This window comes from Marinobacter sediminicola (assembly GCF_031157525.1).
Classification (GTDB): domain Bacteria; phylum Pseudomonadota; class Gammaproteobacteria; order Pseudomonadales; family Oleiphilaceae; genus Marinobacter; species Marinobacter sediminicola.
In genome coordinates this window covers 460,865-576,207 of sequence record NZ_JAVIXR010000001.1, presented here as the reverse complement: position 1 = coordinate 576,207, position 115,343 = coordinate 460,865, and the positions used below count along the sequence as shown (strand labels likewise).

The following is a 115,343-nucleotide window of genomic DNA, read 5'->3' as shown; positions in this document are numbered from 1 at the left end:
TATGTTTGCCCCCATTGCAGGTCCGTTCGCCTACTGGTCGGCAAGCAAACTGGGAGACGTTGCCCTGCCTGATCTGCCGCTCTCTCTGGCCGCCTTGGCGTTAGGTTGGCTTTTGGTGTTTCCGCTGTTGTTGTTTGCCCGAAATCATCTGGTGTAAATCCGGCCGGACAGCCTTGTGCTCAAGTTTCTGGTGGACTCCATCGTTCTTGGCTACGACAGCAAAGGCGCTCTCACCGCCTACTCGGGCCTTACCAACGTGCGGGAGAACGCCGATCAGAACTACACCGCAACCATTCATTATGCCGTGAGCAACTACCCGGAATGTGACCTCACGCCCTGAACCTGCCGTCTCTGTGGACGCAGCTCAGCGGTGTCAATGTGGTAAACTTCTGCGGCAACCAACGCCGGAGAGTTTTTAGCCATGATGTTTGTGTCTTTTAACGTCAACAGTATACGTACCCGCCTGCACCAGCTTGAAGCGCTGATTGAAAGCCATAACCCGGATTTCATCGGGCTTCAGGAAACCAAGGTAAGAGATGAGGAGTTCCCGGTTGAGGCCATTCGCGAACTGGGCTACCACGTGCATTTCCACGGCCAGAAAACACACTACGGTGTTGCGCTGCTATCCCGTATGGAGCCAGACCAGGTTCTTAAAGGCTACCCCGGAGATGATGAAGACGCCCAGCGACGCATGATTACCGGCCAGTTCACCATCAACGGGAAAAAGCTCACTGTCCTCAACGGTTATTTCCCCCAAGGCGAAAGCCGCGCCCACCCGGTGAAGTTCCCCGCCAAAGAAAAGTTTTATGCGGATTTGATGGCCTACCTCGACGAGCTTAACGATCGGGACGGCCACGTGGTGATCATGGGAGACATGAATATCTCCCCTACCGATAAAGACATCGGCATTGGCCCGGACAACGCTAAACGGTGGCTGCGCACCGGCAAATGCTCGTTCCTCCCGGAAGAACGGGAATGGCTAGGCCAGGTTGAAGCCCGCGGCTACACCGACGTGTTTCGCCACCTATACCCTGATGAAGCACAAACCTTCAGTTGGTTTGATTACCGCAGCAAAGGGTTTGATCGGGAACCCAAGCGGGGCTTGCGCATAGACCTGATCATGGCCAGCGACGGCCTGTTAACGAAAGCGAAGGAAGCTGGCGTATCTTACGAGTTCCGCGGCATGGAGCGGCCATCCGATCACTGCCCGGTGTGGGCTACATTTGAACTCTGATACCTGGCCAGGGCCGATATGACAAAAATTAAAACCCGGGACAGAATACTCAACACAAGCCTGTCGTTATTCAACAGTTTGGGTGAGCCCAACGTCACGACGTTACTGATCTCGGATGAGCTGGATATCAGCCCTGGCAACTTGTATTACCACTTCAAGAGTAAGGGCGACATTGTAGAGGAGCTGTTCTCTGCATTTGAGTCCGAAGTGCTGGATTTGCTGAGTGTTCCTGAAGATGTGGATATCAGCCTTGATCAACAGAGTTTCTTCTTGCACATGTTATTTGAAGCTGTAGCAAGGTACCGGTTCCTGTACCAGGATCTGGTAAATGTACTATCCCGCTACGAACGCCTGCAGTTGCGGTTCAAACGGATACTTAAAAAGAAGACCGGGGCTTTCCGTAGCATCTGCGAAAGCCTGCGAAACCAGAACATGATGAGAATTGCAGACGATGATCTGGGCTCGCTGTGTGAGCAGCTCACCCTGACTGCCTGTTATTGGAGTGCGTACGACACACTATCCCACCTTGAGGACCGGGAATTGGTAGACCCCGGTCGTGGCGTATATCAGATGATGCACCTGATGCTGCCCTATTTCGCTCCCGATGTTCAGGAGCATGCGAAACTGATCAGCCAAGGCTACCTGATGTAAGGCGCCTTTACTCTTCTTCGTCTGCGCGATTCTCGCCACGTAGCATCGAGAGTTCCGCTTCCAGTGCTTCAATCCTGTGTTCCAGGGCCGCTATATCCTCCCTGCGATGAATGCCCAGCCTACGCAATGCGCCCGACACGCGCTCATCAAAAAGATGTTCAAGCCTATCCCAAGTGCCTGTTGCTCGCTCACGAACACCCTCAACCCGATCTTCCACGGAGCGAATTTGTTTCTCCACCGCTCCCCGGGTTTTATTCTCCAACTGTTCGCCTTCCTGAACAAGGCGCTCAAAGAAGCGGCCTGTGTCCTCCTCAGCTTTTGTATAGGCTCCAAGGCCAGCCAGCCAGATCTGCCGTGCTGAGTCCTTTATTTTTGCAGCCAGTTGCGGATCATTTTCCGGGTTTTTGTCGTTCTCATCAGACATGTAACAACCTCTGGGAAGGGATAATTCACTCAAAGCCCATTATATTACAGCTGGCAGGCAATTTCAGTCGGGCTGAAAGCCCCATTGCAGCAGGGCTCAGTATAACAGCGGGGTTTATATGCAAAAATGTTCCCACGCAAAGCGGCTGCCAGCTTGAAGTGTTCAAAATATAGGCAATACTTGCTTATACCGGAGTCCTCGATGACGCCGGTTTGTCTGGAAGCCTTTCATGGATACTACTCGCACGCCTCTGCCCGGCATTCCCGCCGGGCTTTTTTTTGGTATGATTAACCCTAGTTATAAGCTTATTCCATTATGTGCCATTAAAGCCGCTTGCATCATAAGCAACTGGTATACCTTTACTGAAATGACGCGTTACAGGAGTTACTGAATGATTGACATCGCCTGGAGTAGTTTCACTCCCTGGTCGGCACTAATTGGTGGCGTATTGGTAGGTCTCGCCGCTGCAAGCTTTCTACTGCTAAACGGCCGGATTGCCGGAATCAGTGGCATTCTCGGAGGGTTGCTCTCTCCATCTTCCGGCGACATCAGCTGGCGAATTGCATTTCTCGCCGGAATCATCGGTGCACCGGTTATCTGGATGCTCGTCGCGGAGTTGCCACCCATTGAGATAGAGGCTGGATACCCTGCCCTTATAATTGCAGGTCTCCTTGTGGGCATTGGTACGCGATATGGGTCCGGCTGCACAAGCGGCCACGGCGTTTGCGGACTATCGCGGCTGTCGCCCAGATCATTTGTTGCAACTGTGAGCTTCATGTTCGCCGGGTTTGTGACTGTTTATATTATCCGACACGTACTGGGAGTGTAATTTCATGAAATCTGCTTTGGCCTCTTTATTTGCAGGCTTGCTGTTTGGCTTTGGTCTAATCGTATCTGGTATGGCAAACCCGGAAAAAGTATTGGGCTTTCTTGATATTACAGGTCTCTGGGATCCATCTCTTGCGTTCGTCATGGGTGGAGCGGTTCTGGTCGGGCTTTTTGCATTTGCCATTGCTCGCAAAAGAACCTTGTCGTTCCTTGGCTTCAGCATGAAGGTGCCGGCACACACTCACATAGATAAACGCCTGATCATCGGCGGCCTGATGTTCGGTGCTGGTTGGGGTATTGCCGGTTTCTGCCCGGGGCCTGGGCTTGTGGGTTTGGGTGCGGGTGAGATCAAAGCTGTTGTATTTGTAGCATCCATGATTGCTGGGATGGGGATATTCGAGATGGCTGAGCGCATGAGATCCGGCCCTTCATTCTGACAGGCGCCATCACCTATGAGATGATAACGTCGCTCTTTTATTGAATCCGGAGACTACCCCCCATGGATATCCGAAAGATTGATGACACGATTTCTGTGTCTCCCCAGATCACATATGGAGATGTGGCAGAAGCCGCCAGACTTGGCTTCAAAACCCTGGTTGCAAACCGTCCCGACCAGGAAGAATTTGGCCAGCCTGCTATGGCGGATATTGAGGCAGCGGCATTGGAAAACGGCATGACCTGGGTGTACATGCCTGTCGCATCGGGGAATGTAACAGATGCCGATGTTGATCGTTTTGGCGCCATGATCCAGGATTCCGACAAGCCCGTATTAGCTTTCTGCAGAAGCGGGACCCGCTGCACGGTCCTTTGGGCACTTAATGCTGCCCGCAGCACTAACGCCGAGGAAGTTTTCACCAAGGCTCGGGGCGCCGGTTACGACATCAGTGGCTTGGCCCCTCGCATGGCGCAGCAAGCTCGCAGCCAGTAAATATTACCTCGTTCTTTACGATCAACGCTCAGGATCCACCTCCCCATGCAATACATAGGTTCAGAGAACTTCCGGCACAACCAACCGGAACGGATTGGTGTGCTGGTAACCAACCTGGGCACACCTGATGCCCCAACACCCTCAGCCTTAAGACGATATCTGGGTGAGTTTCTTTCTGACCCCAGAGTAGTTGAACTGCCTCGCCCCCTTTGGTGGCTGATATTGCACGGAGTTATCCTTCGCATACGCCCCAAGCGCAGCGCTGCGGCTTATGCCAGTGTATGGCAACCTGAGGGCTCGCCCCTGCTGATTCATACGGCCAAGCAAGCTGAAGGTGTTCAGGAGGTTCTGAGGAAGAAATACGGCAATGACGTGGTTGTAGGCTTTGCCATGCGCTACGGCAACCCTTCTATTCCAAGAGTACTTGATGAAATGCAACAGCAGGGTGTCAGGAAACTGATAGTCCTGCCACTTTACCCGCAGTATTCCGCTTCTACATCGGCCTCGACGTTCGACGCCATTGCCAAAGATTTCTCGAAGCGCCGCTGGTTACCGGATCTACGCTTTATTTCACACTACCCGGATTACCCGCCCTACATTGAGGCAATGGCACGCCATATTGAGAGCCACTGGGCAGAGAAAGGCCGAAACCAGAAACTGATACTCTCCTATCACGGAGTGCCCCTTAAATATCTCACCAAAGGCGATCCTTACCACTGCGAGTGCCACAAAACCTCAAGACTGCTTGCAGAACAGCTTGGCCTGGCGAAAGACGACTATATGACCACCTTCCAGTCGCGATTTGGCAGAGAGGAGTGGCTGAAGCCCTATACCGACGAGATGCTGAAAGCGCTGCCCGGTCAGGGAATCAAATCGATAGATGTGTTTTGCCCAGGCTTTTCTTCTGATTGCCTGGAGACTATTGAAGAAATCGATGAAGAAAACCGCGGGTACTTTATGGAGGCAGGCGGCGAAGGCTTCAGCTACATCACTGCGCTGAATGCGACACCCGGGCACATTGGGGCCCTGGTGCAACTGATTGAAGAAAACCTGAAAGGCTGGGACTTGCCAGACAACCAACCTGAAACGCTGGCCGCTCGTAACCAGCATGCAGATGATCAAAAAAACGCGATCTATCCCGGCCGCTGCCTCTGAAACAACGGCTCAGTGGCGTTCATCAAGCCCGCTGCTGAGCCGCACTTCTATTTGTCGGTTTGGTCTTCAGACTTCTGCGCCGGGCCAGACAGATCCGGCATGGCCTCACAAAACGTACATTCATCGATATCCACGCCAGCTCCGCCCGCCTCAACGTAGCGCACCCGGTGGCTGGATTGGCCGCGGTTCGTGGATACAGAAAATTTACGATCGCGGCGATCAGCAACGTCGGTGTTTTTCACGGTATCGGATTTATCGTCAGGCATAACTATCTCCCGGTTGGCGGCACATTAAATGCAAAGCTGGGCATAGAGGGATAGATGGGGGTTGAACAGCCAAGTTTAAAGTCTTAGAGGCAAACTGAGGTTTTATTTGGCGATTACGAGGGGTGCTGCTGGGAGGTTTACTCTCTGATTCTATGGGAAAAATGGCGGTGGGCCAGGGATTCGAACCCCGGGAAGGCTACAAACCTTCGGCGGTTTTCAAGACCGCTGCATTCGGCCACTCTGCCAGCCCACCGTTTTTCCATTGCTGCCTAGCGACAGCGGTGTGCATGATACCGGAATTGTCTGTGCTGTCAACGCCCTGCACAAAACTCCATGCAAATTTCAACATTAACTGCATTTAATGGAATCTAAGGACGACTTTCGTGTCGTAAATGATTGAAAGTTGAGAATTCGACATTATGATGGAGTGTAATTCCAGGTGACTGGCGTTTATCAGGCTTTGCGCCTGACGCCCTTAGCCAACCAAGTTGCATTTAACCGGAGATCAGAATGCAAAACAGACAGTTCAACGCTCAGCAGAACCGCAATGGCATGATTGCCCGTGGGTCCGCGACTGCACCAATGAGTGCATCAGCTACCAAGGTTTTGCGTAACACTTACACCCTGCTGGCAATGACGCTGGTATTCAGTGCTGTCATGGCGAGCGTATCCATGTCCATTGGCTTGAGTCAGGGCGCGAGCCTTGTATGCAGCCTGGGCGCACTCGCTCTGATCTGGTTTGTTCTCCCGCGTACCGCGAACAGTTCTGCCGGCATTGCCGTAGTATTTGCTTTCACGGGCCTGCTAGGACTGTCCCTTGGACCAATCCTGTTCTACTACCTGCAGTTCCCAAATGGTGGTGAGATCATCATGCAAGCCCTCGGTGGCACCGGCCTGGTGTTTTTCGCCCTGTCCGGCTACGTGCTGACCACCAAGAAAGACTTCAGCTTCATGCGCGGCATGCTCGTTGCCGGTCTGGTTGTGGTGCTGGTTGCAGCATTGGGAGCCATGGTTGCATCCATGTTCGGAGTTGAAGTATCTGCATTCAGCCTGGCCCTGAGCGCAGCGATCGTATTCCTGATGTCTGGCTTCATCCTGTACGACACCAGCCGTATCGTTAACGGTGGTGAAACCAACTACATCATGGCTACCACGGGCCTGTACCTGAACATCTACAACCTGTTCGTGAGCCTGCTACACCTCATTGGTGCCTTCTCCAACGACTGATCAAACAGCCCGGAGTACTCCAGGCGTTCCGTAGTTTGCAAAAACCCCGGCCTTTGCCGGGGTTTTTGCTATTGGTACACTGGCCCCACATCAGGCGAGAACCGCACCCATGGCTACCATATCTCTTCAAAACTACACACTGGTCATCACCGGAGCCCCCTACTCTTCTCAAGCGCCACAAACAGCTCTGTCGTTTGCCAAGGCAGCGATAGCAGCGGGCCACACGGTAGACAGAGTGTTTCTTTATGGCGAGGGCGTTCACCTTGCGTCCTCGCTCTCTGCGCCTCCCTCAGACGAACACCACTGGGCAGACCAATGGTCACGATTTCTGAGTGATAACGCCATATCTGGCGTCGCCTGTATTGCCTCTGCCTTACGACGTGGCCTGGTAAATGACTCAGAGCAAAAGCGTTACGAGTTACCTGCCAACAACATCCGGGAGCCATTCATCATTGCCGGGCTTGGCGAGTGGGTAGAGGGCAGCATGACGTCTTCACGGGTACTCTATTTCCATGGCGGAGACTGACATGGGCACACTGATGGTGATCGACCAGCCTCCTTACGGCACATGGGCAGGCCGCGAAGCTCTCGATATGGCATTTTCCCTTGCAGCATTCGACCAACCGGTTGCACTGCTGTTTACAGGTGCCGGTGTTAATTGGCTACGAAAATCTCAGGAAACTACGGGAATTGGGCAAAAGTCCGTAGAGAAAAACCTTTCGGCCGCGCTGATTTTTGGTGTTGAAGCTCTATATGCAGATGCAACAGCCTGCGCCCGTTATGGACTTGTGCCGGACAACATGGTGACAGGCGTCGCCATGGCTGAAAACAGTGCTGAGGTAATACGCCAACACTCACACATCGCCTTTGCAGGTTAACTCAAAGACAGGCCCGGAACCCGTTATGACCGAGATTGACACTCTTCACATTCTGAACAAGGCGCCTGAGCACCCGCGTTCGGCGGAGTGCCTACGTGCTATAGAGCCCGGGGATGTCCTGCTTCTGATTGAAAGCGCGGTGCTGACACTTGCGACCTGTAGCGATCTGCAAGCGGGCATCACAATTTATGCACTGGCACCAGACGTGCTAGCGCGCGGCATTGCCCACAGCACTGCGGAAGCTTCCCTTGTGGATTTCGCTGCCATGGTTGAACTGACCGTACAGGCACAGAAAGTAATAAGTTGGTAACCCATGACAAAAGCAAAATCACCTGAGAGAAACAATGAAGGGTTTCTCGAAAACTCAAGCGACTGGTCGCCCGAAATCGCCGCTATCATTGCGGCAGAAGATCAAATAGATCTCAGTGAAAAACACTGGGAAATCATAGGGCTTCTGCGGGAGTTTTATAAAAAACATGAAATGTCGCCACCCTCAAACCGACTGTTTGTGAGATCAGTGAAAGAGGCTTTGGGTGAGGACAAAGGCAACAGCATATATCTTATGCGGCTTTTTCCTGGCACCCCTGCCAAAACAGCCTGCCGGATAGCTGGCCTGCCCCGGCCGACGAATTGCCTCTAGGGCTTGCGCCGCTCAAGGTCTGCTGCGCCGCCAAGGAAACTGCTGAGTCCGTTCTCGAAGATACCGGAACCAAACTTCAGGAACTGTCGTGTAGACTCCTTAACGGTGCCATCCCAGGCGTTTTCGGGTAGCTCCCTCAGCGTTTCAGCAACACCCAGCTTTACGCCTTGGGCCACACGTGGCTCAATTTCGTCAGTCATAGCGACAATCTCTGCCACTTTTCGATCAAGATAAGGTCGAATCACTAGCAGCCAAAAGCTTAAAAGTACTGAAAGAACCGCAGCGGCGGTAACAACAAACTGTGCGACCAGCATTACCCAGGCAGGCATGATGCTCTCCTTTGAATCAATATGAAGTGGCTAAAGCGCGTATTGAATCAGCGCCAGAAACTGTATGGTTCCCGCGACCGCACCAAATATGCCGCCAACAAACATCAGCTGTAGCTCCTCCTCGCGGAATGCCGGGCGGAGTATGTCCTGAAATTCTGCAGGCTGAAGTGCCTTCATTTGCCCAGCCAGGACTCTGGCTACAACGGGTGCCCGCTCCTTGTTAAAAGCAGGGTTGCTGAAGACATCCTGGGTTGCATGAAGGGCTTGCTGGTTCATCGCCTTTTTCAAATCGGTATAGCCGCTCATCCCAACCGTTACTTGAGCTGAAAGCTTCATCAACAAGGAATTGTCCATCAGTGGCCGCAGATGCTTTTGTATGATTGCACGGGTGCGATCGCCCCGACAGCCGTTTATCATCGCATCCGCAACCTTCTCGACCGTTATCAGCTCTTCTGCTACCAGCTTTGCCCATATGTCGCTGATTTCAGGCTGGCGCCGCAGAAACAGCCCCTGAATTTTCCAGAACAAAAAACGACGAGGTTTCAGGGGCGCAAAAATCAGATTAATCGCAAGCCAGTTGGTGACAAAGCCGATTGCAAACCCGCCAACGGGCAGCAGCCAGGGTTCAGGATAGATGGACCAGACCGGAGCAAGAACACACCCAAGGATACCGCCGATAACGGCGCCACGATTAATGACGGATCTGAGTTCAACCGCGCCAGCCTGCTTAAATATGCGATTCATCAGATCAGGGTGCTGCTTGAGCTCTCTGCTTAGCAACGCTTTGAGATCAACCAACTCATCGAGATCATCGCCAAAATCCTCAACCAGGCCTTCTATACGTGCCGGCAGTTGCTCCCGCGCCCACTGATAAATCCGCCGGCGCAAAAACATCGGCAAGTTATCCCAAAGCACCGGCTGAATCTCATACATCATTTCATCAATGTACTCATCAAGCCTTGGCGTTACCTGTGAAAGAACCTGCTCAACAATCTTTTGAGGCTCCAACTTTTGATAGACGGCATTCAGATCACCAAATTGCCGAAGTGTTCGATCTATACAGATATGGGCCATTTTCTCGGCTTTGCGAGGAATAACGCCTTGCCAACCGATCACACCAACGCCTAAGAACTGAACCGGGTAAAAAGACATTTGTATAGCAAGCCAGTTGGTAAACCAGCCTACCAAGGCAGCCACTATGGGCACGGAAACAAACGCAGCATCAAACAAGCGGAACCCCGGTTTTCAAATACAGGCAATTAACCTGCAGGTGTCATCATTAGTGAACGGACGGGCGATTAGGTGTCGCCTCGGATTGTAGAACGAATGATGCGATAGCCAGCATTATGTGACATTGGCCGAGAAGCCATTGTTATACAGCAACTGTGGCAGCGAAATGATAAAGATATGTCGAATTAAACAGTAGGAGAAATAAAAGTGTAGCTGGAAGGAAATGCATCATGCGCCCGGGATACCTGCGAAGCGTGCAGCAGATATCCCGGTATTTAAAGCGAGATCACCCTAACAGTGGCAGCCAGACTCCAGGCCTTCGGGCACTATTTATTGGTAGTATGCGTTCTCGGTCTTCGTATGATCCGTTACGTCACGAACCGCTGTAATTTCTGGCACTCTATCCTTGAGCGTGGTTTCTACACCCTGCTTGAGGGTAAGGCTAACTGCAGAACAACCTTGGCAGCCGCCACCAAACCGCAACACCGCGACAGAGCCATCCACAATCTCTACCAGTGACACATCACCGCCATGGGCTGCCAGGTTCGGATTAATTTCCGACGCCAGAACGTAGTTCACTCTATCTGGCAAGGGCGCATTTTCATCAACGTTGGGAACCTTGGCATTAGGCGCTTTGATCGTTAGTTGGCCGCCCATCTGATCCTTTGAATAGTCTACAAAGGCTTCTTCAAGGAAGGGTACAGAGTTGTGATCAAGATACAGCGTGAACTTTTCAAGATCTACTTGCTCATCCGTCGGTACAATCTCGTTGGGTGGGCAATAAGCCAAGCAGGTTTCAGCATTTTTTGTGCCCGGCTGGGTTACGAAAATTCGTACGCCCATGCCTTCCACATCCTGCTTTTCGATAAGTTGTGCAAGATAATCCCGTGCGGGATCTGTCACAGTAACCAATGCCATGTTATCAACCCGTTGGTAAGTTTAGATTCATTTTAAGGGAGTTCGTGGCAACATGAAAGACCAACCAAATTAGTTGGTCTTTCCCAGGGTAGTGACTTTCACTTACCATAGGCTTTGCACACGAACTTGATGCAAGTAAAGAATAACTGGGTGCGGAGCTACGACTGTCGCCAGCATTTTTGCTATGATCCCGCGCCATTGGACCAAACACGCCGTTAATGACGACATCCGGAATACTGACTATGACCGATCGCAATACTCGCCTGGAACAACTTCACAAAGCCCTGCAAGAGCGCATTGTGATTCTCGACGGCGGCATGGGAACCATGATCCAGAACCTGCAACTGGACGAGAAAGCGTTCCGGGGCGATCGGTTTGCCGATTACGATCGTGAAGTAAAGGGTAACAACGACCTGCTCAACGTTACCCAGCCTGCCCTGTTGCGTAATATACACGCTGATTATCTGGATGCGGGCGCGGATATTATTGAAACCAATACCTTCAACTCAACTCGCGTGTCTCAGTCGGACTACGGCCTTGAAGAGATATCCAAAGAGCTGAACGTAGCGGCCGCCAAACTGGCCAGGCAAGTCGCGGACGAGTATACCGCCAAAGATCCCTCCAAGCCGAGATTTGTGGCAGGCGCGGTTGGCCCTACGTCGCGCACAGCCTCTTTATCGCCAGACGTGAACAACCCTGGGTTCCGCAACACAGATTTCCAGAGCCTGGTAGATAACTACTACGAATCGGTCGAAGGCTTGGTTGAAGGCGGTTGTGACATCATCCTGATTGAAACCATTTTCGATACGCTTAACGCGAAAGCTGCTATTTACGCTACTCAGCAATATTTTGAAGACAGCGGCATAGAACTGCCGATCATGATTTCCGGCACCATTACCGACGCTTCTGGCCGCACCCTGTCCGGCCAAACTACTGAGGCGTTCTGGAACTCCGTGGCCCATTCTCGGCCGATCTCGGTGGGATTAAACTGCGCACTGGGCGCAGAGGCCCTGCGCCCGTACGTAGAGGAACTGTCGGGCAAAGCCACAACCTATGTTAGCGCACACCCGAATGCCGGCCTGCCCAACGAATTCGGTGAGTATGACGAGACACCGGAAGAAATGGCCGAAATCATCGAGGGTTTTGCTCGCGACGGCTTCCTTAACATTGTTGGTGGCTGCTGTGGTTCCCGCCCTGAGCATATCGAAGCCGTGGCCAAAGCCGTAGCCAAGTACCCTCCCCGCAAGATTCCGAAACGCCCGGAAGTACTTCGTCTTTCTGGCCTGGAACCTTTCACGGGTGACGAAAACACCCTTTTCATCAACGTAGGTGAGCGCACCAACGTTACTGGCTCGAAGCGCTTTCTGCGCCTGATCAAAGAAGAGCAGTATGAGGAAGCACTGAGCGTTGCGCGGGATCAAGTTGAAACCGGCGCGCAGATTATCGATATCAACATGGATGAGGGCATGCTGGACTCCAAAGAGGTGATGGTCACCTTTTTGAACCTCATTGCCTCAGAGCCGGATATCTCACGCGTTCCCATCATGCTTGATTCGTCGAAATGGGAAGTTATCGAAGCCGGGCTACGTTGTATTCAAGGTAAGGCGGTCGTTAACTCAATCAGCCTCAAAGAAGGCGAAGAGGCCTTCGTCAAGCACGCAAAGATCTGCATGCGATACGGCGCGGCTGTCGTGGTTATGGCCTTCGACGAAGAAGGGCAAGCGGACACATTTGAGCGTAAAACCGAAATTTGTAAACGCTCATATGAGGTTCTGGTCGGCATTGGCTTCAATCCGGGCGACATTATTTTCGACCCGAACGTGTTTGCCATCGCGACGGGTATTGAAGAACATAACAACTACGCAGTGGATTACATAAACGCCTGTCGCTGGATTCGGAAGAACCTGCCCCACGCATCTATTTCAGGTGGTGTGAGCAACGTGTCCTTCTCTTTCCGCGGGAACGATGTGGTGCGTGAAGCGATCCACTCCGTGTTTCTTTACCACGCCATCAAAGCCGGCATGAACATGGGTATCGTAAACCCCGGGCAGCTGGTTATTTACGATGAGATTGAGCCAGAGCTAAAAGAACTGGTAGAAGATGTTGTGCTCAATCGTCGCGAAGACGCCACAGATCGCTTGCTCGAGATTGCCGAGCGCTTTAAGGGTAAAGGCGGCAAAACGCAGGAAGAAGATCTCGCTTGGCGCGAATGGCCGGTCATCAAGCGGCTAGAGCATTCACTGGTAAAAGGTATTACCAACTTCATTATCGAAGATACAGAAGAATGCCGTCTGCAGGCAGAGCGCCCGATTCACGTAATCGAAGGCCCACTGATGGACGGCATGAACGTTGTTGGCGACCTGTTCGGCGACGGTAAAATGTTCCTGCCTCAGGTGGTTAAAAGTGCCCGCGTTATGAAACAGGCGGTTGCCCACCTTATCCCCTTTATTGAAGCAGAGAAATCCGAAGACCAGCAGGCTAAAGGCAAAATCCTGATGGCCACGGTTAAGGGCGATGTTCACGATATAGGTAAGAACATTGTTGGCGTAGTGCTGCAGTGCAACAACTACGAAGTGATTGACCTTGGGGTTATGGTGCCCAGCGATAAAATTCTGGCGGCGGCCAAAGAGCACAATGTCGACATCATCGGCTTGAGTGGCCTTATCACACCGTCACTGGATGAAATGGTGCATGTTGCCCGTGAGATGCAGCGCCTGGATTTCCATCTGCCATTGATGATTGGCGGTGCCACCACATCCAAGGCACATACGGCCGTTAAAATTGAGCCCCACTATAAAAACGACATTGCCCTTTACGTGTCTGACGCCTCTCGCTGCGTGAACGTTGCTTCACAACTGCTCAGCAAAACCGCCAAGCCTAAGCTGGTTAGCGATGCACGTGAGGAATACGACATGATCCGCGAGCGCCGCAAGCAGCGCGGTGATCGTACCAAGCTCGTCAGCCTGAAAGAAGCGCGGGCACGCGCTCCGGAAATTAACTTTGATAACTACGTTCCGCCCAAACCGACCTTTACCGGAATACGTCGGTTCGAAGCGTACGACCTGAAGGAACTTGAGCCTTACATCGACTGGACGCCTTTCTTTATCTCTTGGGATATAGCTGGGAAATACCCACAGGTATTCGACGACCCCAAGCGTGGCGAGGCCGCTCGTAGCCTGTTTGACGACGCTCAGGTAATTCTTCGAAAAATGGTTGATGAAAAACGCGTAAGTGCTTCTGGTGTAATTGGTTTCTGGCCAGCACACCGCCGTGGCGACGATATAGTGGTATACACAGACGAAAGCCGTACTGAAGAGCTAACCACCCTGCACCACTTACGCCAGCAGGATGATAAAGCCCCGAATAAGTCAATGATGGCGCTGTCAGATTTTGTTGCAGAAGAAGGTTCTGAGCATTGCGACTATGTTGGTGGCTTTGCAGTAACCACCGGTATCGGCGCCGAAGAACTGTCGCTGGAGTACAAAAACGCCAACGACGACTACAACGCGATCATGGTCAAAGCCCTCGCCGACCGCTTGGCCGAGGCCTTTGCAGAACGCATGCATGAGCGGGTACGCAAAGAGTTCTGGGCATACAACAGCGATGAGCAGCTGGCCAATGAAGATTTGATCAAAGAACGGTACCACGGTATCCGTCCGGCGCCTGGCTACCCCGCCTGCCCCGACCACACAGAGAAGGCGACTCTGTTCAAGCTACTCGATGCCACTGCCCAAACTGGTATCGAGATTACAGAAAGCTTTGCGATGTTCCCAACGGCTGCGGTCTCGGGTTGGTACTTCTCGCACCCTGAATCGAAGTTTTTCTCGGTAGGTAAAATTGGCGTAGATCAGGTTGAAGACTATGCTGAGCGTAAAGGTCTTTCCAAAGCGGAAGCAGAGCGCTGGTTGGCACCAAGCCTTGCGTACGACCCAGCGGAGTAAAGCCCAGAGTCGCACCCAATCAGGATGAGTTTTTATGGCAGACACGGCAGGCATGAAAAAAAACAAAAGCAAAAAGCCTCAAGGGCCTGGTGTTTTGAAGGTAATACAAACCGTGGCTGCCGGCGCACTGGGTGTTCAGTCCAGTAAGCGCCGGGAAGAAGATTTCGGCAGCCACAGCCCATGGCCCTATGTGATTGGCGCCCTTCTGTTCACGGGCCTCTTTATTGGTACCCTCATTGTGGTTGTGCAGGTTGTTCTGTCTGGCCGGTAGTCCAGCCGTTACTGGCCAGACACCCACAACACCGCGAATGCGACAACAAGTGCGATAATTACCACTGCAGCTATAGCGTCGATATTGCTGTCTGATTGCATCGAATCCTTCATTCCCTGCTCCTATTTGCAGAATCTGTCAGGTTGACGTTGAGCGCATCTAGCGCTCACCTTGGTTTCTCCCTATCAGTAAAGCAGCAAATTGATATTCGTCCAGCCCACAACACTCTCCCTTATCACCTTAATCGATAAACATATCTTGAAATAATCGTTTCTAGTATAAGGAGCGACTGTTATCCTGCGTTTCAGATATAAGCCCGGGCTTCCGGGCGCATGCCATTACGACGCTACTATCCAGGGCTTTCCTACTATGTACGTATACGACGAGCACGATCGGCAAATGGCCGCCGAGCGGGTTGCACAGTTCCGGGACCAGACCGAACGGGCGCTGGCCGGAGAATTGGCAGAAGACGAGTTCCTGCCCCTTCGCTTGCAGAACGGGCTCTACGTTCAGCGGCTTGCACCCATGCTGCGTATCTGTGTGCCTTACGGCATGCTGCGTTCTACTCAACTGCGTCGTCTGGCCCGGATTACCCGGGACTACGACAAGGGCTATGCGCACTTCACAACGCGCCAGAACATTCAGCTAAACTGGCCCAACCTGGAAGATGTGCCAGATATTCTTGCCGAGTTGGCGGAAGTCGAAATGCATTCCAACCAGACCAGTGGTAACTGCATCAGAAACACCACAACTGACCAGTTTTCAGGTGTTCAGTCCGACGAACTTACAGATCCTCGGCCTTACTGCGAAATCATTCGTCAGTGGTCCACTTTCCATCCGGAGTTCGCATACCTGCCCCGGAAGTTCAAGGTTGCAGTAAATGCCTCCGAGAAAACCGACAGAGCGGCCATTCAGGTTCACGACATAGGCCTTCAGATTGTACGCAATGAAGTAGGCGAACTGGGCTTCCGCGTGCACGTGGGTGGCGGCCTTGGGCGCACGCCCATGGTGGCTCCGGTAATTCGTGAGTTCCTGCCAGAACTCGACCTGCTGACCTATCTGGAATCGGTACTCCGCGTTTATAACCGCTATGGCCGTCGTGATAACAAATTCAAAGCCCGCATCAAGATTCTGGTGAAGGCGTTAACGCCTGAGGGCTTTGCGGAGAAGGTTGAGGCTGAGTGGTCTCACATCAAGGACTCCCCTAGCCGGCTTACTCCTGAGGCGATCGATCGCATCAAGGCCTACTTTACCGAGCCGGCCTATGCCAGTCTGGACAACGCAACGGAACTTCTCGCCCAGCAAAGGTTCGAAAACCGTGGCTTTGACCAGTGGCTTAAATACAACGTGGATATTCACAAAAAGCCCGGGTACGCGATTGTTTCTCTGACCATGAAAGAAACCGGGATTCCACCTGGAGATGTAACCGATCGCCAACTGGAGCAAATCGCCGATTTGGCCGATGAATACAGCTTCGGCGAGGTACGGGTAACCCATGAGCAGAACGTGGTTCTTGCGGATGTCCGCCAGGATCAGTTGCTTGAGCTGTGGGAGCAGTTGGGCCCCATGGGATTTGCCACAGCAAACCTGAACATGCTTACGGATATTATCTGCTGCCCCGGTGGCGATTTCTGTGCGCTGGCCAATGCCAAGTCTATTCCTGTAGCTGAAGCGATTCAGCGTCGTTTCGATAACCTGGATTTCTTGTACGATCTTGGTGAGATCGATTTGAATATATCCGGTTGCATGAACGCCTGTGGTCATCACCACGTTGGAAACATCGGTGTTCTGGGTGTGGATAAAAAGGGTCAGGAGTTCTATCAGGTTAGCTTGGGTGGCGCGTCACAGCACGATGCAACAATTGGCAAGATTCTGGGGCCCTCTTTCGCTCAGGATGATATGCCGGACGTAATCGCCAAGATCATTGATGTTTACGTTAACAAGCGCACGGAGGAGGAATCATTCCTGGATACCTACCGTCGTGTTGGAATTGATCCTTTCAAGGAGCGGGTTTATGCCTGACGTTATTTTCCGGGATGGCAGCATCCGTCAGAACCAGTGGAATGTGGTGTCCCGCCCTGATAGTGGCGAAGCTCTGGATGTTCCTGAGCAGAAGCGTGTGTTGATTCCGGCGGATCTTTGGCTTGAAAACCGTGAGCGCTTTGCTGGCAATGAGGACGTTGGCGTTTGGCTTGATAGTCATGATGAGCCGGAGATTCTGGCAGATTATGTGAATGAACTGCCGATGATTGCGGTTAACTTCCCCAAGTTCAGTGATGGTCGGGGTTATAGTATTGCCCGTTTGTTGCGGGAGCGGTTTGGCTTCAAGAATGAGCTGCGGGCGATTGGGGATGTGCTGCTGGATCAGCTTCAGTTTATGAAGCGTTGTGGCTTTGATACTTATGAGTTGCGCCCTGATAAGGATATTCGCAAGGCGGCTCGATGTCTGAATTTCTTCAGTCAGGGGTATCAGGCTGCTACGGATACGGATTTGCCGTTGTTTCGGCGTCGGGCTTCTTAACCTTAAACGTTTGAGTCCACAGTCAGGGCCGCAAGGCCCTGACTGTTCAAACTATGGCGTTTTAGACCGCGTGATCTAAAACGACTTTTCCTGATGACTCGCCTTTCAGAAAGGCGTTTAGCGCACCTTCCAGTTCAGCACGGCCAATCCTTTTTGCAGACGCTTCCGTCTTCTCGCACTTCCAGTCACCCGCAAACTTCTTCCATACGGATTCTTTGTCCGCCAGCGGAATTTCAACTGAATCAACACCCAGCAGGTTTACCCCCCGCAGGATGAATGGAAGCACCGTTGTTTGTAGCTGTGGGCCAGCAACCAGTCCGCAGCAGGATACGGAACCGCCGGGTTTGATTTGCTTTAGCAGTTCAGCAAGAGGTGATCCGCCTACTGTATCTACAGCGTTAGCGAAGGTCGGTTTCAGCATGGGTTTCTTGTCTTCGGACAGTGCGTCGCGGCCAAGAACTTCTGTGGCGCCCAGGGCTTTGAGGCTTTCGGCATGATCGGCTTTGCCGCTGATTGCGACGACGTTGAAGCCGAGTTTTGCCAGCAGCTCTACAGCAACGCTGCCAACTGCGCCTGAGGCGCCGGAGACGGCTACTTTGCCTTGTTCTGGCTTGGCACCCATGGTCAGGATTTTTTGTACGCACAGGCCGGCTGTGAGGCCGGCGGTGCCGTAGATCATGGCGGTTTGTGCATCCCAACCAGAAGGTGTGGCAACGCACCAGGCGGCGGGTACGCGGATGTACTCGCCAAAACCGCCAGCGGTGTTCATGCCCAGGTCGTAGCCGGTTACGATAACCTGACTGCCAACAGTCGGAGCGCCGGTGGCAGATTCAACAACCTCTCCAGCGGCGTCGATACCGGGTGTGTGCGGAAACGACCGGCTAACGCCTTTGTTTCCGGAGGCCGAAAGCGCGTCTTTGTAGTTCAGCGAGGAGTGGCTGACTTTTATCAGCACCTCGCCCGCCGGGAGATCGGCCGTGCTCAGGGTCTGTTCTGTGCCTTTATAGTTGCCATCTTGCTCATCAACTCGCCAGGCTTTGAATTCGACATTGCTGGTCATAGCCTTCTCCACGCTCTATTAGCTACTGAATTTTCTGGTTGCGAAATGCGCTCAACACTTTCCATACGGTGTGCTCAAGGGCGGCGCTGGTCGCGAGCCCAAGCTTTTCAGGCAAGGTTTTTTTGCGCTCGAATGACACCGATACTACGTCTGCCCTCTCACAAGCTTCAATGAGATATTCGTCGGAGGTTTTAATCTCATCAATCAACTTTACGTCCAGTGCACGCTTTCCAAACCAAATATCACCGGTGGCTACCGCTGCTATATCCAACTCTGGCCGGCGTTCGCTAACGTAGTCTTTGAACAGGTCGTGGGTGTCTTCCAGATCCGACAGAAATTTCTGCCTGCCCTTATCGGTGTTCTCACCAAATATGGTCATGGTGCGCTTATGCTCGCCCGCTGTCAGAATCTCGAAGTCGACGTCGTTTTTCTTGAGCAGGCGATGGAAGTTCGGCAACTGGGCGACAACACCAATCGAACCAAGAATCGCAAACGGCGACGCAATGATGCGGTCTGCCACGCAGGCCATCATGTACCCACCGCTTGCCGCGACTTTGTCGACGCAAGCTGTCAAGTGAATGCCTTTGCTTCGGATACGATCAAGCTGTGCAGCAGCCAGCCCGTAGGAATGCACCAGCCCGCCTCCGCTTTCCAGCCGGATGACGACTTCATCTTTTCCAGGTTCGGCCACGCTCAACACGGCAGAGATCGCCCTGCGCAGTGGATCGGTATCACTGGCTTTGATATCGCCGTCAAAATCCAGCACAAAAAGCCGTGCCGGCTTTGCTTCGGGCTCATCTGAATCCGTTTTTTTTGCTTTCTCAGCCTTCTTTTCGGCTTTCTCTTTTTTCTTTGTAGCCTTGCCCCAGGCTTTCTGCTCTTGCTCAGTCATCAGGCGTGCCTGAATGGACTCACGCAATTTACGGTACTTATCGTTGAGCTTACGGATCTGCAACTCTCCGTCGTCATCTTCTCCATCTTTATCCTTATGGGTGGCTGCAATAATAATAGAGACAACAACCACTGCCGCAATAACAAAGGTGACCACTTTGGCCAAAAACAAACCGTATTCTGTCAGGAACTCCAAATCACTTCTCCAGCGAGTTAAGCAAGCACGAGAGTGTAACTTACCGAAACTCTGGTGATAAGCAGAGCAAAATTATTAAAACAAGCGTTCGATCGGGCTTGACAGGGATTAAGTCTCACCATAAAGTCGGAAAGCGAAGTCGGCTCTATCCGGCAGCTGCCAACGATGGCTTGTGTAGCCAAGCATACATAGCAGTTTTAAAGACAAGACAACCACCAAACAAAGGGTAAACAAATGTCTGTAGATCAAATCTTTGAAAAGCTCGAGCAGAACTTCAACGCAGATGCCGCGCAGGGCCTGGATCTGGTATTCCAGTTTGATATCGAAGACGACAAGACTCACCACCTGGTGATCAAAGACGGCACATGCAAACTGCACGAAGGCCCGCATGACGATCCCTCTGTAACACTGATCATGAACTCAGAAACTCTTCAGGGTATCGTTTCCGGCGAAACCGATGGCATGCAAGCCTTTATGGCTGGCCAGCTGCGCGCTGAAGGCGACATGATGCTGGCTACCAAGCTGGGCGAGCTTTTCAACATGGGTTGATTGGGCCCTGTTGAGCAGATTAAAGCTCATAAAAAAACCCGCGCTTAGCGCGGGTTTTTTGTTTTCTGAAGAAGAGTTTTCAGACGGCCATTAAAGATCCACATCATCCAGAGATGTTTCCGCCAAACGAAGCAGATCTACGTTGCTCTCCTCACGCTTGCCAATCCCCTCAATGTAGTACTCGAGGGATGTCAGAGCATCCGCCAACGCTTCCAGAACCTGGTTCCCCGGCGCTTCACGAGAATCCAGCATGCGTTCCTGAATAGAGGCTGCCACACGCTCAAGCACGTGGGCAGCGCCCGGATCATTTATCATCTGCAACCCACCCCAAATACTATGCAGGGTTGCGGGCAGATTCGCCAAATGAAGCTTGTCATAATCCGACTCCACAAACGCGGTAATCGCGCGCTTCGCCAGCGTTAATGCTCCACGGGCTTCATCCGCAACCACATACACGGCTTCCTTGAAGTACATAGACTCTTCATGGCTGCGCTCGGTCCCCGCCAGTGCGTCAGTTTCAGCGGTAATGCCCCGGCTGACGATCTGCATAATAGCGTCTTCAATACCCAGCACCGAATCCGCAAGGCGGAAAAGCTCTTCCTCTCCAGGCAACCGTGATTCTGCTTCCCAGTTGCGGAGCTTACTTGCTTCTTCGCGGGCTATGGTGGCAAGGCGATTAAGGTCCAGCATAACCAGGGTGTTAGAAAGGCGTTCCAGCGCATCTGCAATGGAGGAAAGTTCGGCCAGATCCGGCTCTATGCCGCGCTCGATAATATCCAGTTTATCTTTCAGCTGGTTGAGCTCATCTTGCAGCGCCTCGGATAGCGACGTCAGTACATCTGTACCCGGGCCGTACAATCGTCTTGCGTGGGCTTCAAGGATGGAATCCGGAAATTCGGCTGGTGCGAGCTGGAATTCTGAAAGCACACGCGTCACTTCGGGATTGCCGGAGCCACTGCGGTAGAGCAGATATACCAGGTCGCGAATGAGCGAGTCCGGCGCATCTTTTGCGGTTGCTACTTTGCCAACGTACACCAGTTCCCGTGAGTACTTTTCAATGCGCATGAACGTACGCTTGCGGGCTTTGGTAAACGGCATGGCACGGTCAAGCATGGTGTCAGCCACGATAGCAACGAGGCACCACATTTGCCCCATTGGGGCACCCTGACACAAACGAACAAAACCACGAGCGGCCCGGCTTATGAGCTTTTGGCTCACCACGGGGTTTCGATCCCTGAGAATACCCAACAAAGCTACCTGAAAAGTAAGGCGCATCCGCCGAGCAACAATTTCGTATTCGGCCTCGTTACCCTCAAACTCAGGAACTTTTAAACCAGCGCAAAAATTCCGTTGATCTTTTATGTCGACATCAAAAAAGCAGGACTCGGGATAAGGCTTTTCCCGGCGAGCTTCACGAAGCTCGTTTATAACAGGCAGTAACAATTCGGGATGATCTGCGCGCTGCTGATGGTAGTACTCCACATAGCGGCGAAGGATAAACAGCGCATTGCTTAAGGTGGTGAGTAATATGTTCTTGTCATCGTTGGCGCCGACAGGAACATCGTTGGCCATGGCCACGGCTTCCTGGCACAAAAGCGTACCGCCGCGAAGCTCCACCAGGATAAAGATGCCACGAAGCTGGTTGAGGAAATCCAGGCAGTTTTGCAAATCCTCTCCGCTTTCACGGTTTTCCTGAAAGCGCTCAAGACTGGATTCTGCCTGCTTGATGGTCTGCTCTATTTCACTTTTGACCAGATCAAACGACTGCGATTTCGTCGCAAGAGACGATTGAACCATAAACGCTTCCTGTTAATCTGCGGAAACTACCGCACCTTCCTAGTGAACTGTAGGCCGGCAAGGGTGGGTGCCAGACCTTTTTGTTATGGAGCCGGCTCAAACTCTCCTGACCTGAGCCCGTGCACTCTGCACGAAAAAACTGACGTACTTATCACTACTTATAACATAAAACTCGAGTACCTCAACAAGGCTGGCGTGTAACAATTAGTACAGGCCGACACAGTTCTCATTCTAGGCCTTCAAGTTTACTCCAGACAGTTTCACCTGCTTTCTTTTCCATAGCAGACATGAACGCTTGATGTGCCTCCAATTCAGCATCTGTAGCGCCAACAACAGGCAGCGCAGGACGGCTTGAGTTCAACCGGCGAACACCTCCGCCCAAGCCTCCATTCTCCGACCCGGCATCCAGTGACAAAGCTGTCTGGCCACCGGTAAGTAGCAGGTACACTTCTGCCAGGATCTCGGCATCCAGCAGAGCTCCATGAAGCTCGCGGTTACTGTTATCAACGCCGTAGCGTTTGCACAGGGCATCGAGGTTATTCTTCTGCCCTGGGTGCTTCGCTCGAGCGATCGCAAGCGAGTCCACAACACCACAATGGTCCGCAGTTTTGCGCACAGGTTTGATCCGGCCAAACTCCGAATCCATGAAACCCACGTCAAACGCGGCATTGTGAATAACAAGCTCTGCACCCTTGATGAACTCGAAAAACTCGTCAGCAATGTCTGCAAATTTGGGTTTATCAACGAGAAATTCGTTGGTGATCCCGTGAATAGTGATAGCTTCGGCTTCGATCTCCCGCTCAGGGTTCACGTACACATGGTAATTGCGCCCTGTGAGCTTGCGCTCCATCATCTCGACACACCCGATTTCGATGATCCGGTGACCTTGTGCCGGGTCAATACCGGTTGTTTCTGTATCCAGTATTATCTGTCTCATAAATCCCACATTAATCCAGTTCAGCAACGCCCTTGTTCGCAAGCTCGTCAGCGAGTTCGTTATCCGGCACACCTGCGTGGCCTTTTACCCAGTGCCAGTTAACCTTATGCTTCTTCGTTTCCGAATCCAGTTCACGCCATAGGTCATCATTTTTAACCGGCTTTTTTGCAGAAGTTTTCCAGCCGTTACGCTTCCACCCGGAAAGCCATTCTGTAATTCCTTTCCGTACATACTGGGAGTCCGTGTACAACTCCACTTCACAATCGCGCTTGAGAGCTTTTAACCCCTGAATTGCAGCCATCAACTCCATGCGGTTATTCGTAGTGTGTCGCTCTCCACCGTGCATGGTTTTTACTGCGTCACCATAACGCAATACAACACCCCAACCACCTCGCCCCGGATTCCCTTTACAGGCGCCATCGGTATACACAATTACCTTTCCGGACATTCAAACTCCCGCATGCATTTCGGTTTAGCGGCCCTTTAAGGCCGGTCAGTCTTCAGAGTGCTCGCAGCTCTGTTGCGGAGACCCTCTCGCCGCCCCAACTGTGCCTTTTCCCGACAGACCCAGAACGCTGCTTTGTCGCCAAACATGACGCCGTGGAATCCGGGCACACACCCTTTTTTTTGCAAGGATACAGTAATAGGCACCAACCGGCAGAAACCCGTAACCTGACATGCGCTCGCCCAGCGCCCCTGTCCCTTTGCGACCACTGCGCTGCAAAGGCAATCGATAGAATCGGGTCAGGGATGTTTCAATCTGAAAGTCCAGCAAGTGAAGCCAATCCTCCATTCGCCCCCGGGACAGGAACCGCCCACCCCAGGGCCCTCCATAATGACGCGACATCAACTTTCGCACTCCCCAAAAACTGACAGGATTAAAGCCAATCAGCGCAATCTTGCCATCACCTCGCAACACTCGGGCAGCCTCTCGCAAAACCTGATGGGGATAGGGCGAAAAGTCCGCAGTATGATGGAGTACCACCAGATCCATGGAGTCCCCGGGAAAAGGCAACTCGTCCGCATCGCACACAACCACGCCCTCAGGTATGTTGGCAAAACAACTGGGGGTAGTCATGATCTTTTGAGAAAAGTCAGTCCCATTAGCCAAGGGAAGCCGGTGACTGACGCCGACCTGAAGTTGCCGCGCTCCGGTCAACCTCTCCAGCCGCTGCTCAAGAAAGGCCCGTTGATCTGCTAGAAGCCTGCGCCCAAGCGGTGTCTGAAACCAATTTTCAAAGCTCTCGCTCCTTGATGAATAATCAACCATCTGGGCATTCTTCACACTGCCTATACTCCCGCGTTGGATAAACGGACTGAATACCAGGGTTTCACCGGCTGTTGGGGCTACGACCTTAATGCTCTATCATATTAGCCACACTTGCCAAGTATTTACGGGGACATCTGATGCTCACCATCTCTGCCATACCGGCATTCAGCGATAACTATATCTGGTGTATTGCCGATACAGATACCGGTAAAGCCCTGATTGTGGACCCAGGCCAGGCGAAGCCGGTTCAGGAACACCTTGCAAAACAGGGGCTGACACTGGACACCATTCTCGTTACCCATCACCACCCTGATCACGTAGGGGGAATCAAGGACCTCGTTCAGGGCAATCACGACTGCCGTATAACCGGGCCTGCAGAATCACCCTTTAAAGGTAGCACCAACGTTGTTCATCCGGGCGATGAAGTGGTTTGGAGAGACATTACTTTTCAGGTGATGGGTGTTCCGGGACACACTCTCGATCACATTGCCTACTTCACAGACACTAAAATTAATGGACGTCCCGCTCTATTCTGTGGCGATACGCTTTTCGTTATTGGCTGCGGCCGATTATTTGAAGGCGCTCCGTCCCAGATGCTGGAGTCTCTCAAGTCTATTCGCGAACTCCCAGGTGAAACCGCTATTTATTGCGCCCATGAGTACACTCTTTCAAACCTACGCTTCGCCCGCAGCTTGCTACCTGATGACAGCAAGCTTGAAGCCTTTGATCGTGCGTGCAAAGACAAGCGGGATGCAGGTGAGCCAACTGTGCCGTCGATACTTGATGAAGAAAAACAGCTTAACCCGTTTTTGCGCTGGGACGATCCCCAGGTTGTAAGTGCGGCCAAACGCTACGCTGCCGGGCAAGGTCTGCCGGCGGATTCGGACAGTGCGATCTTCGCAGCCATACGCCACGGTAAAGATAACTTTTGATCGGTTAACAAAACCTCTCATTGTCGTAACGAGAGGTTTCTTGACCCTATTAAACGAGCTCCCATAGAATCCTTTAAACTTTTGCTCGTAACTCATTAAATATGCCGGGTTTTTAGACATAAGCCCAGCGGAATATCAGATTCGGAATCCGCCTATGTTGGTCAAACGTTTGCCCCTGCTTTTTATTCTCGGTGCTTTGGCGGGTGGCTGCAGCTCTCTCTATTTGTCTAAAGATTCAGCATCTCAAAGTCCGCTGGAGTCTGAGGAAGTAACCCTCGCTGCCGGTGATGAAGAGCTTAAGGAGTCTGTTGAAACCGGCAAAGACAGTGATGCAGTGCGCAATGAGCCGCTGGACGACGCAATCGCGCCAGAGCTTAAAGCAGCCGCACGGGATGCACGGGAAAAACTGGACAATCCTGAACAGAACATCACCGCAGACGCCGCCGGAGAGGCGGATATGTGGGACCGGCTCAGGGCCGGATTCATGCTCGACCACGATGTTGATGACAAGCGCGTAGAAGACCAGCTGAACTGGTACGCACGGCATCCAAACTACATTAACCGCGTCGTTGAGCGCGGAAGCCGGTATCTGTACCACATTGTTAATGAAACAGAGAAACGTGGTCTACCAGCTGAATTCGCCCTGCTACCCGTCGTGGAGAGTGCGTTCGATCCGTTTGCCTATTCCCACGGCCGGGCAGCCGGGCTCTGGCAATTTATTCCTTCAACAGGCAAGTACTTCGGCCTAACCCAAAGCTGGTGGCATGATGACCGCCGCGATGTAATAGCCGCCACAGATGCTGCCCTCACCTATCTCGACCGCCTGACCAACCGCTTTGGTGGTGACTACACACTCGCACTGGCCGCCTACAACAGTGGCGGGGGCACCGTTTCAATTGCCATGCGCCGGAACCGGAACAGCAACAAGCCCGAGGATTTCTGGTCGCTGCAATTACCACAGGAAACACGCCACTACGTGCCCAAGCTGATTGCGCTGGCAAAGATATTCGATGACCCGGAAGCCTACGGCATAGAGCTTCCAACGCTCAAAGACGAACCCTATTTCGACATCGTCGAAACCGGTGGGCAACTGGATCTCGCCCAGGCTGCAGAACTTGCGAGCGTCGACATTGACGAAATCTATCTGCTTAATCCTTCCTATAACCGTTGGGCGACCTCTCCAGAAGGTCCGCACCGTTTGCTCGTGCCCCACCAGAATGCCGAAAGCTTCCGTACGGCTTTAGCGAACATTCCACCAGAAAAACGAGTGTCCTGGCGCAACTATGTCGTCAAATCCGGAGATAGTCTGAACACTATCTCCAGAAAGTTTTCCACCACCCCTGCGGTGCTGCAGCAGGTCAACAACCTCAACGGCGACCTAATCCGCATTGGCCAACGGCTGATGATCCCTTCAGCTTCAAAGAAATCCGACGCTTACGCTCTCAGCGCATCCCAGCGGCTTGAGCGCAAACAGGACAAAAAGCGGTCGGGAAGTAAACTGCGTTACACTGTCCGCCGTGGCGACACCTTCTGGGATATTGCGCGCGAACATCGGGTTTCAGTGCGCCAGGTGGCGGCCTGGAACGGTATGGCACCCGGAGACCCGCTGATCCCCGGAAAAGAACTGGTGATCGGGTCAAATACCGCACAACCCACTATAGCCTCAGCTGGTAGCACCCGTGGCAAAGCCATGGTCCGAAAGGTGGGATACCGCGTTCGCAAAGGCGACTCCCTTGCTCTCATTGCCAATCGTTTCTCGGTAAACGTGCGCGACATCGCAAGCTGGAACGATCTGAATACCTCCCGTTATCTGCAACCGGGGCAAAGTCTGGTACTCTACGTCGACATCCGGAACAGCCCCTGATTGTTAACCTTTCAGGGCCGGAACTTTCAGTAAGTATAAGAATCATAAAAATTTAGCAGACAGGAGCGCGGGGCAGGATGCCCCCCGCGTCGGCTTGAAACACCTGAATGTGCGAGACCCATGACAAGAACCTTTTCTGCCTCACGCCTTACAACATTTCTTTCAGTTCTGGCTTTTCTGGCTTCTCCAATTTCTTTATATGCCAGCGAATCATCAACCGACTCAGAAGGGCTCAAGGTACAACCGGTCCACGGTATGGCCATGCACGGCGCGCCGAAATATCCGCAAGGGTTTGGGCATTTTGACTACGTTAACCCCAAGGCCCCAAAAGGCGGATCGCTAAAAATGGCCGTAGTGGCCAACGGTTTTGATACCTTCAACCCCTTTGTTATTCGCGGGGTTTCCGCCGCCGGTATCAGTAGCTATCTCTACGACACCCTACTTGAGTACTCAGCAGACGAACCTTTCTCCATGTATGGGCTCATAGCGGAATCCCTGGAAACGCCGGAAGACCGAAGCTATGTGGTTTTCAACCTTAGGCAAACAGCGCGCTTCCAGGATGGCGAGCCCATTAACGCTGAGGACGTGAAATTTTCCTTTGAAACCCTGACGACCAAGGGGCACCCGTTTTACCGGAACTACTATGCGGATGTGAGCAACGTCACTATCGAAAACCCTCACCGTATCCGTTTCGACTTCCAGGAAACCAGCAACCGTGAATTACCGCTGATTCTCGGCCAGATGCCCATTCTGCCTGCCCACTATTGGGAAGGTCGCGAGTTTGGAAAGAACGGCCTGACTCCACCTGTCGGCAGCGGCGCCTATCGTATCGGTAGTTTTGAAGCAGGCCGCACAATTGAGTATGAGCGGCAGGACGATTATTGGGCGAAAGATCTTTCGGTACGCAAAGGCCGGTTGAATTTTGATCGTGTTCGCTATGACTACTATACCGATGACACCGTGGCTCTGGAGGCTTTCAAAGCGGGTAGCTTTGATTTCAGAGTAGAAACCTCTGCCAAAAACTGGGCAACTGCCTACACCGGTGAAAGGTTTGATAACGGCACTATCATTACCGAAGCCATTGAACACCATCGCCCCACCGGCATGCAGGGCTTCGTGTTCAACACCCGCAAAAAGGTGTTCAGCGATGCCTTGGTACGGGAAGCACTCACTTACGCTTTCGATTTTGAGTGGACCAACAAGAATCTGTTCTATGGTCAATACGACCGCACCAACAGTTACTTCGAAAACAGCGAACTGGCTGCAACCGGCCTGCCAACTGGCCGGGAACTCGAAATACTCGAGGCTTACAAGGACAGATTGGATGAGGACATTTTCACCAAGGCGTTTGAAGCCCCTTCCACCGATGGCAAGCAAGGCCTGAGAGGAAACCTCAGAATAGCGATGGAACTGCTACGTTCGGCAGGTTACGAAGTTCGCGACGGGAAAATGGTTCATACAGAAACAGACAAACAATTGGCCTTCGAGATTCTGCTGTTCCAGAAAACCTTTGAGCGAGTTGTACTGCCTTTCAAAAACAACCTCGCCCGCCTTGGTATTGACATGTCTGTGCGCCTGGTAGACAGCAATCAATACGTTCAACGCGTGCGTGAGTTCGACTACGACATGATTACCCAAGCCATCGGCCAGTCAGATTCCCCTGGCAATGAGCAGCGCGAGTATTGGCACTCATCTACTGTAGACACCAACGGCTCCCGTAACTATGCCGGCGTAAATGATCCAGTGGTGGACGAACTGGTAAGCCTGGTGATTCAGGCCCCGGACCGGGACGAGCTGGTACAGCGCACACGTGCCCTCGATAGAGTGCTACTTCAAGGGCATTACGTGGTACCACACTGGCATCTTGCTAAAGATCGCGTTGCCTACTGGAGCCACCTGAAGCATCCGGATAAGACGCCCAAAAACGGTACCGACCTCGACGATTGGTGGGCAGAGCCCTGAGGACGTAACCGCTAAATGGGCATTTATATACTTCGGCGCCTTGCGCTGATCATCCCTACCCTGATCGGCATTCTGCTGCTCAACTTCGTGATCATTCAGGCTGCGCCTGGTGGACCAGTTGAGCAATTGATTGCCGAAATGGAAGGTCATGGCGGCAGCGCCCTGGCCCGTGCGGGTGGTGGCGACACAGGTGGTGAGGTTTCCAGTGCTTCCGGTGACAGCAGGGGGTCCCGGGGCATTCCTGATGAAATGCTGAAAGAAATCGAAGTGATGTATGGCTTTGATAAACCCGCCCACGAGCGTTTCTTTAAAATGCTCAAAGACTACGCCACCTTCAACTTCGGTGATTCGTTTTTCCGGGAGCGGAGCGTAACCGAACTTATTGTCGACAAGATGCCCGTGTCCATATCGCTTGGGCTCTGGTCTACCCTGATCATCTACTTCATTTCCATACCTCTAGGTATTCGCAAAGCGGTGTCAGACGGTTCCCGGTTCGATGTATGGAGCAGTTCAGCCATTGTCATCGGTTACGCCATTCCGGGTTTCCTGTTCGCAATCCTGCTCATCGTCCTTTTTGCCGGTGGTAGCTACTTCGATTGGTTCCCTCTACGGGGATTAACGTCCTCCAACTTTGATCAGATGAATTGGTATCAGCAAGTTGGCGATTATTTCTGGCATCTCGCACTCCCGGTTACCGCCAACGTGATCGGCGGCTTCGCCACACTCACCCTGCTCACCAAGAACTCATTTCTTGATGAAATCGGTAAGCACTACGTCGTTACGGCCAGAGCCAAGGGTCTGGATGAAAAACAGGTTCTCTACGGCCACGTGTTCCGCAACGCCATGCTGATTGTAATTGCCAGCCTGCCCGGTGTTCTTGTTTCACTGTTCTTTACTGGCTCTCTTTTGATTGAGGTAATCTTCTCCCTCGATGGCCTTGGTTTGCTTGGATTTGAAGCGGCGCTCAACCGGGATTATCCGGTTATTTTCGGCACTCTCTTTATCTTTACTTTGATGGGCCTGGCCCTGAAGCTGATCAGCGACATTACCTATGTGCTTGTAGACCCTCGCATCGACTTTGAAAGTCGGGAGGGTGCGTAACGTGAAGGCGTTGACTCCCATTCAACAACGTCGTTTGCGTAACTTTCGCAATAACCGCCGAGGTTACTGGTCGTTGTGGGCGTTTCTGGCAATTTTTGGGCTGACTCTGGTGGCCGAACTAATTGCAAACGACAAACCTCTGGTCATTTCGTATCAGGACACACTTTACTTTCCGGTAATAGAGAACGTACCCGAGGAGACATTTGGTGGATTCTTGCCAACAGATGCCGATTACCGGGACCCTTTTATAGCTGAGGAGATTTTGGCTAATGGCTGGATGCTCTGGCCGCCAATCCGGTTCAGCTACGACACCATAAATTATGACCTTAAGGTGCCCTCACCTGCACCGCCAAGCTCCGTAAACTGGCTGGGGACTGACGACCAGGGGCGGGATGTTGCCGCACGAGTCATTTACGGCTTCCGCCTTTCGGTTTTGTTCGGCCTGACGCTCACCTTTGCCAGTTGTATTGTTGGTGTGATGGTTGGTGCCATCCAGGGCTTTTACGGCGGCAAGATCGACTTGATTGGTCAGCGTTTTATCGAAATTTGGTCGGGGCTGCCGGTTCTGTACCTGTTGATTATTCTCTCGGGCATTGTGCAACCAAACTTCTGGTGGCTGCTCGGTATTATGCTGATGTTCAGTTGGATGGGTTTGGTTGATGTAGTTCGCGCCGAGTTTCTTCGGGCACGTAACTTTGAATACGTCAAAGCCGCAAGGGCGCTGGGGCTGGACAATCGGAAAATCATGTTCCGCCACATTTTACCCAATGCCATGGTGGCAACCCTGACCTTCCTGCCATTTATCCTCACTGGCGCCATTACTGGCCTGACCTCACTGGATTTTCTGGGCTTTGGTTTGCCGTCCGGTTCGCCTTCCCTAGGGGAACTGATCGCCCAAGGCAAGGCGAACCTGCATGCGCCCTGGCTAGGTATTTCAGCCTTCGCTTCCTTATCACTGATGCTGACTCTACTGGTTTTTGTAGGGGAAGCCGTGCGGGATGCATTTGATCCCCGCAAGAACGGTTAAGAGCGCGCTGATATGAGTGAACTGTTAGAAATCACTAATCTCTCGGTCTCCTTCAACAAGGGGCCAATGGCCGTGGATTCCATATCCCTCAGCCTGAATAAAGGAGAAACTCTGGCACTGGTTGGTGAGAGCGGTTCAGGTAAATCCGTTACTGCACTGTCGGTTTTGCGACTTCTGGACGAACGTTACGCAAGCTATCCCACAGGCGAAATTCGGTATCGGGGTGAAAACCTTCTGCAGGCCTCTGATAAACGCTTACGCCAGGTTCGTGGGCGCGAAATCAGCATGATTTTTCAGGAGCCCATGACCTCTCTGAACCCGCTTCACAACATCGAGAAGCAAATCAGCGAAACCCTGGAGCTGCACAAGGGCATGCGAGGGTCCCAAGCGAGAAAACGCTGTCTGGAACTGTTAACGCTGGTTGGTATCGAAACCCCCGAGAGCCGCCTTGGCGCCTATCCGCACCAGCTCTCGGGTGGCCAGAAGCAGCGTGTGATGATTGCCATGGCACTGGCCAACGAACCGGACCTGCTGATCGCGGATGAACCGACTACCGCGCTGGACGTAACCGTTCAAAAACAAGTGCTGGAGCTGTTGCAGGATCTGCAGAAGAAGCTCGGAATGGCCATTTTGCTGATTACTCACGACCTCACCATTGTGCGCCGTTATGCCAGCCGCGTTGCGGTCATGGAGCATGGCAAGCTGGTCGAGCAAGCTGAAACGGCTACATTGTTTGCTTCTCCCAGCCACCCTTACACTCGCAAACTTCTTAGCGCCGAGCCACCAGAAGCTCCTCAGGCGGCCCCAAAGAGTGACCAGCCACTATTGAGTGTGAGTAGCCTGGATGTCCGCTTCCCCACCCGCAAGGGGCTGTTCGGCAAGGTTAGAGAGCATTTCCATGCAGTCAAACACGTCAGCTTCAGCCTCGATCGTGGCCAGACTCTAGGGATTGTGGGGGAAAGCGGAAGTGGTAAAACCACCATTGGCCATGCCATTCTGAAGCTAACGGGAAGCACTGGCAGCATAAAGTTAGACGGTCAGGAACTGTCGGAACTGAATCAAAACGCCTTCCGGCCTTGGCGCCGGCGTGTTCAGATCGTCTTTCAGGATCCTTTTGGCAGCCTGAGCCCGCGGATGTCTATTGCCGAAATCGTTCGGGAAGGACTTGAGATACACGATGCTGATAACCGAGATACCCACGACAGCAAGGTGATTACGGCGCTTAAGGATGTAGGGCTAGACCCTGAAGCAAGGCACCGCTACCCCCATGAGTTCTCTGGTGGCCAGCGCCAGCGCATTGCCATTGCCCGTGCGCTGGTTTTGCAGCCAGACCTTATTATTCTGGATGAACCCACATCGGCGCTGGATCGCACGGTACAAAAACAGGTCATCGAACTGCTTCGGGATATTCAGGCACGCTATGGTCTAAGCTATATTTTTATCAGTCACGATCTTGCGGTTGTCCGGGCGCTTAGCCATCAGTTGTTGGTTCTTAGGCAAGGTGCGATTGTAGAAATTGGAGAGGCCGACGACGTTTTCCGGGCTCCCGCAGAAGAATACACGCACGAGTTGCTGCACGCGGCTTTTTTCTACCAGATGAAAAATGCCAATATCACTACGACTATTTGAGCGTTACTCCTGCCGCCTTACTTCGGGGATAATGCTCTAAAATCAGGAACACAGGGAGAAAGATCCATGGGTATACTCAGTGGTAAAAGAGCGCTGATTGTTGGCGTAGCCAGCAAACTGTCCATTGCTTACGGTATTGCAGACGCCTTTGCCCGCGAAGGTGCGGAACTGGCTTTCACCTACCAGAACGACAAGTTGCAGCCGCGAGTAGAGAAATTTGCCGAAGGCTGGGGCAGCAAGCTTATATTCCCTTGCGACGTAGCCAGTGATGAAGAAATTGAAAATGTGTTCAAGGAACTGAACAAGCACTGGGACAACATTGACATTATTGTTCATGCCGTTGGCTTTGCGCCTGGGCACGAGCTTGATGGCAACTATGTTGATGTGACCACACGTGAAGGCTTCAAGATCGCCCACGACATCAGCTCTTATAGCTTCGTTGCCTTGGCAAAGGGCGCGCGCCCTATGATGCACGAAGGCAGCTCCCTCCTGACTCTCACCTATTTGGGTGCGGAGAAGGTTCTTCAGAACTATAACGTGATGGGGCTTGCCAAAGCTTCTCTGGAAGCAAACGTCCGCTACATGGCCGCCAGCCTCGGTCGCGATGGTATTCGAGTGAACGGTATTTCTGCAGGGCCGATCAGAACCCTGGCTGCCTCTGGCATCAAGAGTTTCCGTAAGATGCTGGCGGAAAACGCCCGTCGCGCCCCGCTTCGTCGCAACGTAACCATTGATGAAGTGGGTAATGCAGCCGCATTCCTGACGTCAGATATGGCCAGCGGTATTACCGGTGAAATCATGTATGTAGACGGTGGATTCAATATCACCGGCATGGGTGAGCTGGAAGAGTAATTCGTTGCGTATCATGGGGAAAGCCAGCCTTGCGCTGGCTTTCCTTCAGCTTAAGCAAAATGGTCTGAACTAGGGCGTTTCCATTGCGCTAGCCACAGCCTCTATCCATTCCACATACGCAGTCTGAGCAGATTCAACAATTTGCACCCCTACCAGATAGCCAGCCCTTTCCGGGCGACACCAGACAACCTCCACAGTCAGTACAAACGGTTCCTCATGGTTCCCCAGTGAAACTGACACTGGATACAAGGCCCCAGCCGACAGACACTCCTCGGAAAGCAGACAAAGCCCACTGGCAGAAATATCACGTATGTCACATGCCATTTCTCGCCCTGTGGAACCAGGTATGCCTTCCGATGCAGGGTACTCTGCTTCCAACTCAAGAGTAATTTGTGCACGGGCCGTTAGGCGGTACTGCATACGGTTATCCTGCCCGCCAGCAGGATCTTCCAGTGTTCCAAAAGTGTAGTCAGTGTCTTTCATTATTTTTCCTGGCTTCTTGTTTTTGGACCAATCAGTTACGCCCGACACGAATACGGCCAACCACCCTGCTTAGCGTGTCATCAAACTCTGCAGCACCACCCAGAATACGAATCCGTTCCTCGACAATTCCCAGCACCAGCTCATCTTCTAAAAATTCACAGCGATTAAGCCCAAGCCGGTCGACGAAAATCAGCTTTCTCGAGGCATTGGTGCGGACAGCAAGTTTGAGCCGGGCGTCTTCAGTTTCGGGCTCCTCTGCAATCACTACAATCCAGCCACCAAGACTTATCTCATCGACCTGTTTTTGCGCAATCAGGGTCTTTTCCCTGTAGAGCCTTTCCTGCTCCGCCTGCTCATCTGCCAGCCGCTGTTCTTCAGCTTCCTGTCGCTGACGCTCCTGCGTTGCCAGGCGCTTAGTTTCCTGCTCCTTGCGCGCTAGTTCAGCCGCCTCCTTTTCTTTGCGCAGCGCTTCTGCACGGGCTTTCGCCGCCGCAGCAGCAGCCTCACGCTGAACCCGTTGCTTCTGATATGCCGCCGAAAGTAGTAGCACGGTTTCTTGAAGCACATCACCAAACGGTGTCGCTGCAGGGAGAGGACGAATGCTGCCGCTCTCCTTGGCTTCACAGAAGGCATCCCAGGGCTGAACACCAAGCTTTACACCCGTACCGTTAGTCCAGAGTATTTCAGCTGTATCTTCCAGCAAAACACAGAAAAAACGACGCTGTTCAGATGCACCTTCACCTTCAACGAACCACATTCCCTCAAACGGCTGAAACTGTTTATTCTGTAAAGTTTCAAAGCTGAGCCAGGATGGGTTCCATGTGAAATTGCGACTTTCGGGCAGTGCATTGGTCAATTCGGGGGTCTCACCACGCAATCTAGACATCATTACCGTTCCGATGCCGGCAAGCGCGTTAGGTGTAAGAGGGCGATCAAACACGCGGTTCCATACATCCACCAGTCGGTCTCCAATCTGCTCACCAACATGGTACAAACGATCTCTGTCTTTGTCTGACAGGGAGGGGTCACCTACCCATACCAGCCACTCCAACAACTTGCTGCCGTGGCGACACGCTTCACCGTTGACGCCTGAATCCCACACAGCTTGTTTAAGAAGGCCTTGCCAATGATCGAAAATAAAATCGAGTACTGGCTGCGGTAACTTCCGCCCCTGCAGAGCGCGTCCGATCAGCGCTCTTGAAGTCTGCTCTGCACGTCGCTGGCGCGCAGCGCCCTGCTCGGTTTCCTGCAAACGTTGGCGTAGCTTTCCGGTTTGGGCATCACGCTTGGCTGTATCCTCCTGCCACTGAGCACAAAATGCATCCACAGCGTTGGTTGAGCCAGAACTGAAACATGCAGAAACCGCAACAACCAACGTGTCTAACTGATCGAGAAGTGCTTTTGATGAGCGACCACCAGAATCACTCCATCCACGCCATTCCTGCAAGCTGTCAAGCCACTCCAGCAACATGTTACTAAAAGCCTGGTGACCATCAATATTCATCCGCCATGCAAGATAGAAGCGCAACCGGGCGATGCGCCGGGAAATCTCGGTATGCAACCCACTTGTTTTGAGGAATACATCCATGATGCGATCGGCCACGTAAGCGGCATTGATCTGACGCACCGACCAATCAAGGTGCACAGAACGAATAACGTGGGTTACTCGCTCATCCCGTTGCTCTGTCCAGCATGAGAACAGCAGCGACTTCCAATCGCTGGCGGTTTCTGGCGACAACTTACCCGCGGGGTAAGGAAGGTTGGGAACACGGATACCGGCAAGCACATCATCAATTTTTTCGGCAACCGCCTTCCGCGAAGCCACCTGGTGGGACTTCGGCCTATTTTGTGACATCCATTCCCCATGCTCAAGAAGCGTTGAAAAGGCCCAGTAAATAAAGCAGTATAACGAACTCGCCGGGGTTCACCACAACTGCGCCCGGCGTTATTCGCGTTAATCTGCAGTCCTGCTGGCTTATTTCACAGTACAGCCAGGCTACAATGAAAAGAATCGGGGAAACCGCAAAAAATGTCCGGCAATAAACTTGAAAATTTGAACGTGGCGAGCCAGGAAACACTGATTACCCCTGAAAAGCTCAAACAGGATATGCCGCTCACTGGTAAGGCTGCGCAAACCGTTACGAATGGCCGCCAGGCGATTTATGACATTATTGACGGTAAAGACCATCGTTTGTTCCTGGTGGTGGGCCCCTGCTCTATTCACGACGTGGACGCGGCCCGTGATTACGCCACCCGGCTCAAAAAACTTGCAGATGAAGTCAGCGACACCCTGCTGATCGTTATGCGTGTGTATTTTGAAAAGCCACGCACAACCGTAGGCTGGAAAGGTTTGATCAACGACCCGCACCTGAACGACACCTTTGATATCGAACGGGGTCTGCAACTTGGTCGTCGCCTCTTACTCGACATTAACGAGCTGGGGTTACCTGTTGCCACCGAAGCGCTTGATCCGATTTCGCCCCAATACCTCCAGGACTCTATTGCCTGGTCCGCCATTGGCGCCCGCACCACGGAATCCCAAACTCACCGTGAGATGAGCAGCGGTCTTTCCATGGCCATCGGCTTTAAAAATGGCACAGATGGCAGCCTTGATGTTGCCGTAAACGCCATGAAGTCTGTTTCCTACTCCCATAACTTCCTGGGCATCGATCAGCAAGGCCAGGTGGCGATCATTCGCACCAAAGGTAACCGGTATGGGCATGTGGTTTTGCGTGGCGGAGGCGGAAAGCCTAATTACGATTCAGTCAGTGTGACCCTGTGCGAGCAAGCACTCGACAAGGCCGGCCTGCGCAAATCCATCATGGTTGATTGCAGCCACGCTAACTCCAGCAAAGACCCGGCCATTCAGCCGCTGGTTATGCAGGACGTCAGCCACCAGATCCTTGAAGGCAACACTTCTATTCAAAGCCTGATGATTGAAAGCAACATCAACTGGGGTAACCAGTCTATTCCTGAGAATCTCGCAGACCTTAAATACGGTGTATCTGTTACCGATGCCTGTATCGACTGGGAAACCACCGAGAAAGCCATTCGCGACATGCGCAATAAACTGAAAGACGTGTTGCCGAAGAGAAAAACAACCTGAGTTTTTAATCAGGGTATAAAAAAACGGGGAGCCAGCGGCTCCCCTTTTTTGTTTGCCCGATTCTGAAAGTCAGGCTGTCAGGCTTGGCAAGCCGCCTACCCAATCCAGCCGATCCCTTAAAGCAACGACATGGCCGACGATAACGAGAGTGGGTGCCTGCACGCCTTCATCGTTTACCCGCTGCACAATGGTTTCCAGATTGCCGGTAACGACCAGTTGATCACGGGTCGTTCCTTTGGAAATCAGAGCAACCGGCATGTCCGGTGCCATTCCATGCTTTATCAGCTGCTCACAGATAATCGGGAGGCCAACCAGGCCCATGTAAAACACCAGCGTCTGGTTGTTTTGTACAAAATCTTTCCAGGGTAAATCGCAGGTATTATTTTTAAGATGGCCCGTCACAAAGCGCACGGATTGTGCGTAATCACGATGGGTCAGCGGTATGCCGGCATAGGCCGCGCACCCGGACGCTGCCGTAATTCCCGGCACAACTTGAAACCGAATGCCAGCCCCGGCCAGCGTCTCGATTTCCTCACCACCACGGCCAAAGATAAACGGGTCTCCACCTTTTAGCCTGACGACCCGAAAGCCCTGTTTAGCTAAATCTACTAATCTTTGGTTGATCTGATCCTGGGGTAGCGTGTGGTTAGCACGCTGTTTGCCAACATGGATCTTTTCTGCCGAATCCGGAATCAACGCAAGAATCTCCGGCGACACCAATCGGTCGTATAGCACCACCTCTGCAGCAGTAATAAGACGCCATGCTTTCAGCGTGAGCAACTCTGGATCCCCGGGGCCCGCGCCCACCAGAGCAACCTCACCCGCCGAACTGTTGGGGTTAGAGGTAACCGGATTCGTTCTGTAGCGGACCGGTGCAGGCGTTGCACCCACACCTGATCCAACCTGTTGCCCGTGTTTGTCACTCATTGAATACGCTCGGCGCCACCCATGTATGGCTTGAGGGCCGTGGGAACAAGAATACTTCCGTCCGCTTGCTGGTAATTCTCCATAACGGCAATAAGGGCTCGGCCAACTGCCAGACCGGAACCGTTCAGTGTATGCACTGGCTCCGGCTTTCCGGTTTCCGGGTTGCGCCAGCGGGCACCCATTCGGCGGGCCTGGAAGTCGCGGGTGTTGGAGCATGAAGAAATTTCACGGTACTTGCCTTGCCCCGGCAGCCAGACTTCAATGTCATAGGTTTTTGCAGCTGAAAATCCCATGTCGCCGCCGCACAAAGCGACCAGCCTGTACGGCAATTCAAGTAACTGAAGTACTTTTTCGGCATGACCGGTAAGTGCTTCCAGTGCCGCATCGGATTCTTCGGGACGAACCACCTGAACCAACTCAACCTTATCGAATTGGTGCTGGCGAATCATGCCACGGGTGTCACGGCCGTAAGAGCCCGCTTCGCTCCGGAAGCAAGGTGTATGACAAACCATTTTCAGAGGTAACTCGGCGGCGTCAAGAATCGTGTCTGATACCAGGTTTGTTACCGGTACTTCCGCGGTCGGTATCAGATAGAGCGATGGCTCGCCCTGCATCTTGAACAGATCGTCTTCAAACTTCGGTAGCTGGCCTGTGCCGTAAAGCGCGTCGGCGTTCACCAGATAAGGTACATAGGTTTCAGAATAGCCGTGCTCATCTGTGTGCAGGTTCAGCATGAACTGCGCAAGAGCTCGGTGCAGTCGAGCGACTTGCCCCCGCATAACCGCAAACCGGGAGTGTGCAAGCCGGGTGGCGGTTTCAAAGTCCAGGCCACCGAGTTCACCCCCCAGTGCAACGTGATCCTTAGGCTCGAAATCAAACGCCTTGGGCGTACCCCAGGTACGAACTTCAACGTTGTCTTCTTCGCTGTCGCCAGGGGTTACTTCTGCATCCGGAAGATTCGGAATGCCGGCCAGGAAGTCATTGATCTCATGCTGTAGGGCATTCAGCTCTTTTTCCGCCTCCGATTTACGAGACTTCAGGCTCTCTACTTCGTCCAGCAGAGGCTGTATATCCTCACCTGCTGCTTTCGCCTTACCGATGGACTTCGACTTTTTATTCTGCTCGCTCTGCAAGTTTTCTGTACTTACCTGAAGGGCGCGGCGACGCTCTTCCAGAGTTTCGAAAGCGGCGATGTCAAATACGAAGTTCTTGATGGCCAGCCGGCGGGCGATCTCTTCAGTCTGGTTACGGACGAGTTTGGGATCGAGCATGGGTATCCTGAATTTTTCGGTTTGCGATGTATGTAGAATAACTCGCCATTATACCCGTGCCGGCGCCGGTGGCTACCGCTGCAGAAACCTTGTTCGGGGTTCAGGTATGGCGTTTTCTTGGGCTTTGTTGATTGAGAGCATCCAGCCGCTGGCGCTTTTCGGAAAGTTTGATTTCCAGACCCCGGTTGACGGGCTCATAGTACCTGCGTTGGTGAATGGCCTCCGGCAGGTAAGACTCACCAGCCGCAAAGGCGTCCGGCTCATGGTGCGCGTAGCGATAGGTGTCGCCATGGCCCAGGCTTTTCATGAGTTTGGTGGGGGCGTTGCGCAGATGCACCGGAACCTCATAATCCGGATCGCTCCGTATGTCAGCCATGCACTGATTGTACGCTTTATAAACTGCATCGCTTTTCGGCGACAGCGCGAGATAAGTTACAGCCTGTGCCAGGGCAAGCTCTCCTTCAGGACTGCCCAAGCGCTCCTGAACATCCCAGGCATCCATACTCAACTGCAGTGCGCGAGGGTCGGCATTACCTATATCTTCACTCGCAATCCGCACCAGGCGGCGAGCAACGTACAGTGGATCACAACCCCCATCGAGCATCCGGCACAGCCAATAAAGTGAGCCATCGGGGTCTGAGCCCCTTACAGACTTGTGCAGAGCTGATATCTGGTCGAAGAATACGTCTCCGCCCTTATCAAAACGCCGCAAACTGGTTTGCATCACCTGTTCGAGGTGTTCGGCATTAACCCGATTTTTCCCATCACTGCCAGGCTCAGCCAGATCCGCCGAAATCTCCAGAATGTTCAGCGCTCTGCGCGCATCCCCGCCGGATGCAGTGGCCATTACCTTCAACACATCATCCGATACCGCAAGCTGGCCACCAAACCCCTCTTCTGAAGCGAGGGCCCTGCCTAATAGTTTCAGAATGTCGGTTTCGTCCAGGTTTTTGAGGACATATACACGGGTGCGGGACAGCAACGCACTATTCAGTTCAAATGAAGGATTCTCGGTGGTGGCACCGACAAAAATAAACGTGCCGTCTTCGATGTGCGGCAGAAAGGCATCTTGCTGGCTTTTGTTAAAGCGGTGGACTTCATCCACAAACAAAAGCGTATCCTGACCTTGTGATTGTTTGCGGTTACGGGCACGTTCAACAATGGCGCGAATATCCTTAACACCACTGAGAACCGCCGACACCGTTTCAAAGCTCAGATCGCCAACGCTTGCCAGCAATTGTGCGAAAGTGGTTTTCCCAACTCCGGGAGGCCCCCATAGGATCATGGAGTGAAGTTGCGCCTGCTCTACCGCCCTGCGTAGTGGTTTCCCAGGCCCCACAAGATGCGCCTGCCCAACATAGTCGTCGAGGCTTTCAGGGCGCATGCGGGCCGCGAGAGGCCGGAAGCCGACCTGCTCTGTGAACAGGCTATTCTGCATATCAGCCTTCGTCCCGGATTACGTCTACGCCCTCCGGGTACTCAAGCTTGAACACGCTTTTTTCCACGGATTCATTCAGCCGAATGTGATCAAAACTCAGCACGCTGAGCTGCGCCAGAGAATCTTGCATGCGCATCTCCTGCAGTTCATTCTTGAAGAAGGTCAGGCGCAGCGATACAAACAGCGAATCCTCATTTTTAGGCTCCAGCGTGAATTCACGGGTGTCGTCGCTGACCTGGCGGCCAGAAACCCGGTAGGTTTCCTCCAGGTTATCAACCTCGCCACTCAGCAGCAGCGCCGGTGTGTTTTGCACCCGGTCATCCAGATTGTGCACAGTTACCTGTTCAAGGTCCGGGTCGTACACCTCTACACTGCTTCCATCACTCACAATAAACTGGGACAAAGGTGCGCGGGTTTCCCAGTAAAACAGCCCTGGCCGTTTGGCTTTCAGGGAACCGCGGGTTTCCTGAACGTTGTTCCCGTTCTCACTGACCACGATCTGGATAAAGTCTGCCTGATAGGTTTCGTAGCTTTTCAGCAAGGAGGCCAGCTCCGTTGCTGAGCTCTTTTTACCATCCGCCATCAGTGAATTGCTGAATGTGAATGCTACCACCAGTGTCGCAACCAATGCCGGCAGGCGTTTCAGGAAAAGCTGTTGCATAAAATACGACTCCTAATCTCTGGGTGGGGGCGGCGCCAAAACTTCACGGGCTCCGTTGTGGCCGGCTGAGCTGACCACTCCGGATGCTTCCATTGCTTCAACCAGATTGGCCGCCCGGTTATAACCTATCTTGAATTTACGCTGCACCGAGGAAATGGACACCCTACGCCCTTCGGTTACAAAAGCGACCGCCTCATCAAATAGCGCGTCGCCTTCATTGTCACCCCCTTCAGATAGAGTGGGCACGCCTGGCAGGTGTTCGCCTTCAGCGCCATTAAGTACGTCGTCGACATACACCGGCTCGCCTCTGGCCTTCCAGGCACTTACTACCCGGTGAACCTCATCGTCATCCACGAAGGCCCCATGAACTCGCACAGGAAGCCCGGATCCTGGTGGCAAATAAAGCATATCGCCGTGTCCGAGAAGCTGCTCTGCGCCGCCCTGATCAAGAACAGTACGCGAGTCGATCTTGGACGATACCTGGAACGAAATACGGGTTGGAATGTTTGCTTTGATAAGCCCGGTAATTACATCCACAGAGGGCCTCTGCGTCGCCAGGATCAAGTGGATACCGGCCGCTCTCGCCTTCTGGGCGATACGCGCGATCAGCTCTTCTACCTTCTTGCCAACAATCATCATCATGTCGGCAAACTCATCGATAACAACAACGATCAACGGCAAATGCTCAAGCTCCGGGCGTTGTTGCTCATCGTCCGCAAGGTACTCGTCAGGCTTCCAAAGCGGGTCCAGCAATGGCTCACCGGCGGCAGCGGCTTCTTTAACTTTAAGATTGTAGCCGGCAAGGTTTCGTACGCCTTGCGTGGACATTAACCGGTATCGACGCTCCATCTCTGCCACGCACCAACGCAGTGCATTTGCGGCCTCTTTCATGTCGGTAACAACGGGCGCCAGCAGGTGGGGAATACCATCGTAGATGCTGAGTTCCAACATCTTGGGGTCCACCATGATGAAGCGAACATCCTCAGGCCCTGCCTTCAGAAGCATACTGAGCAGCATGGCGTTCACGCCGACAGATTTACCAGAACCAGTGGTACCGGCAACCAGCAGGTGAGGCATTTTGGCGAGGTTGGCAACCATGGGATTGCCGCCAATATCGTTACCCAGAGCCATGGTAAGCGCCGAACTGGATTCTTTGAATACACGAGAACCGAGGACTTCGCTAAGCCGAACGATTTCCCGCTTTTCATTGGGAATCTCGATGCCGACTACTGATTTCCCGGGAATAACCTCTACAACCCTCACACTCAATACCGCAAGTGAGCGCGCCAGGTCTTTGGCAAGATTGGAAATTCTGCTAACTTTGACGCCTGCTGCCGGTTTGATCTCAAAGCGAGTGATCACCGGGCCGGGGTTAACTTCAACCACTTCTACAGACACACCAAAATCGCCCAACTTTTCCTCAAGCAATCGGGACATATGCTCCAGAGCTTCTTCGGAATAACCGCTTTCCTTATGCTCCTCGGGTGGGTCAAGCAGGGATATAGGCGGAATCGGGCTCTCTATATCCTCCAGCAGCGAAGGCTGAGTGTTTTTGCCATTGCTTGTCGGTGGTTGCTCATTCTTTTTGAACGGGGATATCTTCAGAGCGCGCCCACCGGCGGCTGGCGGTGTTTTTCCCTTGTTTGATTCCGATGACTGGCTGCGAGCTTTCGCCGGCGCATCGTCCCGGGAGCTGAAACTTTCCAGGCGTGCAGGTTCCGAATCTTCATTGGCAGAAAAACCGTCAATCGCAGGTTCCTGCCGTTCGCTGGGTCGGGCTTTTGGCTTGGGAGCCTTGGCTGGCCCAAACCCGGGAATACTATGCCACCATCGTTTGCCTGGTTTGTCCTGCATAGCATCATTGTCAGGTTGGCTAATCCGGGCCGTTGATTTTGGCTTTCTCTCGACAGCACTCAACTCAGGCTGGGCAGGTTTCTCCGGGGCCGTCTTCGTTTTGTCTGATTGCACAAGCTTTTTAAGGTACTGCCCGAAGCGAAGGGTAAGCCCGCCAAGCTGGTCCATAAGCCAGAACCATGACAAACCAACCGTCACTGTCAGGGCAAAAAGAAAGATCGCTATAAGCAAAAGCGTGGTTGCCGGCAGGTTAAAAAAGCGAATCATTGCGTCTGAAACAGCGGTGCCGAGCACTCCCCCTGACGAGGCACCAAGACCAAATACAGAGTAGAGTGAGAGAAGACTGGTCGCGGACAACAAGATCAACAGAAAGCCACCGAATCGCATCAGAAAGAGCGGCCAGTGCAGATCCAGAGAATCATTACGCCTACGGATCAGCATGATGGCGTAGCCTGCCACCATCATCGGGAACAGGTAGGCGACGTGACCGAAAAAGTCCATCAGCAGGCTTGCTAGCCAAGCACCAGAGCGGCCCGCCGCGTTCAACACGCTAGTGTCGTGCCCGATGCTCGCCCAACCAGGGTCTGCAGGATTAAAGGTCACAAGTGCCATGGCCAAATAGATGCAAAGGGCAATAAGCCCGATCACCGCACCTTCACGGGCACCCTGTGCAGCAAGGCGACGGAAGCGCAGCTGTTTCTCTGTCAGGTTCTGTGGTGATTGCTTCGCTTTTGCAGATTCGGCCATGAATACTCAAACGTTAAGTGTTGCTTGCGTTCTGAAGTTCCTGAAAGCCTCTGTACAAGTCTGTTTTCAGATCTTCGACTGCTTCTATACCCACCGAGACACGCAAAAGATTCTCGGTGATGCCGGCCCTGGACTTATCTTCCGGCGATAAGCGCCCGTGAGTCGTTGTGGCCGGATGGGTAATCGTGGTTTTAACATCGCCCAGATTAGCGGTAATGGAAATCATCCGGGTGGCATCGATAAACTTCCAGGCCTCTTCCCGACCGCCCTTCAGACAAAATGACAACACCCCACCAAATCCTTTCTGCTGCTTTTTTGCAAGCTCATGCTGTGGATGGCTCTGAAGCCCGGCGTAGTATACCCGCTCCACGGCTGGCTGCTCTTCCAGCCACACCGCCAACTCTAGCGCATTGTCGCAATGGGCTCGCATACGGATTGGTAAGGTTTCCAAGCCTTTGTGAAAGACCCAAGCATTGAATGGGCTCATTGTCGGGCCTGCGGATCTCAGGAAGCCATAGACTTCATCCATGAGCTTTGTCGGACCAACCACAACACCACCTACACAGCGCCCCTGGCCATCGAGATACTTGGTCGCGGAGTGGATGACGATATCTGCTCCGTGTTCCAGGGGCCGCTGCAGTACCGGCGTGCAGAAGCAGTTGTCCACCACGAACAGCGCGTTATTGTCATGGGCAAGCTTTGCCAATGCCGCCATATCCGCCACTTCGCAAAGCGGGTTGGACGGGGTTTCAACAAACAGCATGCGTGTGTTCGGGCGCATTGCTCCGGCCCATTCCTGAGCATCTGTAAGGCTCACAAACGACGTTTCAACACCAAATTTCGCCATGTATTTCTGGAACAGCACATTGGTGGTTCCGAATACACCACGGGAGCAAATGACGTGATCGCCCGTCTTCAACAGCGCCATGCAAGTGCTGAGAATAGCAGCCATACCAGATGAGGTTGCGACCGCCCGTTCTCCGCCCTCCATCGCAGCGATGCGTCCCTCAAAGGCCTGAACCGTCGGGTTAGTAAAGCGGGAGTAGATATTACCCGGCTCTTCACCACCAAACCGTGCCGCTGCCTGAGCGGCACTGGCGTAGACGAAACTCGACGTAGGGAAAATGGCGTCGCTGTGCTCTAGCTGAGCCGTGCGCAACTGCCCTGCCCTCACCGCCAGAGTATCCAGAGACATACCCTCAAGATCCGATTCGGGAATCTGGGCAGTTTCTTCGCGGTGAAAAGTCATGAGCGTCTCCTGGTCAGGCTCGGTAATCAGTCTTCGTCGTTGTGAAGGTCAATAACGCCATTGTCACCAGACATACCATCTCCGCCACCTGAACGCTGGATGTCATTACGCGTTTCATCAAGGCGATTCAGATAGGCCGCATCTATATCTCCGGTTACATAATCTCCGGTAAACACGGAACATTCCCAGCCATCAATGTTGTCATTTACATCACTGACGCAGGTCACAAGGTCTTCCAGGTCTTGATACAGCAGCCAGTCGGCACCAATCTGGTCGCGAATTTCGTCCACTGTTCGATCGTGAGCAATCAGTTCGCTGGCTGACGGCATGTCGATGCCGTACACGTTAGGATAGCGAACCGGGGGTGCGGCAGAGGCAAAGTACACCTTTCTGGCACCGGCATCCCTGGCCATCTGAACAATTTCCTTACAGGTGGTACCCCGAACAATGGAGTCATCCACCAACATGACGTTTTTACCTTTGAACTCAAGCTCAATGGGGTTCAGTTTCTGGCGCACAGACTTCTTGCGCATAGTCTGGCCAGGCATGATGAATGTGCGACCGATATAGCGATTTTTTATGAAGCCTTCACGAAACTTCAACCCCAACCTGTGGGCCATCTGCATAGCAGATGTGCGGCTGGTATCAGGAATTGGCATAACCACATCGATATCGTGGTCCGGGCGCTCACGCTGCACTTTGTCTGCGAGGGTTTCACCCATACGCAGTCGCGCTTTATAGACCGATACACCATCCATAATGGAGTCAGGGCGCGCAAAATAAACGTGCTCGAAAATGCAGGGGAACAACTTCGGTGCGGCGGCGCATTGCTGCGTGTAAAGTGTGCCATCAGTTTCGATGTAAACCGCTTCGCCAGGAGCGATGTCTCTCACAAGGGTGTAACCCGCAGCACTGAGAGCAACACTCTCGGACGCAATCATATATTCCTTACGGCCGTTCTCATCTGTGCGCTCACCATAACACGCCGGGCGTATGCCATTCGGGTCGCGAAATCCAACAATGCCGTAGCCTGTGATCATGGCAATAACGGCATAGGCTCCGCGGCAACGTTCGTGTACGGCCCGAACCGCAGAGAAAATTTCATCTTTGGTCGGATCAAACTTACCCAGCTTTTGCAGTTCATGTGCAAAAACGTTAAGCAGCACTTCTGAATCCGAGTTGGTGTTGATATGACGCAGGTCTGTGCGGAACAGGTCTTGGCTCAGTTCGTCGGCATTCGTCAGGTTGCCGTTATGAGCCAGAGTAATACCGTAAGGGCTGTTTACATAGAAAGGCTGGGATTCAGCCGAACTGGAACTGCCTGCGGTGGGGTACCGTACGTGGCCTATGCCAACGTTGCCCACAAGACGGTGCATATGACGGGTATGGAACACGTCCCGCACCAAGCCATTGTCTTTACGCAGAAAAAATCGATCATCCTGGAACGTTACAATACCCGCCGCATCCTGGCCTCGGTGCTGAAGTACAGTCAGCGCATCATAAAGCGACTGATTGACATGGGAACTACTGACAATGCCGACAATGCCACACATGGATAAGATGATCTCCGGGTGTTAATTCTGAATGTTATCGGGATGCGGACGTGGGTTCCACGGCCTTTTGAGATTCTGGTGCCAGAAAACGCGCAAACTCGTCACCGAATGTTCGCCGGGACCAGTCTTCAACCACCCCCAGCCGATCTATCATGACGGATGTCCTCCACCAGGTGTCCTGGGCCAGAGGGGTGTAACGAATGAATGCTATCGCAACAATCACAACAACAATGCCGCGCAGCAGTCCAAACCCCATGCCGAGAACACGATCAGTGGCTGACAGCCCCGTAGCACGAACCAGATGACCAATCATGTTATTGATAATAGCGCCAACAATGAGAGTGCCAAAAAAGAGAATGGCAAACGCGGCAATCAGGCGTACCAGCGGCGTTTCTACCGTGTTCTCGAGCAACGCCTGCATTTGGGGGTGGAAGGTTCGGGCAAGTACGAACGCGCCCACCCACGTCACGAGCGACAAAGCTTCTTTGACAAAGCCCCGCTTCAGACTGATGAGAGTGGAAACTGTAATGAGGGCAATGATGACCCAGTCGATCCAGATCAGCGCTTCCATGGAAGTCCCGGTGGAGAAAAGGAAGCGCGAATTCTATCAGGAAACGGCTGTGTGCCAAAACGCCTGATTGACATAAAGCAGACCAAAAGCGCTATTTGTCGCCCGAAGTGACCAGACTGTTCAACTTGAAGGCTTCATCAAGGTCGCGTTTGGCAGCTTCTGCTTTGGATTTTTCAGCGAAAGGACCACTAAAAACCCGCGTGAGCGTGCTATCACCACGAACGACTTCCTGAAGATGGGAACTGTATCCCGCCTTGCGAACGTTATCACGGAGGCGGCGCGCATTGTCACCATCACCAAAGCTACCCAACTGAACAACCCAGGCACCTTCTAACGAGCGGGTGAACTCTGCATTTTTCTGATCAGTATCAGCCTCTGGTGTCTTTGACTCTGATGCGGCAGGTTGGGAAGAAGACGCAACCGGCTTCGGCTGTGAAGGTTCCGCCTGTACAGGCTTTGCCACATCGGCGGCGGGGTTTGCAGGAGCATCTGGTACAGGCTGCGCTGCAGATCCATCGTCTTCAAGGATTCGGAAGCCTTTATTACCGGAACCTGAACTACCCGCAGTATCTTGCTGGTAAGCAGGTGGCGCTGCCAAATCTGACACCGGCGTTTCAACTTCCGGGAAAGGAGGCTCCTCAGGGATATTAATTGAGGTGGAGGTGCGCTCCGAATGAGGCTCATCGAAAACCATAGGGACAAAAATAACAGCCAGCGAAATAAGAACCAGCGCCCCAATGATTCTTTGCTTCAGTCCATCCACGTTTCTTGGCTCCTCGCTCATTTTTCCCAGAGTCATACTAACTGCCCGCCAGCCATAACTCCAAGCCCTGCGGCAAGCTATGGACAAAGTTTAAGGCTCACCCTCTAATGCTCGCACAAGTATCAAGCGCGCCTCTGCGACCGTAAAAAACGAACCAAAAACAATAATAATGTCATTCGGGCCAGCATCCACCCGGGCTTTTTCAATGGCTCTGGCTACGGAATCGTGTACACACACAGCGGGTAATTCGCAAGGGCCAAGCTTGGTTCGAAGGGCTTCAGAACTCAAGCCTCTGGGCACGCTCAGCCCGGCAAGGTGCCAGTGATCAACCGCCGGGGCCATGGTATGGGCGACGCCCACGACATCTTTATCGGCCAGCGCCGCATACACCGCATGCACTTTGCTGCTTGCACCTTTCAGGGCCTTTAGCTTTGCGGAAAGCCAGCGGGCGGCATGGGGATTGTGGCCCACATCAACGTATATATCAGGCTTGCGCCCAAGGCGCTCGAACCGTCCCGGCAAAGACACCTCAGCCAAGGCAGCCTCGATTGAAACTATCGGCATGTCCGGCTCAAGTGTCAGTATTGCCACCGCAGCAGCTGCCACACTCGGAACAGGCAAGGGTCCGGCCGGCAATCTTATGGCTTGATTCTGAACATGCAAAGTGAACCCGGGCTCACCTGTACTGCCGGTAAGCTCATCAATTGTGTAATTCTCACCTACTCTTGCCAGCATGACCTTCTGCGCAATTGCCTGCTGGATTACTGAACGCGGTGGGTCCGTATCGGCAAGCACCGCGGGTATGCCGGGCCGAAGAATACCGGCCTTCTCGAACCCGATAACCTCGCGGTTGTCCCCAAGAAACGCCACGTGGTCAATATCCACTGAGGTAATAATCGCAAGATCCGGATCAATCACATTGACGGCATCGAGACGACCACCCAGGCCTACCTCAAGAATCCAGTCCTCGACACCCGCATCATTCAGAACGACAAATGCGGCCAGGGTACCAAACTCAAAATATGTAAGAGTTACTGAACCGCGAGCTGCTTCCACCTTTTCAAATGCAGAGATCAGAGTCGCATCATCAACATCTTGACCATCAACGCGAATACGCTCGTTGTAATTTTGTAGATGCGGTGACGTATAGACACCGGTGCGACGGCCTCGGGCCCTCAACAGCGCCTCAAGGGTTGCCACTGTGCTGCCCTTGCCGTTGGTCCCGGCAACCGTAATTACGCGCGCTTTGGGCTTGTTACGGAAAATCCGGCGCAGAACCACAAGTACCCGGTCGAGCCCAAGATCAATTTCGGTGGGGTGGATCGATTCCAGCCAGAACAGCCAGTCATTAAGGGAAGCACCAGCCCCCGGTGCTTTCGGGGGCTGGGATTGCGATTTACTCGGCTGGAACATCAGCGTCTGGCTTTTCCGTTATCTCAAATTCAATGGGCTCGTCGGTTCCCGGACGGTCTTGGCCGGTGAACTTCGCCAACACGTGGGCAATACGCTCACGCATCTGATGACGGTGCAGGATCATGTCGATAGCTCCGTGTTCAAGCAAGAACTCGCTACGCTGAAAGCCTTCAGGAAGCTTTTCACGAACAGTTTGTTCAATCACTCGAGGACCAGCAAACCCAATGAGCGCGTTGGGCTCGGCAATATTGAGATCTCCCAACATCGCCAAACTCGCAGATACTCCACCGAAAACCGGATCGGTCATCACAGAGATATACGGAATGCCTTCCTGCTTCATGCGCTCGAGCACGGCTGCTGTTTTGGACATCTGCATCAGCGAAAGAATGGCCTCTTGCATCCGTGCGCCACCGCTGGCAGAAAAACAAACCAGAGGAATACGCTCGGCAAGCGCTACATTGGCAGCCTGAACGAACTTCTCGCCAACTACCTGACCCATGGAACCACCCATGAAGCCAAATTCAAAGGAGCAGGCCACCAGTGGAACACCCAGTGTTTTGCCTTTCATGGCAACAAGAGCATCTTTCTCACCTGTGGCCTTTTGAGCCTGCACGAGGCGATCTTTGTAGCGCTTGGTGTCCTTGAACTTCAAACGATCCCACGGCTCAAGGTTTGCTCCGATTTCTTCGCGGTCTTCCGGATCCAGAAAAATATCAAGACGGCGACGGGCGGCAACCCTCAGGTGATGATTACACTTAGGGCAAACATCCAGATTCTTCTCCAGCTCCGGCTTGTAGAGGAAGGCTCCACATTTGGGACATTTTTTCCAAAGCCCTTCAGGAACACCTGTTCTGCGATTGGATTCCGAGCGAATCTTGCCCGGCATTATCTTGTCCAGCCAGTTACTCATGGTTTCATCCTGTCCTTTGATTCCTGTCCGCCCTCACCTTCCAACTTTCAGGTCAGGAGGCCAGGCTGTCCAGTGCTTCACGCATAGGGTTGAGCAGATCTGTCAGTGCTCGTTTAAGCGCGTCGATATCTGTTTGATTTCTGGCTATTGTATCCACCAATACACTGCCAACAATTACACCATCGGATACCCTTCCCACGGCGGCAGCTGTCTCAGCATCACGAATACCAAAGCCAACACCAACCGGTAGCGCAGTCAGTTCATGGATATGGGCCACTTTAGCGGCAACTTCATCCACATTTATTTTGGCAGCTCCGGTCACGCCATTAAATGAAACATAGTACACATAGCCCGAAGAGTGGTCGGCAATTGCACGAATTCTTTCATCGGTCGTCGTCGGTGCTAGCAGGAAAATCGGGTCCAACCCGCGTTTTGCAAACATAGGTGCAACGTCATCGGCTTCTTCCGGGGGCAAGTCCACAGTCAGAACACCGTCTACGCCTGCCTCTACCGCCGCGTCTGCAAAGGCTTCATAACCCATAGCCTCAATCGGATTGAGGTAACCCATCAACACCACTGGAGTAGCATCATTGGTTTTTCTGAACTCGCTTACCATTGCCAGCACACGACGCAACGATGTGCCATGTTTGAGTGCGCGCTCGCAGGCCAGCTGAATCACCGGCCCATCGGCCATTGGGTCTGAAAACGGCACACCTAGCTCGATGATATCGACACCCGCGTCTACCATGGTATGCATCAGCCCCACAGTCTCGTCGGGGTGCGGATCACCGGCGGTAATAAAGGGAATAAGTGCCTTACGGCCTTGTCCTTTGAGGGTTTGGAGAACCCCTTCAATTCGGCTCATGCCTGCTCCTGTCGATTAATCAGACCAATATTTACAGTTCAATACCATCTAGCTGGGCAACGGTATGGATGTCTTTGTCGCCGCGGCCGGAGACGTTAATTACCACCATCTGGTCTTTGTCCATTGTGGCTGCAAGCTTGACTGCATAAGCCACGGCGTGAGCCGATTCCAGTGCCGGCATAATACCTTCAACGAGAGTCAACATGCGAAACGCTTCGAGCGCCTCTTCATCGGTTACCGACACATAATTGGCCCGCCCGATATCCTTCAACCAGCTGTGCTCTGGCCCTACTCCGGGGTAATCCAGCCCGGCACTGACGGAATGGGTGCTGGCTATTTGCCCGTCATCATCTTCCATCAAGTAGGTGCGGTTACCATGAAGCACTCCAGGGCGGCCAGCACACAAGGGAGCCGCGTGCTCACCGGTTTCAATGCCATGGCCGCCGGCTTCTACGCCATAAAGCTGTACAGATTCATCGGTCAGGAACGGGTAGAACATACCAATCGCGTTGGAACCCCCACCCACACAGGCCACCAGCGCATCCGGCAGCTTGCCTGTTTTTTCAAGAGATTGACGGCGGGTTTCACGCCCGATGACCGACTGGAAATCACGCACCAACAAAGGGTAAGGATGAGGCCCAGCTACGGTACCGATAATGTAGAAAGTATCTTCAACATTGGTAACCCAGTCACGCATGGCGTCGTTCATGGCGTCTTTAAGTGTACGGCTACCGCTCTGAACCGCGTGGACCTGTGCACCAAGAAGTTTCATGCGGTACACGTTAAGTGACTGACGCTGAACGTCGTCGGCACCCATGAATACATGACACTCCAGCCCCAAACGAGCGCAAACCGTAGCTGTAGCAACCCCGTGCTGCCCTGCTCCGGTTTCTGCGATGATCCGCTTTTTACCAAGGAAACTGGCGAGCAAGGCCTGACCAATCGTGTTATTTACTTTGTGGGCGCCGGTGTGATTCAGGTCTTCCCGCTTTAGCCAGATTTGTGCACCACCGGTTTCCCGGGTCAGTCTCTCAGCAAAGTACAAAGGGCTGGGACGACCAACATAGTCTGCAAGATCTTTATCAAACGTGGACTGGAACTCAGGATCGTTCTTGAGCCGCAAGTATTCCCGTTCAAGCGTCATCAAAGAATCCATCAGCGTCTCGGAAACAAATCGTCCGCCAAAGGCGCCGAAGTGTCCTCGCGCATCCGGTAGTGCCGTCAGCATTTCTTCAGTCAGTTTTACAGACACGGTGAACCTCTCTAATAAACTCAGTGATTTTTTCGATGTCTTTGATGCCTTTGCTCTTTTCAACACCACCGCTGACATCAACAGCCCAAGGCCTCACCTTCTCTACGGCGCCAGACACGTTATCAGATGACAAGCCACCGGCCAATATGAGAGGTAAAGCACGCTCGAGCGGAATCAGATCCCAATTAAATGAGTGGCCGGTGCCGCCATAGCGATCAGGGTCCCAGGCGTCGACCAGAAGCCCGGAGGCACGCCTGTAATCGTTAAAAGCCTGCTCGATTTGCCCGGCCCGCTGAACCCTAATTGCCTTGACCCAGCGTCGATCAAACTGCTCGCAAAACTCCGAGGTTTCATCCCCATGAAATTGCAACAAATCCAAAGGTACACGGCTCAGTACCTCTCTGACCTGCTCTTCTTGTGGGTTAACAAACAGTCCGACGACGGACACAAAGGCGGGAACATAACGGGCAAGCACCTCAGCCTGCTCAATCGTAACAGCACGAGGGCTCGGCTCGTAAAACACGAACCCAATTGCGTCCGCACCTTTGGAGACCGCTGCCAAAACATCCTCAGCACGGGTCAGACCGCAAATTTTCACTCGGGTATTCATGGTATTTGCACCGGCTTCTGCTTTGGGTGAATGTGCGTTGGTTGCACCGGATAGTTATCCGCTTTGCTAAACCAAGGCCGGACAAACCCCGGACCGCATTCCGCCTGCGGTATTTCAAAATTGTCAGGGTAGCCAACATCAACCAGATACAAGCCGTGAGGCGGTGCGGTTACTCCGGCCAAGGTGCGATCCTTCGCAAGCAGTATGTCATGAATCCAGGACAACGACTGCTTTCCGGTACCTACCGCCATAAGAGCCCCTGCGATATTCCGAACCATGTGGTGAAGAAACGCATTGGCCTGCACATCTATTACGACGAAGTTTGCTTTGCGGGTTACTTTTATCTGCTCAAGAAAGCGAATCGGGGTTCGTGATTGGCAACCTGCAGCACGGAATGAGGAGAAATCATGTTCCCCCACCAGCGCCTGAGCCGCTTCGTGCATTCGCTCCGCGTCCAGTTCCCGAAAGGTCCAGCTCACCTGCCCGCGTTGAATACCGGGGCGTACCGGGCTGTTGTATATAACGTAGCGATAACGCCTGTACACGGCGGAAAAGCGCGCATGAAAGTCCTCGCAGGCGTTTCCAGCCCAGTGCACAGCAATATCAAACGGTAATGCAGTATTAATGCCCATAACCCAGGAACGGAGGTTACGAACAGAAGGCGTCTCAAAATGCACGACCTGATAGCTTGCGTGCACCCCCGTATCAGTACGGCCGGCGCAGACAAGGTTTACGGGGTGGTTTGCCACCTTGGCAACGGCTTTGGTAAGTTCGGCTTCAACCGAGCGCACTCCGGATTTTTGCAACTGCCAGCCGTGAAAACTTCGGCCATCGTACTCGAAAGCCAAGGCAACCCGCCCGCCGCCAATCGCATTGTCCGCTGTGAGTTCCTGAGGGTAAAGAAACAAGTGTGAATCCGGAAAGTATGTTGCTGTAAAAACAAAGCGCCGGCTGAGTGCCAGGAGAATCCCCGGCGGCCGGCGCTTGCTGCCTCAATAATCCGATTATAACGGATCAGGACAGATTTTTAAGCAAGTCCTGAGCTTCAGCTTTCTGCTCGTCATTCCCCTCAAGTGCAACCTCTTCGAGAATATCACGGGCTCCATCACTGTCACCCATCTCGATGTAAGCTCTTGCCAAGTCAAGCTTGGTAGCGGCCTCATCCGTTCCAGCGAGGAAGTCGAAGTCATCATCGTCACCAAGATCGTCTTCGTTAATCTCGGAAAGCGGTGGCGTTACAACGGTATCCCGAACTTCTTCGGAAGCGATAGGCAGATCTTCATCGAGAAGGCTATCGTCAGCTTCTGACTCCAGCGCATCCTCAAGCCCGAGTTCATCATCGAGAGACAACTCATCATCCAATGAGAGTTCATCACCTTCCAGACTGTCGCTGTCGCTCTCAGCCGCATCGGAGAACTCTCCCATCAAGGCAAGGTCTTCATCCGATACATCCAGTTCAAGATCATCAAGCGTCGATTCTTCCAACTCATCGCCAGCCAGTTCATCATCTTCACCGGCGACTTTGTCGAGCTCGGCATCCAGTTCGTCCAGGAAGCTTTCATCGAGGGAATCAAGATCCAGGCTTTCGACATCCGATTCCGCGTCCACTTCCGACTCAACAGCGGTTTCAGGCTCTATTTTGAAATCGGATTCGAGAGCATCATCAAGTTCCAGATCTGTGGAATCGCCCAGTTCGTCAAGTTCATCCAGAGCTTCCTCTGGAGATTCATCGGAATCGTCCAGATCTATCTCAAGAGAAGAAAAGTCACTCTCCTCCGCAACGCCTGACTCTTCCTCATCGGCTTTGGGTAACTCAAGCCCTGACAAATCGTATTCGATCGGGTCGTCGGATTTATTCTTTTCTTCGGTGTCCAGCGTATCGAGATCGAAGTCAGCAAGATCGGCGTCGAAATCACCGAATTCGTTTTCAACCTGTTCCTCGCGGGCTGACTCAGCCTGATCGGACAAAAGCTCATCGGAAAGAGGTGCTGGCGTCTCGAGTTCTTCACCGAAGGAGTCGGAACGAAGCTGGGATTCAAGATCATCAATGCTAGGCATTGACTCAGCCTCTTCAAGGCGAGCGCTTAGCTCGTTCGCTCGGGCCAAAGCCTCGTCATCGTCCAGCGTTTGAATTTCACCAAACTGCTTTTCGAAGGATTCGCGATCCCGGTTGTCGGCATACACTTCAAGAAGCTTCAAACGCAGATCTGTGCGGCTTGGCTCTTTGGAAATCGCGGCTTCCAGAACCTGTGCTGCCTGATCGTAGCGACCGTAAGCTACGTAGGTGTCAGCCTCTTCAAGAGCATCGCTGGCAACTTCGCTCTGAACAGGCTCTTCATCGTCCAGGGTCAGATCAAAGGTATCTTCGGGCCCCTCAGGGTCATTGTTCAGCTGCTCGTAAAATGCCTTCTCTCTGTTTGCACTGCGTCGCGCAAGAAGCAGAAGAAGCAGAAGCAACAGAATCAGGCCGCCACCAAGGGCAATCTGATACACCGTATTGCCAGTGATGGCATCGATGATATTTCCGGGAAAGCCCTTTTCAACAACGGGTGCAGGTTTTGGCTGGGGCTTGGCTTCAGCAGCGTCTGTCTCTGCTGGCTGGGCTGGCTGCTCTGACGGTTCGCCAGTGACAGGCATTGCTTCACTGCCGGCGACATCTGCTTCCTGGCCAACCTCAGCCACATCCCCAGTCGGCTCGGAATCAGAAGTGATTTCCGTCGCTTCTGTCTCACCTGTGGTCTCACCTGAGGTCTCAGCCTGGCCTGCCGCCCCTTCCATGCCGGCAGGGTCAGTTTCAGCTGCTGATTGTTCTTGACCAGCCTCACCAGCCAGCTCAGTTTCAGCGGCGTCTTCTGCAGTTTCACCTTGCTCAGGTTCTGCTGCCGTTTCACCTTGTTCGGGTGCGGTGCCACTCTCAACAGCAGTCGCATCAACTCCAGCTGTATCAGCCACTGGTGCTGTTTCAGCTTCAACCGTGGCGTCGCCAGCAGCTGCACCTTGCTGCATTTCTGCAAGCTGAGTATTTTTTAGTTCTAGCAGACGCTGAAGGGTTTGCACCTGGTCTTGAAGGTCGTCAACACGGGTATTAAGCTCGTCGTTCTCACGGCGCGTGCTTTCGAGCTGCTCCATGACTACGGCAGAACCTGCATCGACACCTCCGGCAAGCTGGCCATCACCACCCGCAGAACCGCCATCAACCTGGCTGCGATTACCTTCATCGTCGGCAACCAGCAATTTGAGCTCATCTCCACCAGCCTGACCTGCTCCAGCAACGCCCGCAGCAGACTGCTGGGCAACTGTTGCGTCAACGGTGCGCTTAGGCTGCTGGAACTCCTGATTCTGCTGAGCCACCGCACGGGTTGCCTCAGCACGACTGCGATTGCGGATTTGATCCGCTGTTGGAACACGAAGAACCTGGCCCCGCTTGAGTCGGTTGATATTGTTACCAATAAACGCGTCGGGGTTCAGATCCTGTAACGCCAACATTACCTGCTGCATGGACAGGCTGTTATCGGGGCGAACGGTAGCTGCGATCGTCCAGAGCGTATCAGCAGGGCCTGTGGGCCCAAATGTGCCTGAACCATACCCACTGCTTCGGGGCTGCTCTACCCTGGCTTGACGCCGAACTGACTCAGCACTGCGTCCCGCAGCAGCGGGACGAGATTGTGCAGAAGGTGTTCTTACTTGTTCTGCAACGCCGGAATCTTCGGCAAAAACTGGGGGATCCACAAGAACTGCGTACTCACGCATGATCCGACCATTAGGCCAGGTCAGTTCCAGCAGAAAATTGAGGTACGGCTCTCTCAACGGCTCCCGGGAGGATACATTCACAACCAGGCTGCCATCAGGGCTCGTAGCTACATTAAAACGGAGCTTGCCAACAAATTGGCCCCGTTGCAGACCCAGTCTCTGATATGCCCTTTCTGGAGCGATGTTCACAAACACATCTCCGGGATCAACGCCCCGGCTTTGTGGCAGAACAATTTCCGCATCCATTGGCTCATTCAGATAGGACTGAAGTTCAATCTCACCCAGTCCCAGGGCTTGAGCGACGCCAGATCCGAGTCCTCCTGCCAACGCCAATGCAACCGCAAGCTTGCGTACCTTCATGCTTTTTCCTTTCAAGTCTCCGTTATCCGCGACTGTTTTTTTAAACAGAACCGGACGAGGTAGGGTGACTTCCGTCTGGATAATTCCCGATTAATATGTCGCGTTTTCAGTTCTTAGTCCGGCAAGTATTGTTGATAAAGCCTCTTTTATCAATCAATCAGCCGCAATCCTTGCACCAAATATTTATCAGTTGCACGGAACTCTCTATTAGCCCTGAAAATAACAGGGGCGGAGCCTGAAATCAGCCTCCGCCCCCTAACCGGCTTCCTGAAACCGGACACAGTTGGCATTTATTGCCTCTGTGTAACAATTCTTAACGTTCCTGAAGGATTCGCAACATGCGGCGCAAGGGCTCAGCGGCACCCCACAACAGTTGATCGCCTACTGTAAACGCAGAAATATACTCCGGACCCATGGCCAATTTACGGATTCGACCAATGGGTATGCTCAGAGTACCGGTCACCTTTGCAGGCGTCAGTTCCGTAACGCTTGCATCACGCTCGTTGGGAATTACTTTAACCCAGTCGTTAGCCTTCGCCAGAATTGATTCAATTTCCGAAACCGACAGATTTTTCTTGAGCTTGATGGTTAGCGCCTGACTGTGAGAGCGCATGGCTCCAATCCGTACGCAAATGCCATCAATAGGAATCGGGTTATCTGTCCGACCAAGAATTTTATTGGTCTCTACCCCTGCTTTCCACTCTTCCTTGCTCATGCCGTTATCAAGCTGCTTATCGATAAACGGTATCAAGCTGCCCGCCAAGGGCACCTGAAAATGCTCAGTAGGAAACGTATCTGAGCGCATGGCATCAGTGATCTTGCGGTCAATATCCAGAATCGCGGAAGATGGGCTTGCAAGCTCATCACCCACACTGCGGTTGAGCTCACCCATCTGGTTAAGCAATTCACGCATATTCTGAGCACCGGAGCCAGAAGCAGCCTGATAGGTCATGGGGGAAACCCATTCAATCAGATCCTGTTCGAGCAGACCGCCAAGCGCAAGCATCATCAGGCTCACTGTGCAGTTGCCCCCGATATAATCCTTAACACCGAGCTTTAACGCATCGTCAATAACGTTGCGGTTTACCGGATCCAGCACAATGACAGAATGGTCTGCCATACGCAGCGTGGAAGCAGCATCAATCCAGTAGCCTTCCCAGCCTGCATCACGCAGCTTCTGATAGACCGCACCGGTGTAGTCGCCACCCTGACAAGTGAGGATCACATCCAGAGTTTTGAGGGTTTCGATATCAAACGCATCCTGCAAGGGAGGCACACCCTCCTTGCCCACATTCGGAGCTGGCTGACCAGCTTGAGAGGTGGTGAAAAATACCGGATCGATATCAGCAAAATCATTTTCTTCGCGCATGCGCTGCATGAGGACAGAGCCCACCATACCGCGCCAACCTACAAGTCCAACTCGCTTCATGTGCGATCTTTGAACCTCGCTTTATGCCCGCCCTCAGCCTATATCGCTGGCGGGGACAGGATGAATGTTCCCGCAGCAACCGCATCGTGTTGCTGTCGGGGATGATCGTAATTTACAGGGCTGCCAGTACCGCATCACCCATTTCACGGGTTGAAACCCGGCTTCCGCCTTCCGACATAATATCGGCTGTACGCAGCCCCTGGTCCAACACCTTATGTACAGCCGCTTCAATTGCCGCTGCTGCCGGTTCTTCATCCAGACTGTACCGCAACATCATTGCGGCACTGATAATCGTTGCCAACGGATTGGCAATGCCTTTACCGGCAATGTCCGGCGCAGAACCATGGCAAGGCTCGTACATGCCTTGCTTTTCGGAGTTCAGCGATGCCGATGGCAACATACCAATGGAGCCAGTCAGCATGGCTGCTTCATCTGAAAGAATATCACCAAACATGTTACCAGTCACAATCACGTCGAACTGCTTGGGTGCACGAACCAGCTGCATGGCTGCGTTGTCCACGTACATGTGGGACAGTTCAACATCTGGGTATTCGCTCTGAAGCTCATTCATAATTTCGCGCCAAAGCACGGTCACTTCAAGCACGTTGGCTTTATCGACTGAACACAGCTTTTTGCCTCGCTGCTGCGCTGCTTCGAATGCAACACGGCCAATACGGCGAATCTCGGTCTCGGTATAGGCGTAGGTGTTGTAGCCCTGGCGCTCGCCACTCTCTAGCTGGCGCACACCGCGTGGCTGACCGAAGTAAATACCACCAGTAAGCTCACGCACAATCATGATATCCAGACCCGAAACCACCTCAGGCTTGAGAGAGGATGCGGACGCCAACTGAGGGTAAAGAATAGCTGGCCGCAGATTGGCAAACAGCTTCAGGTTGGAACGCAAACCCAGCAGGCCCTTCTCGGGCCGCTTGGCCATTGGAAGCGCATCCCACTTGGGGCCGCCAACTGCGCCCAACAAGATGGCGTCAGCCTTACGCGCCTTCTCAAGAGTCTCATCCGGTAACGGATTATCTTCTTCGTCCAGAGCCGCCCCTCCAACGAGGCCTGTCTCAAACGTTAGCTTAAGGTCAAACTTTTCATTGATAGCACGCAGGATCTTTTCTGCCTCTGTAACAATTTCCGGGCCTATGCCGTCACCCGGCAAAAGAAGTACTGTTCTGGACATGATGCGCTTCCAAATCTTGATAAGCCGTCCTTGACCAGGCCGGCGAATTAAAAATTGCCGGGTGTGGTACTACGCACCCGGACTGTTACGAGCTTCAGCTTTTACGCAGTAAACCTGAGAGCCTTTACTGGCCAGCACCGAACAACCAGGGTGCCGTTTTGCGGCGCTGATTTTCGTATGACTTGATCAGTTCTGCATCTTCCAGCGTCACCCCAATATCATCCAGCCCATTCAACAAACAATGACGGCGGAAATCATCCACATCAAAGCCGAAGGATTCGCCAGATGGCGTGATCACTGTTTTTGCCTCCAGATCCACAGTCAATTGATAGCCTTCCGAAACCTCAGCCTCTTCAAACAACTGATCCACAATTTTTTCTTCAAGAACAATTGGTAACAAGCCATTCTTAAAGCAATTATTGTAAAAAATATCTGCAAAACTTGGAGCGATAATAACTCGAAATCCATAATCATCAAGCGCCCAGGGAGCGTGCTCACGACTCGACCCGCAACCGAAATTGCTGCGAGCCAACAAAACACTTGCACCCTTGTAACGGGGCTGGTTAAGCACAAAATCCGGATTCAGCGGGCGCTGAGAGCTGTCTTGATCCGGCTTACCTTCGTCAAGATAGCGCAGCTCATCAAACAGATTCGGGCCAAAGCCCGTGCGCTTGATGGATTTCAAAAACTGCTTGGGAATAATCATGTCCGTATCCACATTGGAACGGTCCATGGGGGCCACAAGGCCCTGGTGTTGCGTAAATGCGCGCATGGTTCAGTTCTCTCCTGTGGCTCAGTTCAGCAGTTCGCGAACATCAACAAAATGACCGGTTATTGCAGCAGCCGCTGCCATCGCCGGGCTCACCAAATGGGTACGCCCACCAAAGCCCTGTCGGCCTTCAAAGTTACGGTTAGACGTAGACGCACAGTGCTCACCCTGCCCCAGTTTGTCGGCGTTCATAGCCAGACACATGGAACAACCCGGGTCGCGCCACTCAAGCCCGGCTTCCAGGAATATGCGATCCAAACCCTCTTCTTCTGCTTGAGCTTTTACCAAACCAGAACCAGGAACAACCATGGCCTGCTTAAGGCTTGCTGAAACCTTACGGCCTTTAACGACTGCCGCCGCCTCACGCAAGTCTTCAATTCGGCTGTTGGTGCAAGAACCGATAAATACTCTGTCGAGTTTGATATCGGTAATCGCCTGATTTGCTTCCAGCCCCATATACTTCAAAGCACGCTCAATGCCTTCGCGCTTGATAGGGTCTTCTTCTTTGGCGGGGTCTGGCACATTGCCCGTAACATCAGCCACCATCTCCGGGGAGGTACCCCAGCTAACTTGCGGCATAATCTCAGAACCATCCAACTCAACAATCTTATCGAACTTCGCATCCAGATCGCTGTGCAGGGTACGCCAGTATTTTACGGCTGCATCCCAGGCTTCGCCGGTTGGTGCAAAAGGCCGACCTTTTACGTAGTCGATCGTCGTGCCATCAACGGCAACCATCCCAACGCGAGCACCGGCTTCAATAGCCATATTGCAGACGGTCATACGGCCTTCCATGCTCATATTCTGAATCGCTTCACCGCCAAACTCGATGGCGTGACCCGTTCCGCCAGCAGTACCAATCTTGCCAATGATAGCCAGCACAACATCCTTGGCAGTTACACCCTTGCCAAGTGTGCCGTTGACCTTCACCAGCATGTTCTTCATTTTCTGCTGCACCAGGCACTGGGTTGCCAGTACATGCTCAACCTCGGAGGTACCAATTCCGTGAGCAAGGCAACCGAATGCACCATGGGTAGAGGTATGGGAGTCACCGCATACTATGGTCATACCAGGTAAGGTTGCGCCCTGCTCAGGCCCGATAACGTGAACAATACCCTGGCGCTGATCCATGATCTTGAATTCAAGAATCCCGAACTCATCGCAGTTCTTGCCCAGAGTTTCTACCTGGATACGGGAAACCGGATCAACAATCCCTTCAATGCCCTTGGCACGATCAGTAGTAGGAACGTTGTGATCTGGCGTTGCCAGGTTAGCGTCGATACGCCAAGGCTTGCGATTAGCCAGGCGCAGCCCCTCAAAAGCCTGAGGCGATGTCACCTCGTGCAGCAATTGACGATCAATGTAAATCAGCGCAGAACCGTCTTCACGCTGCTTGACCACATGGTCGTCCCACAATTTGTCGTATAAGGTCTTGCCCGCCATGATTTTCTCTCACTCTCAGGAGGTACAGTTATTAATGCTGCCCCATATAAGGCATTTGCGATATTGATACCATCATACCGCCCACGCTCAGATAACCGCAATTCATGTTTGGCATTCATCGCATTCCAAATGGCTATATAGTAGCCTTTCAAGGAAAGCACATAAGGAATACCAAACATGGACTCAAACGCGCTAAAAGCTTTCCTTACCATTGTTGACCAAGGTTCTTTCTCTGAGGCTGCCGAGCGACTCCACCTGACCCAGCCTGCAATCAGCAAGCGACTTGCCGCTTTGGAAAACCAACTAGGCACATCCCTGATCGATCGCAGTCATCGTCAAATCCGTCTGACTGATTCAGGAAGCCGGCTTTTACCCCATGCCCGCAAGATTCTCGATGAAATTCACAATGCACGCATTGCGTTGTCACCGGAGTCGGGTTTGCTTGAAGGTGAACTACAGATTATCGCCAGCCATCACATAGGCCTTCACCACCTACCGAAATGGTTAAGGCGATTCAAACGCGAATATCCTCAGATAACCATAAACCTGCAATTTATGGAATCCGATGCAGCCTACGAACAAATGCGTAAACGAAATGCTGACCTGGCCTTCGTCACTCTGAGCGACAGCATGCTCCCAAACTTCAAGGTATATGCGCAGTGGGGCGACCCAATGGCCTTTGTGGCTGGCGTCGACCACCCCCTTTCCAAAGTGGCTCAACCAAAGCTCGCCGACCTGGCAAAACACCCAGCATTATTACCGGACACAGCCACATCAACCTACCGCACTGTCAGCCGGCTATTTTTGGAGAAAAACCTCCCTTTGCAGCCACAAATGCCCACGAACTATCTTGAAACCCTGAAGATGATGACCAGCGTTGGCCTGGGATGGAGCGTACTACCACTACGAATGGTCGACGAAAGCCTTAAAGTACTCAACGTTAAACAACCTGTTAGCCGGGTACTTGGCGGCATAGGCTTAACTGATCGACAACCCGGTAACGCAGCCAAGGCACTGCTGGGGATAGTTCTGCAAGAAGAGGATCACCCGGAATGAGGCTCAGGCGGCGCGTGAAGCCCTCCCACAGTGATAACAATGGCAATTGCCATGGCAAAAGCCTGCCCGAGCGTCCGCACTTTAACCAAAAGCCGGAAAGGTCAGAGCTGCCCAATAACCGGAGTTTTAACAACAACATCACCATTTTGACCACGATGGCGCAAGTAATGATCCATCAATACAATGGCCATCATAGCCTCCGCAATCGGCGTAGCTCGAATACCCACACAAGGATCGTGACGCCCGGTGGTAATAACCTCCACCGGATTGCCATGCACATCAATACTACGCCCCGGCAAACGCAAACTCGATGTGGGCTTCAGCGCAATGCTGGCCAGAATCGGCTGCCCCGAAGAAATGCCCCCAAGTACACCGCCAGCCTCATTGGACAAAAAGCCCTCGGGCGTCATCTCATCCCGGTGCTCAGTACCTTTTTGAGTGATACACCCAAAACCTGCACCAATTTCTACACCTTTCACCGCATTGATACTCATCAGCGCGTGGGCCAAATCTGCATCCAAACGATCAAAAACCGGCTCGCCCAAACCGGGAGGCACACCCTCAGCTACAACATTAATGCGCGCGCCAATGGAATCCCCTTCCTTACGGAGCGCATCCATATAGGCTTCCATCTCCGGCACCTTATCGGCGTCGGGACAGAAAAACGGGTTTTGGTGCACCTGATCCCAATCAAGCTTCTCCGCACGAACCGGACCAAGCTCAGACAAATACCCGCGAATACGGATACCCAGGCGCTCCTGCAAAAACTTCCGGGCAACCGCGCCAGCTGCAACTCGCATAGCGGTTTCACGGGCTGAAGAACGACCACCACCACGATAGTCCCGAATGCCGTATTTGTGGGCATAGGTGTAATCAGCATGTGCCGGCCGGAACTGCTCAGAAATCTTGGAGTAATCTTTCGAGCGCTGATCGGTATTCTCGATAATCAGCCCGATCGGCGTACCGGTGGTTTTACCCTCAAACACACCAGACAGAATACGAACCTCATCAGCCTCACGGCGCTGGGTTGTATGTCGGGACGTGCCCGGCTTGCGCCGATCCAGATCCGCCTGCATATCCGCTTCCGACAATTCCAGCCCGGGAGGGCAACCATCGATAATACAGCCCAATGCAGCCCCGTGGCTTTCACCAAAGGTGGTAACGGTAAAGAGTTTTCCGAAAGTATTTCCTGACATAATTCAATATCTTATTAGGGTATTTGAATAATTTGGTTTAACCTTTACTCTGCCATTGGCGGAGGTCTTGCTCCGTAATCGCAAAGACACCGTCGCCGCCATTGCTGAACTCCAGCCAGGTAAACGGGAGTTCCGGATAAGCCTCATCCAGCGCCACCCAGCTGTTCCCTACCTCGACGATCAGCAAGCCGCCGGGCGTAAGATGCTCTGCTGCTCCGGCAATAATACGGTGCGCAATATCCAGCCCATCATCACCGGCAGCAAGCCCCAATACGGGCTCATGGTGAAACTCGTCGGGCATGTCACCCATATCTTCCGCATCAACATAGGGTGGATTGCTCACAATAATATCGTACCGCCCGCTTATATTCGCGAACACATCTGACTGCACAGTACGCACTCGGTCTTGCAGCTCATGGAATTCTATATTCGATTCGGCAACCGCTAAAGCGTCTGGTGATATATCCGATAAATCCACGGTGGCTTCTTCGAATACCGTTGCCGCACCGATACCAATACAACCGCTTCCGGTGCAAAGATCAAGAATCCGCTCAACCGGTTTGGTTCCCAGCCATGGCTGGAAACCGTTTTCAATCAACTCTCCAATGGGAGAGCGCGGCACCAACACACGTTCATCCACATGAAATGGCATCCCCATAAACCAGGCTTCGCGCAAAAGGTAAGCAAGGGGAACGCGTTCATCAATACGGCGTCGAATGCGCTCAAGCACAAGCTGGCGCTCATCCCGGGTCAGCCGCGCATCCATAAACAGGGTGTTGTTTTCCAGCGGCAAGTAAAGGCTGCGCATTACCAGATGCACGGCTTCATCCCATACGTTGTCTGTGCCATGGCCGAAAAAAACCGGCGCAGCTGCAAACTGCGAAGAGGCGTAGCGAAGGTAATCGCGAACGGTGTGAAGGTCTTCAATCGGGCTGGTCACAAACACTGTTTCCTGTCAGGTCGGATTCAGCGCGGATTATACGCTGTTTCAATGCTCTACTGCAGCCATGGTATTGCCACCATGCCATTAGCTTAAACTGACAATGGCCCAGAGCTGCTCCGGTTCTCTTCAAAACGATCCAAAGCTGCAGCCATGCACTCGCGTCCTAACTGAATCAGCTCAGGGGCTTTGTGGAAGTCGTAGGTCCGGCAGGCATTTTTGGGAACATTCACCAACAAATCAGGCGGATAGCCCGCAAGCTTGTACTGTACCAACGCACTTTGCATGGTTTCGATAGTCAGGTTCATCACATCAAACTTGCCGATACCCAACTTATCCCAGTTGATCGTTTCGTGCTCTTCCTGCTGCTTCCTCTCGTTCTTCTTGCTACGCTCTTTTTCCACTTGTTTGTGGATTTTTTCTTCCGGGCTCTCATGCTCGCTCGCACTGGCTTTCCCACCACCAAGGGATCTCAGGGAATCCCAGTCAAGCCAACGAGAGGCTTTGTCGCGGAAAGTATCCGCCATGGCATCAGGGCCATCACCTCCAATGCCACCCTGATATCCGCTAAAGGCAGCGTCGGGAATACGGTGGTGGCGGTCATTTTCACCACTGAGATTCACCGCCACAACCAGATCCGCGTGAGCGGAAATAGTCGGCATAATGGGTAGTGGGTTCAGCAAAGCGCCATCGACCAGCACACGGCCGTCAAGAACAAGGGGCGTGACAACGCTTGGAATAGCAACGGAAGCCCGGATTGCCCTATCCAGCGGGCCCTCCTGAAACCAGATTTCCTTGTGTGCCAGCAAATCAGTGGCGACAGCGGTGTAGTGCAGCGGCAGATTTTCGATACGGGTATCGCCCAGCATTTCCCGAACGATTGAAAAAATCTTTTCACCCCGAATCGCGCCAACGGCATTGAAGGTCAAGTCGAGCAACTTGAGCACATCAAACTGGCCCAGCCCGGTCACCCAGTCTTTATAGTCCTGCATCTTGCCGGCAGCGTACATTCCGCCAACCAGGGCACCCATGGAGCAACCAGAAATAGCCACAATGTTGTAGCCGCGCTCCGCCAGAATTTCGATGGCACCAATATGGGCATAACCACGGGCGCCACCACTGCCCAGCGTGAGGGCAACCGTTTGGCGCTTACTCTCCGGAGCTTTGTTTTCGTCACTAACGTTTGAGTTGGTGGTCGATATGTCTGAGCTATCGGGAACCTTGGTTACAGGGTTATCCGGCACGTTACTACCTCATTCCAATTAGCGAGCTATAACCATTACTTCAACCCGATCCCCCTGGCGAGCCGGATCAGATACAACTACAGATGGCCCAACAATAACCAACTCCTGCTGCTGCCTCGAAACGCCTGTTTTAGCGAGCACTTCGGAAAGCGATTCGACAGCCCTGCGGGCACGCTCCATGGAAGCACTGAACGATTCACTCTCACCGAGCTCGGAGTATCCCACGAGCACCACTTTTGCACCTTCAGTTCGGGCAAGTTCACTGACCTTACGACGATCCGTAGCCTGCCAGTTAAATCGGTATGTAACACCACCCTGCCAAGGCACAATCACAGGCCCCTCAACCCGGCTTGTAACCGAACCAAGGCCAGGAACAACCGCGCCAGCGGCAACCTTCAGGTGTTCCACCCAAACATACTCCCTGAGGTTGCCCCGGGTAACAGCGTAAACAGAGGTCAGCCACCGGGAGCCATCCTCGGTGACCACACCTGCAACCAGGTAATCCTGGGTGCCGTCACGGCCATAAAGTACAGACTGATTGAATATCTGGTTTGCCCACACATTACTTCGGCCGCAGCGAATGCCGGAACACTCGAATAAAATTTGCGCGCCACGCTCGTTAAGCTGCCCAAGGTAATGTTCCAGAGCCTCTCGACGATTGGCATCCCGGGAAATTTGATAAAGACGTCCCTCCCCGGAAACTGGCAACCGGGCCATAGTTTCAGAGCGAATCTCGTTGTTAACCTCGCGCACAGGACTAAACAACACAAGGTGGCCAGTTGAGTCGATCCGGGTGGTCACCTCCAGCACTGATTGGGTAAATGGCTGCGGTGCTTCGCCAGGCAAGGCCGCAGCGGTAAAACCGGAGCCTGCTGATAGCAACGCTGAAACCAAAAAGCTAAGTACAAGATTCTTTGACAAGGTATCACTCGTTCTCAAGAAAATGTCTGACAGCATCGGCAACCGGACGGGTATCTCCATCAAGGTGACAATGATGTCCTCCAGGCACATCAACCATTTTCAGATCCGATATCGCTTCCGCACGACTATCAAGCCCTTTTCGCGTGGTCAGCAGTCCTTCCTTGGCCCTCACAAACAGAGTAGGCGCTTTAACGGCCTTCAAAGAAGCCACTACCTGCTCCTCGGTCATCATCAATGGCGAAGGGTGCCGCAAACGAGCATCGGTTCGCCAACCGTATCCTTCTTCCTCAGGCTTCACGTTACGGGAGATCAAAGCCAGTGCTGCTTCATGGCTCAAGGGGCTAAACCCACCTTCACGAACTTTAGCTGCAGCGGCAATATCAGCATAGATCGCTGGGCGGCCAGATCCGGCGATCCGCTTTTTAATGGATTTTCGTAGCTGTGGAATGGTTTCGGCTGCCGGATGGCTCAATGCGCCAAGGCTGTCGATCATGACCAGCTTGCGCACCCTGTCAGGAAACGCAGCTGCATAGAGCGCACCCACAATACCGCCTAATGAGTGGCCAACAATGTCGAGCTGATCCAAGCCACTGAAATGCGTTTCTATCAACTCGGCAAGGTCTGCCACGTAATCCATCAATTGGTAGCTTTGCCCTGGGGGGCGGTGCCCGGAATGACCGTGGCCCGCCATATCCACCGCGTACAACGCCGACTGCTGCGCCAACTCTGGTGCTAGCCGGGAAAAAGTCAGGCTGTTATCCAGCCATCCATGGAGCAATATAATGGGTGGGTTAGCGGGCTCAGCAGACTGTGGAGATTTGCACCAGTTCAGGCCCGCAAGCGTGATGTGCTGCAGTGGCCACACCATCTCGCGCACAACAGGCTCGCTGCCTTGAGCGTTCGGCGTTAAGGCAAGGTCATTCATCTGTGTAAAGCCCCTCACATTGTATGTGTTGGGCGATCAGAGCTCAGAGAACCGGCAAGATAGGATTCAATCTTGGTTTTGGCACTTTCATCATCACCGTTAAACTGAACGCCAATACCGGCCGCTCGATTACCCTGCGCGCCTTTTGGCGTAATCCAGATAACCTTACCGGCAACCGGCAACTTCTCTGGCTCATCCATCAGGTTCAGCAACAAGAACACTTCGTCGCCAAGCTGATATTGCTTTTGCGTAGGTATAAACAGACCGCCCTGGCGAATGTATGGCATATAGGCGGCGTATAAAACCGCTTTATCCTTGATCGTCAGGGTAAGAATGCCGCTGCGTGCGCCGAATCCGGGCCCCATATCTGACACCTTCTGAAATTGATTATTTTAAGATTAAATAAAAACTCTTTATATTGCCCGATGATAGCAGGAGTTCTAACGAAAAGCGTAATCAGGACGCTCGGCGCTTTGTGGGCATGAGGTCGCGCCAGGCAATCAGCAACCGGCTAGCCTCAAGCTCGGGGCTTACATTGTAGACCCCCGCCGTGCGAGCCTCTCGAACCATGTCCAGCAGCTCATGGGCGCGCCAGGCCGGGTTGTTGCTGGCCAGGAACCCGATCATTTCTCCGGCTTCGTGGTCGCTGGCTTTACCCCCTGCACACAGTCGGGCCAAATCGGCGGCCCAGCCTTCAAATAACCACAGCATATCTTCCAGCCCAAGCGCCTTGAACGCTTTGGCGGCTTCCGCCACTGCCACCTGGCCTCTCATGAACTGACGGAACTTGTCGAATGCGTCATCCCGTAGCCCGGGAAACTCACCTGTTGCATATTCCAACGCCAACCGGGGCGCGTTACCCGCCAGCATCAGCGACTTGGCCAGAAGCTCCGCAGATGGTTTTTTGTCGCCTTCTAAATGCGTCACTTTGGTGGCAAGCCACTGATCAGCCTGCTCCGTCGACGGCAGTGGAATAGACAACACCTGGCACCGGGAGCGAATAGTAGGTAATACAGGCCGGCCGCTTTCCTGCAAAAGTATAAGCACGAAGTCTGGCACCGGCTCTTCAAGGGTTTTCAGTAACGCATTGGCAGAATTTATGTTGAGCTGATCGGCTCGATCAATCACCGCAATCTTGCGACCAGCCACTTGCGGTGACGACACGGCGAACGCCGATAGCGACCTTATCTGTTCAATTCGTATCATCCGGGATTTTTCCGGCGAAAACACCCGTACATCCGGGTGACTGGATGCCGAAAGAAGTTGGCACTGACGGCACTCACCACAGGCAACCGGCGCATCGCCCTCCTTGAGCGAAGGCGCGGAACATAGTAACAAGCCGGAAACCGCATCGGCCCAAGCTCGCTTGCCTACACCACACTCACCAGTAACCAACAACGCATGGGGAAGCCGGCCCTCAGACAGAAGTCGTTGAATCATCTGCCAGGGTTTCTCCAGCCACGGCATTTCTAGAGCAATATCAGTCACTGTGTTTTCCTGAATGGGCATTGGAGCTTGGTATTTTCGGCTGAGCTTTGCCGGCCCTGCGAAGCTGCCGCTTCATAGTACTCAGCAATCGGCGCAAACGCCTCAGCTCATCATCTTGGTGCTGGCCGTTATCGCCGTTGCCAGAACCAGGAGCCGATGCAGCACTATAGTAATGGCTGTTCACCATCCGGGCAAAAAGACGTGCCGATTCGGCTACCGCAGGCTCAGCCGCCGCCAGCCTTGAAGCCAGAGTGGCCGGGGTTTCGCCACTTCTTACCGGCACCCCTGCACGCCCGCACAGCTGATACCAACCATCCAGCAATCGAGTATAGCGGTCCTTGCTGCGCCCTCTGCGTATTTGCAAGGCCGGTATCAGGCCTGCTATCAAGAGGCCTACGCCGACAATACCGGCGGTGAGGTAGCCTAACTCTTTCATACCGAACCCACCGGGCAAACGGGACATGAGGTTCAATTGGCTTTGACCCTGATAACCCACCACCCAGCGCTGCCATTGATAATTCACTCGATCAAGCTGTTGGCTCATCCATCTTATTGCAGCCACATTCCCATACCGCTGTGCAGATGCCCAGTTGTTTTCAAGGAAGGACCCTTCGTCGGCCACCGCTTCCCGCAAGCCAGATTCGATTCTGCTTGGCGAGATAGCAGCCGTGGGATCAAGGCGAATCCAACCCTCACCTTCAACCCAGGCTTCAACCCATGCGTGGGCATCGTATTGGCGCACAACCAGGTACTCATTACCCGCCCCGCTTTCGCCACCCTGATACCCGACCACAACCCTTGCCGGAATTCCGGCCGAGCGCAGCACAAATGTGGTGGCTCCCGCGTAATGGGCGCAGAACCCGCGCATTTCATCAAAAAGCAGACTGTCTATTCCGTCGCTCGGCATTCTGGGTGGGCGCAAGGTATAGAAGTAGGGCTGCTCCCGAAACCGGTTCAACAGCGTGCGGATAACACCCATATCATCCGTGGATTGCCTCAGCTTCGCTGCCAATTCACGGGCTCTCGGGTTTCCCGATGCGGGCAACTGCAAATAGCGACGCGCGTCGCCGGGTTTTAGATCTTCGCTAACCTGCTCTGTGGAATCGTTCAACGCCAATCTGTAACGAACTGCGCTATCTGCAGGCCGGCGGAAGCGAAACAGATCATCGGCCTCTTTAACTACGTTGTCTGAAACTGCTACGGAATTTTCGAGTGCAAACGCCCAGCGCTTATCGGTTGGCTCCATTAATACATCGTACTGCCCGGGTTCCATCGCTCCAATCCCGCCGTCAACATCAACCCGCCCCGGTCGACGGAAAGGCTCGTAGCCACTCTGGCGCCAAGTGCCATTATCGAGGGTATCGAGGATCAATCCACGCCAATATCTGTCTCGGTGTGCGGGAATGGGACCACCAAAGGTCACCCGGAACGCCCGCGCACTGCTTTGCGCAAGGTTTGAAATATCTCCCGGTCGCATGGTGTCGCTGATTCCACTACGGGCTTGACCAGACACCAATGGCACACTCCAAAGCGGCTCCATGCGCGGGAAGAACACAAACAACAACACAACAACTGGCAGCACTTTCAGTAACATGCTTGCCAGCCTGCGCCACCCCGCTTTTATTCCTCCAGGTAAATCCGGCGCATTAAGCACCTGCAACCCAATCAACAGTAAGGCGATGGAACCGATGTTTACCAGCGCCCAATGAATTTCCTGATGAAACAGGAAGTTTACTGTGGCCAGGTACACCAGAATATAAAACAGCACGTAGAAGTCACGGGCGCTGCGGGTTTCCAGCCATTTCAAACCAACGGTCAATACAAAGAACGATGCCGCCGTATCCACGGTAAAGCTTCCTTGGACTCGCACCAGGTAAACCGCAATCAGCGCTAACATAATCCCGGTTCGCAACCAGCGCCCAGGTAAACGCACACGGCCCTGCTGGGCGAGCCATCGCCAGCCGGCAAGCGCGACGCACACAAGGATTAGCCACAGGGGCAGGCGATCAATCTGAGGCGTTAGCAATAACGCAAAACTCGCCATCAACCAGAGCAGCGCCTGGGATGGCAGGCTGTCGCTCTGTTTTTCAGGCTCTGGCGTCGACCGGCTCCAAAAACTCATGTTCTGGCCCCTGCCATCGCTTTCCCACCCGAATCTGTATTGCTGCGTGTTCCGTGGGCCGCTCTGAGCATATCCCTTGGTTTTTCTTCACCCCAAACCGCCAGCGCCCGAAGGCAACGGGTTGCATGGGCTTGGCCAGAATCTGGCTCTATAACTTGCCCCGGCAGGTTCAAACCAAAGCGTGCCCCACTCTTGCCGCGCTCAATCACGAGCCAGGACAAGTAACTGAGCCGTAGTTCGTGGTCAGTGCCGGAAAACGCATTAAAATCCAACCAATGGGGGCTGCCCTTATCGGCTTCCCAATCAGCCACCACCATCTGGCCGCTGCGTGCAAATCGTTTCCACATAACGCGTTGGCTCATATCCCCCTCACGCCAAGGCCGTAATTCCGCATGATCATTACCCTCGGGCGAACGGGTGCTTGACGTTTGATCGCCATCATCTACGGCGCTAGCAACATCGGGAGCGGCAACCGGCCTGGGAAACACAACACCCGCTGAAACCGGCCTCATCCAGGACCAGGCCTTGAGTAAACCAAAGGGGAAACGGGTTTCAATTCGAATGCTGTCCGGCCGCAGGTAACCCCGGAAGGCCGAACCCACCGGCAAAGCCACGTCTGCAGACTGCCGGGAAGGCACATGGCCCAAGCTTACCTGTGTGTCGCCATCCGAAAGCGTAATGGCTATGGCGTCGTCTTTACTGGCAGCGGCCCGTAATCGAAAGATAATGTCATCCCCAGCAAATCCCTCCCCCGCTTGAACCAAGGTAAGCTCCAGACCAGACAGGTTTCGGTGGGTTTGGTGCATGGCACCCACAAACACGGTCCCGAGGAGAAAAGTAACCAGATAAATCAGACTGTTCTGATAATTAATGGCGGTAAGCAGCATAATCAGCAACAGCACGCCGAATACCACGCCAGCCGCCGTGGGTAAGATGAAAAGATTTTTCTGGGTGAATCGCTGCACGTCGGAGCGCGGAATTCGACGGTTGATCCAGCGCTGCCAACGGCTACGGATTAGTCTGCTCATTATGTCCCTGAAGCGAGAAGATTGAATAGAAGTTCAGCACATCGAACATTCATTGCCATGTTACCCCGCAACGCAGCGGTTTATAACTCTACGACCAATCGAGGATTCTGATCACAAACTAACACCCACACTCTTGAAATGATGCAGGACAACCCGAATACTGCTAAATAGTGAGATGCGTACTGATTGCTGTAACCTCAGACACGCCTCGTACCTGAGTTTATCGCAGCAAGAGGCCAGACTATGAACCACCAACACCTGCCAGGCGCGCACAAGCTCCGCGTGGCCAGCCTTGATAAAAGTTCAACCCCTATCGCAGCGGCCATTGCGGCCACTCTTGCAGCCGCCTCAATACCGGTGTTTGCGGGCGTTCAGACCATGACCTCCGATGAGATGGTTGATACCTACGTTAAAGATTCTGCGGTTATTGTTGTACCCAGAGAAGGTCGCAAATCGGAAGCCGACCGTCAGCGCATCATCCGCGCTCTTACCATTTCCCCGGGTGAGCCGGTTGTTACCGAAGCGGAGGAAGAAGCCTACCGCGAAGGTCTGCAACGCCTTACCGACGAAAACCAATCCGATGCACTGGTTAGCGCTGAAGAGGAATTCCTTCGCCGGGCGCTGCTGCTTCCCCAGGAGGAACTGGCCAGGGCCCAGCCGCCGGCAGACTTCACGCCAAACCTTCCACCTTTAATCTTCGGCCAGCAGATGCAGATTCCGGATGAACCCTTCACCCAATCGTTTCTTAACGATCAGTTGGGCATAGGTTTTGATGGGCAGAACCTGAACTTCTCCATCGGCAACCCGCCGGGGATTGATCAGATTCATCTTCCACAAGGGATAAATGAAGGGCCGATTCAGCTAACGCCAAGGCCGGGTGGTGGGTTTGATCTTTCTATCAGGGTGCCTGATCAGTAAGTAGCAGCACCCTTCCCGACACAGGCGTGAACTAAACGGTAGCTTGTATTTGCAAGCTGCCGTTTTTTTATTGCTTTTCGTACGCACTGCGCTTTTATTTTTCCAATAACAAAAAACGCCCCGAAGAACGGGGCGTTTTAACACTACTGGTGTTCAGGTCAGATTAGTGACCGTATACAGCCAGCTTGGTGTTAGTTACTGCTACGTTGTCAAGTGCAACGGAACCGATAGAAGCTCCACCGATTTCGATGCTGGCAACCGACACATCCATGAAGATGTTTTTAACATCAATCCGGAGTACGTCTGTTGCGGTGGAGGCGCCTAGGCCGTTACCTTTGTATACGTCAAGGTTAGCATTGGCAAACCCTGCAAATACAGCCTGCTGCGCCGCTGGCATATTCCCAAAATCATAGCCATTAGCTGTGTACATAGCTACTGCATCAGCATCAGCTCCAGCACCGGTGATCTTCAGACCACGAACACCCACACCCAAGAAATCAACATCAAAGTCCATATTTTCAACGCTAAATGCTGCTACCAGGTTCAGGTGATCAGTTGCAGTGTCAACACGAATGTCAAGCTGTGCCAACATACCGAAGCCACTCAGATTCGAAATCAGAGTTGTGCTGTCTGATCCAGTATTACCAGCCAGCAACTCCATGGAACCAATGTTCAGACCCCAATCGATCGGATTGCTGTCAAGTGTACTAACGTGAATGATCGCGTCGCCGTCGTCAGCAATGTCGATATCAACCTTGATCTGGTCCAGCAGGTCATTAAAGCCAGCACCAGCGCCGATTGTAGTCACACCAGCACCACCAAGAACGATATCGTTCACTGCGAAGGAACCTTCGTCGGTGTACTTGAACTGGCCAATAGACACTTTGGTTTCCAGCTCAATGGTGACACCGGCCTGACCGGTTACGTCGCCCATTGCGGTGTCGTTCATAGCTTGCAGTTCTGCGTTAGCTGCGAAAGGGGCAGCAGCCATAGCAGTGATCAGAGCAATTCTTTTCAGGCCTTTCATATTGTTCTCCTTATAAACTCATTTTGTTTTTCTTGCTGAGTTTTTACTTTTGGGTGTGGAGATCGTTAATCCACAATTCCATTTAAGATTGTTTTACAGTCCTAGTCCGTGACCGCATTCACACTTCGTTAACACTGCACTTACATGCCGTAACGAATGACGACTGGCTCTCACATCAATTCGCGGTGTTCGCTTCGGGCTTGCTGTCATGAAAAATCTGAAAAGGCTTCTCAGTAGTAACCGGCTCCCCATAGGTCACCTGGCCATTTTCCGCCTGATATGGAACAACTTTGTTACCTGAAATGCCCAAGCGGTGCTCAAACTCAATCACCAAAGCTTCATCATCGCTACCCTCTCGAATTTTCCCTGTGTAGAGAATGACCGACCCATGAATCTTCCCGTGACGCGCCACAGATTTAAGGGCCGCACGATACATAAGAATACGAATCTGAGCCGGCGCCTCCTTTGCCTGCTCATCTATATTGATTCGCTTGACGGTAACGCCATCCTCAAGAAGCATCCAGGCCGACGGCATATTGGGCTCTGAGTCGGCCAATGTCCCGGTATACTCATCGGTTGCTTGCTCAGTCAAATTAAGTATCTGCTGCTGGCCAAGAACTGCGTATCTCGACAGTTCCAGCTTTATGGCCATTTCCTGTTCTGGGGTTAATTCAGCCGGGGGCGCTTCCTCGGCGCTTGCGGCCGGAACAGCAAAAAACACAGTAAGTAGAAGAACGGTTTGCAGCGACTTTCCAAGATAAGACGTCATTATTGATCCTGTTTTATTGGCGGTAGCTTCTACGCTAAGACTTGCAACTCGGCTAGAATGCGACGTTCCAGTTCCGAGCAGGCAGTCTTCGTTTTTTTTGTATTTTCATTAGACCAGCCGCCTTCTAGGTCCGACAATGCAAATTTTGTGGCCTGAGTATCATTATTCCAATTAACCGGAGTTAATTTGCTACTTCCTGTTTCCTCAATGTTAAGTCGCGAAGACTACCAACAACTACTCGAGCGAGCCGCCACCCAATCAGACTTTGCCTACCTGGGAAGTATTGGGGCTGGTAACGGCCGCGGGTCGTTTAGTGGGTTTACGGCCTGTGCGATTGCCACAAAGATCATTGAGCCGGATACTGATTTGGTACTCGACACAAACACTCTCGCCACAGAAATGGAAAGCCTGGTTCATCGCTACCAAAGCTCGGCGCAAGAGCCGCAAACCTACCTGACAGGTGGCTGGGTGGGTTTTCTGAGTTACGAATTCGGCTACATGAAAGAACCCCGCCTTGTTCCACTGTGTCCTGCAAGTGCAACTCCCCTGCTATTTGCAGGCTTTTATCTTTGGGCTGCAAGCCACAACCGAACCACCGATACGTATCACCTTTGGGTTCACCCCGAATGCCCAGAGTGGGTGCGCAGCAACCTTCACCGGTGGCAGCACACTACACCTGTGCCCAGCGAAACCGTGACTGGGGAGACGGCAGGCTGGAAAATGATTTCGCCGTTCAAGTCGCGCCAACCAGCCGAAGAATTCGTTAACGGTGTCGGCGTGATCAAGGACTACATAAATGCTGGCGACTGTTATCAGGTGAATCTTTCCCAGGAGTTTCAGGGTTGCTATCAAGGAGCGCCCTGGGCGGCATTTCAGGCGCTGGCCGAAGCCAACCCAACACCTTACAGCGCTTTTCTGAAAACCGATTATGCCTCGGTTCTGTCGATCTCACCGGAACGCTTCCTGGAAATTCGCGGCCGCACCGTGAAAACCAGCCCGATTAAAGGCACTCGGCCAAGAGGTACAACACCATCCGACGATATGGCTTATGCGGCAGAGCTGGAAGCATCCGAGAAGGACCGTGCCGAGAACCTGATGATTGTCGACTTACTAAGGAACGACTTAAGTGTGCACGCTGCGGCCGGGTCCGTATCCGTGGACAGCTTATTTGCCCTTGAGTCCTACCGGAACGTGCATCACTTGGTCAGCCACATTCGCGCCGAGTTGGCGGAGGGCGTTTCACCCATGCAGGTGCTGTTCGATGCCTTCCCAGGCGGCTCTATAACCGGCGCACCTAAAATTCGAGCCATGGAGATTATCAGGGAGCTTGAGCCCCATTGGCGCGGGCCCTATTGCGGATCCGTGTTTTATCGGGGCCTGGACGACACACTGGATAGTAATATTGCTATTCGCACTATGCTATGTGAGAAAGAAAAGGCTACGGGGCAAGCACAGGAGCAAGGAAGTATCCGCTGTTGGGGCGGTGGCGGGATCGTTGCGGATTCAGACCCGGAAAGCGAATACCAGGAAACCCTCACCAAAGTAAAACCACTGATGGATTTCCTGGAGAATCTTACCCAGAGCGAGTAGCACCGCACTGGGCTGAAGGCCCTTTACAAAAGGCTCCTCAAAAACACCTTACGATCAAACGCTGTGAACAGCGCTCGCCTTCAGGAATTCTTTCTTCAAATCTTCAAATTCATGTACCGCCGGATACTGCGGGAACTCATCAATCACGTTTTTAGGTGCGTGGAACAGAATGCCTGCTTCCGCCTGCCCCAGCATGGTGGTGTCGTTGTAGGAATCACCCGCTGCAATAACGCGATAGTTCAATAGCTGGAAGGCACGCACCGACTGGCGTTTGGGGTCTCTCTGGCGCAGCAGATAGTTGGTGATCTGGCCGTTCTCGGCAACTTCCAACTTGTGGCACAGCAGCGCTGGGTAGCCCAGCTTTTTCATCAGCGGCATAGCGAATTCATAAAAGGTGTCTGAAAGAATCACCACCTGAAAGCGCTCGCGCAGCCAGTCCAGAAACTCACGGGCGCCTGGCAGCGGGTCCAGGGTGCCGATCACTTCCTGAATGGCAGGCAGGCCGTATCCGTGCTCATCCAGAATACGAAGACGCTGCTTCATCAGAACATCGTAATCCGGAATGTCACGGGTGGTGGCCTTGAGCTCTTCAATACCGGTTTTTTCTGCAAATGCGATCCAGATTTCCGGGATCAATACGCCTTCAAGGTCAAGACATGCCAGTTCCACAGTGATCTCCTGATTCAATGGTTCAAGTGTTAAGTCTGAATGAGAGCATGGCCTGCCCCCTGATTATGACGCGGTATCATAAGAAATATCCGGGCAAAAAGCATCGTGCATCCCGATAAAACACCAAGTCATCCAGGATTCACTCGCCCACTTGGCTATAACCATATAGATTGTCATTCCTTCATGGAATTAGTCATTTAATGCTAACCTGCACGAAACCCGCATCAAGGTATTCGTATTTTATGAGCAATATCCACGAGCTACAGAGCGAACTGGCCGGTGAAAGCCCAAGGGGAATTCTGAAGGCGGCCTTCAAGCGCTATGACAACATCGCTATTTCTTTTAGTGGCGCCGAAGACGTGGTGCTTATCGAAATGGCCCACAAGCTGACGGACAACCTGAAAGTGTTTACATTGGATACAGGCCGTCTTCACCCGGAAACCTACGAGTTCATGGATCGGGTTCGCAAGCATTACGGCATAGCCATTGAAGTGTTGTTTCCAGATACCAATGAAGTGCAGAGTCTGGTCAACCAAAAGGGTTTATTCAGCTTTTTTGAGGACGGCCACAGCGAGTGCTGCGGGATTCGGAAAGTAAACCCGCTAAAGCGCAAACTCGCAAGCGTTGATGCCTGGATTACCGGCCAACGTAAAGATCAAAGCCCGGGAACCCGAAATGAAGTGCCTGTTGTTCAAGAAGACGCAACCTTCTCTGGCCCCGGCAAGGCACTGGTAAAGTTTAATCCCCTGGCGAACTGGACATCCAAAGAGGTGTGGGACTACATCCGTATATCGGAAGCCCCCTACAACGCGCTGCACGAAAAGGGGTTTGTCAGTATTGGCTGCCAGCCCTGCACCCGCCCTGTATTGCCAGGACAGCACGAGCGGGAAGGCCGCTGGTGGTGGGAAGAAGCCACACAAAAAGAGTGTGGCCTACATGCAGGAAACCTGATTGCCCGCCAGTAAAGACTGGCGGGCGACTGCCGACCAAGCGCCTAGAGAACTGGCAGTTTTATGTCTTTGAACAAGGCTTCTATTTCACTGCGACTACTCTGTCGAGCAACCGCTGCATCAACCACATCTTTTGTCAGGTGTGGTGCGAAGCGCTGAATAAACTCATACATGTAGCCTCGCAAGAAGGTGCCCTTACGGAAGCCTATTCGGGTAACACTCGCACTAAATAGCTTTTTGGCATCCAATGCGACCAGATCCGGGTCCATTTTCGGATCGAACGCCATGCTCGCGATAATCCCAACCCCAAGTCCCAGGCGTACATAGGTTTTGATAACGTCGGCATCGGCTGCGGTGAATACCACCTTCGGCGTTAAGCCTTTCGATTTAAATGCCTCATCCAATTTCGAACGCCCCGTAAAACCAAACACGTAAGTGACCAGCGGATGCTCTGCCAGTGCTTCCAAAGTCAGCTCAGGCAATTTGGCCAGCGGGTGGTCTTTGGGCACAATCACCGTGCGGTTCCAACGGTAACAAGGCATCATTATCAGGTCGTTGAACAACTCCATAGCTTCAGTCGCTATGGCGAAATCGACCGCACCCGTTGCGGCCATTTCAGAAATTTGCATGGGTGTGCCCTGGTGCATATGCAGGGACACATCCGGGTAGGTCTCTATAAAGCCACTGATCACTGGCGGCAGAGCATATCGCGCCTGGGTGTGAGTAGTGGCGATGCTCAGCTCACCTTTGCGCTGATTACTGAACTCCTGAGCGATCTTTTTTATTCCCTCCGCTCGGCGTAAAATCTCACCAGCCTCACGAACGATAATTTCGCCCCCCGGGGTAATACGGGTGAGATGTTTGCCACTGCGGGCAAAGATCTCCAACCCCAGTTCATCTTCAAGAAGGCGAATTTGCTTGGAAATACCCGGCTGAGATGTAAATAGACTCTGGGCGGTTGCCGACACGTTGAGATCATGGTGCGCAACTTCCCAAATATAGCGCAGCTGTTGTAACTTCATTGGCCTTGTCGCTCCCTGAGTTATTAGCCTGAGGCGGACTGCAAGTGGGTGTACACGGAAAAACAGTAACTAAGAATACGCATAACAGATCCGTTTTTCATTCTTTTTTAGTATAGATGAGCACTTTGATTCAGTTTAGACCAAAATTGCGCCTGCGCAGCCTGTAACGCAGGTGTTTGTTTCTCCAGCCATTGACTTGAGATACACAAAGCACACAATCCCAGTTCAACTTTCTATCTGGCATACAGGGCGTCAATGCTGTTAACCACCAAATTCCTAAGGCCAGCCACCGATCCCAAAGCCGTGCAGCGCGAACGACTTAGCTCACTGTTAGCGCCAGGCCATCCGAAGCGGCTCAACCTTGTATTGGCCCCGGCAGGGTTTGGAAAAACAACCTTGGTAAGCCAGTGGTGCGCACGTACCAGCGGACCCATTGCCTGGCTCTCCCTCGATGAGCACGACGATGACCCCCAGCGTTTTTGGCAATACGTTGCCAGCGCATTTGAACACGCCGGCCTCACGGGGCTTGAACCCTGCCATAAAAGCCTTTCGGGTAGCACGGATGACAGCATTAACAGCGCGATGACCGCACTGGTTAATGCCTTGGCAGCGGATGGTGGCCCCTGGATTCTAGTGTTGGATGATTTTCAGTTTGCTGGCAGCGACCGTATTCACCGGCAGCTTGGGTACTTTGTGGACTACCTTCCTGCTGGCGTGACCGTTACCTTGATCTCCCGCTCCGAACCTCCGCTGCCTCTGGCTCGTTGGCGTGTGCGCCGTTGGGTGCAGGAGGTCCACCCGGCACTCCTGGCATTTTCTGAAGATGAATGCCGGGAATTTTTTCACAGCACTATGGGCATGGCCATTTCAGACCAGGATGTGCAGGCCATTTGCCACCGTACCGAAGGCTGGGTAGCGGCCCTGCAGCTTTCCGCTCTATCAGGCAATGACAGTGGTCTTGAGCAGATCAAATCGGGCGCAGACCAAAGTATTTCTTCCACCGCACTGAGCATTGACGAACGACACATCAGTGACTACGTGCTCAGCGAGGTGCTCGACAAACAGCCTGCTGAAACTGTGGCCTTCTTGCTCGACACCGCTTGCTGCCCACGATTGTGCGCCTCCATGTGCGACTCTATTCGTGACACTGCCAACAGCCAGGAGATGCTGGAAACCTTGCTCTCGCAGCACCTGTTCCTGATTCCTCTGGACAATCACAACGAATGGTTCCGTTACCACGATCTGTTTCGAGATGCCTTACTTCAGCGGATTGCACAGGCCGACCCCACCAGGGCGCACCGCCTCTGGCAACGAACGGTAGACTGGTTGCTTGACCATGGGCAAGTTCAGGGTGCCATTGCCCAGATTGTGCAGAATAGAGACTGGCCTTGGCTGGCGAGGGTATTGGCTACACACGGCAACAACCTTATTCATGGTGGGTTTCACCTGCCGGTCCTGAACTGGCTCGATGAGTTGCCCGTGGATGACGTTAAAGAAAGCCCTCAGTTGCAGATGCTGCGGGTGTGGGGCCACTTTTTCGCGAATCGACTCGATAATCTGGAACACCTGCTCGCCAATGTAGAAGATTTGCTTGATCAGCGCGTTGCTGATTCCGCTCCAGATGCCGAAGGCGCACTTGGCGTACAAAGCGAGATAACGTTGATACGCTCCTACCTTGCCCGCTCACGTAGCGATGACAAGAACGCCAGTGACCTGACTCGCCAGGTGCTTGCAGAAATAGACCACACGCAAATCCCCCTCAAATCTGTAACCTACTATGGCCTCGGCCTGGACGATTACGGTAAAGGTGACTTGCCAGGGGCCGAAGAAGCCCTGAAATCTGCAGTTCATTACGGGCAGGTTGAACGCAAGCCAAGCACCGTTCTCTCAAGCGGTGGTTTGCTCGCGTGGATACAGTACAACCGTGGCGACATGGATCTGGCCCTCGAGACCTGTACAGAGGTGCGCAAGTGGGTAGATCAACACTACGCAGACCCAAGCCAACCAAGGCTTATTTCCTGCTGGCTTAGCGCTTCTCTGACGGAAATTTTCCGGGAGCGAAACCAACTTCGGGACGCAGCCGCTCACCTCGAGCCTTTACTTGAACACGTAAACAAGGGCGCTGAGCCAGGCCAGCATATAATTATCCAGCATGTGCGCGGGCACTTGGCCTTCAGCGATGGCCGTTATCAGGAAGCCATAGAGTATCTTGCAGACGCGGAGCAAGTCGGCCGTAAACGCCGGGAGCACATTGTGTTTGAGCCACCCGCCAGCTCTGCTTTGTTTGCGCGCTGCTACCTCGCGGCTGGGCAAACCGCCCAAGCTCGCAGCATTCTTGAATCCGTCGAGAGCCATACGCTGACTAACCCGCTGAACAGGGAGCAGAACAGCATCAGCTATGCGCGGCTGTTGGTTGATGAAGGCAAGTCGGAACAGGCACTGGATATACTCGATGCACTGATGGCAGCCGCGATGCATAACGAGCATACCCGGCACGTTGTTGAAGCCTTGCTCGTATCAGCTGAAGCGCTGGACCAGCTAAACCGTCCTGAAGAGTGCGAGGACCGCCTTGCACGGGCAGTGGCTGTCGCTGCCGAGGCTGGTTTTTTGAGACTGTTTGCTGAAGAAGGTCCGCGTTTGCAGGCGCTACTGATGAAATCCCTCACCCTCAACAATGGCGGCAGCTGGCAGCGTAACCTGACCGAGATGCTTTTGAGTCCGAACAGTAAGCCCATCGAAAACGTTCCGCCAACCGCTAGCGATACTAACACCCAAGGCTCATCAGCTCAGGCACTTGCAGAGCCTCTGAGCCAACGTGAACTCGAAGTACTGGAGCTCATTAATGCCGGCTATTCCAACAAGGACATTGCGGTACGCATGGGTGTGGCACCGGCCACGGTAAAAGCCCACATACGCAACCTCTACGGCAAGCTGGACGTGGGCCGGAGAACAGAAGCTCTAGCCCGGGCGCGGGAATTGGGCATTCTAGGCGGGTGATTTTGTGACGCGCATCACATTGTATAGGAAGTTTCTATCCATGCTACGCCCTTTGGACGATTCGGCTACGCCCCCTACTCCCTTATTATTGTTTCCAAGGTGAGGCAACCCCTCATTACGAATTCTGAAACTTCAGGCCTTCAGTGTTCTTATTCTTAAAAGCCAGCCCGCGGGCTGGCTCTTTTTTTGGCCAAAAATTCACCATCCAGCTCATTTTCTTCTAACTGACTACCTTTCAATAATGCGCCGGAACGGTGGCAGTGAATCCAGCAGCAGTTGTCCATAACGCCTTGCGACAATACGGCGATCAAGAATAGTAACCCTGCCAGTGTCTTCTTCTGTGCGAAGCAACCGGCCAACCGCCTGAACCAGCTTTATGGAGGCATCCGGCACTGTTATTTCCATAAAAGGATTGCCGCCCCGCTGGGTTATCCATTCCGCCAGGCCAGCTTCAATAGGGTCGTCCGGAACCGAAAACGGCAACCGGGTAATCACCACGTGGTGCAAGTACTTACCGGGCAAGTCGATACCCTCGGCAAAACTCGCCACACCAAACAACACGCTGGCCCTGCCTTCATCGATGCGGCTACGGTGCTGGCGCAGCACTTCACCCCGGGACATATCGTCCTGGGTAATGATCAAATCCGGAAAGTCTGGTGCCAAAGCATCCCGAACCTGATGCATCTGGCGGCGGGAGGTGAACAGCACAAGTGTGGCGGTTTCCCCGGTCCAGCAATCCGGTAAGCGTTTGGTCAGCTCATCAGCAAAGCCGTCATCAGTGGGCATACAAGCCATGGCCGGCACTTCAACGGTTGCCATTTCTGCGTATCTGAAAGAACTGGGAACCACCAGCAGCCGGCTTGCTTCTGGCAACCCGGCTCTGGCCTGTAGCCGGTCAAAACGGCCGAGGGCGGTCAGTGTGGCACTTGTGAGCACAGACCCATAAGCTCGCGACCACAGCCGGGAATATAGCAGGTTGTCTGCCAGCACTGGCGAACTGAACAGGGTGATATCTTCGGCATGATCCCACTTCTGCCGCACACTCCAGCGCGCTGGAGGAGGGCTCCTATGTATCCGGCCTCGTGCTTCGGGTGCGGAGCCAGTGGCGTCATCCTGAGTATTTTGTGATGCGCCCTCAGTGACCCCCTGCTGACTTTCCGTCGCCTTTGTTGCACTGCCGACTTGCTCAGTCCAGGCCGCCCATAGCCGCAACTGGTCTTCGGCACGGCTGTGGAAGGCGCCAATGACTGGATACCAGGCTTCGGCAGTGTCCCGGTCTATCTCGTGTTGCTTGCGCTCATCGAAAGCGCCTTGCAGTTCATCTGCCAAGGCGCCCAGGTGACGGACCAGATTTGCAGTCACAATTCTGCTTTCAGCGGCTAATTCTGCCAAGGCGTCTGGCAGCTCACCTTCGGGATACCGCCATTGCGCAGATCGGCGCTCTTCATTGAACTCCCAGCCAGTATTGTGTTCGGCCTCTTCATAAACTCGGGCGAGAATGAGATCCACATCCCGCGAGGCAGTACTGATGCGTTCAACCGATTTAGCGGCTTGCGTAGCCGGCGCAAGGTAGGGCTGCATTTTCACCAATGCCTGGGATAGCTGTTTAAGCCATTGGCGGGTGGAGTTCAGAGGCACAGAGGCCGCAAAGTGATTTAATGCTTTATCGGGGAGGTGGTGAGCCTCATCAAAGATGAACAATGCGTTTTCAGGCTCTGGAAGAATAGCGCCTCCACCCAACGCAAGGTCAGCCAGCACAAGGTCGTGATTCGCCACCACGATATCTACTTCATCCAGATCTTTGCGGGCGTCGAAAAACGCACAGCTATCGAAATAACTACAATGCCGGTTCGTGCACTGGCGATGATCGGTGGTTACCTGCCGCCAAACATCGTCAGGTATCTGTTCAGGCCAGTGGTCTCTGTCTCCATCCCACTTGCGGGAGCCATAGCTTGCCAGCATTTCTTCAAAGAAAGCTCGGGTTCCAGGCTCTTCGGTGCCGGGGCTATCCAGCAAAAAAAGAGGCATGGTATCGCTGTCGCCGTTGCCCTCATCGTGCAGTCGCGATTCCAGACGGGACATGCACAAATACCTTCCACGGCCTTTGGCGAGGGTCCAGCTGAAATTCATTTTGCTGTGTTTTTTGAGGTCCGGCAGATCTTTAAGAACGATCTGATCTTGCAGTGCCACGGTTGCGGTGGAGATCACCAGGGTTTTGCCCAAGGCCCGAGCTACGGGAATGGCTGCAATCAGATAGGCCAGTGTTTTACCGGTACCCGTTCCAGCCTCAACCACGCAGGCCGCTGGTGGTGATGTGCGCTGGCCGTCGTTGTCGGTAATCTCACCCATATACCGGGCAATCTCAGCTATCATCAGGCGCTGGCCATAACGGGCGCGCACCTCTTTACCGGCCAACACATCGCGATACGCCTGCTGAATCTGCTGTTTTACGTCCTCGGTTAATGCCATTAGCGCGGGCTCACCCAGTCGCGGACAATACCCACGCGGAAACTTCTGCCTTGCTTGCTGAGAATGACGCCATTTTCTGTCACTTCTTCTACCAGGATCCCTGAAAATGCATCACCCTGACCAAGATAGTGGCCATTAATCATCACTCGGCTGGCGTAGGGATCTGTTGAATAGAGATGACTGTTGAACATCAGGTCCGGGATACTCTTTTGAAATGAAAGGGGTAACTCAACCAAGTGTGGCACACGCATTTTGGGTCCACTCTCGGCCACTTCCGGCTGCTCGCGTTGCTGGCGCACAGACGGTGTGATAATGGCAGGCCACTGGCGTTCAGCTTCAGATACCGGATTGTTTTCCAACACAGGCGGGGGGGAAACAACAGCCTGGGTAGATTCAGCCTGGGCTGCTGGCTCAGGCTCTACTTTTTCGGCTGCTGGCTCGGTTATCGCCGCCAATGCTTGCTCTTGCTTCGGTGATGGCTTTTGCGCTGTTTCCACTGTTGGCTTCGGCCAGAATACAACGGCCAGCACTCCAGCATTCACCAGCAACGCCAGGACCACCCACACCACTGAGGATGTACGTTTTTTCTTAGGGCGATGTATCAATTGCACCTGTTGCCCTAGATCAGGGACTTTACCCTGGCGGCGCTCGGTTTCAGATTTTCTGAGCGCATCAAGAATGTAGGACATGCGTTATCCCTTCCCCTCAGGCCCTTTGATCATCAGCCTCGGCACATCTGCATTGAGGTCGCTGTTGATCTGAATAACGGTCATGGCACCGGCAATACCATCAACCGTGAGCCCCTTTAACGACTGATACCAACGCACCTGCTGTTGTGCAGTCATGCGCTTGATTCTTGCCGTGTCGGCGGGTGATTCGCCGTAGGCTTCCGCAAGTTCCATCATGCGAACCCCTATCCACATTTCCTCACCGGCTACGTCTCTGGCATCGGCCCGAAAGGTCACGTAGTTCGGAAGTTGCCAGAACACGCGGTACTCGCCAAACCAGAAGGGCTCAATGCTGGAAAATGACACTTCCGCTAAGCCCTCAGGCGTCACAATTTCCGCCATATCGCCTTGAAGATGACGCAGCACAACATAACCCCGGTTGCCGTTGTCGTCCTGAAGCATCAGCATGGCCGGCCTGTCCAGATACGCCAGGCTACGACGGCTCCCCTGACGTTCCAGGCAATCAAGACCCGAGCTGCGAGCAAACTCACAGGCAATCGGCGATTCCTGCGAGTTGTATGATAAACCCCAAATACTGAACAGCCCGCGAAATGCCTCGGACAGATTCATCGCCTGATCTGAGAACCTGAAAGAAGGCACCAGTTGCGGGTCTGTTTCATCTTGTGGTGACAGCTGGACATCCGGCGAGTCTTCACGCTGTACAGTGCCGGCGAGTTGCACGGGGGCTGCGTCTACCTCGGATATCACATCCGGGCTTGACCACTGCTTATACACCCAATAGCTGCTCACAAGAGCGAGCATTAATGATGCCGTGACCAACAGGATGCCGGGCAGGTCCGGCTTGCCTGCTCCCCTGGTTGGCTTTGGCCCTATGTTTTTACCGCCTCCAACTTCTTTCGCCGCCTGCCGTATGTGTGCAACCGACACTTCGTGCTCACCTTCGGCATAGGCCCCCAACAGCGCACGATCGCTAATCAGGTTGATAAGCCGAGGTATCCCGTTGCTCAAGCGATAGAGCTTACGGACAGCCGCCGGAGCGAAAACGTCGCCGCGCATGCCTGCAACGCCAAGTCGGTAGCTGAGGTAGGCTGGCAGTTCATCGCGGTTGATGGCATCCAGGTGGTAGCGTGCAGTTACCCGCTGGTTCAACTGGCGGAGTTTTGGAAGCGAGAGTATTTGCTGCAACTCTGGCTGGCCTAACAATACAATTTGCAGCAGTTTCTTTTCTGCGGTTTCGAGGTTGGTCAGAAGGCGCAGTTGTTCCAGTACATCGGCTGACAAATTCTGAGCTTCATCAATCATCAGAACCTTATGCCGGCCGGCTGCGTGGGCCTTGAGCAGATCCCGGTTGATCAAATCTACCATCTGCTTGATGGTGGCGCCGGCCGGGTGAGCTATTTCCAGCTCGTCGCAAATAGACGAAAGTAACTCACGGGCAGAAAGCCGTGGATTCAGAATCAGGGCTATGTCTGCGTGAGCCGGCGCATTCTCAATGAAGCATCGGCTTACAGTGGTTTTCCCTGTACCCACTTCTCCGGTGATCACAATAAAGCCGCCCTGCCCCTGAACACCATACATCAGGTGCGCGAGCGCTTCTTTATGGCGTTCGCTCAAATAGAGGTATCGGGGATCAGGCGCAATAGAGAACGGAGGCTCTCTGAAGCCGAAGAAGTCGTAATACATGGGCGTCCAGTCTAATGCTCAGGCGCCGGGCTGATCGGTAAATTACCGAGCCAGGCTCTTTAGCTGCGTATCATACCGCCCGCCTCGCCAGCCTGTCATCTCAGGATGTTCCGGAATCAGCACTGTTTATCAGCCTGAGATCCGCAGCACTCTGGCTGTTTTTCTGTTTCAGGCGGCGCACGCAACGCTCCAGCGTTTTGGATATACGCGCATGGGAACGGATCATTGAAATTTTTGGCCAGGTTGCGCGCTCGCCTGCCAGGGTCATTTCACGCACAAACTCCGGCTTCGGGTCGGCCAGCATTCGGGTGTAATCCATGAGGCCATAGGTGGGCGCAATGGTTATGTCTCCAGAGTACCGCTGGGCCATGATCGTGTACATGTGGCCGTATATCTGCCGCAACAGTTCAGGGCGAGCACGTTTTCGGAGGTAATCGAACACTCCTTGCCCATGAAACTGAATCTCGGATTTAAGCAAGTGCAGTGGCAACCTGGCCAAAGACAATTTGTCATCAGTGCCACGATCGCTCAAAAAAGGAACAACGTGGGGATTGGTCTGGCTCACGATGGTGAAATTCACATCATAGAGATGCATCAGCCGCTCAATGGGCAGATCGCTCACAACAGAACCATCCACAAACTTCAGCCTTGGCATATAAGGCAATGCCTGACCCTGAAGATCTTTTTTCATCAATGTAACCGGCGGGAAAATACCCGGTACCGCCGCACTGGCTAGCGCAGCGCTCCACACCATCAGATAAGGTGAGGTGTAACCAGATAACAGTCGCGCCTTCTGATGGGCCTGCACCGGCGACACGCTCATGTTAATCGAGCGGCCCGTACGCTGGTAGGCCTCTTCAAACGTGTATTCACCAATGTTCGTTCTAAGGCACGAGCGCAGCTGCTCCTGATCCATTAAACCTTCACCGCGCATGGCACTGATGATGCCCCGCCACTTCCAGGCTTTCAGATTGTGGTTCTCCGGAACCAGCATCTCAGGGATTTCAGCGTCTGTATGCACGCCCAGCATGCCCGCAACAATAGCGCCGGCGCTAGAGCCCGTAACCACCTGAGGCAGCAGCCCTCTTTCCCACAGTGCTTTGATAACCCCGAAGTGAAACATGCCAAGGCTGGCACCACCACTTAACAAAAGTGTTGGTCTGCCATAACTGGTAAGGGTGTCGCGAAAAAACTGAAGTTTGTCAGCAACCGGAAAACCGGGCACCGGGTGATCGCACAGGAAATCCAGGGCTTCACAGGCCTGCGCGATGTACTCTTCAATCAGGTGCTTGGTCCCAACCCGGGAACGTGTGTAAAGCGCCGGGTTACCCATATTGCCAAGATCGTGATGGAGCCCCTCACGCAGTGCGCGCTTGAGGCGTTCAAAATCGTTCTGTTGGCGATACTGTTTAATGCTGCTCAGACGGTCATACAGCAATTCGTAGTGATAATGCTCTGAGACAAAATCCTCTTTCCACTCAGCATTACCTTCCAGAAAATCCAGCTCCAGAGCCGCAGCCTTCCACACCTCATAATTTGGTGCCTCAGCCAGCATTTTGCGGAATTTACTAATCCTTGGATCTTTAAGCACCGCGTGTCTCCTTCACCAAGAAATCCGAATCAGAAGTCGTCCAGCATCAAGTCATCATCGTCTTCGCTGGCAAATGGATCTTGGGTCACCCTGCCATCATTAATAAGAAATTCTCTGCGCTGCAAGAAGGCGTTGCGTACAAAAATATATACGTCACCAGAAATAAAGCCCTCTGCGGGAATCAGGTCTGCCCGTTTATCAACAATCTGGACGCCTCGGGCATAATAGTTATAAGGGCTGTCAACGTTGTCCCACAGCGATGGTAACGCAAACCCATCCGCACCCAATCCAGTGAGGTGCCGTGGGCTGGATGGCCCAAGGAATGGAAGCATCAGATAGGGGCCAGAACCCGCACCCCAATATCCTAGAGTTTGGCCGAAATCTTCGGGCCGCTCAGGGAGATCAAACGCTGTAGCAACATCAATCAATCCACCCAGGCCAAACACAGTGTTGTAGGTGAAACGCCCGGCAGCGACAACAGCCGATTCGCCCTTCAACTGGAATATGCTGTTAGTGAAATTTCGCACTTCCGACAAATTATTGAAAAAGTTCGTGATGGCTCGGTCGACAATATCCGGCATGAACGTTCGGTAGGTTTGAGCTACCGGCCGCAACGCCCAGCGATCAATTGTGTCGTTGAATGTGTAAACCTTGCGGTTCCAGTTCTCGTAAGGGTCCTGCGGGTTAACGGTACGCGCACCTTCAGGGGCAGGCTCCGCTGCGTTCTGAGCTTTGGCGGTGCCAGCGACCAACACCAGTGCCAGCACTGCCATAAGTTGCATGGCAGCATGCCAGCTCCGGGGTAAAAGTTTTGTCATGCTCAACTCTTGGATTGTCGACTTTTAGCGCCGGCGTACTACAACACTGCCAATGGAATAACCTGCACCGAAGGAGCATATAACACCCGTATCACCGGTTTTCAGGTCGTCTTTGTGCTTATGGAACGCAATAATGGAACCTGCGGAGCTGGTATTAGCGTACTCATCAAGAATCACCGGCGCTTCATCTTCAGCAGCATCGCGGCCAAGCACCCTGCGGGCGATCAGCTGATTCATATTCAGGTTTGCCTGATGCAGCCACATTCTGCGCAGATCGTCCGGCGCAAGCGACAAGCTCTGAAGATGATTCTGGATCGTTTCAGCAACCAGCGGCGAAACTTCCTTGAATACCTTACGACCCTGCTGGATAAATAGTTTATCCGGCTGACCAATTCCCGATTCATCCGCACGATTCAAAAAGCCGAAGTTGTTCCGGATATTGTTAGAAAAGGTGGTTGTCAGGCGAGTACCAAGAATTTCAAAGCCCTGCCCTGGTTCAGTATTTTCTTCCCGCTCTACCAGAATAGCCGTGCACGCATCACCAAAAATAAAGTGGCTGTCGCGCTCGCGGAAATTCAGGTGGCCAGAACAAATTTCAGGGCTTACAACCAACACAGCCCGGGCAGCTCCGTTCTCGACAGAGTTCACTGCGGCTTGCAGGCCAAAGGTTGCAGAGCTGCACGCCACGTTCATGTCGTAGGCAAAGCCTTGAATACCCAATGCAGACTGAACTTCTATCGACACGGCGGGATAGGCACGCTGCATGTTTGAGCAGGCAACGATAACTGCGTCTACATCGTCGACAGTCTTGCCCGCCTGAGCGAGTGCTTCTTTGCACGCCACAACGGCCATATCACACTGCACAGATTGCTCATCGTTCCCACGCTCGGGAATATACGGAGCCATGCGTTTGGGATCAAGAATGCCAGTTTTGTCGATAACGTGCCGGCGTTTGATACCTGAAGCTTTTTCTATGAACGCTGAAGAGGACGGCTGCAACGGCTCGATTTCACCGCGCTCAATCGCGTCAGCGTGCTCCGCGTTATACAGTTCGACATACTGGTTAAAGGCTTCGACCAGTTCATCGTTATCGATGGTTGCCGGCGGTGTGTACAGGCCGGTTCCGGAAATGACGGCTTTAATCACGCTAACCCCACGTCATGAATATGAAAATAAGAAGAAAGGAAAATCGCACTTTCAGAAATACTAACACAGTCCGCAGAATTTGCCCGCCCCACTGCCTCCGACCAAAGGCGGGCACTCGCTTGTTATACGCGGGTTAACTGCCACTGCTTATCAAGACGCTTGGCGGATACTGTCATGGCGGTGCCCAATTGTTGGGCAAAAAACGACACCCGGAATTCCTCGAGCATCCATCGGTATATAACTAACTCCGGATCCCGCACACCCTGCTTTTGCTGTTCATCCCGCTTGCTGACGTAACGCGTCCATAGCGGCTCCATAGCATGAAGGAATTCCCGCTCACGGCCCATTTCCCTTGGCATTTTTTCAAGCCGAACCAGCGCAGCTTCAAAATAGCGGCCAAACTCCGCCAGCCATTCAGGCGGTGTAGCGACCAAAAAACCGGGATAGACAAGATTCTGCAATTGGAATTTCAAGTCCGCCATACTGTTTGCCAAGGCGAGGTTGATTTTGCCTTTCAGCTTCTTGGCAATCTTTTGGTAGCCAGTCATGGCCTGAAACAGGCGTTCGTCGGCTTGCTCAAGGGCCGGAATAAAATCCCCCCTGTGCCGGTCAAACAGCGCATCAAATGCCGTCCGGGAGTCAGGGACCTGATCCTGTAAAAAATGCGCCATCGCCGTGGACAAGAGCAGATCGTCGAGAAGTAGCTTTGCCTTGCCAATAGGTGCGAACATTAAGGCGGACTGTTTGAAGCGCGGGAGTTTCCGCTCCAGATCGTCCAGCGTATTGCCAAACCTGTTGAGAATAAGGCGCGCAACACCTTTACGGGTTGTATCCGCAGCGCTAAGTCGGTCCAGACAGCGAATTTCTTTGACCGATTTACCCATATCCTCAAGTGCCGGGTACACCGTAATCTGCATGCCGCCTTTTTCAGTTTGAACCTTGACGGGCAACTCACCAAACTCCCATTCGGTGTATTCACTGGCAGGCTTTTGTTCTGTGCTTTCGCTCGTTGCTGATGCCAATGCCGCCTCGGCACGACCTTCCAGTTGATCCTGAAGTACCCCTGCCTCACGGCTTTCGGCGATAACCTTACCGCCGTCTCCGAGAACTCTCAGGTTCATCCGCAGATGTCGTGGCAGCTCATCCCTCGGCCAGATTTCCGGATCAATGCGCACACCCGTCATTCTGCGCAGCTGCTCTCCCAGTTGGATAGCCAAAGGCTCGTTAGAGGGCTGCAAGTTTGCGATGGCTGCATCGACAAAGTCTGGCACCGGAACAAAATTTCGCCGCAGCGCCTTCGGAAGCCCTTTCACCAACGCTATGCACTTTTCTCTGAGCAGCCCTGGCACAAGCCATTCCAGGCGCCGTGATGGAATCTGTCGAAGCGCCATAAGTGGCACATGAAGGGTAACGCCATCACGCGCGCTGGTGGGTTCAAACTCATAGCTGAGCGGGTAGCGCACCCCTTCCCATTCCAGAAAATCCGGGTAAAGCTCGGCCGCCTGAGCATCCACCGGGCGCTGCAGAACATCTTCTTCTGTCAGTTCAAGGTTGCGCAGCTCTTCCGCAGTCAGACCTTTCCACCAGCTTTCAAAGTGACGACCACTAACAATTTCTGCTGGCAAGCGTTCGTCGTAGAAGCTGACCAGCACTTCATCGTCTACCAGCAGATCCCGCCGACGGGTTTTGCTTTCAAGATTTTCTACGCTTGTAAGCATTTCGCGGTTGCGTGCAATAAACGGTGCTTTAGACCGGTAATCACCTTCCACGAGGGCGTGGCGGATAAACAGGTTTCGGCACTCAACCGGGTCTATTTTACTGAATGCGATGCTGCGCTTGGGCACAATATCCAGGCCGTACAGGGTGATTTTCTCATACCCCATCACTTGAGCTCGTTTCTGCTCCCAGTGCGGTTCAAAATAGTGATGCTTCACCACATGCCCAGCCAACGGCTCGATCCATTCAGGCTGAATTGACGCGACCATACGGGCAAACACTCGGCTGGTTTCCACGATTTCTGCGGCAACAATCCACTTGGGTCCGATTTTGGAAACCTTCGACCCCGGAAAGATCATTACTTTGCGATTACGGGTAGCCAGATATTCCTTTTTCTCTACCTTGGTGGCTACTTGCCCGAGCAGTCCCGCCAAAATCGCCTTGTGCATGGCTTCGTAGGACGCAGCGTCCTTATTGAGTGACAACCTTTGCTCACGGCAAATCAGCGTGAGCTGTCGGTGTATATCTCGCCATTCCCGCATACGCATCCAGCTAAGAAAGTTCTTCTGACATAGCTTCCTTAACTGGTTCTGTGTCAGTTCCTGGCGCTGTTCTTCGTAGAAATTCCAGATATTGAGCAGGGTGGCAAAATCGGACTCTTTGTCATTGAACGGCGCATGGGCCTGATCAGCTGCTTGCTGTTTGTCTTGGGGCCGCTCTCTCGGGTCCTGCACCGTCAGCCCTGCAATAATCACCAGCGTCTCTGTGAGGCTACCGTGATCTGCGGCGGTTACCAGCATCCGTGCGAGTCGTGGATCCAGCGGCAGCTTGGACATAGTACGACCAAGCTTTGTTACCCGGCGCTTGTCGTCCACCGCACTGAGCTCTTCCAGCAACTTGTAGCCATCATTAATCAGGCGCTTATCGGGCGCCTCTATAAACGGGAAGTGGCGAATTTCTCCAAGGCCGGAAGTGGCCATTTGCAGAATTACGGCAGCCAGATTGGTGCGGAGTATTTCGGGATCTGTGTATTCGGGCCTATTGAGAAAGTCGGCCTCGTCATACAGGCGAAAACAGATACCGGGCGCAACCCGGCCACAGCGCCCTGCCCGCTGGTTAGCACTGGCCTGGGATACAGGCTCAATGGGCAGGCGCTGAATCTTTGATCGAACACTGTACCGGCTAAGCCGTGCGACACCGGTATCTATAACGTAGCGAATACCCGGGACTGTCAGTGAGGTTTCCGCCACGTTGGTTGAGAGCACAATCCGACGACCACGATGATTCTGGAATACCCTATTTTGTTCTTGATTGCTCAGCCGGGAATACAGAGGAAGCACTTCAGTGTGCCTCAACTCCGCATGTCGCAGCATCTTACTCAGGTTACGAATCTCCCGTTCACCTGGCAGGAATACAAGCACATCGCCCGGGGGTAACTTAGCGCTACGCTCATGCTGCTCAATTTCATCCATCACCGTGAGCACGCCGTCGTTCCAGCCCTGATCGCGATCGTCTTCGTCGCCTGTTAATGGGCGATACTGGATATCTACAGGGAAGGTTCGGCCGCTGACTTCCAGCACCGGTGCCTTGTTGAAGAATTCGCTGAAGCGCTCCACCTCAATGGTCGCAGACGTGATAATAACTTTCAGATCAGGGCGCTTGGGCAGAAGTTGTTTGAGATAGCCCAAAAGGAAATCGATGTTCAGGCTGCGTTCGTGGGCCTCATCGATAATCAGCGTGTCGTAACGCTTGAGATAACGGTCGTGCTGAACCTCGGCCAGCAGAATCCCATCAGTCATGACTTTGACACGGGTCTGGTCGGAGGTGTTATCGGTAAAACGTACCTGATAGCCAATCTGCTGGCCCACCTGTTCGCCAAGTTCATCGGCGATACGGGCTGCCACACTGCGGGCTGCAATACGTCTTGGCTGGGTATGACCGATAAGGCCGCGAATGCCGCGGCCCATGTTCATGCAGATTTTGGGAATCTGGGTGGTTTTACCGGAACCGGTTTCCCCTGCAACGATGACAACCTGATGGTTTTCGATCGCTTTACGGATGTCATCCACACGATCAGAAACCGGCAGCCCTGCCGGAAAACTGATCGGTTTGTGCAGGGCCGCCCGGATATCAGCTCGAGCAGTCACCGTTATTGCTTATTCTCTGGCTCGTCGCGCAGCTCGCGGCGCAGGATCTTACCTACGTTGGTTTTTGGCAGCTCATCGCGGAACTCAAAGAAGCGAGGTACTTTGTACGCTGTCAGGCGCTCACGGCAGAACTCTTTGAGTTCGTTTTCAGTGACGCCCTCAGCGGTAGCAACCAGGTACACCTTAACCGCTTCACCACTCTTGGCATCGGGAACACCCACGGCAGCACACTCGACTACTTTCGGGTGGCTGCTTACCACATCCTCGATCTCGTTCGGGTAAACGTTAAACCCGGAAACAATAATCATGTCTTTCTTGCGATCGACAATACGGATGTAGCCGTCTTCCTGAATCACGGACACGTCGCCGGTCTGAATGTAACCGTCTTCGGTGAAGGATTTGCGGGTGTCTTCCGGGCGCTGCCAGTAACCGCGCATTACCTGTGGGCCTTTCACGCAAAGCTCACCGGGCTCGCCCAGCTTGGTTTCGTTGCCATCGTCATCAATGGTCTTGACCATCGTGGATGGCACTGGCAGGCCAATGGTGCCCAACTGGATGGCACTGCGGGGGTTGAAGGTCACCACCGGTGAGGTTTCGGTCATGCCGTAACCTTCGGAGATTGGGCAACCAGTTACCCGCTCCCACATTTTGGCAGTGTCGCTGGTCAGCGCCATACCGCCAGAGGATGTGAGCTTGAGGTGGCTGAAATCCAGCTCCTGGAATTCCTTGTTATTACACAGGGCAACAAACAAGGTGTTGAGCCCCAGAAATGCCGTGAACTTGTGGTTTTTCAGCTCTTTCACAAAACCTGGAATATCACGTGGGTTCGGGATCAGAATGTTGTGACCGCCGGCCTCCAGCATAATGCCGCAGTTCAGGGTGAACGAATAGATGTGGTAAAGAGGCAGAGGCGCAATAACGATTTCCTGCCCTTCTATGACGGTATCTTCCATCATCGGGCGGACCTGCAGCAGGTTCGCTACCAAATTAGCGTGGGTGAGCATCGCGCCTTTGGCCACGCCGGTTGTGCCACCGGTGTACTGAAGCACGGCAATATCGTCGGATTTGACCTGAACCGGAGTAAACGTCTCACGGGCGCCCGCGCTGAGGACAGCCGGCAGCTTGTGAGCTTGTGGGAGGTTAAACGGTGGCACCATCTTTTTCACATGCTTTACAACCGCGTTCATCAGTGTGCGCTTGATGGGCGAATGCATGTCCGCAATTTCAGTTACGATTACGTGTTCAATACTGGTATGAGGCAACACTTTTTCAGCGTTTTCGGCCATGTTAGCCAGCACTACCAATGCTTTGGCGCCAGAATCGTTAAACTGGTGTTCCATCTCGCGAGTGGTGTAAAGCGGGTTGGTGTTAACCACAATCAAGCCAGCGCGCATGGCACCAAATACGACAACCGGGTACTGGCCCAGGTTGGGCATTTGTACGGCGATACGGTCGCCAGGTTTCAAATCGGTATTGTTTTGCAGCCAGGCAGCAAAATTCCGTGTTTGGGTATCCAGATCACGATAGGTAAGAGTCGCACCCACAGCACTGAAGGCTGGGCGGTCAGCGTATTTTTTAACCGCCTGTTCAAATACATCCACCATGCTGCTGTATTTGTGCAAATCCACGTCACGGGGAATACTGGCAGGGTATTTGTCTTGATAGAACTTCTCGAAATCCATCACCATCTCCTGTCTAGCGCTTCTATTTATAGTGATTCACGTACATCGAGCGACAGCCTGGTCAACTCGACATAAGTATCAGCCTCAAAAAAGTGGGGAGAGAATAGCAGTTTTGCTATCGATGAGGTAGTTTCAAACGCTAACCCAAACACCAGCAGTCACACGCCTTGATCAGGGAGCAGATGATGAGCGACACCTTGGATACTCTTGAAAACATCACTTACGACGAGCTAAATCAGGGCGATACCGCAACGTTTACGCGATCACTTACAGAAAAAGAGCTCGTGTTGTTCGCGGCTGTGTCGGGGGATTATAATCCGGTGCACCTGGACCAGGATTATGCCGCCGGTTCTATGTTCGGGGAGCGTATTGCCCATGGAATGTGGAGTGGATCATTGATTTCCGCAGCACTTGCCACCGTTATGCCAGGCCCGGGTACGGTCTATCTGGAACAGAGCCTTGCATTCAAGCGCCCCGTGAAACTGGACGACACGCTTACGGTTAATCTTACGGTGCTAAGCAAAGAGCCCAAAAACCGGGTGATCTTCCAGTGCGATGTGATCAACCAGAATAATCAAAAGGTTGTTACTGGAGAAGCCAAAGTCATTGCGCCGTCAGAAAAGGTGAATCTCTACAAACCAACGCTCCCGAAAATCTCCATTGATGGCTACGACTGACAAATCCATTGGCTGCATCAGCCTGGAAGAAAATCGATCGGAAACCTCACCTTTCGCGCTTCCACATTGGCTGCACCAAAGTTAAAAAGGCGTACGCGCATTGCAAGCTTTTGCTCCAAAGCCGGATTTTCCAGTTCTGAGCTAACAACCTTGCAAGCAGACACTGAGCCGTCTGGCTGTATGACCAGCTCAAGCAAAACTTTACCGGCCAGGGTCGGGTCCTGTCGCAATTCTCTTTGATAAAGGGAATACAGAGCTGTTTTGCCTGAGTCAAACACTTGACGGATGTTGCTCATTGCCCGCTCCCCCGCCGCAGGCTTCTGTTTGCCAACAGGGGCGCTTGCCACAGCTGGTGCGGATTGAGGAGCAGCTTCAACCTTTCTTACGTCGTGCCCGGCAACTGCCACTTCAGCTCGTGGTGCTTGTGAATCGGTTACCCCACCACTGCCTTTAAGGGCATTGTCCCCCGGTATCACGCCAGCCTGAGCGCCACTCCCGCCACTGAACACGTTTCCGGTGTTGGCCGTAATCACAGGCGCAGCTTCAACCGTTGGCTGGCGCATGGAAGCCAGTCGATCTTTCATGTTCAGCAAACCAGATCGAGAAGCTTTTTCCCGCGCCTGCTCCACGCTCTGGGTTACCGAGTTTGGCGAAGGCTTTACCGGCAAGGGTTTCACAACTGGTTTTATGACCTGGGATTCGGGTTTTGCCGGTGCGGGTTCAGGTACTGGTTCCGGCACCGGAGGCACAACCTCTTCTATTGGTTTGGGAATTGGTTTTTTGATTGGCTCCGGTCTTACAAGCAATTTGGCGAGTTGGGGCGGCAGGCTCTCTGCCTTTTCCCGGGCGGGTTCAGGGACATCCATCGCCGTAATCACGGCTGCCAAGGGTATAAAAAGCAGAAGTGCCACCAAGGTGATCACGGTCAGACGCAGGCGTTCGCCCTCTTCCTTGCTCCAGGACAGCGAAGACAAAGCCACGTTTCCCAACGTATGGGTCAGACCAAAACTACTGTTGGCTGGCATTGCATTCATAGCAGTCATCGCCGCGCTCCCGGTTGCCCACCAGAATTCACAACGCCCAGGTTTTGGCGAAATGCCCGGTGGCGTTCAAGCACAAGGGCATCGAGTGGCTCAAGCAGTTCCGGCACGGTGCTCTCCAGCTCTGCCCTTGGTCGGCGCGGCAAGGTGGGTGCCCGCCAGGGCAGGATGGTCAACACCCGGGGCTCATCTTCTCCTACATTTGCAGAAATGCCTTCTATGCTCAATCGTGCAGGTGAGCGACTACCAATACTATCTGCCCGCACCCCACTTCCTGAGCCAGTGGCTGCACACAAAGAAGGTGCAATGAATACAAGTATCCCAATCAAGTAAAAAGGGGCGCTGTGGCGTATCGGGGCGAAAACACTGATCAACATTTAATCCAGCCTCCTTTCAAGATCTGCGATCCATCCGGTTACCTTTTTGTCTTCGCTTTCAGAAAGCCGCTGATATCGCTGATAATGAACAAGCGCTCTGTCGAGATCCAGTAAATAGAGCTCGGAAATAATCGCGAGGTTGTAGTGCAGCTCTGCAACCTCAGGTGACAAATCCAACCCCTTTTCGAGCAACTCTGCGGCCTCATTAAAGCGGTTATCTTGTTTCAGTAACAACGCCAGATTATTGACCGTTACCGCGTCAGCGGGATTAAGTTCAACCGCCAGATTCCAGGACTCAATCGCCGCAGGAACATCCCCGTTCTCGTAGGCGACGGAACCTTGCTGCACATGTATTTCAGCCTGCTGGGGATAAAGCACAGGCGGTTTGCTCTCAGATTCCGACGGTTTAACTGCACAGCCGAATAGCAGAGCCGTTGAACCCACCAGGAAAACCATGACCACAAGCCGAAGGAAAGTCTCACGCACCGTCATTACCCCCCTCAACAGACACACTCATCCAACGCAAAGACCGCTGATAACGACCCGGATGCAACTCAGCCAGAACATTCAGGCTTTTTTCTACCCAGACATTAAAACCATTGGTAGCGATTCCCTGATGATTTTCTGAGTGAAGTGCGATTGCACGCTCTTCAAACGGGTAGGCTTCTTCTTCGAGCAACATGGCGTATTGCATCTGCTCGAGCTCGTTCAGCTCAGCCGGTGCCGTGGAGGCCATTAAATCGTTAGCCATAACGCGATGAAGTTCAGCTCTACGATACAGGGATTCCGGTAACACCTCAGAGCCGCCAAGGGATTCGGCATTGCGGAAATAGGTTTGCGCTCTTTCCATAGCCATTTGCTTTTGAACCAATGATTTCTCAAGCGGCACATCAAGTTCAATTCCGGCAAACTCCGCCGCGGCTTCCGCACCAAGAACCAGAGCGCCCTGTGCTGCCCACTGCAAGGTTTGTTCTGAATGCCAGCGGCTGTCCAGTTCGGCAGAAACCAGATCGATACGCCACTGTGCGGAACGACTATCGCTCTCTATCAAACGCTGCCGCATGGTCTGCAGGCGAATGTGCTCGTTGGCATCCACTGCCACAGGGTTGGCTGCAAGGTAATCCATGTATATGACATCGCGGTGATCATTTGCTTCTGCTGCGTGGAACAATTCCGCCGCCCGAAGCTGGTAAGCCACAGCATCTTCAGCTGTGACAACCGCCTGATCACTATACCCCTCCGCCATATCCATCAGCTCTCCTGCTGCGCGAATGGGCTGGCTAGAAGCGGTGTAGGCCAAGACCAATTTTTCACCGATATCCGACGCCAGAGCGTGACTTGGGTAATCTGCCCTGAAACGATTCAATTCGTTGATTGCTGCCTGCCATTCTGATGCTCTGAGTAAAGTATTAGCTGCATCAAAACGCCCTTTTATAGCTGTTTCCGAGCCAGGTAACACCGTCTCGATCCGCTGAAAATGAGCGACTGCAATTCCAGGCTTACCCGCCTCGGCGGCTTGCTCCCCCTGACGATAGATCACCGTAGCAAGTTGCCGTTGCAGATCTGGCTTTTCCTGTTCCATGGCGAGGGTTGCGGATGCACTGGCAGCCAGAGCCAAGGCTTCACGCCAGGCTCTTTCGGCAAGACCGTACTCCGATATATTTTGACGCACCTGCGCCGTAACCAACCAGCCGGCATAGCGCACCTTCGGCCCAGCCTGTTCGTGGGTAACGGCTCGCACAGCATAGTTCAAAGCCTGTTCGTTATTGCCCACCTCAAGCCAACGGGCGGCCACGTAGGCCAGCAACTCTGGCGCACGTGCGTCGGCGCCATGCTGGGCCGTAAAACGATCCGTTTCAGCGGAGAGTTCGTTCAGGCCGGGTGTATAATCTGAAGCCACCAGCTCACCACTAACACCTGCCCTGATTAACGCAACCGCTGCCCAACCAGCATCTGCTGTGTATTTGTAGCCCGGTACTTCGTAGGCCGCTAACCGATAGTTTTCAAGTGCGGCCGGGTACGCCTCTGCCTGCAGCCACGCATCGCCAGCAAGACGGTAGAACTCCCCAGCATCGGGGCTGCGGCTTGCCATCCCCTCATAATAGGTAGCGGCTGATCCATAGTTGCGAAGAGCCACACTACCACTGCCGGCCGCGCCTTCTGTGTAGTAGAAATCAGCAAGAATCCGACTGAACTCTCGCCATTTTGTACGATAGCTCTCTTCAAGAGCGGCGTAATCGCTTGGGGCATTAAACAGAGCAACGTAGTCAGCCATGGCAGATCTGGCTTGTTCCGGTTGGCTGGACTGGCGCCATACATCAACCACCTGCACCATAAAGCCAGCACGCTGTGGGTGTGAGGGGAAATACGCCGCAAAAGCACGATTGGTGGCCACACTGGCCTCTGCATCACCTTGTACCGCGTATAGATCCGCAAGGCGATCAAACGCCAGCGGAGTCCACGAACGCAAAGGGGTCGGCTGTAGCCATGCCATCAAGGTTTCAGCACCCTTGCGTTGGCTGGCCATCAACGCAAGGATGCGAAGGGTGTCATCAATGCTATCCACACTGGATTCCGATACGTGATACAGGCTCTCTTCGTCGGGCAGGGATTCATCCAACACCGACACGAATCGTTTGCCAGCACGCTCCCAGGATTGTGGCCCTTGTTTGTAGAGCGACCACCCAAGCATATACCGCGCTTTGTTTCTCAGATCGCCAATATCGGCCTTTCCATCAACTAGATTGCGGTAACCTGCCTCTGCTTCCACATAGTTACCCGAAGAAAACGCGGATTCTGCAGCACGGAACCGAGCCTCTGGAACCAGAGGGGAGTCCGGATAAAGACCCACCAACTGCTGAAGGCGTTTCACAGAGGCATCGTTCTGACCGGTAAGAGCATGGGCTTTGGCCATTTGGTACAAGAGTTCGTCCAGACGGCCGCCGAACGCACCCCGCTCAAGGATAGACTCATAGCTTTCGATGGCCTGCTGATACACTGCCGCTTCTTCGGCAGGGCTGAATCCTATGTCTTGGCCAGAGCGATCACGAATATTGGTCAGGCGGTTCAACGCATCCACCCGTACAGAGGGTTCATCCGTTGTGCTGAACAGTTTTTGATAGCGCCTGGCAACTTCTGCCGGGGAAATCGCCGGAAGCGGCCTGGTTTCAAATTTCAAAAAGACCGGGCGCATATCGGCAATGGTTTCGCCATCTTTCCCCAGTTCTACCCGAAACGCTTCCTGCCCACTTACCGCGCCACAGAACAAACAAAGCGGCAGCAATATAGCCTTTAATCCTTTCATCGCGCCGCCCCCCCGGTATCCAGTTCCTGCAATGCAAGGTATTCGTATAGATGCGCGATTTGCTGCTCGGTTTTATCCAGGGCAAAGACCATTTTTTGATCCTGAGCTGCAACAAAATCCAGCGCAATCTGATCCAAAACGGCCTCGGCCCGAACACGCAACGCTACAACGGTATCAAGGTGCGCAAGTGATGTTTCTCGCAGCCTTTGGCTGTCAGCAAGCAGTTTCCGAGCATTGTCGGGCTGATGCTCTGCTTTACTGCCGGGCTTGGCCAACTCTTCCTTGATAGCGGTAATAAACACGCCAAGATCATGGGTATTGCGCTGAAGGTCTACGGCCATTTGCGCGAGATCTGCAACCCGATCAACGGCCAACTGCGCAGCTGGTTGTTCCATCAAGGTGAGAAGGTAGGCCATGCGCGGCTGGGCGAGTGTGCGACTGTCTGCAAGAAACCATTCCACTTTCGGGCTACCAAGCGTGGTTTTACCAACCCCTGCCACTGTGCTCCCTGCAGTGCCTGCACTCTGGCTTCTTGCATCCAGCACCAATGCTTTGAAGGCACCCTGCTCTTCAATCTGGCTCGACAGAGCCCGCAACGTAACCCGCTCACCTTCATAGGCCGCATTCGCTGCCAGATATGCTTCGCCCGCTTGGCCAAGATACCCGGCAAGATCATAGCCGCGCCCCATCCCTATCCAGGCATAAGCAACACCGGGGTATGCTAATGGGTATTTTTTAGCGCGGTGCCAGCTCTGCATTGCTGCACGGTGATTGCCTTGCTCCGCCAATGCCAAGCCGTGCAAATAAAGCGCCTGGGGTGTTTTGTAACTATCAAGTGGTATTTTTTCCAGAAAACCAATGGCCTTCTCATAATCTGAGCTTGTATAGGCCAGGTAGCCAGCACGCAGCAAAATGCGGCTGCGCAGTGCCGTCCTCCGCTGTGCATCAGCGTCCTTGTCGGCCATGGCAAGGGCCACCCGCAATGCGACCAGAGCCCGTGAAGGTTTTAGATCGTTGCGCGCATAATCTGCCGAAAGGTTCAGGTAGCCAACCGCAGACCAGTAGCCTTCATCCATAGTTGCAAGGATTTTGCCTGCGCTTTCGGCATCGCCGCTGGCCCGGGCCACTTCGGCTTTTTCGTAAAGATTTTGTTGATGTGATTTTGAGGCAGTACCGCTTTGAGTACCCGAATTCCAGCCAATGACGGCGTTGGGAGATTGCTCAAACTCAACAAATGAAACATGGGGTTCGTAATCAGGCGCCCTGGCTTCAAGGGCCATCTCCAACCGAAGTTCGCCCGGTCGTTTCTTGAAATTGTGTAAAGATTCTCGTCGCACAAAACGGTCATTGGCTGCCCGAGCCGTAATCACAGCCTTCAGTTCGTGAGTGCCATTGACCAGATTCCCCATGAACAGCTTCTGCATTCCTCCCTGCTTTAAGGCACCGTTTTCATTGGGAGTATAGAGGTGAGAAACCGCAGGTCTTCCGTTAACAAACAATTCCACCGAATCCAGATCCAGTCCGTTCTGGCTGCCTAACGTTAGGAATAGCGAAATTCGGGTATCAATCAGTTGACGCACTTCTTGTTCAAGCTGAGCGATGTCTTTTGCAGTAGCAGAGGTGTCTGTAGCGAGTGTGCCGATTTCATCATCGAGGGGTGCAGCTGCAACCGGAACCAGAGCGTTTAGCAGCACGATCGCGCTGACACATAACGCCGCAATGAATCCACTTCCCTGGCCGCGCCGGCATCCTTGTGTTTTATGTTGGCCAAACATAAGCCAATTGCCCCCACCGTCTCTGTAACAAGCTGATAGGAAGAGTAACACTTGGTAACCGGGAAGAACGGTATGCAGATCACCAAATCGGAATGCAGAAATCTGGCGATCGTGGGCAAACTCCATGCTTGGTAGGCGTCGAGTTATTTAACACACCGCCGCTGAGTTGCGAGTGTGACCGAAATGAGAAAGCGCTCAATACCCTTATAAGCACTTGATTAATGAAGACTTTATCTTTCTGGCCTTATATTTGCTGACAATAAAAAGCGGGGATACGTTTTTTTAACGCCCCCCGCTTGATATGCCGAGCTTTGCCGATGTCTCAACCGCATCGGCTTTTTTTATTTGCTCAAATGCTTCATGGCCGATTCCAACCCCTCAACCGTGAGTGGATACATGTGATTATTCACAAGTTGCCTGGTCATCGCCAAGGAGCCACCGGTACCCCAATATCCCTCAGGTAACGGGTTGATCCAGACCACCTTTCGGAAATGATCGCTGATGCGCTGAAACCAGGTAGCACCGGCCTCCTGGTTCCAATGCTCGATAGATCCGCCTGCATGGGAAATTTCATAGGGTGCCATGGTGGCATCGCCCACAAAAATCACCTTATAGTCTGGCGAGTACTTGTGAAGGATATCCCAGGTGCTGGTTGTCTCATTCATGCGCCGGATATTGCTTTTCCACAGGCTTTCATACACGAAGTTGTGAAAGTAGAAATACTCCATGTGCTTGAACTCCATCCGTGCAGCGGAGAACAGCTCTTCGCAGACCCGCACATGGGGATCCATGGAGCCACCCACATCAAAAAAGATCAAAACCTTCACCGAGTTATGGCGTTCAGGGACCATTTTCAGGTCCAGATAACCCGCATTGCGTGCTGTTGAGCGGATGGTATCATCCAGATCAAGTTGATCTGCTGCGCCTTGACGAGCAAATTTTCGCAACCGCCTGAGCGCTACCTTGATGTTGCGAATTCCAAGGGTAACGCTGTCATCCAGATCCTTGAACTCACGTTTTTCCCAAACCTTTATAGCACGACCGTGGCGGCCTTTCTTTTGCCCTATTCGGAAGCCTTCAGGATTGTAGCCATCGGCACCAAAAGGCGATGTTCCACCAGTACCAATCCATTTATTGCCACCCGCATGGCGCTCTTTCTGCTCTTCCATGCGTTTCTTGAAGGTTTCAATCAGTTCTTCAAGGCCTCCCAGCGAATCAATCTTGGCCTTTTCTTCCTCTGTCAGGTTTTTCTCGAACTCGGCACGCAACCAATCATCGGGAATCAACGCTTCCAGCATCTGATCGAGATGTTCGATGCCTTCGAAATAGGATTTGAAGGCCAGATCAAACTTATCGAAGTGTCGCTCGTCTTTCACCAGGCACAGTCGCGCCAGATAATAGAACTCTTCCATATCCGCAAACGCCAGGCGCTGCTGCAGCGCCTCAAGCAGATCAAGGAATTCGCGCAGGCTGGCAGGCACCTTGGCCCGCCGCACTTCGAGAAAAAAATCAATCAACATAAAACCGCACTCTTGCCGAATTTCAGCCGCGACGGCGGGCCATGAACGCCAGTTTTTGCAGCAGGTGTACGTCTTGCTCGTTTTTCACCAGCGCACCGTACAGAGGTGGCAGCGCCGAGCTGCTGTCCTTGTCCTGAAGCATTTTTGCGGTCAGCTCGTCGGCCATCAGCAGCTTCAGCCAGTCAATCAACTCAGAAGTTGAGGGCTTTTTCTTCAGGCCCGGCACTTTACGCACATCAAAGAAGACCTCCAGTGCATCCTTCACTACCTGCTGCTGAATACCCGGGAAGTGTACATCCACGATGCTCTTCATGGTGTCGTGATCCGGGAAGCTGATGTAGTGGAAGAAGCAACGGCGCAGGAAAGCATCTGGCAGTTCTTTTTCGTTGTTACTGGTGATTACGATGATCGGGCGCTTTTTCGCCTTTACGAACTGCTGGGTCTCGTAAACGTAGAATTCCATGCGGTCCAGTTCAAGCAACAGATCGTTAGGGAACTCGATATCTGCTTTGTCGATCTCATCAATCAGCAGAACAACCTGCTCGTCAGCCTCGAAAGCCTCCCAAAGCTTACCCTTCACGATGTAGTTGCTGATGTCTTTAACCTTCTCATCACCCAACTGAGAATCCCGCAAACGGGACACCGCATCGTACTCATAAAGACCCTGCTGGGCCTTGGTGGTAGATTTGATGTGCCAGGGAATCAACTTCATACCCAGCGAGCTGGCCATTTCTTCCGCCAGCAGGGTTTTGCCGGTGCCGGGCTCGCCTTTGATCAGCAGTGGGCGTTGCAGCGTAATGGCGGCATTCACGGCCATTTGCAGGTCATCGGTGGCTACATAATTTTCGGTACCGGTAAACTTCATGGGTAGAATTCCTGTTGGTTACTTTTTCTGTTCATCATCCGGTTGTTCATCCGGATCATCAGGTAAATCGTAGTCGGGTAGATCGTCGAATTCAGACAGGTCAAAGTCATCCAGACCGAACTCTTCGTCATCGTCGTCTTCCGCTGGCTCCGTCAACTCGGGAATCACCTCTTCAGGCTCAACCAAAGTTACCGCAACGGGTATATCTTCTTCTGGCTCTGGCTCCGGCATTATTATCGGAGTTTCCGCTTCGATATTTGCCATTTCCTGCTGCAATTCATTCAGGCCTTCAGCCTCTTCATCGGTTGTGACATCGGCTGAGGATCCACTGCGGCGTTTGCGCATCAGCAGAAAAATCAACAATGCTAGAACCACCAAGGCTCCGGCGCCTGCGCCGATCATCCATAACGGCACTGGCAGTTTACTTGGCTCGTCTTCCGACTCAACTTCAGCCAAAGGTTCTGGCTCTATTTGGACTGACGGCTCAACATCAACCTCAGGCTCCAGAGCTGGCTCGGGGTCGGCGATCTGTTCTTCTGCCGCTGGGGCGGGTGGTGCGCTTTCGGCCTCTTCAGCCATGCTTATATCTATCGGGGCCCCAATGGTGGATTCAACCATTCCTGTAGGCACTATAAATTCGGTTGTGGCAGTAAATTTTCGGGCGAAGGTTTTACCATCTGCAACAATGTCTATCCGGTACAAGCCTTCGGCCGGCAGCTTGCTGATGGTATCCGTGTATTCGCCATCCGCAGGCGGCTCATCGCCGGAAAGCGATTTTCTGCCGCTGCGGCCGTCTTCAGATGTCAGGCTGAGTGTCACACTCAATACGTCGAGAAATTCAGGATTGGTTACCTTTTCCGCTTTCTCAAAAAATGCCACCCCGATATCCACAGGCGTTCTAACGGTGAACGTTGCCGGTATGGGGCTAACCACCATCCTCAGGTCACTGACCACCGTAACACGGCTACCCTCACCCAACTCGCCGGTTACGCGCCACTCGCCAGCGGCAGGTTCGGTAATGGTCACCAGTTCGTAAGCCGCTTCCCGGGCCCAACGCACGTTGTCGGGCTGTGCGGTATAGAGAAGCGTCTCACCATCAGGCTTGATCAGTTCAAACACAGCAGGTGTGTTTTCACCCTGCTCTGAGTTCGCTTCCGTTGCACCGCGAAAAATTAACGCGGTGAACTCTTTTACTCCCGCATCAACAATGAAAGCGTTGCCTTCAATCGGTATCTGTTCCTGGGGGGCAGCGGTATTCAGGGCATCAAGAAACGCCAAATTGAGAGATTCTGCGGAATCCGCAATACGGAAGCTGCCGTTTGATTTCTCCGCAAGGGTTTTCAAAAAAGCGGCATCTGCCTGGTCTGACAGGCCAACCGGGTGAAAGGTCGCACCTTTAGCCACAAGGCCATCCAGCAGATTGCCAAGAATGCGTTTCTCCTCAGCCTGATTTACTTTGGCACTGTCCGAGATGTCCACTTTGCCGTCTGTGAGCAAGATGAAGTGGGTGTTGTCGAGAGTCCCACCGGTTACATAACCGTCGCTGGCAACTTCAATGGCTTTGCCAAGATTAGTACGCAATGCCACGGAGTTTATTTGCCGCGAATGATCAACCGCCAGTTGGCGCCAGGCGTCGTCTACCTGCCCATGGGAAACCAGCATGTTGACGTATTGGCCAAAGGTCCACACACCGGCGGTACTGCCTTCGGGGATAACCCGGGCCAACAACCGTACGGCAGGTTGACGCAGATTATTGGGGTCGGTTTCTTTCATGGAGCCTGAGATGTCTACAATAATCCGGACATCCGGGCGCTCTGGCAGCGTCAGTTTTACGGCCTCTTGTGCCCACAAAGCTGCGGGCAGCCATAAAACAGTGAAAAAAATCAGCGTGAAAAATCTTGGCATTGTTTTTCTCGGGAGATTGAATGGGGTTTTTCAGCGTCTGGATAGTCGATAGCGAACCAAATCCAGAATCCAGACAAGCAGCATCACAAGCCCCCCAATGCCCAGGTTGAGCCACGCGCGGCCTGCGTTATCTGCATCACCGAGAATCATCTCATACCCTCCGAACAACCATGCGGGTATCCACCAACCCGCCAACTCGGGAGACTCTACAGGTGTCAGCAACACAGCCACCAACGCAGCGAGCAGCAGTGTGCGCAAACCGTACAAAGGTAAAAAACGGAACAGCTTTTTCATCATGTAAAAAAACACGACAAAGGCTATGGCATAAGCGCCCCAAAAGACGGCGTAAGCAGTTTGTGCGTCAGTATCGATCATTACAGAACCCAGTGAATAATATGTTCTTCCCAGTTTTCTTCTGCCACTTTATCCTCTCGGATTACCTTGTGACGTATGGAAACACCGGCTTCGTGTACCGTATCCGGGCTCCCGCTACGAAGCGGGTGCCAATCGGCTAACGGCCTTCCCTCTGCCAGAGTGCGATAAGCACAGGTATGGGGAAGCCAATGGTAATCGCTCACCCTATCCGGTGTCAGCACCGTACAGCCTGGTACTTTTTCAAGCCGGTCGGTGTAAACCGTACACTGGCATGTGTCTTCATCCATAAATCGGCAAACCAGATCTGTGTGGTAAACCTCACCCGTATCCTCATCTTCCAGCTTATTCAGGCAGCACTTACCGCAGCCATCGCACAGCGACTCCCATTCCTGCTGTGTCATCTCGTTCAGGCGTTTACGCTGCCAGAACGGGATTTGGGCGATCATGAATGATTCATTCCCGGCTTCGTGCGAAAGTCCACAACGTACGAATCCTGCTCTTCAGGCATTTGCAAAAAGAAGTCTTTTTCTTCAATCGCCTTAAGTACCTGCTCACCACTGGTTCTTGCCAGCTTGCGCTCCGGCGTCATGACCAGATCCATTGAGTGCACAGGGGTGCCAAAAACGGATCTCAGGCTTTCAGGCAATTCTTCCCACTTCTGCCCCCGACGAACAAAAATATAGGTGTCGCTTTTTTTGCTGCTTCGGAAAACAGACACAAATTCCCGATCTTTCATGATTGCAGGTAATCCTCAATGTCGTTCATTTCCAACGCTAGAATTTTCGAGCGCCAGCCAGTAAAAAATGGGCTTCCAGTCAGGCTTCCTTCCTGAACAACCTTCTCAAGCCGCTTCCTCGGTGCAAGCAATTCAATGGGAATATCAGCAGCTTCCGCTGCCTTTCTGAAAAACCGCTTAAGACCTTTAAAGTAATCCTGCTGATCTCTGGTTAGCGGTGGCGCGATACGTTCGAGCCCGGAAGTATCGGCATCTCGCCCATTTTCAACAAGCTTGAGCAAAGCCTCGCCATAGCGCCGAACAACACCCCCGGGCACGCCCTGGATATCAGAAAGCTCGCTGAGGTTTGTGGGCATTCGCTCTGCAATAGCAATAAGCAATGGGTCTGCCAGCACCCTGCCCCGTGGACGATCACGCTCTCTGCTCTCCAGTTCTCGCCAGACAACCAACTCCTTTAGCACAAGCTGTTGTTCGGCCGTTAAGGCCCAACCGCCGCGCAATCGCAGGTAGTGATGATGCGGATTGTCCTGCCCCGCTAGCTCATCCGCGAAGCGGGCTGATTCTTCCACCAGCGCTGCCTCAAGATCCCTTTCCCTAAGGTGGCCGACTACCCATTCGTGCATGGGCGCCAGAAAACGTATGTCTTCAATGGCATAACGTTGCTGTGCTTCGCTCAAGGGACGAGAAATCCAATCGGACCGGGTAACGGATTTATCCAGCGCCTCACCAAACAGCGTTTCAACAAGCCGCGCGTAACCCAGTGAAAAGCCAGCGCCAGCCATTGCAGCGCCTATCTGTAGGTCCACGACTCCCTTTGGGTTGATGCCTAGCCAGTCACGAAAGAGCTCAAGATCTTCACTCATGGCATAAAGCAACTTGGTTACCGAAGGATCCGCCAGAACCTCCCGGAAACGGGTAGACTTCTCTGCCACGCCCGGATCTACCAGGCAAAAGCTATCGCCAAGCCCAAGCTGAACCAACCCTGGTATGGGGTAAAAGGTGTTTATCCGCTCAAATTCCGTATCAAGAACAAGCGGTACACCGGGAGCACTGTCCAGCCATTCGTTTAATGCCTCCGGTTGTGAAATCCATGTGATGACTTCAGGAGCTGGAGGAACGTCAATAGCGGTTGCAGGAAGAGTCATAGAAAAGGCCAGTCAAAAACGCCGTACAGGCGCCAGTGCGGAGTCAGTCCAGCAGAGGTTTTCTGCCGCGAAACGCATGTGTGAGAGTAAATCCGTCAACGTAACCAAGCTCACCGCCTACCGGTATGCCATGGGCAAGGCGCGTGATCAATATGTTGGATCCATCGAGTCGATCAGAAATGTAGTGTGCAGTAGCTTCGCCTTCCACCGTAGGGTTGGTGGCCAGAATGAGCTCTGTTACGCCTTCTGAGCGAACCCGGCGCAAAAGCCGTTCAATGCCAATCTCATCCGGGCCGACACCGTCTATTGGAGACAAGTGCCCCATAAGAACAAAATAACTGCCCTTGTAATCTCCCGCTTGCTCGATGGCCAATAGATCCGAGGGGCTTTCCACTACGCAGAGAGTGCCGTTGATACGCGCCGGATTTTCACAAATACCACACACTTCGGTATCGGAGAAGTTTTGGCAGCTTTCGCAGCGGCGAACCCGCTCCATGGCGTTGCTCAACGCATCGGACAACCGCGTACCACCGGAGCGGGCGCGCTCAAGCAAGTGGAACGCCATGCGCTGGGCAGTTTTCTGACCAACGCCAGGCAAACACCGAAGAGATTCGACAAGTTCATCAACCAGTGGGCTGAACGCCATGAAACTTCCTCAAACTGCAGAGCTGAATAGAGTCTTTAAAATGGCATCTTGAAGCCGGGGGGCATACCCATTCCAGACATCATGCCCGACATCGCATCCTTCTGGTTGGCCTCAACTCTGCGCACTGCATCGTTAACCGCCGCCGCCAGCAAGTCTTCCAGAATATCCTTCTCTTCTGACATCAGGGAGGGGTCTATCTCCACCTTACGGACATCGTGACGGCCGTTCATGGTCACTTTTACCAGGCCCGCGCCGGATTCACCGGTAATTTCAGCTTTCGCAGCCTCTTCCTGAGCCTTCTGCATTTGTTCTTGCATCTGCTGGGCCTTTTTCATCAGGCCGCCCATATCTTTCATCATGTCTTATCTCCTGACTGCTTCTGTCGGTTTGTCCTGTACTGGCCGAATACTATCTTCAACTACCCGCGCCTCAAACCGTTCCACAATGGATTGCACCAGTGGGTCGTTACGAATGGACTCTACCGCCGCGTTTTGGCGCAACACCCGCTGGCGTTCTTCAAAAGCCGCTGGCGTGTTCGGGCCAGGGTCGCCCTGCTCTATCTTTAATTGAATGGCGTCGCCAAAGTGATTTCTCAAGGCGGCCAGTATTTTTTCTTCATGCCTGGCATTCAACAACCGGGCATGGCCAGTATCTATCAACAATGTGATGGTATCGCCGCTGCGTGCCATAGCACCATTGCCAGCGAGGTTGCCGGGCATTCCTACAATACCGAGGCTGCGAAAATCCCGCTCCCACACAAACTCGCCATCTACAGCTGGTGCGTTCTGAGCTGAGGCTATGGGTGTTTCAATTGGCGCTACTTCTGGCTCAGGCTCAGGCTCAGGCTCAGGCTCAGGCTCAGGATAATCTGGCTGATTTTCCGCTTGAGCATCAAGGCTCGCTAACCATGCATCATCGGAAGGCGCATCGGCGTATCCCTGCGGCTCGCTACCCTGTGCAGGCGCAGGCTCTGGTGTAAATTCTGGCTCTGTAGCCTCGGGCCGCTCAGGTTCAGGTTCAGGTTCAGGTTCAGGTTCAGGTTCAGGTTCAGGTTCAGGTTCAGCCTCAGTCGCTCTCGGCACTTCATTGTGCTGGTCAGCCTCCTGTGCGGGCTGCTCAATTGCCTTTGGCTGAGGTGCTGCTGCAGGCGCGGGCTCAGGTTCGTCTCTGGACTCCCCTTCAACACCAGAGCCCGCGCTACTCACCGCGGGTGGTGCGCGGCGATCAGAACCGGGGCGGAAGGCCAGCATACGAAGCAGTGTCATCTCGAAACCCATACGGGCATCAGGAGTAATGGCCAGATCTTTTCGGCCGATCAGAGCAGCCTGATAAAACAACTGGGCGTCCTCGGCACTGAGTTTGCGAGCCAGCGACTGCACTTGAGCTGCATCACCCAGTGCATTATCGGCACTGCCCGGAACCACTTGTTCCATGGTCACTCGATGGAACAGTGAGAGAAGGTCCGCAAGAATAATGCTGTAATCCGGCGCAAAGTCCGAAATACGGCTGATTTCCGCCAGCAAGGCTGGGCCATCCCGCTCAACCAGCGCATTGACAATACGCTCAATATCGCGCTGATCTATCGTGCCGAGCATGCTGCTGACATCACTGGCAGACAGCTTCTGATTGCCGAACGCAATGGCTTGATCCGTGAGGCTCAAGGCATCGCGCATACTGCCATCGGCAGCGCGTGCGAGCAGCCAGAGCGCAGGCTCTTCAAAGGGAATATTTTCAGCCGTAAGAACATTCGTGAGGTGCCCGGCAATATGCTCCGGCGTCATGCGCTTGAGGTTAAATTGCAAGCAGCGTGAGAGAACGGTTACCGGCAGCTTCTGGGGGTCGGTGGTCGCCAACAGGAACTTCACATGCTCCGGCGGCTCCTCAAGGGTTTTGAGGAATGCGTTGAACGACTGATTGGTAAGCATGTGCACCTCGTCGATGAGGTACACCTTATAGCGGCCGCGGCTGGGTGCGTACTGAACGTTATCCGTCAGCTCCCGCATATCATCAACACCCGTGCGGGATGCAGCATCAATTTCAATCAGATCAACAAACCGGCCTTCCTGAATTTCCACGCAGCTGGAACAGGTGCCGCATGGGCGTGGTGTAATGCCGGTTTCGCAGTTAAGGCACCGAGCGAGCAATCGCCCAATGGTGGTTTTACCAACGCCACGGGTGCCGGTAAACAGATAAGCATGGTGCAGGCGCTGGTTTTCCAATGCGTGAATTAACGCCTGGAGAACGTGTTCCTGGCCCACCATATCTTCAAAGGTGCGAGGGCGCCATTTACGGGCAAGTACCTGATAGCTCATGATCCGCCAAATGCTGAGAAAAACGCCTGCAACTTTAGCATGGACACGGATTTATAAGAAGTTATAAGGGTGCGGGAATGAAAGCTTGATGGGGATTTCTACAGAAAAGCTGAAGGCAAAACTGGGGGTGGCCCCACCAGCGACACTCCGGCACACAATTCCACCGCTGCGGCTGCTCCCTTCCGGGCCTGACCGGGTTCGCGGTTTCATGTTGCGGAGGCACCAATGGAGCCACCATATCGGCGTTTCAAGACAAACTCCCTGAAAGCGGCGCGAATCTTAACAAAAGGGTTTGCGGACTACAACGGCAAATCCCCAACACCATCAAATTGGTACCAGATAATGCCCATAGACATTAGAGAAGCGCCGACAACGGCAGCGGAATAACATCCTGGCGGAACCAGCACGCAAGACTGTATCGGGTGCGGTGAGCTTCAAGAACCTCATGACGGATCTCCTCACTCATGAACAGCGCCACTCTTCCCATTTCTGGCAATACCAGCCCGCACACCTCGTTCGGGTTTTCCCGATTAAACACCTGAAGCTCGCCGCCATCCAATGGTTTCCAGTCGTCATTCAAGTAAAGCACCAAGCTTACAATGCGAGACGCCCGCCCCTGAAAGCTATCCACATGGGCCTTATAGAAATCGCCGGGATGATAAGTGGCATAGTGGGCCTCAAAGCGCCTCAAACCCAAAAACAACCGCTGGTTCAGCTCCATACGCAGGCTCTCGAGAAGCCCGAACAGCGCCATCTGCGGCTCAGACACACCTTGCAACCAGGCAATCTTGTCGCGGCGTATGGAGCGATCCCGAATTGGCGCAATACCCCGCCCTACGCCTGCTCGTTTAAGCGCATCATTTTGATCAAGAAGCATGATCTCATCCTGAAGCGAACGCAAAAGATCCACCCCGAACCAGGGCACAGCATCAAAGCTTATCCAACCCCGCTCGCTGAGGCCCCAGGCAAGCTCATCAAACCACTGTATTTTGTCCAACGACATTTCCTATTAAGCCGAAAGCTATTGTATGGGCAGGAGTCGCCCACAACACGGTTTTGATTTACTCTTTCAGTACGCAGATGCACTTAAGCACGGAACAGAGCCTTATGTCCGAAAGCAGTAATAAGCCGACTTTATCCCTCTCCCCGGGCCAATGGTCTTTTATCCGCTGGAAGACAATCGGCCAACTGGAAGCGCTGGAAGTTCACCACCCACTGTTCGAAGCCACTCTGTTTCTGCAGGGCGCACATCTCACCCGATTTGCCCCAAAGGGAGAACAGGACTGGCTATGGATGAGCCCGACCGCTCGATTCGAACCCGGCCGAGCGATACGCGGCGGCATACCTATCTGCTGGCCCTGGTTCGGCGACCCCGCCCGCAATGCGCCGGAGGTACGAAAACGGGTAAAAACCCAAGAACCCCACGGGTTTGGCCGCACTGCTTTGTGGAAGCTGGAGGATGTAAGCGAAAGCGCCCATGAAGTAGAAATATCCCTGTCGCTGGATGCAAACCAGGACTTTGACGACATTTGGCGTGGTCATGCCCTGGCGCTGCTCACGTTCAATTTTTCTGTACGGGGCTACCAACTAGCGCTTACCACTACTAATCCCGGCAGTGAGCCCCTCGCCTTCAGTCAGGCACTACACACCTATTTACCAACAAGCGATATCACACGCTCACGGGTTCTGGGCTTAGGGTGTGCCCACTACATCGACACCCTGAAAAACTGGGAATACTGCACTCA

101 protein-coding genes, 1 tRNA gene, 1 other RNA gene and 3 pseudogenes (2 of these 106 running past the window's edge) are annotated in these 115,343 nt (G+C 53.2%); 33 read left to right on the top strand and 73 right to left on the bottom strand.

The window, feature by feature from the left end; genetic code table 11:
* The 4 genes from RG807_RS02565 to RG807_RS02550 form a co-directional block, all read left to right on the top strand.
* Window positions 1-157: the final stretch of a DUF2878 domain-containing protein gene (locus RG807_RS02565; protein WP_309043453.1), read on the top strand. 356 nt of this gene lie to the left of the window's left edge; 157 of the gene's 513 nt are visible here — the last part of the coding sequence; its start codon lies off the left edge, out of view; its stop codon occupies window positions 155-157.
* Between the two features lie 18 nt (window positions 158-175).
* The gene (locus tag RG807_RS02560; protein ID WP_309043452.1) at window positions 176-340 is read left to right on the top strand and encodes a hypothetical protein; all 165 of its coding nucleotides are present in this window, start codon (window positions 176-178) and stop codon (window positions 338-340) included.
* Window positions 341-421: 81 nt separating this feature from the next.
* Window positions 422-1,234 (top strand): exodeoxyribonuclease III, encoded by an 813-nt coding sequence (gene xthA / locus RG807_RS02555; RefSeq protein ID WP_309043451.1) that lies wholly within the window; start codon window positions 422-424, stop codon window positions 1,232-1,234.
* Between the two features lie 18 nt (window positions 1,235-1,252).
* On the top strand, window positions 1,253-1,885 hold the full coding sequence (locus RG807_RS02550; protein ID WP_309043450.1) for a TetR/AcrR family transcriptional regulator: 633 nt from the start codon (window positions 1,253-1,255) through the stop codon (window positions 1,883-1,885).
* Between the two features lie 7 nt (window positions 1,886-1,892).
* Here the strand turns inward: RG807_RS02550 and RG807_RS02545 are convergent, their stop codons facing one another.
* Entirely contained in the window at window positions 1,893-2,309 is a 417-nt protein-coding gene (locus RG807_RS02545) for a phasin family protein (RefSeq protein ID WP_309043449.1), read from the bottom strand.
* 391 nt (window positions 2,310-2,700) lie between these two features.
* On the opposite strand from RG807_RS02545, the gene RG807_RS02540 reads away from it, so the two are divergent.
* The 4 genes from RG807_RS02540 (at window position 2,701) to hemH (ending at window position 5,220) form a co-directional block, all read left to right on the top strand.
* Window positions 2,701-3,138 (top strand): YeeE/YedE family protein, encoded by a 438-nt coding sequence (locus RG807_RS02540; protein ID WP_309043448.1) that lies wholly within the window; start codon window positions 2,701-2,703, stop codon window positions 3,136-3,138.
* Window positions 3,139-3,142: 4 nt separating this feature from the next.
* Entirely contained in the window at window positions 3,143-3,574 is a 432-nt protein-coding gene (locus tag RG807_RS02535) for a DUF6691 family protein (RefSeq protein ID WP_309043447.1), read from the top strand.
* Window positions 3,575-3,636: 62 nt separating this feature from the next.
* Entirely contained in the window at window positions 3,637-4,065 is a 429-nt protein-coding gene (locus tag RG807_RS02530) for a protein tyrosine phosphatase family protein (RefSeq protein ID WP_309043446.1), read from the top strand.
* A 45-nt stretch (window positions 4,066-4,110) separates the two neighbouring features.
* A complete protein-coding gene (hemH, locus tag RG807_RS02525) occupies window positions 4,111-5,220 on the top strand; it encodes a ferrochelatase (protein WP_309043445.1) in 1,110 nt (369 codons plus the stop codon).
* Between the two features lie 47 nt (window positions 5,221-5,267).
* Here hemH and RG807_RS02520 read toward each other — a convergent pair whose 3' ends face one another.
* Together RG807_RS02520 and RG807_RS02515 are read right to left on the bottom strand one after the other, a co-directional pair.
* Window positions 5,268-5,486, bottom strand: a complete 219-nt coding sequence (locus tag RG807_RS02520) for a hypothetical protein (RefSeq protein WP_309043444.1) — start codon at window positions 5,484-5,486, stop codon at window positions 5,268-5,270.
* 162 nt (window positions 5,487-5,648) lie between these two features.
* A tRNA-Ser gene (locus RG807_RS02515) sits at window positions 5,649-5,739 on the bottom strand.
* Window positions 5,740-5,996: 257 nt separating this feature from the next.
* Between RG807_RS02515 and RG807_RS02510 the strand changes: the two genes are divergently transcribed.
* The 5 genes from RG807_RS02510 to RG807_RS02490 all read left to right on the top strand — a co-directional run bounded on the left by RG807_RS02510 (window position 5,997) and on the right by RG807_RS02490 (window position 8,231).
* Window positions 5,997-6,713: a Bax inhibitor-1/YccA family protein gene (locus RG807_RS02510; RefSeq protein ID WP_353962117.1), complete on the top strand. Its 717-nt coding sequence runs from the start codon at window positions 5,997-5,999 to the stop codon at window positions 6,711-6,713.
* Window positions 6,714-6,822: 109 nt separating this feature from the next.
* Entirely contained in the window at window positions 6,823-7,239 is a 417-nt protein-coding gene (gene tusD / locus RG807_RS02505) for a sulfurtransferase complex subunit TusD (protein ID WP_309043443.1), read from the top strand.
* A gap of 1 nt (window position 7,240) precedes the next feature.
* Complete coding sequence (locus RG807_RS02500; protein ID WP_309043442.1) at window positions 7,241-7,591, top strand: DsrE family protein; 351 nt, start codon at window positions 7,241-7,243, stop codon at window positions 7,589-7,591.
* A 25-nt stretch (window positions 7,592-7,616) separates the two neighbouring features.
* Window positions 7,617-7,901 carry a sulfurtransferase complex subunit TusB gene (gene tusB, locus RG807_RS02495; protein WP_309043441.1) on the top strand — a complete coding sequence of 95 codons (285 nt, stop codon included), beginning with the start codon at window positions 7,617-7,619 and terminating at the stop codon, window positions 7,899-7,901.
* 3 nt (window positions 7,902-7,904) lie between these two features.
* Window positions 7,905-8,231 carry a TusE/DsrC/DsvC family sulfur relay protein gene (locus RG807_RS02490; RefSeq protein ID WP_309043440.1) on the top strand — a complete coding sequence of 109 codons (327 nt, stop codon included), beginning with the start codon at window positions 7,905-7,907 and terminating at the stop codon, window positions 8,229-8,231.
* Here the strand turns inward: RG807_RS02490 and RG807_RS02485 are convergent.
* From RG807_RS02485 to nfuA, 3 genes are all read right to left on the bottom strand, one after another.
* Window positions 8,228-8,560: a hypothetical protein gene (locus RG807_RS02485; RefSeq protein WP_309043439.1), complete on the bottom strand. Its 333-nt coding sequence runs from the start codon at window positions 8,558-8,560 to the stop codon at window positions 8,228-8,230. The two genes, RG807_RS02490 and RG807_RS02485, sit on opposite strands and share 4 nt — an antisense overlap.
* Window positions 8,561-8,590: 30 nt before the next feature.
* Window positions 8,591-9,790, bottom strand: coding sequence for a hypothetical protein (locus RG807_RS02480; protein ID WP_309043438.1), 1,200 nt, complete (start codon window positions 9,788-9,790; stop codon window positions 8,591-8,593).
* A 330-nt stretch (window positions 9,791-10,120) separates the two neighbouring features.
* Window positions 10,121-10,708: a Fe-S biogenesis protein NfuA gene (gene nfuA / locus RG807_RS02475; RefSeq protein WP_309043437.1), complete on the bottom strand. Its 588-nt coding sequence runs from the start codon at window positions 10,706-10,708 to the stop codon at window positions 10,121-10,123.
* Between the two features lie 242 nt (window positions 10,709-10,950).
* Between nfuA and metH the strand changes: the two genes are divergently transcribed.
* From metH to RG807_RS02455, 4 genes are all read left to right on the top strand, one after another.
* Complete coding sequence (metH, locus tag RG807_RS02470; protein ID WP_309043436.1) at window positions 10,951-14,649, top strand: methionine synthase; 3,699 nt, start codon at window positions 10,951-10,953, stop codon at window positions 14,647-14,649.
* A gap of 34 nt (window positions 14,650-14,683) precedes the next feature.
* Window positions 14,684-14,920, top strand: a complete 237-nt coding sequence (locus RG807_RS02465; protein WP_309043435.1) for a DUF2970 domain-containing protein — start codon at window positions 14,684-14,686, stop codon at window positions 14,918-14,920.
* A gap of 369 nt (window positions 14,921-15,289) precedes the next feature.
* Window positions 15,290-16,942, top strand: coding sequence for a nitrite/sulfite reductase (locus RG807_RS02460; RefSeq protein WP_309043434.1), 1,653 nt, complete (start codon window positions 15,290-15,292; stop codon window positions 16,940-16,942).
* A complete protein-coding gene (locus tag RG807_RS02455; RefSeq protein ID WP_309043433.1) occupies window positions 16,935-17,441 on the top strand; it encodes a DUF934 domain-containing protein in 507 nt (168 codons plus the stop codon). Before RG807_RS02460 ends, RG807_RS02455 begins: the two co-directional genes overlap by 8 nt.
* 61 nt (window positions 17,442-17,502) lie before the next feature.
* On the opposite strand, the gene RG807_RS02450 is transcribed toward RG807_RS02455, so the two are convergent.
* Window positions 17,503-18,501, bottom strand: a complete 999-nt coding sequence (locus RG807_RS02450; RefSeq protein ID WP_309043432.1) for a YhdH/YhfP family quinone oxidoreductase — start codon at window positions 18,499-18,501, stop codon at window positions 17,503-17,505.
* A gap of 22 nt (window positions 18,502-18,523) precedes the next feature.
* On the bottom strand, window positions 18,524-19,588 hold the full coding sequence (sohB, locus tag RG807_RS02445; protein ID WP_309043431.1) for a protease SohB: 1,065 nt from the start codon (window positions 19,586-19,588) through the stop codon (window positions 18,524-18,526).
* A gap of 234 nt (window positions 19,589-19,822) precedes the next feature.
* Here sohB and RG807_RS02440 point away from each other — a divergent pair, with 234 nt between their 5' ends.
* Window positions 19,823-20,137, top strand: coding sequence for an SCP2 sterol-binding domain-containing protein (locus RG807_RS02440; RefSeq protein ID WP_200200748.1), 315 nt, complete (start codon window positions 19,823-19,825; stop codon window positions 20,135-20,137).
* 90 nt (window positions 20,138-20,227) lie between these two features.
* Here the strand turns inward: RG807_RS02440 and RG807_RS02435 are convergent, their stop codons facing one another.
* From RG807_RS02435 to RG807_RS02420, 4 genes are all read right to left on the bottom strand, one after another.
* Window positions 20,228-21,934: a FimL-related protein gene (locus tag RG807_RS02435; protein WP_309043430.1), complete on the bottom strand. Its 1,707-nt coding sequence runs from the start codon at window positions 21,932-21,934 to the stop codon at window positions 20,228-20,230.
* A 226-nt stretch (window positions 21,935-22,160) separates the two neighbouring features.
* Window positions 22,161-22,871 (bottom strand): DNA polymerase III subunit epsilon, encoded by a 711-nt coding sequence (gene dnaQ, locus RG807_RS02430; RefSeq protein WP_309043429.1) that lies wholly within the window; start codon window positions 22,869-22,871, stop codon window positions 22,161-22,163.
* A gap of 10 nt (window positions 22,872-22,881) precedes the next feature.
* Window positions 22,882-23,319, bottom strand: a complete 438-nt coding sequence (rnhA, locus tag RG807_RS02425) for a ribonuclease HI (protein WP_298447230.1) — start codon at window positions 23,317-23,319, stop codon at window positions 22,882-22,884.
* A gap of 45 nt (window positions 23,320-23,364) precedes the next feature.
* Complete coding sequence (locus tag RG807_RS02420) at window positions 23,365-24,156, bottom strand: class I SAM-dependent methyltransferase (RefSeq protein WP_309043428.1); 792 nt, start codon at window positions 24,154-24,156, stop codon at window positions 23,365-23,367.
* A 122-nt stretch (window positions 24,157-24,278) separates the two neighbouring features.
* Between RG807_RS02420 and gloB the strand changes: the two genes are divergently transcribed.
* From gloB to RG807_RS02385, 7 genes are all read left to right on the top strand, one after another.
* On the top strand, window positions 24,279-25,073 hold the full coding sequence (gene gloB, locus RG807_RS02415) for a hydroxyacylglutathione hydrolase (protein WP_309043427.1): 795 nt from the start codon (window positions 24,279-24,281) through the stop codon (window positions 25,071-25,073).
* 154 nt (window positions 25,074-25,227) lie between these two features.
* Window positions 25,228-26,937, top strand: coding sequence for a LysM peptidoglycan-binding domain-containing protein (locus RG807_RS02410; protein ID WP_309043426.1), 1,710 nt, complete (start codon window positions 25,228-25,230; stop codon window positions 26,935-26,937).
* Between the two features lie 120 nt (window positions 26,938-27,057).
* Window positions 27,058-28,899, top strand: coding sequence for an extracellular solute-binding protein (locus RG807_RS02405; protein ID WP_435404648.1), 1,842 nt, complete (start codon window positions 27,058-27,060; stop codon window positions 28,897-28,899).
* 15 nt (window positions 28,900-28,914) lie between these two features.
* Window positions 28,915-30,000 carry a microcin C ABC transporter permease YejB gene (locus RG807_RS02400; RefSeq protein WP_309043425.1) on the top strand — a complete coding sequence of 362 codons (1,086 nt, stop codon included), beginning with the start codon at window positions 28,915-28,917 and terminating at the stop codon, window positions 29,998-30,000.
* Window position 30,001: 1 nt separating this feature from the next.
* Window positions 30,002-31,027, top strand: a complete 1,026-nt coding sequence (locus RG807_RS02395; protein ID WP_309043424.1) for an ABC transporter permease — start codon at window positions 30,002-30,004, stop codon at window positions 31,025-31,027.
* Window positions 31,028-31,039: 12 nt separating this feature from the next.
* Window positions 31,040-32,656, top strand: a complete 1,617-nt coding sequence (locus RG807_RS02390; protein ID WP_309043423.1) for an ABC transporter ATP-binding protein — start codon at window positions 31,040-31,042, stop codon at window positions 32,654-32,656.
* 66 nt (window positions 32,657-32,722) lie between these two features.
* A complete protein-coding gene (locus tag RG807_RS02385) occupies window positions 32,723-33,508 on the top strand; it encodes an enoyl-ACP reductase FabI (protein WP_309043422.1) in 786 nt (261 codons plus the stop codon).
* A 69-nt stretch (window positions 33,509-33,577) separates the two neighbouring features.
* Here the strand turns inward: RG807_RS02385 and RG807_RS02380 are convergent, their stop codons facing one another.
* Both RG807_RS02380 and RG807_RS02375 read right to left on the bottom strand, forming a co-directional pair.
* Window positions 33,578-33,991, bottom strand: a complete 414-nt coding sequence (locus RG807_RS02380; RefSeq protein WP_309043421.1) for a PilZ domain-containing protein — start codon at window positions 33,989-33,991, stop codon at window positions 33,578-33,580.
* A gap of 31 nt (window positions 33,992-34,022) precedes the next feature.
* Window positions 34,023-35,846 (bottom strand): DUF1631 family protein, encoded by a 1,824-nt coding sequence (locus tag RG807_RS02375; protein ID WP_309043420.1) that lies wholly within the window; start codon window positions 35,844-35,846, stop codon window positions 34,023-34,025.
* Window positions 35,847-36,020: 174 nt separating this feature from the next.
* Between RG807_RS02375 and RG807_RS02370 the strand changes: the two genes are divergently transcribed.
* Window positions 36,021-37,097 (top strand): 3-deoxy-7-phosphoheptulonate synthase, encoded by a 1,077-nt coding sequence (locus tag RG807_RS02370; protein WP_309043419.1) that lies wholly within the window; start codon window positions 36,021-36,023, stop codon window positions 37,095-37,097.
* 69 nt (window positions 37,098-37,166) lie between these two features.
* Here the strand turns inward: RG807_RS02370 and cobA are convergent.
* The 21 genes and pseudogenes from cobA to leuC form a co-directional block, all read right to left on the bottom strand.
* A pseudogene (gene cobA / locus RG807_RS02365) lies at window positions 37,167-38,042 on the bottom strand (uroporphyrinogen-III C-methyltransferase); the annotation flags it as partial.
* The gene (gene serS / locus RG807_RS02360) at window positions 38,021-39,295 is read right to left on the bottom strand and encodes a serine--tRNA ligase (RefSeq protein ID WP_309043418.1); all 1,275 of its coding nucleotides are present in this window, start codon (window positions 39,293-39,295) and stop codon (window positions 38,021-38,023) included. The gene serS and the pseudogene cobA, both read right to left, overlap by 22 nt.
* 100 nt (window positions 39,296-39,395) lie before the next feature.
* Window positions 39,396-40,733 (bottom strand): replication-associated recombination protein A, encoded by a 1,338-nt coding sequence (locus RG807_RS02355; RefSeq protein WP_309043417.1) that lies wholly within the window; start codon window positions 40,731-40,733, stop codon window positions 39,396-39,398.
* A gap of 1 nt (window position 40,734) precedes the next feature.
* Window positions 40,735-41,394 (bottom strand): outer membrane lipoprotein periplasmic chaperone LolA, encoded by a 660-nt coding sequence (gene lolA / locus RG807_RS02350; RefSeq protein WP_309043416.1) that lies wholly within the window; start codon window positions 41,392-41,394, stop codon window positions 40,735-40,737.
* A 12-nt stretch (window positions 41,395-41,406) separates the two neighbouring features.
* Window positions 41,407-42,909: pseudogene (locus RG807_RS17780) on the bottom strand (DNA translocase FtsK); the annotation flags it as partial.
* A 467-nt stretch (window positions 42,910-43,376) separates the two neighbouring features.
* Window positions 43,377-43,995 (bottom strand): annotated as a pseudogene (locus tag RG807_RS17775) (DNA translocase FtsK 4TM domain-containing protein); the annotation flags it as partial.
* A gap of 13 nt (window positions 43,996-44,008) precedes the next feature.
* A complete protein-coding gene (locus tag RG807_RS02340; protein ID WP_309043414.1) occupies window positions 44,009-45,244 on the bottom strand; it encodes an O-succinylhomoserine sulfhydrylase in 1,236 nt (411 codons plus the stop codon).
* Window positions 45,245-45,270: 26 nt separating this feature from the next.
* Window positions 45,271-46,797 carry an amidophosphoribosyltransferase gene (gene purF, locus RG807_RS02335; protein ID WP_309043413.1) on the bottom strand — a complete coding sequence of 509 codons (1,527 nt, stop codon included), beginning with the start codon at window positions 46,795-46,797 and terminating at the stop codon, window positions 45,271-45,273.
* A 34-nt stretch (window positions 46,798-46,831) separates the two neighbouring features.
* Window positions 46,832-47,368: a CvpA family protein gene (locus RG807_RS02330; protein ID WP_309043412.1), complete on the bottom strand. Its 537-nt coding sequence runs from the start codon at window positions 47,366-47,368 to the stop codon at window positions 46,832-46,834.
* 91 nt (window positions 47,369-47,459) lie between these two features.
* The gene (locus tag RG807_RS02325) at window positions 47,460-48,131 is read right to left on the bottom strand and encodes an SPOR domain-containing protein (RefSeq protein ID WP_309043487.1); all 672 of its coding nucleotides are present in this window, start codon (window positions 48,129-48,131) and stop codon (window positions 47,460-47,462) included.
* 90 nt (window positions 48,132-48,221) lie between these two features.
* Window positions 48,222-49,544 carry a bifunctional tetrahydrofolate synthase/dihydrofolate synthase gene (gene folC, locus RG807_RS02320; protein ID WP_309043411.1) on the bottom strand — a complete coding sequence of 441 codons (1,323 nt, stop codon included), beginning with the start codon at window positions 49,542-49,544 and terminating at the stop codon, window positions 48,222-48,224.
* A complete protein-coding gene (gene accD / locus RG807_RS02315) occupies window positions 49,528-50,454 on the bottom strand; it encodes an acetyl-CoA carboxylase, carboxyltransferase subunit beta (RefSeq protein WP_309043410.1) in 927 nt (308 codons plus the stop codon). The genes folC and accD overlap by 17 nt, the downstream gene beginning before the upstream one ends.
* 52 nt (window positions 50,455-50,506) lie before the next feature.
* Window positions 50,507-51,319, bottom strand: coding sequence for a tryptophan synthase subunit alpha (gene trpA, locus RG807_RS02310; RefSeq protein ID WP_309043409.1), 813 nt, complete (start codon window positions 51,317-51,319; stop codon window positions 50,507-50,509).
* Window positions 51,320-51,350: 31 nt separating this feature from the next.
* On the bottom strand, window positions 51,351-52,547 hold the full coding sequence (trpB, locus tag RG807_RS02305; RefSeq protein WP_309043486.1) for a tryptophan synthase subunit beta: 1,197 nt from the start codon (window positions 52,545-52,547) through the stop codon (window positions 51,351-51,353).
* Window positions 52,548-52,551: 4 nt separating this feature from the next.
* Entirely contained in the window at window positions 52,552-53,181 is a 630-nt protein-coding gene (locus tag RG807_RS02300) for a phosphoribosylanthranilate isomerase (RefSeq protein WP_309043408.1), read from the bottom strand.
* Window positions 53,178-54,089 carry a tRNA pseudouridine(38-40) synthase TruA gene (gene truA / locus RG807_RS02295; RefSeq protein ID WP_309043407.1) on the bottom strand — a complete coding sequence of 304 codons (912 nt, stop codon included), beginning with the start codon at window positions 54,087-54,089 and terminating at the stop codon, window positions 53,178-53,180. The genes RG807_RS02300 and truA overlap by 4 nt, the downstream gene beginning before the upstream one ends.
* Before the next feature lie 106 nt (window positions 54,090-54,195).
* Window positions 54,196-57,291, bottom strand: coding sequence for a FimV/HubP family polar landmark protein (locus tag RG807_RS02290; protein ID WP_309043406.1), 3,096 nt, complete (start codon window positions 57,289-57,291; stop codon window positions 54,196-54,198).
* 313 nt (window positions 57,292-57,604) lie between these two features.
* A complete protein-coding gene (gene asd / locus RG807_RS02285) occupies window positions 57,605-58,720 on the bottom strand; it encodes an aspartate-semialdehyde dehydrogenase (protein ID WP_309043405.1) in 1,116 nt (371 codons plus the stop codon).
* Between the two features lie 112 nt (window positions 58,721-58,832).
* Window positions 58,833-59,906 carry a 3-isopropylmalate dehydrogenase gene (leuB, locus tag RG807_RS02280; RefSeq protein ID WP_309043404.1) on the bottom strand — a complete coding sequence of 358 codons (1,074 nt, stop codon included), beginning with the start codon at window positions 59,904-59,906 and terminating at the stop codon, window positions 58,833-58,835.
* Window positions 59,907-60,030: 124 nt separating this feature from the next.
* On the bottom strand, window positions 60,031-60,678 hold the full coding sequence (gene leuD, locus RG807_RS02275) for a 3-isopropylmalate dehydratase small subunit (RefSeq protein ID WP_309043403.1): 648 nt from the start codon (window positions 60,676-60,678) through the stop codon (window positions 60,031-60,033).
* Between the two features lie 21 nt (window positions 60,679-60,699).
* Window positions 60,700-62,118 carry a 3-isopropylmalate dehydratase large subunit gene (gene leuC, locus RG807_RS02270; protein WP_309043402.1) on the bottom strand — a complete coding sequence of 473 codons (1,419 nt, stop codon included), beginning with the start codon at window positions 62,116-62,118 and terminating at the stop codon, window positions 60,700-60,702.
* Window positions 62,119-62,295: 177 nt separating this feature from the next.
* Between leuC and RG807_RS02265 the strand changes: the two genes are divergently transcribed.
* Entirely contained in the window at window positions 62,296-63,174 is an 879-nt protein-coding gene (locus RG807_RS02265) for a LysR family transcriptional regulator (RefSeq protein ID WP_309043401.1), read from the top strand.
* Between the two features lie 101 nt (window positions 63,175-63,275).
* Here RG807_RS02265 and aroC read toward each other — a convergent pair whose 3' ends face one another.
* From aroC to RG807_RS02220, 9 genes are all read right to left on the bottom strand, one after another.
* The gene (gene aroC, locus RG807_RS02260) at window positions 63,276-64,370 is read right to left on the bottom strand and encodes a chorismate synthase (protein ID WP_309043400.1); all 1,095 of its coding nucleotides are present in this window, start codon (window positions 64,368-64,370) and stop codon (window positions 63,276-63,278) included.
* Between the two features lie 37 nt (window positions 64,371-64,407).
* Window positions 64,408-65,310, bottom strand: coding sequence for a 50S ribosomal protein L3 N(5)-glutamine methyltransferase (prmB, locus tag RG807_RS02255; RefSeq protein WP_309043399.1), 903 nt, complete (start codon window positions 65,308-65,310; stop codon window positions 64,408-64,410).
* Window positions 65,311-65,402: 92 nt separating this feature from the next.
* Complete coding sequence (locus RG807_RS02250; protein WP_435404650.1) at window positions 65,403-66,512, bottom strand: patatin-like phospholipase family protein; 1,110 nt, start codon at window positions 66,510-66,512, stop codon at window positions 65,403-65,405.
* A gap of 60 nt (window positions 66,513-66,572) precedes the next feature.
* The gene (locus tag RG807_RS02245; RefSeq protein WP_435404647.1) at window positions 66,573-67,475 is read right to left on the bottom strand and encodes a DUF4892 domain-containing protein; all 903 of its coding nucleotides are present in this window, start codon (window positions 67,473-67,475) and stop codon (window positions 66,573-66,575) included.
* Between the two features lie 4 nt (window positions 67,476-67,479).
* Window positions 67,480-68,400 (bottom strand): alpha/beta fold hydrolase, encoded by a 921-nt coding sequence (locus RG807_RS02240; protein WP_309043397.1) that lies wholly within the window; start codon window positions 68,398-68,400, stop codon window positions 67,480-67,482.
* Between the two features lie 14 nt (window positions 68,401-68,414).
* Window positions 68,415-68,765: a PilZ domain-containing protein gene (locus RG807_RS02235; protein WP_200200787.1), complete on the bottom strand. Its 351-nt coding sequence runs from the start codon at window positions 68,763-68,765 to the stop codon at window positions 68,415-68,417.
* A 91-nt stretch (window positions 68,766-68,856) separates the two neighbouring features.
* The gene (gene holB / locus RG807_RS02230; protein ID WP_309043396.1) at window positions 68,857-69,888 is read right to left on the bottom strand and encodes a DNA polymerase III subunit delta'; all 1,032 of its coding nucleotides are present in this window, start codon (window positions 69,886-69,888) and stop codon (window positions 68,857-68,859) included.
* Window positions 69,881-72,010, bottom strand: coding sequence for a transglutaminase TgpA family protein (locus tag RG807_RS02225; protein ID WP_309043395.1), 2,130 nt, complete (start codon window positions 72,008-72,010; stop codon window positions 69,881-69,883). Before RG807_RS02225 ends, holB begins: the two co-directional genes overlap by 8 nt.
* A complete protein-coding gene (locus RG807_RS02220; RefSeq protein WP_309043394.1) occupies window positions 72,007-73,038 on the bottom strand; it encodes a DUF58 domain-containing protein in 1,032 nt (343 codons plus the stop codon). Before RG807_RS02220 ends, RG807_RS02225 begins: the two co-directional genes overlap by 4 nt.
* Window positions 73,039-73,281: 243 nt before the next feature.
* Between RG807_RS02220 and RG807_RS02215 the strand changes: the two genes are divergently transcribed.
* A complete protein-coding gene (locus RG807_RS02215; RefSeq protein ID WP_309043393.1) occupies window positions 73,282-73,956 on the top strand; it encodes a hypothetical protein in 675 nt (224 codons plus the stop codon).
* 163 nt (window positions 73,957-74,119) lie between these two features.
* On the opposite strand, the gene RG807_RS02210 is transcribed toward RG807_RS02215, so the two are convergent.
* Together RG807_RS02210 and RG807_RS02205 are read right to left on the bottom strand one after the other, a co-directional pair.
* The gene (locus tag RG807_RS02210) at window positions 74,120-74,983 is read right to left on the bottom strand and encodes a DUF6160 family protein (RefSeq protein WP_309043392.1); all 864 of its coding nucleotides are present in this window, start codon (window positions 74,981-74,983) and stop codon (window positions 74,120-74,122) included.
* A gap of 175 nt (window positions 74,984-75,158) precedes the next feature.
* A complete protein-coding gene (locus tag RG807_RS02205; protein ID WP_309043391.1) occupies window positions 75,159-75,752 on the bottom strand; it encodes a hypothetical protein in 594 nt (197 codons plus the stop codon).
* A 207-nt stretch (window positions 75,753-75,959) separates the two neighbouring features.
* On the opposite strand from RG807_RS02205, the gene pabB reads away from it, so the two are divergent.
* Window positions 75,960-77,342 carry an aminodeoxychorismate synthase component I gene (gene pabB / locus RG807_RS02200; protein WP_309043390.1) on the top strand — a complete coding sequence of 461 codons (1,383 nt, stop codon included), beginning with the start codon at window positions 75,960-75,962 and terminating at the stop codon, window positions 77,340-77,342.
* Window positions 77,343-77,396: 54 nt separating this feature from the next.
* On the opposite strand, the gene thrH is transcribed toward pabB, so the two are convergent.
* On the bottom strand, window positions 77,397-78,011 hold the full coding sequence (gene thrH, locus RG807_RS02195; RefSeq protein ID WP_200369501.1) for a bifunctional phosphoserine phosphatase/homoserine phosphotransferase ThrH: 615 nt from the start codon (window positions 78,009-78,011) through the stop codon (window positions 77,397-77,399).
* 242 nt (window positions 78,012-78,253) lie between these two features.
* Between thrH and RG807_RS02190 the strand changes: the two genes are divergently transcribed.
* Window positions 78,254-78,976, top strand: a complete 723-nt coding sequence (locus RG807_RS02190; RefSeq protein WP_309043389.1) for a phosphoadenylyl-sulfate reductase — start codon at window positions 78,254-78,256, stop codon at window positions 78,974-78,976.
* A gap of 29 nt (window positions 78,977-79,005) precedes the next feature.
* Here RG807_RS02190 and cysB read toward each other — a convergent pair whose 3' ends face one another.
* Entirely contained in the window at window positions 79,006-79,983 is a 978-nt protein-coding gene (gene cysB / locus RG807_RS02185; RefSeq protein ID WP_298447310.1) for an HTH-type transcriptional regulator CysB, read from the bottom strand.
* Between the two features lie 255 nt (window positions 79,984-80,238).
* On the opposite strand from cysB, the gene RG807_RS02180 reads away from it, so the two are divergent.
* Window positions 80,239-82,980: a winged helix-turn-helix domain-containing protein gene (locus RG807_RS02180; protein ID WP_309043388.1), complete on the top strand. Its 2,742-nt coding sequence runs from the start codon at window positions 80,239-80,241 to the stop codon at window positions 82,978-82,980.
* A 228-nt stretch (window positions 82,981-83,208) separates the two neighbouring features.
* Here the strand turns inward: RG807_RS02180 and dinG are convergent, their stop codons facing one another.
* From dinG to RG807_RS02140, 8 genes are all read right to left on the bottom strand, one after another.
* Window positions 83,209-85,449, bottom strand: coding sequence for an ATP-dependent DNA helicase DinG (gene dinG, locus RG807_RS02175; protein WP_309043387.1), 2,241 nt, complete (start codon window positions 85,447-85,449; stop codon window positions 83,209-83,211).
* On the bottom strand, window positions 85,449-86,138 hold the full coding sequence (locus RG807_RS02170) for a general secretion pathway protein GspB (RefSeq protein ID WP_309043386.1): 690 nt from the start codon (window positions 86,136-86,138) through the stop codon (window positions 85,449-85,451). Before RG807_RS02170 ends, dinG begins: the two co-directional genes overlap by 1 nt.
* A gap of 3 nt (window positions 86,139-86,141) precedes the next feature.
* On the bottom strand, window positions 86,142-87,821 hold the full coding sequence (locus tag RG807_RS02165; RefSeq protein WP_309043385.1) for an ExeA family protein: 1,680 nt from the start codon (window positions 87,819-87,821) through the stop codon (window positions 86,142-86,144).
* Window positions 87,822-87,921: 100 nt separating this feature from the next.
* Window positions 87,922-89,412, bottom strand: coding sequence for a DUF3336 domain-containing protein (locus tag RG807_RS02160; protein WP_309043384.1), 1,491 nt, complete (start codon window positions 89,410-89,412; stop codon window positions 87,922-87,924).
* Between the two features lie 29 nt (window positions 89,413-89,441).
* The gene (locus tag RG807_RS02155) at window positions 89,442-90,194 is read right to left on the bottom strand and encodes an MlaA family lipoprotein (RefSeq protein ID WP_435404649.1); all 753 of its coding nucleotides are present in this window, start codon (window positions 90,192-90,194) and stop codon (window positions 89,442-89,444) included.
* Window positions 90,195-90,254: 60 nt separating this feature from the next.
* Entirely contained in the window at window positions 90,255-91,376 is a 1,122-nt protein-coding gene (locus RG807_RS02150) for a beta-ketoacyl-ACP synthase III (protein WP_309043382.1), read from the bottom strand.
* Between the two features lie 122 nt (window positions 91,377-91,498).
* Window positions 91,499-95,239 (bottom strand): ATP-dependent RNA helicase HrpA, encoded by a 3,741-nt coding sequence (hrpA, locus tag RG807_RS02145; RefSeq protein WP_309043381.1) that lies wholly within the window; start codon window positions 95,237-95,239, stop codon window positions 91,499-91,501.
* Between the two features lie 2 nt (window positions 95,240-95,241).
* Window positions 95,242-96,921 (bottom strand): AMP-binding protein, encoded by a 1,680-nt coding sequence (locus RG807_RS02140; protein WP_309043380.1) that lies wholly within the window; start codon window positions 96,919-96,921, stop codon window positions 95,242-95,244.
* 185 nt (window positions 96,922-97,106) lie between these two features.
* Here RG807_RS02140 and RG807_RS02135 point away from each other — a divergent pair, with 185 nt between their 5' ends.
* The gene (locus RG807_RS02135) at window positions 97,107-97,598 is read left to right on the top strand and encodes a MaoC/PaaZ C-terminal domain-containing protein (RefSeq protein ID WP_309043379.1); all 492 of its coding nucleotides are present in this window, start codon (window positions 97,107-97,109) and stop codon (window positions 97,596-97,598) included.
* 17 nt (window positions 97,599-97,615) lie between these two features.
* Here RG807_RS02135 and RG807_RS02130 read toward each other — a convergent pair whose 3' ends face one another.
* From RG807_RS02130 to RG807_RS02050, 17 genes are all read right to left on the bottom strand, one after another.
* The gene (locus RG807_RS02130; protein ID WP_309043378.1) at window positions 97,616-98,641 is read right to left on the bottom strand and encodes an AgmX/PglI C-terminal domain-containing protein; all 1,026 of its coding nucleotides are present in this window, start codon (window positions 98,639-98,641) and stop codon (window positions 97,616-97,618) included.
* Window positions 98,638-99,015 (bottom strand): hypothetical protein, encoded by a 378-nt coding sequence (locus tag RG807_RS02125; RefSeq protein WP_309043377.1) that lies wholly within the window; start codon window positions 99,013-99,015, stop codon window positions 98,638-98,640. The genes RG807_RS02130 and RG807_RS02125 overlap by 4 nt, the downstream gene beginning before the upstream one ends.
* On the bottom strand, window positions 99,016-99,507 hold the full coding sequence (locus RG807_RS02120) for a hypothetical protein (protein WP_309043376.1): 492 nt from the start codon (window positions 99,505-99,507) through the stop codon (window positions 99,016-99,018).
* Window positions 99,494-102,319, bottom strand: a complete 2,826-nt coding sequence (locus RG807_RS02115; protein WP_309043375.1) for a tetratricopeptide repeat protein — start codon at window positions 102,317-102,319, stop codon at window positions 99,494-99,496. Before RG807_RS02115 ends, RG807_RS02120 begins: the two co-directional genes overlap by 14 nt.
* Window positions 102,316-104,094 carry a tetratricopeptide repeat protein gene (locus tag RG807_RS02110; RefSeq protein WP_309043374.1) on the bottom strand — a complete coding sequence of 593 codons (1,779 nt, stop codon included), beginning with the start codon at window positions 104,092-104,094 and terminating at the stop codon, window positions 102,316-102,318. Before RG807_RS02110 ends, RG807_RS02115 begins: the two co-directional genes overlap by 4 nt.
* Before the next feature lie 341 nt (window positions 104,095-104,435).
* On the bottom strand, window positions 104,436-105,614 hold the full coding sequence (locus tag RG807_RS02105) for a vWA domain-containing protein (RefSeq protein WP_309043373.1): 1,179 nt from the start codon (window positions 105,612-105,614) through the stop codon (window positions 104,436-104,438).
* Between the two features lie 22 nt (window positions 105,615-105,636).
* Window positions 105,637-106,479: an AAA family ATPase gene (locus RG807_RS02100; protein WP_309043372.1), complete on the bottom strand. Its 843-nt coding sequence runs from the start codon at window positions 106,477-106,479 to the stop codon at window positions 105,637-105,639.
* An 18-nt stretch (window positions 106,480-106,497) separates the two neighbouring features.
* Entirely contained in the window at window positions 106,498-108,384 is a 1,887-nt protein-coding gene (locus RG807_RS02095; protein WP_309043371.1) for a VWA domain-containing protein, read from the bottom strand.
* Window positions 108,385-108,414: 30 nt separating this feature from the next.
* Window positions 108,415-108,759: a hypothetical protein gene (locus RG807_RS02090; RefSeq protein ID WP_309043370.1), complete on the bottom strand. Its 345-nt coding sequence runs from the start codon at window positions 108,757-108,759 to the stop codon at window positions 108,415-108,417.
* Complete coding sequence (locus RG807_RS02085; protein WP_298447346.1) at window positions 108,759-109,205, bottom strand: YcgN family cysteine cluster protein; 447 nt, start codon at window positions 109,203-109,205, stop codon at window positions 108,759-108,761. The genes RG807_RS02090 and RG807_RS02085 overlap by 1 nt, the downstream gene beginning before the upstream one ends.
* Window positions 109,202-109,495 carry a YcgL domain-containing protein gene (locus RG807_RS02080; protein WP_309043369.1) on the bottom strand — a complete coding sequence of 98 codons (294 nt, stop codon included), beginning with the start codon at window positions 109,493-109,495 and terminating at the stop codon, window positions 109,202-109,204. The genes RG807_RS02085 and RG807_RS02080 overlap by 4 nt, the downstream gene beginning before the upstream one ends.
* The gene (locus RG807_RS02075; protein WP_309043368.1) at window positions 109,492-110,640 is read right to left on the bottom strand and encodes a ribonuclease D; all 1,149 of its coding nucleotides are present in this window, start codon (window positions 110,638-110,640) and stop codon (window positions 109,492-109,494) included. The genes RG807_RS02080 and RG807_RS02075 overlap by 4 nt, the downstream gene beginning before the upstream one ends.
* A gap of 43 nt (window positions 110,641-110,683) precedes the next feature.
* On the bottom strand, window positions 110,684-111,286 hold the full coding sequence (recR, locus tag RG807_RS02070) for a recombination mediator RecR (protein ID WP_309043367.1): 603 nt from the start codon (window positions 111,284-111,286) through the stop codon (window positions 110,684-110,686).
* A 35-nt stretch (window positions 111,287-111,321) separates the two neighbouring features.
* Window positions 111,322-111,645: a YbaB/EbfC family nucleoid-associated protein gene (locus RG807_RS02065; RefSeq protein WP_309043366.1), complete on the bottom strand. Its 324-nt coding sequence runs from the start codon at window positions 111,643-111,645 to the stop codon at window positions 111,322-111,324.
* Window positions 111,646-111,648: 3 nt separating this feature from the next.
* Window positions 111,649-113,598 carry a DNA polymerase III subunit gamma/tau gene (gene dnaX / locus RG807_RS02060; protein ID WP_309043365.1) on the bottom strand — a complete coding sequence of 650 codons (1,950 nt, stop codon included), beginning with the start codon at window positions 113,596-113,598 and terminating at the stop codon, window positions 111,649-111,651.
* Between the two features lie 131 nt (window positions 113,599-113,729).
* An RNA gene (gene ffs / locus RG807_RS02055) (signal recognition particle sRNA small type) lies at window positions 113,730-113,826 on the bottom strand.
* A gap of 127 nt (window positions 113,827-113,953) precedes the next feature.
* Entirely contained in the window at window positions 113,954-114,595 is a 642-nt protein-coding gene (locus RG807_RS02050; protein ID WP_309043364.1) for a 2OG-Fe(II) oxygenase, read from the bottom strand.
* 110 nt (window positions 114,596-114,705) lie between these two features.
* Between RG807_RS02050 and RG807_RS02045 the strand changes: the two genes are divergently transcribed.
* Window positions 114,706-115,343 carry the 5' portion of a D-hexose-6-phosphate mutarotase gene (locus tag RG807_RS02045; protein WP_309043363.1) on the top strand. The gene runs 289 nt beyond the window's last position, so 638 of the gene's 927 nt are visible here — the first part of the coding sequence; its start codon is at window positions 114,706-114,708; its stop codon lies off the right edge, out of view.

What these genes read in the sequence shown, in the direction of transcription:
- xthA (WP_309043451.1), top strand. Translation starts at nt 422, where the DNA reads ATGATGTTTGTGTCTTTTAACGTCAACAGTATACGTACCCGCCTGCAC.
- RG807_RS02550 (WP_309043450.1), top strand. Translation starts at nt 1,253, where the DNA reads ATGACAAAAATTAAAACCCGGGACAGAATACTCAACACAAGCCTGTCG.
- RG807_RS02545 (WP_309043449.1), bottom strand. Translation starts at nt 2,309, where the DNA reads ATGTCTGATGAGAACGACAAAAACCCGGAAAATGATCCGCAACTGGCT.
- RG807_RS02540 (WP_309043448.1), top strand. Translation starts at nt 2,701, where the DNA reads ATGATTGACATCGCCTGGAGTAGTTTCACTCCCTGGTCGGCACTAATT.
- RG807_RS02535 (WP_309043447.1), top strand. Translation starts at nt 3,143, where the DNA reads ATGAAATCTGCTTTGGCCTCTTTATTTGCAGGCTTGCTGTTTGGCTTT.
- RG807_RS02530 (WP_309043446.1), top strand. Translation starts at nt 3,637, where the DNA reads ATGGATATCCGAAAGATTGATGACACGATTTCTGTGTCTCCCCAGATC.
- hemH (WP_309043445.1), top strand. Translation starts at nt 4,111, where the DNA reads ATGCAATACATAGGTTCAGAGAACTTCCGGCACAACCAACCGGAACGG.
- RG807_RS02520 (WP_309043444.1), bottom strand. Translation starts at nt 5,486, where the DNA reads ATGCCTGACGATAAATCCGATACCGTGAAAAACACCGACGTTGCTGAT.
- RG807_RS02510 (WP_353962117.1), top strand. Translation starts at nt 5,997, where the DNA reads ATGCAAAACAGACAGTTCAACGCTCAGCAGAACCGCAATGGCATGATT.
- tusD (WP_309043443.1), top strand. Translation starts at nt 6,823, where the DNA reads ATGGCTACCATATCTCTTCAAAACTACACACTGGTCATCACCGGAGCC.
- RG807_RS02500 (WP_309043442.1), top strand. Translation starts at nt 7,241, where the DNA reads ATGGGCACACTGATGGTGATCGACCAGCCTCCTTACGGCACATGGGCA.
- tusB (WP_309043441.1), top strand. Translation starts at nt 7,617, where the DNA reads ATGACCGAGATTGACACTCTTCACATTCTGAACAAGGCGCCTGAGCAC.
- RG807_RS02490 (WP_309043440.1), top strand. Translation starts at nt 7,905, where the DNA reads ATGACAAAAGCAAAATCACCTGAGAGAAACAATGAAGGGTTTCTCGAA.
- RG807_RS02485 (WP_309043439.1), bottom strand. Translation starts at nt 8,560, where the DNA reads ATGCCTGCCTGGGTAATGCTGGTCGCACAGTTTGTTGTTACCGCCGCT.
- nfuA (WP_309043437.1), bottom strand. Translation starts at nt 10,708, where the DNA reads ATGGCATTGGTTACTGTGACAGATCCCGCACGGGATTATCTTGCACAA.
- metH (WP_309043436.1), top strand. Translation starts at nt 10,951, where the DNA reads ATGACCGATCGCAATACTCGCCTGGAACAACTTCACAAAGCCCTGCAA.
- RG807_RS02465 (WP_309043435.1), top strand. Translation starts at nt 14,684, where the DNA reads ATGGCAGACACGGCAGGCATGAAAAAAAACAAAAGCAAAAAGCCTCAA.
- RG807_RS02460 (WP_309043434.1), top strand. Translation starts at nt 15,290, where the DNA reads ATGTACGTATACGACGAGCACGATCGGCAAATGGCCGCCGAGCGGGTT.
- RG807_RS02455 (WP_309043433.1), top strand. Translation starts at nt 16,935, where the DNA reads ATGCCTGACGTTATTTTCCGGGATGGCAGCATCCGTCAGAACCAGTGG.
- RG807_RS02450 (WP_309043432.1), bottom strand. Translation starts at nt 18,501, where the DNA reads ATGACCAGCAATGTCGAATTCAAAGCCTGGCGAGTTGATGAGCAAGAT.
- RG807_RS02440 (WP_200200748.1), top strand. Translation starts at nt 19,823, where the DNA reads ATGTCTGTAGATCAAATCTTTGAAAAGCTCGAGCAGAACTTCAACGCA.
- RG807_RS02435 (WP_309043430.1), bottom strand. Translation starts at nt 21,934, where the DNA reads ATGGTTCAATCGTCTCTTGCGACGAAATCGCAGTCGTTTGATCTGGTC.
- dnaQ (WP_309043429.1), bottom strand. Translation starts at nt 22,871, where the DNA reads ATGAGACAGATAATACTGGATACAGAAACAACCGGTATTGACCCGGCA.
- rnhA (WP_298447230.1), bottom strand. Translation starts at nt 23,319, where the DNA reads ATGTCCGGAAAGGTAATTGTGTATACCGATGGCGCCTGTAAAGGGAAT.
- gloB (WP_309043427.1), top strand. Translation starts at nt 24,279, where the DNA reads ATGCTCACCATCTCTGCCATACCGGCATTCAGCGATAACTATATCTGG.
- RG807_RS02410 (WP_309043426.1), top strand. Translation starts at nt 25,228, where the DNA reads ATGTTGGTCAAACGTTTGCCCCTGCTTTTTATTCTCGGTGCTTTGGCG.
- RG807_RS02405 (WP_435404648.1), top strand. Translation starts at nt 27,058, where the DNA reads ATGACAAGAACCTTTTCTGCCTCACGCCTTACAACATTTCTTTCAGTT.
- RG807_RS02400 (WP_309043425.1), top strand. Translation starts at nt 28,915, where the DNA reads ATGGGCATTTATATACTTCGGCGCCTTGCGCTGATCATCCCTACCCTG.
- RG807_RS02390 (WP_309043423.1), top strand. Translation starts at nt 31,040, where the DNA reads ATGAGTGAACTGTTAGAAATCACTAATCTCTCGGTCTCCTTCAACAAG.
- RG807_RS02385 (WP_309043422.1), top strand. Translation starts at nt 32,723, where the DNA reads ATGGGTATACTCAGTGGTAAAAGAGCGCTGATTGTTGGCGTAGCCAGC.
- RG807_RS02380 (WP_309043421.1), bottom strand. Translation starts at nt 33,991, where the DNA reads ATGAAAGACACTGACTACACTTTTGGAACACTGGAAGATCCTGCTGGC.
- RG807_RS02375 (WP_309043420.1), bottom strand. Translation starts at nt 35,846, where the DNA reads ATGTCACAAAATAGGCCGAAGTCCCACCAGGTGGCTTCGCGGAAGGCG.
- RG807_RS02370 (WP_309043419.1), top strand. Translation starts at nt 36,021, where the DNA reads ATGTCCGGCAATAAACTTGAAAATTTGAACGTGGCGAGCCAGGAAACA.
- serS (WP_309043418.1), bottom strand. Translation starts at nt 39,295, where the DNA reads ATGCTCGATCCCAAACTCGTCCGTAACCAGACTGAAGAGATCGCCCGC.
- RG807_RS02355 (WP_309043417.1), bottom strand. Translation starts at nt 40,733, where the DNA reads ATGCAGAATAGCCTGTTCACAGAGCAGGTCGGCTTCCGGCCTCTCGCG.
- lolA (WP_309043416.1), bottom strand. Translation starts at nt 41,394, where the DNA reads ATGCAACAGCTTTTCCTGAAACGCCTGCCGGCATTGGTTGCGACACTG.
- RG807_RS02340 (WP_309043414.1), bottom strand. Translation starts at nt 45,244, where the DNA reads ATGACTTTTCACCGCGAAGAAACTGCCCAGATTCCCGAATCGGATCTT.
- purF (WP_309043413.1), bottom strand. Translation starts at nt 46,797, where the DNA reads ATGTGTGGCATTGTCGGCATTGTCAGTAGTTCCCATGTCAATCAGTCG.
- RG807_RS02330 (WP_309043412.1), bottom strand. Translation starts at nt 47,368, where the DNA reads ATGGAAGCGCTGATCTGGATCGACTGGGTCATCATTGCCCTCATTACA.
- folC (WP_309043411.1), bottom strand. Translation starts at nt 49,544, where the DNA reads ATGTTCCAGCCGAGTAAATCGCAATCCCAGCCCCCGAAAGCACCGGGG.
- accD (WP_309043410.1), bottom strand. Translation starts at nt 50,454, where the DNA reads ATGAGTAACTGGCTGGACAAGATAATGCCGGGCAAGATTCGCTCGGAA.
- trpA (WP_309043409.1), bottom strand. Translation starts at nt 51,319, where the DNA reads ATGAGCCGAATTGAAGGGGTTCTCCAAACCCTCAAAGGACAAGGCCGT.
- trpB (WP_309043486.1), bottom strand. Translation starts at nt 52,547, where the DNA reads ATGCTGACGGCACTACCGGATGCGCGAGGACACTTCGGCGCCTTTGGC.
- RG807_RS02300 (WP_309043408.1), bottom strand. Translation starts at nt 53,181, where the DNA reads ATGAATACCCGAGTGAAAATTTGCGGTCTGACCCGTGCTGAGGATGTT.
- RG807_RS02290 (WP_309043406.1), bottom strand. Translation starts at nt 57,291, where the DNA reads ATGAAGGTACGCAAGCTTGCGGTTGCATTGGCGTTGGCAGGAGGACTC.
- asd (WP_309043405.1), bottom strand. Translation starts at nt 58,720, where the DNA reads ATGAAGCGAGTTGGACTTGTAGGTTGGCGCGGTATGGTGGGCTCTGTC.
- leuB (WP_309043404.1), bottom strand. Translation starts at nt 59,906, where the DNA reads ATGTCCAGAACAGTACTTCTTTTGCCGGGTGACGGCATAGGCCCGGAA.
- leuD (WP_309043403.1), bottom strand. Translation starts at nt 60,678, where the DNA reads ATGCGCGCATTTACGCAACACCAGGGCCTTGTGGCCCCCATGGACCGT.
- leuC (WP_309043402.1), bottom strand. Translation starts at nt 62,118, where the DNA reads ATGGCGGGCAAGACCTTATACGACAAATTGTGGGACGACCATGTGGTC.
- RG807_RS02265 (WP_309043401.1), top strand. Translation starts at nt 62,296, where the DNA reads ATGGACTCAAACGCGCTAAAAGCTTTCCTTACCATTGTTGACCAAGGT.
- aroC (WP_309043400.1), bottom strand. Translation starts at nt 64,370, where the DNA reads ATGTCAGGAAATACTTTCGGAAAACTCTTTACCGTTACCACCTTTGGT.
- RG807_RS02240 (WP_309043397.1), bottom strand. Translation starts at nt 68,400, where the DNA reads ATGAATGACCTTGCCTTAACGCCGAACGCTCAAGGCAGCGAGCCTGTT.
- RG807_RS02235 (WP_200200787.1), bottom strand. Translation starts at nt 68,765, where the DNA reads ATGGGGCCCGGATTCGGCGCACGCAGCGGCATTCTTACCCTGACGATC.
- RG807_RS02225 (WP_309043395.1), bottom strand. Translation starts at nt 72,010, where the DNA reads ATGAGTTTTTGGAGCCGGTCGACGCCAGAGCCTGAAAAACAGAGCGAC.
- RG807_RS02220 (WP_309043394.1), bottom strand. Translation starts at nt 73,038, where the DNA reads ATGAGCAGACTAATCCGTAGCCGTTGGCAGCGCTGGATCAACCGTCGA.
- RG807_RS02215 (WP_309043393.1), top strand. Translation starts at nt 73,282, where the DNA reads ATGAACCACCAACACCTGCCAGGCGCGCACAAGCTCCGCGTGGCCAGC.
- RG807_RS02210 (WP_309043392.1), bottom strand. Translation starts at nt 74,983, where the DNA reads ATGAAAGGCCTGAAAAGAATTGCTCTGATCACTGCTATGGCTGCTGCC.
- RG807_RS02205 (WP_309043391.1), bottom strand. Translation starts at nt 75,752, where the DNA reads ATGACGTCTTATCTTGGAAAGTCGCTGCAAACCGTTCTTCTACTTACT.
- pabB (WP_309043390.1), top strand. Translation starts at nt 75,960, where the DNA reads ATGTTAAGTCGCGAAGACTACCAACAACTACTCGAGCGAGCCGCCACC.
- RG807_RS02190 (WP_309043389.1), top strand. Translation starts at nt 78,254, where the DNA reads ATGAGCAATATCCACGAGCTACAGAGCGAACTGGCCGGTGAAAGCCCA.
- cysB (WP_298447310.1), bottom strand. Translation starts at nt 79,983, where the DNA reads ATGAAGTTACAACAGCTGCGCTATATTTGGGAAGTTGCGCACCATGAT.
- RG807_RS02180 (WP_309043388.1), top strand. Translation starts at nt 80,239, where the DNA reads ATGCTGTTAACCACCAAATTCCTAAGGCCAGCCACCGATCCCAAAGCC.
- dinG (WP_309043387.1), bottom strand. Translation starts at nt 85,449, where the DNA reads ATGGCATTAACCGAGGACGTAAAACAGCAGATTCAGCAGGCGTATCGC.
- RG807_RS02170 (WP_309043386.1), bottom strand. Translation starts at nt 86,138, where the DNA reads ATGTCCTACATTCTTGATGCGCTCAGAAAATCTGAAACCGAGCGCCGC.
- RG807_RS02165 (WP_309043385.1), bottom strand. Translation starts at nt 87,821, where the DNA reads ATGTATTACGACTTCTTCGGCTTCAGAGAGCCTCCGTTCTCTATTGCG.
- RG807_RS02155 (WP_435404649.1), bottom strand. Translation starts at nt 90,194, where the DNA reads ATGCAACTTATGGCAGTGCTGGCACTGGTGTTGGTCGCTGGCACCGCC.
- RG807_RS02140 (WP_309043380.1), bottom strand. Translation starts at nt 96,921, where the DNA reads ATGGATTTCGAGAAGTTCTATCAAGACAAATACCCTGCCAGTATTCCC.
- RG807_RS02135 (WP_309043379.1), top strand. Translation starts at nt 97,107, where the DNA reads ATGAGCGACACCTTGGATACTCTTGAAAACATCACTTACGACGAGCTA.
- RG807_RS02130 (WP_309043378.1), bottom strand. Translation starts at nt 98,641, where the DNA reads ATGACTGCTATGAATGCAATGCCAGCCAACAGTAGTTTTGGTCTGACC.
- RG807_RS02125 (WP_309043377.1), bottom strand. Translation starts at nt 99,015, where the DNA reads ATGTTGATCAGTGTTTTCGCCCCGATACGCCACAGCGCCCCTTTTTAC.
- RG807_RS02120 (WP_309043376.1), bottom strand. Translation starts at nt 99,507, where the DNA reads ATGACGGTGCGTGAGACTTTCCTTCGGCTTGTGGTCATGGTTTTCCTG.
- RG807_RS02115 (WP_309043375.1), bottom strand. Translation starts at nt 102,319, where the DNA reads ATGAAAGGATTAAAGGCTATATTGCTGCCGCTTTGTTTGTTCTGTGGC.
- RG807_RS02110 (WP_309043374.1), bottom strand. Translation starts at nt 104,094, where the DNA reads ATGTTTGGCCAACATAAAACACAAGGATGCCGGCGCGGCCAGGGAAGT.
- RG807_RS02105 (WP_309043373.1), bottom strand. Translation starts at nt 105,614, where the DNA reads ATGTTGATTGATTTTTTTCTCGAAGTGCGGCGGGCCAAGGTGCCTGCC.
- RG807_RS02100 (WP_309043372.1), bottom strand. Translation starts at nt 106,479, where the DNA reads ATGAAGTTTACCGGTACCGAAAATTATGTAGCCACCGATGACCTGCAA.
- RG807_RS02095 (WP_309043371.1), bottom strand. Translation starts at nt 108,384, where the DNA reads ATGCCAAGATTTTTCACGCTGATTTTTTTCACTGTTTTATGGCTGCCC.
- RG807_RS02090 (WP_309043370.1), bottom strand. Translation starts at nt 108,759, where the DNA reads ATGATCGATACTGACGCACAAACTGCTTACGCCGTCTTTTGGGGCGCT.
- RG807_RS02085 (WP_298447346.1), bottom strand. Translation starts at nt 109,205, where the DNA reads ATGATCGCCCAAATCCCGTTCTGGCAGCGTAAACGCCTGAACGAGATG.
- RG807_RS02080 (WP_309043369.1), bottom strand. Translation starts at nt 109,495, where the DNA reads ATGAAAGATCGGGAATTTGTGTCTGTTTTCCGAAGCAGCAAAAAAAGC.
- RG807_RS02075 (WP_309043368.1), bottom strand. Translation starts at nt 110,640, where the DNA reads ATGACTCTTCCTGCAACCGCTATTGACGTTCCTCCAGCTCCTGAAGTC.
- recR (WP_309043367.1), bottom strand. Translation starts at nt 111,286, where the DNA reads ATGGCGTTCAGCCCACTGGTTGATGAACTTGTCGAATCTCTTCGGTGT.
- RG807_RS02065 (WP_309043366.1), bottom strand. Translation starts at nt 111,645, where the DNA reads ATGATGAAAGATATGGGCGGCCTGATGAAAAAGGCCCAGCAGATGCAA.
- dnaX (WP_309043365.1), bottom strand. Translation starts at nt 113,598, where the DNA reads ATGAGCTATCAGGTACTTGCCCGTAAATGGCGCCCTCGCACCTTTGAA.